The organism is Pseudomonas parafulva (assembly GCF_000800255.1).
Lineage (GTDB): Bacteria > Pseudomonadota > Gammaproteobacteria > Pseudomonadales > Pseudomonadaceae > Aquipseudomonas > Aquipseudomonas boreofloridensis.
On record NZ_CP009747.1, the window covers coordinates 1,423,013 to 1,538,355 of the forward strand.

Consider the following 115,343-nt stretch of genomic DNA (forward strand, 5'->3'; position numbering starts at 1 on the left):
AATCGAGGTGGCCGCTTTGCGCGCGCGTGAGTGCGCCCTGCACGACGACCAGGCGGTGAACATCCAGTACACCTCCGGCACCACCGGCGCGCCCAAAGGCGCCACCTTGAGCCATCACAACATCCTCAACAACGGCTACATGGTGGGTCGCAGCCTTGGATTGAGCGAGCACGATCGCCTGGTGATCCCGGTCCCGCTTTACCACTGCTTCGGCATGGTCATGGGTAACCTGGGCTGTATCGTCCACGGCAGTACCATGATCTATCCCAACGACGCCTTCGATCCCGAGCACACGCTGCGCACGGTGGCCGAGGAGCGAGCGACCCTGCTTTACGGCGTGCCGACCATGTTCATCGCCATGCTCGACCATCCGCTGCGCGACCGCCTCGACCTGTCGAGCCTGCGCAGCGGCATCATGGCCGGTGCCACGTGCCCGATCGAGGTGATGCGTCGGGTGATCGAGCAGATGCACATGGCCCAGGTGCAGATCGCCTATGGCATGACCGAGACCAGCCCGGTGTCGTTGCAGACCGGGCCGAACGATGACTTGGAGTTACGCGTGACCACCGTCGGGCGGACCCAGCCACAGCTCGAAACCAAGCTGGTGGACGAGCAGGGCGAGATCGTTGCGCGCGGTGAGATTGGTGAGTTGTGTACGCGGGGTTACAGCGTGATGCTCGGCTATTGGAATGATCCAGAGGCGACCGAACGGGCGATCGATGCAGACGGTTGGATGCACACAGGCGATCTGGCTGTGATGGACGAGCAGGGCTATGTGCGCATCGTCGGACGCAACAAGGACATGATCATCCGCGGTGGCGAAAACATTTATCCGCGCGAATTGGAAGAGTTTCTCCACACCCATCCGGCGGTCGCCGAAGCGCAGGTGGTGGGCATACCCTGTGAGCGTTTCGGCGAACAGATCGTGGCCTGGATCAAGCTGCATCCCGGGCATAGCGTCACGGTCGAGGCGCTGTCGGACTGGTGCAAAGCGCGCATCGCACACTTCAAAGTGCCGCGGCATATCCGCTTCGTCGATGAGTTCCCCATGACGGTGACAGGCAAGGTTCAGAAGTTTCGCATGCGCGAACTGACGATTGCTCAGTTGGAGGGACACTGACCAGCAGAGCACGATCCGCCCCAGGACGGATCAGTGCATTGAACGATCTTCACGCCTTGACCGGCGGCTCATCACTGGGCGGATCGCCCACCGTCGGTGGTACGGTCGGCTTGATCGGCAACGGGTCTGGGTCCTCTTCCGGCAATGGCGGCGGCAGTGTCGGTTCGTCGATATTCGGATCGGGTGTTTCAGGATTGGTCGGAATGTTCATGGCCGGACCTCGTTGGTCTTGCTGGGGTGTTCAGGTACGACAGGCCTTGGGCAGCAATCGCTCAATTTTTATGGAACCCCGCTCTAGCCCCAGGCTCTGAACCCTTATCGCCACCAGCCAGGGGAGCAAGGTCCGATGTCAGGTAACGAGCCCGTCGCAGCAGCGCCTTTCGAGCAAGTGCCCAAGGCCAACGATCATCCCGACCAGGCCATCAATCTGTCCCAGGCGCTGCTGGCGCCGCGTATCGTCATCGAAGACACCACGCCGGTGCTCGACGGTGGGGCATTTGCCGTGAAAGCCATCCGCAACCAGCCGGTGGCGGTGACCAGCAAGGTCTACAGCGACGGCCACGACCGCCTGTCGGTGCTGCTGCACTGGCGCCAGGCGCACAGTCGCCAATGGCACGCGGTGCCGATGCTCGCTGAAGGCAACGACCTGTGGACTGCCGAATTCACACCCGCTGAGTTGGGCCTTCACCTGTTTTGCATCGAAGCCTGGATCGACCCCTACGCCACCTATTGTCACGACCTGGAAAAGAAGTACCACGCCGGGGTCGAGGTGACGTTGGAGTTGGAAGAAGGTCGGCTGCTGCTGGGCAAGGGCGTGGACCGCAGTGAAGGCGCGTTGCGCGAGCAGTTGCAGACGTTGCAGCAGCGCCTGCCGAGCCTGTCGGCCGATGAGCAGGTGGCATTGCTGCTCGACCCGCACAGCGCCGAGCTGATGGGCAAGGCTGAGCACCGCAGCTATCTGACGTGCAGCCGCGAATTGCCGGTGGATGTGGACCGGGAGCAGGCACTTTTCGCCAGTTGGTACGAGCTGTTCCCCCGTTCGATCACCGACGAGGCCGAACGTCACGGCACCTTCAACGATGTGCATCAGCGCCTGCCGATGATCCGCGACATGGGCTTCGACGTGCTGTATTTCCCGCCCATCCACCCCATCGGCAAACAGCACCGCAAAGGACGCAACAATTCCCTGCAGGCCGGTCCCGACGATCCGGGCAGTCCCTATGCCATTGGTAGCCCTGACGGCGGCCACGAGGCCATCCATCCGCAACTGGGCAGCCGTGAAGACTTTCGCCGCCTGGTGGCCGCCGCTGCCGAGCACGGCCTGGAAATCGCCCTAGATTTCGCCATCCAGTGTTCCCAGGATCACCCCTGGCTCACCGAGCACCCCGGCTGGTTCAGTTGGCGCCCGGACGGCACCATCCGCTATGCCGAAAACCCGCCGAAGAAGTATCAGGACATCGTCAACGTCGATTTCTACGCGCCCGACGCCGTGCCGTCGCTGTGGTTGGCGTTGCGTGACGTCATCATCGGTTGGGTGCAAGAGGGCGTGCGTACCTTCCGGGTCGACAACCCGCACACCAAGCCGCTGCCGTTCTGGCAATGGCTGATCGCCAATGTGCGTAGCCAGTACCCTGACGTGCTGTTCCTCGCCGAAGCCTTTACCCGTCCGGCGATGATGGCGCGGCTGGGCAAGGTCGGTTATGCGCAGAGCTATACCTACTTCACCTGGCGCAACACCAAGCCAGAACTGCGCGAGTATTTCGAAGAGCTGAACCAGCCGCCCTGGAGCCTGTGCTACCGGCCCAATTTCTTCGTCAACACCCCGGACATCAACCCGTTCTTCCTGCAGAACAACGGCCGTGCCGGCTTTCTCATCCGCGCCGCGTTGGCGACCATGGGTTCGGGCTTGTGGGGCATGTATTCGGGCTTCGAGCTGTGCGAAGGCGCGCCGCTGCCGGGTAAGGAGGAGTACCTCAATTCGGAGAAGTACGAGATCCGTCCGCGGGATTTCACCGCGCCTGGGAACATCATCGCCGAGATCGCCCAGCTCAACCGCATCCGCCGGCAAAACCCCGCCTTGCAGACGCATCTGGGGGTGACCTTCCTCAATTGCTGGAACGACCAGATCCTGTACTTCGCCAAGCGCACCGCCGAGCGCGACAACTACATCCTGATCGCCATCAGCCTGGACCCGCACACCCCACAGGAGGCGCACTTCGAGCTGCCGCTGTGGGAATTGGGGCTGGACGACCACGCCGATACCCACGGCGAGGATTTGATGACCGGGCACCGCTGGACCTGGCATGGCAAGACCCAATGGATGCGCATCGATCCTGGGTATCAGCCGTTCGGTATCTGGCGCATCAGTCGTCTGGATTGATCACGGTCGTCTTCCAAGGAGTCCCCCATGGCCAAGCGTTCCCGCCCGGCAGCCTTCATCGACGACCCGCTGTGGTACAAGGACGCGGTGATCTACCAGTTGCACATCAAGTCGTTCTTCGATGCCAACAATGACGGCATCGGTGATTTTGCCGGCCTGATCAGCAAGCTCGACTACATCGCCGCGCTGGGCGTCAACACCCTCTGGTTACTGCCGTTCTATCCCTCGCCACGGCGCGATGATGGCTATGACATCGCCGAATACAAGTCCGTGCATCCGGACTACGGCAGTCTCGCCGACGCCCGACGCTTCATTGCCGAGGCGCATCGGCGTGGGCTGCGGGTGATCACGGAGCTGGTCATCAATCACACCTCCGACCAGCATCCCTGGTTCCAGCGTGCACGGCGTGCCAAGCGCGGCAGCAAGGCCCGCGACTTCTATGTCTGGTCCGATGACGACCAGAAGTACGACGGCACGCGGATCATCTTCCTCGACACCGAGAAGTCCAACTGGACGTGGGACCCGGTCGCAGGCCAGTACTTCTGGCACCGTTTCTATTCCCATCAGCCCGATTTGAACTTCGACAACCCGCAGGTGATGAAGGCGGTCATCGGGGTGATGCGCTTCTGGCTCGACCTGGGCGTGGACGGTCTGCGGCTGGATGCGATCCCCTACCTCATCGAACGCGACGGCACGAACAACGAGAACCTGCCCGAGACCCATCGGGTGCTCAAGGCGATTCGCGCCGAGATCGACGCCAACTACCCCGACCGCATGCTGCTGGCCGAGGCCAACCAGTGGCCGGAAGACACGCGACCGTATTTCGGCGAAGGCGATGGCGATGAATGCCACATGGCGTTTCACTTCCCCTTGATGCCGCGCATGTACATGGCCCTGGCCATGGAAGACCGTTTCCCCATCACCGATATCCTGCGCCAGACCCCGGAGATTCCCGCCAACTGCCAGTGGGCGATCTTCCTGCGCAACCACGATGAGCTGACGCTGGAGATGGTCACCGACCGCGAGCGCGACTACCTCTGGAACTACTACGCCGAAGACCGTCGAGCGCGCATCAACCTCGGCATCCGCCGTCGCTTGGCGCCGCTGCTGCAACGCGACCGTCGGCGCATCGAATTGCTCACCAGCCTGCTGCTGTCGATGCCCGGCACGCCGACGCTGTACTACGGCGATGAGCTGGGCATGGGCGACAACATTTATCTGGGTGACCGCGATGGCGTGCGCACGCCGATGCAGTGGTCGCCTGACCGCAACGGCGGTTTTTCCAAAGCCGACCCGCAGCGCCTGGTGCTGCCGCCGGTGATGGACCCGCTGTACGGCTACCAGACCGTCAACGTCGAAGCGCAAGGCCACGACCCGCATTCGCTGCTCAACTGGAACCGCCGCCTGCTGGCGGTGCGTAATCAGCAGAAGGCCTTCGGTCGCGGCACCTTGAGGATGCTCAGCCCGAGTAACCGCCGCATCTTGGCGTACGTGCGCGAGTACACCGATGGCCAGGGCAGTACTGAAGTCATCCTCTGTGTCGCCAACGTGTCGCGCGCCGCCCAGGCCGCCGAGCTGGACCTGTCGGCCTATGTCGACAAGGTGCCGGTGGAAATGCTCGGCGGCAACGCGTTCCCGCCGATCGGACAACTGCCGTTTCTGCTGACCCTGTCGCCTTATGGTTTCTATTGGTTCCTGCTGGCCTCCCACGACAGCCTGCCCAGCTGGCACAACACACCCTCCGAAGGAATGCCCGAATTGACCACGCTCGTGCTGCGCCAGCGCCTGGAGGAACTGCTCGAAGCGCCCTCCGTCGACACCCTGCAGGACGCCATCCTGCCCCAGTACCTGCCCAAGCGCCGCTGGTTCGCCGGTAAGGAAGCGCCGATCGATGCGGTGCGCATCCGTTATGGCGTGCGCTTCGGCACCCCGACCAACCCGGTGCTGCTCAGCGAGTTGGAGGTGGTCAGCGACGGCCTGAGCACCCATTACCAACTGCCACTCGGTCTGCTGCCCGAAGAGCAGATCAACAGCGCCTTGCCCCAGCAACTGGCGCTGTCGCGAGTGCGTCGCGGGCGTCAGGTCGGCTTGATCACCGACGCCTTCGTCCAGGAACCTTTCATCCGCGCCGTGCTGCGGGCCTGCCAGGAGGGCAGCCAACTGCCGACCGAAGCGGGAGGGCTGCGCTTCGAGTGCACCGAGCAACTGGCTGCCCTGCAATTGGGCGAAGACAGCGCGGTGCGCTACCTCAGTGCCGAGCAGTCCAACAGTTCGGTGGTGATTGGAGAGCGTGTCGTCCTCAAGTTGATCCGCCGGGTCAATCCGGGCATCCACCCCGAGTTGGAAATGAGCGCCTACCTCACGGCAGCCGGGTTCGCCAATATCTCGCCGTTACTGGCCTGGGTCAGCCGCGTGGATGCGCAGGAGCAACCGCACCTGTTGATGATCGCCCAAGGCTACTTGAGCAATCAGGGCGATGCCTGGTCCTGGACCCAGAACACCCTGGAGCGGGCGATCCGCGATGAGATGGAGCCCAACCCTGCCAGCGCCGAGGCGCATACCGATGCCCTGGCCGAGCTGGCCGGTTTTGCCACCTTGCTGGGCCAACGCCTGGGTGAGATGCACCTGCTGCTTGGCGCGCCGACCGATGATTCAGCCTTCGCACCGCGCCCCAGCGAGGCCACCGACAGTGCGCGCTGGGGCGCGCAGATCGCCGCCGAACTGAGCCACGCGCTGGACCTGCTGGGCCAGCACCGCGCGCAGCTGGATGCCGACAGCCAGGCGCTGGTCGACGATCTGCAACAACAGCGCGAAGGCTTGGCCCAGCACATCGAACACCTGGCGCAGCAGGCCCAAGGGGGTCTGCTGATGCGCGTGCACGGCGACCTGCATCTGGGGCAGGTGCTGGTGGTGCAGGGCGATGCCTATCTGATCGATTTCGAAGGTGAGCCTTCGCGTCCGCTGGACGAACGGCGTGCCATGCACAGCCCGTACAAAGACGTCAGCGGTGTGCTGCGCTCCTTCGACTATGCTGCTGCGATGATCCTGCGCAGCGCCTCGGCGGTGGACTCGTCCGAGGCTGCCGGTCAGGCCCGTCAACGCATCGCCCGGCAATACCTGCACCAGTCACGTCATGCCTTCGTTCAAGCCTACGGCCTTGCCACCGCCGCCATGCCCCATGCCTGGCAGCAGGCCGACGGCGAGCGTGCGGCACTGGAGTTGTTCTGCCTGGAGAAAGCCGCGTACGAGATCACCTATGAAGCGGAGAATCGTCCGAGCTGGCTGGCCGTGCCTTTGCATGGCTTGCATGGACTGATCAGCACGTGGGGCGAGTCTTGAAGGACCTGTTGTCGGTGTCACCGTTTACGTTTGAGCCCACTACCGAAATCACCTGTTAAGGAAGAGTCAGATGAATCCAACCACGCGCAGCAATGGCGGACTTCGGCAGCGCGATCTCGACGCCCTGGCCAGCGCCGAGCATGCCGATCCTTTTGCAGTGCTGGGGCCGCACGATGACGGTGCAGGCGGTCAGGTCATCCGCACGTTCCTGCCGGGGGCGCTGAGTGCAAGGGTGCTGGCGCGCGACGATGATCGAGTGCTGGCGCAGATGGAGCAGGGCAGCCTGCCGGGCCTGTTCTTTGCACATGTCGATACGCGCAGCCCATACCGCTTGCAGATCGGCTGGGCCGGGGGCGAGCAGACCACTGAAGACCCCTACAGTTTCGGCCCGCAACTGGGCGAAATGGACTTGTACCTGTTCGCCGAAGGCAACCACCGTGACCTCTCCGGGCGTTTCGGCGCCCAGCCGATGCAGGTCGAGGGCGTGGACGGGGTGTGCTTCTCGGTGTGGGCGCCCAATGCCCGGCGCGTCTCGGTGGTCGGGGCGTTCAACAACTGGGATGGCCGTCGCCACCTCATGCGCCTGCGCCACAATGCCGGTGTCTGGGAGTTGTTCATCCCGCGCTTGGCCGTAGGCGAGACCTACAAATTCGAGGTGTTGGGCCGTGATGGCGTGCTGCCGCTCAAGGCCGACCCCTTGGCTCGGGCCACGGAACTGCCGCCCAGCACGGCCTCCAAGGTGGCCGGTGCGCTGGGCCATACGTGGCAGGACCAGCAGTGGATGGAGCAGCGCGCCCAACGCCATGCCTACAGCGCGCCGCTGTCGATCTACGAACTGCACGCCGGCTCCTGGCGCTGTGAGCTGAACGAGGCTGGCGAAGTCGCGCGTTTCTACAACTGGCGTGAGCTGGCCGAGCGCCTGGTGCCCTATGTGCAGGAACTGGGCTTCACCCACATCGAGCTGCTGCCGATCATGGAGCACCCGTTCGGCGGGTCTTGGGGCTATCAGCCGCTGTCGATGTTCGCGCCCACCTCGCGCTATGGCACGGCCGAAGATTTCGCCGCCTTCATCGACGCCTGTCACCAAGGCGGCATTGGCGTGATTCTGGATTGGGTGCCGGCGCACTTTCCCACCGATGAGCATGGCCTGGCGCGCTTCGACGGCACCGCGCTGTACGAGTACGACAACCCGCTCGAAGGCTTTCACCAGGACTGGAACACGCTGATCTATAACCTGGGCCGCAACGAAGTCCGTGGCTTCATGCTGGCCTCGGCACTGCATTGGCTCAAGCACTTCCACATCGACGGCCTGCGTGTGGACGCGGTGGCGTCCATGCTGTATCGGGATTATTCGCGCAAAGCGGGGGAGTGGGTGCCCAACCGTCATGGTGGGCGCGAGAACCTCGAAGCCATCGAGTTCATTCGCCAGCTCAACGATGTGGCCCTGCACGAGGCCCCGGGTGCCTTGATCATCGCCGAGGAATCCACCGCCTGGCCCGGCGTGAGCCAGCCGACCCAGCAGGGCGGCCTGGGCTTCGCCTACAAGTGGAACATGGGCTGGATGCACGACACCTTGCACTACATCCAGAACGATCCGATCCATCGCGCGCATCACCACAACGAACTGAGCTTTGGCCTGGTCTATGCCTATTCCGAACGCTTCATCCTGCCGATCTCCCACGACGAGGTGGTGCACGGCAAGCATTCGCTGATCGACAAGATGCCGGGCGACCGCTGGCAGAAGTTCGCCAACCTGCGCGCCTATCTGGCGTTCATGTGGATGCACCCGGGGAAAAAGCTGCTGTTCATGGGCTGCGAGTTCGGCCAGTGGCGCGAATGGAACCATGACCAGCAGTTGGACTGGTACCTGCTGCAGTACTCCGAGCACCAGGGCGTGCAGAAGCTGGTGGGCGATCTCAACCGGTTGTATCGCCAGTACCCCGCCTTGCACGAGCAGGACTGCCAGCCCCAGGGCTTCCAATGGCTGATCGGCGACGATGCAGTGAACAGCGTCTACGCCTGGCTGCGCTGGAGCAGTGCGGGCGAGCCGTTGCTGGTGGTGGCCAACTTCACCCCGGTGCCGCGCCAGGATTACCGCGTCGGCGTGCCGTTCGAAGGGCACTGGGTGGAATTGCTCAATAGCGATGCCGAGCTGTATGCCGGCAGCAATATGGGCAACTTCGGCGGCGTCCAGGCTGAGCCATTGCCCAGCCACGGTCAGGCGATGTCGCTGGCCTTGAACCTTCCGCCGCTGGGCGTATTGGTGATGAGACCTGGCCAGTAAGCGTATGAGGCAGTCTGCGCCTTGGCAGCGGCCCGCTCTGGTCGTGGCCAAGGCGTTCGTGCAGCAGTAGGTGCGCCGCACCTGATAACTTTGTCAGTTTCCCAGTTTGTCCGTCGCCCCTAAGATCTCTTGAACTTCAAGCGCCGTGACTGCCCAGTCACTCGCGCAGGGGCCTCTCGGACGGAGCTCGGGGAACGGTTATGCCTAAACGCAAAGCAAGTGATACGCAGGCTTTACTGAAGAAGATTCTCGCGAGCGAATTGCCTGCTCACGCCTCGCTGGTCGATACGCTGCAGCTACCCGCCTCGGTGATGGCCTTGCAGCGCAGCGGTGAGGTGGCCTTGATGGCGCAGTTTCCCACCCTGCAAGCCAGCGAAGTCCATCGTCTGCAGGGGCGTCTGGACGTCGCCAGCGCGGCCATGATGCGCGCGTTCCGTGAACAGCGACTCATCGCCACTGCGCCACGGCCACTGGATGAACGCAAAGGGCCGCTCGCCCTGAGCACCGGTCCTACATACGAAAACCAGTTCTCGCCCTCTTGGGCCAACAACGCCCGGCCCGAGGCCGTGGACGCCACCACCTCGCCTGCCGCGTATCTGATCGACATGCTCAGCTTCGTCAAGCAGTACATCGAAGGCGACAATCAGCACCCCGACCTACGGCCACTGTCGGTGCGCCGTCCAGACCTGTTCGAACTGACCCTCGATCAGCGCACCCTGAGTCGAGAGGTGCCGCAGGTGGAGGTGGTCAACCAGGTGCTCGAACGGGCAATCGTCGATGAGCAGCAGCGCAAGGGCGAATCGTCTGCCGTCGAGGACAGGCTGCTGCAGGTTCGCCATCCGCTGCGTTTGTTCCCCTATGAAACCTATTGGCAGCAGATTCTGACCGTGCTTGCACATAACGATCTGCACCTGGGTGATGTGGCGCGTCTCGGCGATCTCGACAACCCCTATTTCATCCAGCCAGGAGCCCATTCGCACTGGTCCGATTCGGCCCTTCAGCAGGAAAGCGAGCTGGGTCCGGCGCTGCGGTCCATCCTGGTCGAACGGCCGTATTTCGGTAACGGCAGTCAACTACGTGTCGACCCACAGAATCGCAAGCTGCTGGCACTGCGCGATCCGGCCAGTGCCGCCCATGCCGACGAGGAGCGAGACGCCAGCGCGCAGTTCTTCCTGGAGAACTTTGGTGTGCAAGGGGAGGCGACGCTACGTCGGGTCGTATCGTTTTGCCAGATCGTGCAGATCGACCAGACACAGATGGAGTCGCTGTTCGCCCTGGCCGGCCACGCGCCCCGGCGCTCGGAGAATGTCCGCAGCGATGTGGCGGATTCAGGTGCCGCGGCGTTCGGTGCACGCTTCATCAACAGCAGCGTCGGTGAGCCTGTGGCGGTCGACAGCAGCGCCGTCGATCCGCAACTGCACTACTTCCTGAACCTGACGCCGGTGCGCCTGGATCGTATCAACCGCTTCATGCGCCTGGCCCATGCCCTGCAGTTGCCTTATGTGCAGGTCGATCAGGTGGTCTGCGCGATCATCGATGCCGAGCAGGTTGCAGCCACCGAGCTCAAGCGCCGCCCAGTGCTCGAGGCTTCCCCGCTGTGGATGAGCACCAACACCTTGCGCGGTCTGGGTGTGTTCCAGTTCCTGCGCAAACGCCTGGGCTGCAGTGCCGAAGACTTCGCCACCTTATTGTCGAACATGGGTGTCCATGGCGTTGGCGATACCCCCAGTCACTTCGACCGGGTGTTCAACAGCGGCGCGGCCTTGCCGTTGGTGCTCGACGACGAGGAGTTCAGCCTCTCCGGGGACGATCCGCACAGCAAACGTACCATCGACCAACTGTGCCATGGCCTGGGGATCAACCTGGAAACCTTCCGCTACCTGTCCCGTACGGTCATGCAAGCGCAGGGCAGCGAGACGTTGCGCCGCTCGCTGCCAGTGATCTCGGCGTTCTACCGAGTGACCTTGCTGGCAAGGCTGCTGTCGATCAGTACCATCGAACTGCTGTCGCTGCTGGAAACCCTCAGCCCCGAAGGGCTCTACGCGTTGCAGGCTGCCGGGCGACCGACCAATGCGATGCACCGGAATTTTTCCCAGACCGATACCCTCAGCGTGGTCCACGCGATAGCCCACTGCGTGCTCTGGTGTCAGCAGCAGGACGTGCCGATCAGTTGGCTGGTGCAACAGTTGCTGCCGATCGAAACCGTCGATGTGGTGCCGCAGGCAACGCTGAGCTTGCTGGGCGACATCAAGCGCGAACTCTTGCCATTCCAGGACCTCGACCAGCACCTGGCCGAAGCGGGCGTGATGGCCCTGCGCACCGCGAGCTGGCAGCAACAGCTCAAGCAGATCGTCGATGAACTGGGGCTGTTTCGCGAGGCGCGCACCCCGGAAGAAGACTTCGAACCGGCGCTTTACGAGCAGTTTCTGGAGCGCGAGATCCAGGTAGTGATCGATGCGCTGGTCGCTACGCCCGGGTCGCTGGATTCCCAATTGCCCGAGCTTGCCCCGGACGAGCAGCAGCGCCTCAAGAGTCTGATCCTGGGCACGCTGTTGCGTGTGCGTTCGCAGCAATGGGGCGTGGTGCAGGAACGTCTGGCGCAAGCGTTGGCGCTTAGCGCGGACCGGGTGATCGCGGTCGTGTACTGGGCCGCAGGCAAGGTCCACGCGCTGCTCGAAAGCGCCGCCAGAATCGATCCCCTGGACAATCGATCGCCCACGGCAAAGGCCATCATGCCGTTGCTTCAGCGCATGCAGCGGCACGCCCGGGTGGTCGAACGCCTGAAGCTCTCACCGCTGCTGCTGGCCACGCTGCTGTCGACGACGCAGCGTCCGCGCCTGAGCCTGAGCGACCTGGAACTGACCTTGCCGACGTTGTATCGCCTGGAGCGTTACACCCATGCAGTGGAACGCGCCCGCCAGTCCGAGGAGCAGTTGCTGGGTTACTGGCAGGCGATCGCGGCCTTGGGCGAGATGAGCGAGAACGAGCGGCGCCTGATCAAGGACGCCGCAGCGGAAAAGATCGCCAACTGGATGGGCTGGGGCATTCGCGAGGTGCTCGATGTCGCGACCCACCTGACGCCCGACGGTATCGTCCGCAACCTGGACCATCTGATCGTACTGGCCCAGGTCAAGGCCATCAGTGACCGCACGGGCCTGAGCGCGATCTCGCTGATGAAGCTCAGCCGGCTCGATTCCCACTCGTCTACCCAGGACCACCGCGAGGCAGCGCAACAGATGCTCAGCAGCCTCAACCGCCCTGGCCAGACCCGTGGCGAAGACGCCGAGCTACGTCAGAGCCTGGCCACGCGCTGCGTGGTCAGCCAGTCGCGGCTGATCGCCAACAAGCCGGACGAATCGACCCGAATCAGCCTGACCCTGCTGGACATGAGCAACCAGCCGGTGGCCGATATTCGCGTGAGCTGGACCACCGATCTGGGGACCTTGCTCAGCCGCTTCGGCTATACCGACCACAACGGCGTGGTGACGGTCGAACTCGACGCCGGAGAGCTGATGGGGGTGGCTCACGTCAAGGCCACCTATTTGCTCGACAGCGAGGCCTATGCGCCGCCCATCGTCATCGACTGCGACGAAGACTCGCTGACGCTCATTCGCCTGAGCCCGCTGCCTGCAGCGCCGTGGCAAGCAGCAGGCAAGCTCGGCGAATACGTCATCGTCGCGGGCCTGTTCGACGACTACGACAATCCAGGTGTCGATCGTTTGATCAACTGGGCGAGCGATATCGGCGAGTTCGTCGATTTGGCAGGCGAAACGCTGACCAACGATGAAGGCCTGAGTCAGGCACGTCTGCGCAGCATGGATCCTGGCCAGGGCAGGGTCGCCATGTGGTACGCCGGCAGTACCGACGATCCTCAGGTATTCGCGCTGGCATTCGAAGACCGGCCGTCGATTCGTGCGCTGGCGCTGGACTCCTGGGCAGTGGTCGGCACACTCATCGTCAAGGCCACCGTGCTCAGCGTCAACGGCGAGCCTGCCAGCGGCCAGAAGCTGGTGTGGGCGTGCACCCGTGGCGATGGCGAAGATGGCCCCAGCTTCGAGGGCGACGCCCAGACCGACGAGCACGGCGAGGCCCGGCTGCGCATCGACGCCACCGAGGCCGGGACGCTGCAGGTGCGTGTGGCCCTGCGCTCGAAGGACGATGATGAAACAGGCTTCCACCCTCGCGAGCTGACGCTGGAGGTACTGCCGGACGCGTTGGAGGTGGTGACCGAGCAAGGGCTCGTTTGGCCGCTGGCCGATGGTATCGACGCCAGCGACTTCCTGATCCAGGTCCGCACCCGCGATGGCCGTCCGGTGGAGCGCTGTCCGGTGACCTGGACGGTGCAGGAGGGCGGCCACCCTGCGCAGCCTATGACCACGGACGCCCATGGCAAGGCGCGGTTCATCCTCAGCGCGACCACTCCCGGACCGCGCACCGTGGTCGCCACCTGGGGCGAAGACCCGCAAGAAGTGAAGTTCGACGAGGTGATCTTTCTGCCGGCGCTGGACATGCAGGTGTGCTTCGACGACCAGCCGTTCGACGGGCCGGTCGTCATTCGCCAACCGGCGCCTGGCGCGGCGCAGGACACGTACACGCTCAGTTGCACCTTGCCCGCCGACCACCCCCTGCTCAAGGAAGGGCTGCAACTGCTGTATGACGGACGCGATTCCGCACCGGCGCTGGGGCTGAGTTTCGAGCCCGGCCTCGGTGAGGTCGCCTCCTTCGAGGAGCGCACGGTGAGCTGGACGCTGACCGCCGTCTCGACGGGGCTCTCGCACGAGTCCCGGCCGCAGTTGGGCATTACCTACCGTAAGGCGAGCCGCGTGGTCTGGCTCGATCTGATCGTTCAGCCAGCGCAGCCCTGACCCTGATTGACGCGAATGATAGAGGTGAGTATGAACACCGAATTGGTAGCCCGCTTGACCGAGCAATGGCGTGATGCGCTCAGTGCTTATGTGATTCATCACGTCATGCCACAGCGCTTGGATGCCGGCCCGCTGAACATGATCAGCGCCGAGCATCTGGACCACTATTTCATGCTCGATACCCAGGTGTGCGCGGCGGTCAGCACCTCATACCTGGCGGAGGCGATCGCCTGTACCCAGACCTACGTCAACGCGATCTTCAACAACCTCGAGCCTGGCTATCGCGCGACGTTCGACGAAAAGCTGGTCACCTTCTGGCGTCAGGGCATGTCCAACTACTCGGTGTGGGCGGCCTACCAGATGCTGGAGGACTATCCGGAGAACTACATCCGCGCCGACCTGCGCCTGGATAAGACCGAGCCCTTCCAGGCACTGGAAGATGCCCTGGGGCAGGCGCGCATTTCCGATGCCTCGGTCAGCAGTGCGGTGCTCGCCTTCCTCCGCCAGTACGAATTCCAGAACAGTATCCGCGTGGTCTCCGGCTACATCGATTACCGCGACGAACAACGCGATGGCGATCACTTCGAAGGCTACACCTACGCCAATTCCGACTATTACCTGCTGGGCAGGGATCCAGAGGGCCAGTATTACCATCGTCGCGTGAGCGTCCGGCTGGACCAGGAGTCCCAGCGCATCGCCCCTGATGCCTGGTCGGAATGGAAGCTGGTCGGCATGCCGAGTGGGCACACCGTGATTCAGGCGCGACTTGTGCTGCTGTGCGGGCGACTGCACCTGGTGTGGCTGCACCAGCAGCCGCCGATCGAGGTGGAGCAGGATTCCGCCGCCCGGACCTACCCGCTGAGGCTGGAAATCATTTACCTGGGCCTGGACAGCATCTGGTCGACTCCCGAACTGCTCTGGAGCGCGCAGGTCAGCACCGAGGATGGCAACTTCGATCCAACGGGCTATGAATTGCTGGCACTGGCCGTCGCCGGAACGAAAGGCAGTGACGATCAACTGCTGGTGGCCTGCGCCAGTCCCAAGGCCGATGGCAGCTACACCCACCACTTCAACGTGTGGCGCGATGTGCTCAAACGCCCCAGTGGACAGTTCGACGAGCGCATGGCCGGCTCGTTGCTCGGCGATTTTCGCAGCGAGCCGGGCAAGCTCAGGTTGCAGCGACGCCTGAGTGCGCGCGACAAGTGGGTGCGCAAGGTCACAGCCGCTGCGGACAACGACAAGTTCGTCGGGCTGGATGCGCAACTGAGCAGGCAGGACGACAAGTACCAACTCCATGTGCGGAGCTATTCGCTGGAGCGGCGCAACGAGGGGTGGCTGCATGCGCTGTACTGCGCACGGTTTGTCAATACATCGGATGCGCTGAGCGTCAAATGCCAGGTGTCGATGGAGAACGCGCTCGACGCTCATCTGCTCTGCAGCATGGTCATGCCACCGACCTTCGACGAACTGGTGTTCAGCCATCCGTCGTTGAGCGACCCCGCCACCTTCACCCGGGCTGACTTCAAGTCGGAACTCAGTGGTCAAGGCGTACCTTTTCTCATATGGGTGGCGCGTCGATCGGTGAAGCTCGACAAGGCCATGAGCCTGGACGATCTGGCACCGCAGGCGGTTCGTGACGGCGTCGGCTTCAAGGTGGCGATCGATGCAGCAACGCCTGTCCCGCTGAGCGACCCACAGAACCACGTGGCGATCGCGTCCGGGCCTGCCATCGTGAAGGCGGTCAAGGTGAAGGCCGCTGAGACCGAGCTGTGGACAGGCGACTGGTCGCTCACAGGTGCGGCGACCAGCGGTTGGCTCGTCAGTGTTGTGGATGACAGCGCAGACGAGGTCAAGATTACCGTCGATGCGGGCGGTAAAACGTCCACCTTCACGGTCACGCTGGCCGCTTCCCAAGTGCTGGCCAGGCCGCCGGCACCGTTGATCCACCAGCAGTCCAGTGGCACCGATTTCCTGGTGTTTGCCGGTATCGGCGGCAAGGACGCGCCATTGGCGGTACGTCTGAACTCCCAGCATGTGCCTGACCTGATCAATCGGGCCGAGGCATCTACCGAGTCGGTATTCGCCTGGGATGCCCAGCACCAGCAGGAACCGGCCTTCGTGGCGAAAGCAAAGGCGCGTCAACTCCAGCGGTGGCGCCCAAGCGCTACGGACCCCGGCATGAGCATCGACGATGCCAACGGCATGTATTTGCGCGAACTGTTCTTCCACGTGCCGCACCTGATCGCTTCGCGGCTGCACGAGGAAGAGCGCTACGACGAAGCGCGCCGGTGGCTGGCCCTGATCTTCGACCCTTACCGCAAGCGCGAGGCTACCGAGCACCCCGGCCAGGATTACTGGAAATGTGCCTGGTTGATGCTCGAGGACACGGCAGCGCCGGGACTCGAGCACGAGCTGAGCGACCCGCATGTGATCGCGCTGCATGCGCCGTCGCATTATCGCAAGGCGATTTTCATCCAGTACGTCACGCTGCTCATCGACCAGGCAGACAGCCTTTATCGTCAGCAGACTCGCGACAGCCTGGCGCAAGCCTGGCTGCTTTACCGTATGGCTATCGGCCTGATGGGCGAGGCGCCCCAAGCCCGCTCGGTGAGCACCTGGCAATCTCCCAGCGTTTCGCAGTTGCTGGACGCCAGCCCTGGCGATGAACGGCTGCTGGGCTTGGCCTCGGTCGTCGAGCCCAGCGCGCTGCCCAAGCACCTGAACACGTTCTTCTGGGCCGGCGTGGCCGTGCACCCGGCCTTTCGCCTGCCGGTCAACCAGAAGCTGCTCGATACCTGGCAGTTGCTCGACGCGCGCCTGTACAACCTGAGGCATTTCCTGACCCTCGATGGACAGCCCATGGAACTGCCGCTCTATGCGCCGGCCGCCGATCCATTCGACCTGCTCGCTGCACGCATGAGCGGGGGCTCCGGGTTGTCCCGACCCATGGGTAACCGCACGGTGGTACCGCCTTATCGTTTCCGCACATTGGTACTCAAGGCCCACGAAGCGGTGGCGGCACTCATCCAGTTCGGCGAGCAACTGCGCAGTTACATGGAACTGGAGGAGCGCACCCAGCAGGAGGTGCTGCAGTTCCGACACGCGGCGCAGATCGCCCAGTACGCCATCGCCATTCAGGAGCAACTGCACGAGCAGCAAAAGCACAACGCGCAGGTGCTTCAGATGCAGCGCACCGGTGCCGAGCAGCGGGTGGATCATTTCTCGGCGCTCTACGAAGAAAACGTCACGGTCGGCGAGGTGGCCTTGCAGTGGCTGCACACCGCAGGCCGGGCTACCAGCAATGTCGCCAGCGCCGCCATTGGCTCCTCTTACCTCACCGACCTGGTGCCGAAGATCTTCGGCCTGGCCAACGGTGGCATGGAGTACAAAGGCCCGCTGATGGCACTGGGCTACACCACCGAGGTCGTCGCCAATATCGCGCTGACCGCCAGTGATAACCTGCGCGACACCGAAACCTGGCGTCGCCGTCGCCAGGAATGGGATCTGCAGCGCAAGACGGCGCAGCATGAACTGCGCGTCATCGACAAGCAGCTCGAGGCCCAGCAGCACGGCACGCTGGCCGCCGAGCGCGCGCTGGCGCACAGCCGCCAACTACTGGCCCAGGCCGAGCAGACCTACACCTTCTACCAGAACCGTTCGAGCAATGAAGCGCTGTATCGCTGGCTGCGTTCGCAAGCCACCGCCTGGCATTCGACGCTGTTCGATGTGGCGGTGAGCCTGTGCAACAGTGCCGAAGCCTGCTGGCAGTACGAGACGGGCCAGTACCAGAAACGCGTGATCCGTCCGCCGGTGTGGCAGGCCGACCGTCTTGGGCTCAACGCTGGCGGGGAGTTACGCCTGGACCTGATGCGCCTGGAGTCGGAGATGCTGCTGCGCGGCGAGCGGCATTTGGAGGTGCGCAAGACCGTATCCCTCCACGCCCTGCTCGAACTCGATCTGGTGACGGACAAGGCCGGTACTCCCCTGGACTCCTGGTCGGCGATTCGCAACGCCCTGACTGACGACGGCGAAATCAGCTTGACCCTGTCGCAGCGTCTGTTCGACCTGGATTACCCGGGCCACTACCTGCGCCGTCTGCACAGCGTGGCGTTGTCGCTGCCTGCCTTGCTGGGGCCTTATCAGAACATCCGCGCCACCTTGGCGCAGAAGCGCAGCCGCTTGCTGATCCGGCCCGACATCGAGGGCGTGAAGTTCCTCCATGGCGATGCAGACGTGGCGGCGGCGCCGCAAAGCGTGATGATGAGCCTGCGCGCCCAGCAGCAGGTGTGCCTATCCTCGGCGCAGCAGGACATGGGACTGGTCAGCGGCACGGATAGCGATGACCGCTACCTGCCGTTCGAGGGCACCGGCGCCGTTTCCGACTGGACGCTGCGCTTCCCGCGTCACGCGCAACAGGGCGAGATGATCGAGAGCTTGAGCGACGTTGTCCTGGAGGTCCGCTACTACGCGCTGCATGGCGGTGCTGCGTTCGAGGATCAGGTCGAACAATTGCTGTGCGCCGACGCCTCTGGCGCGGCCCCCGAGGCTGCTCAGCAGGGGAAAGGCCGTGACTGAACAAAGCCCCCAGGACCTGCAACCGGACGCGTCCGCCGAGCGCCCGGCGTTCTATACCCCGCCAGCGCTGCCCAAAGGTGGCGGCACGGTCTCGGTGGGCGGCGGCATGCTGTCCAGCGCCGGACCAGACGGTGCGGCCGGTTGGCACCTGCCGCTGCCTTCGCCCAGCGGCCGAGCCTTATCGGCCAGCTTGGCGCTGAACTATTCCAGCGCCGGCGGCAACAGTGCTTTCGGCGCGGGGTGGGAGTACGCGCTGCCCGCGGTGGCGTGCACGACACGCTTCGGTTTTCCGCGCTATGACGGTGATGACCGCCTGGTCGGTCCGTCCGGGGGCGAACTGCTGAGGGCCGCTGAGCCCCGACGTGCCACCCGCCTGCCGTTCAGCGCGACACCTGCGGGGTATGCCGTCACCCCGTGGACCGAGCGTGTCGGTGGGCTCGACGCGCGCCTGGAGCATTGGCAGGCCGAAGAGGATCCGGATGGACCAGGCTTTTGGCTGCAGTACCTGGCCGACGGCAGTCTGTCTCTGTATGGCTGGTCGGAGTCGGCACGCCTGTTCGCGCCTGGCGAGCCCGGGCATACCGCGTGCTGGTACCTCGAAGAGCAGGTGTCCGCGCGTGGCGAGCATGTGGTGTATCGCTATCGCTCGGAGGACGAGCAGGGCTGTTCGCAGCAGGAGCTCGAGGCCCATCCGCGGGTCGTCAACGTTTATCCGCAGGCGGTGTACGCCATGAATGCCACGCCCAGCGAGGGGCTGCTCATTCCGGCGCAGGCGTTCGACGAAGATGACTTCCTGACCTTCACCGTGTTCGATTATGGCGAGCGCGGCGCCGATCCTGAGCAGGTTCCGCTGTTCGAGCCCGCGCAGTGCTGGCCGGTTCGCGACGACTGCCACTCGTTCTGGCGTTACGGCTTCAATGTGCGTCTTCGTCGGCTGTGCCGTGACGTGCTGTTGTGGCACCGCACCGCGCGGCTGGACGGGCAGGCAGACCCGACACCCGAACTGGTTGCACGCCTGCACCTGGAGTACGACAGCAGCCCGGTGGCCAGTATTCTGGTGTCCGCTGCACAACTCAGCGCCGATGTCGATCTGCGCTTGCCCCCGCTGGAGTTCGAGCTGAGCCGTCCGGGCCGGGCAGTGCCGCAGTGGGAGGCGCTGCCTGAGCTGGACGGTTTCTGGGCCGACGCCTGGCAACTGGCCGATCTTCACGGTGATGGCGTGCCGGGCTTGCTGTACCTGGACGAGCACGCCTGGCACTATCGCGCGCCCCAGCGCGGCGCTGGCGAAGACCGCATCACCTGGGGCCCGCCTGAGCCGCTGCCGCAGGTGCCGACCATTGGCCGCGCCGACTTGATGGACCTTGATGGCGATGGTCGCCCCGAATGGGTGGTTACCGCAGGTGGCTTGCAGGGCAGCTTCACGCTAGGTACGGACGGCGCCTGGAGCGGCCTGGTGCCGATCGCGGCGTTGCCCAGCGAATACGATCACCCACAGATGCGCCTGGCCGACCTGACCGGCGACGGTCAGTCTGATGTGGTGATGTTGCGCGCGCTGGGGCCGCGCAGCGTGCGCCTGTACCCCTCGGCGGGCAATCGCGGCTGGCTGGCGGCGCGGTCCGAGCAGTACCACGGCCGCGTACCGCTGCCCTCGCTGGACCAGTCAATGGTGGTCTTCGCCGATCCTGCCGGCAGCGGCCAGGCACACCTGGTGCGCATCACCGGCCAGGGTGTCACCCTGTGGCCCTCGTTGGGCTACGGCCGGTTCGATGAGGCGCTGCAGATTCCCGGATTCGAGGTGGCCGACTTCAGTCCCTCGCGGGTGTTTTTGGCCGACACCGACGGCGCCGGCACCACCGACATTCTTTACCTGCAGCCCGATGGCATCCGCGTGTTCGTCAGCCAGTGCGGTAACCGCTTCGTGGAAGGCCCTTTCATCAAAGCGCCGGACGGCCTGGTCCTGGACGACACGTGCCAGGTGCAAGTCGCCGATGTGCGCGGGCAGGGCACGGCCGACCTGCTGCTGACCGTACCCCTTCACGATGCGGACAATGCCCCGCGCAGTTGGCTGTATCGCTTCAACGAGCGGCGCCCCTGGTTGCTGCACACCATCGTCGACAATCTTGGCAGCCGCACCGAGCTGGATTACCGCAGCTCAGCCCAGGCCTGGCTCGACGAGAAGGCGGCTGTGACGCACCGCACGGGCAGGGCGCCGGTCAGTCATCTGCCGTTTCCCGTGCACACCCTGAGCCGGGTGACCGCGGTGAATGAAATCACCGGGGTGACGCTGGGCAGCGAAATGCGCTACCTCGGTGGCGTCTGGGACTCCACCGAGCGCGAGTTCGCCGGTTTCAGGCGCCTGCTCCAGACCGACACCCACGCGCTGGTCGATGCATCGGCCACCCATCTGTCACCGCCGACGCGGGTCCTGAGCTGGTTTCACTGCGGTATCGAGACGCTCGACGGGCTGGCCGAAGAGGCTTTCACCGACATGGACGCTGCGTTCCCCCAGGGTGAGGTGCGCTTGACCCAGGGTGCCGGCGACGATGAGCACCCCTTCAGTCCGGAGCCGGCGCTACGCACATGGCTGTACCGCGCACTGCGGGGGCAGTTGCTGCGCCGGGAGGTATACGGCCTGGATGGTCAGGCCCAGGCCGACAAACCCTACAGCGTCGAGCGCCCGCGTTGGCAGATCCGCGCCTGCGCCACGGCCGACGACCTGCATCCGTCCGCGCTGATCACCGCCGTGCAGCATCTGGGCTTGAACTGTGAGCGCTATCCGCAGGATCCCCAGGTGGATCAGGCCATCGTCTTGCGACAGGATCGGTATGGCAATGTGCTTGAGAGCGTCACCGTGAAGTATCCACGCTTGCTCGATCCGGCCGCGCTGGCCCAAGAGGAGGTCGAGCGCAAGATCTATCCGGCCAGCCTGCCGAGCGGGCTGATCGAGGCCAGTTGCGACGAGCAGCAATATGACTGCTGGGTGAGTCTCAGCCGCGCCACGGTGCACAACCGGGTCAAGGACGACGACTTCGTGATCGGGCTGCCAGGCGCCATGCGTCGGGACATGGTGCACTTCGCCCAGGCACAAGTGCCCGAGGGTGGTTTCAGTGTCGAGTACCTGCTCGAGCAGGGGCTGCCCCTGAGTGATCCGGCGCGCACCGTCCTGGCCAGCTACGAAAAGACCGTGTGGCGCCAGGCCGACGGCAGCGGCGCCAGCAGCGAGCCTTCGCGCCAGGCACTGCGGGCCTACACCCGCACCGCGATGCTCGACAAGGCTTCGCTCGACGTGCTGCGTCCGGCGTTCGAGCTGACCCTGCTCGGCCTGTTGCAGGATGCGCTGGCCAATCCGTCCAGCGACCCGGCGGTGCTGGGGCGCCTGCGTAGACGCCTGCCGGTGGTCGAACACGCCGTGACCTACGGGCTGTTGCTGTCCTATCTGGAGCAGGCGCCTGGCGACCGCGAGGCGTCGCAGATGCTGCGTCAGGCGCTCAAGCACGTCATTTCGGTACAGGCCCTGCGTGATCGGCTGCTGGACGAAGCCGCCGAGGCGCTGCCTGAGGGCCTTCATGGCGCGCTGCGCAAGGAAAGTCGTGTACCTGACGCCGCGCTAGGGTCGGTGCTGGCCTGGTTCGGCGCACAGCACGCGCAAGACGCCGCTGTCTTGGCCACGCTGCACGCTGCGCTGGTCAGCGCGCTGTCGGCCAACAGCGCCGACGCACTGTTCTGCCGAGCGCTGCTGGCCGCGTTGCAACGCGTACCGTCTTCGCCTGCGCGCACGGCAGCCGAGCAGGCCTGGTTACTGGCAGTGCGGCAAGAGCTGGATCGTCCGCTGCAGGAAGAGACACTGCCTGAACTGCTCAAACGCGGTGGCTATATCGCCATGGACCGGCCGCTGGATGCCGAGGAATTGGCCGACGCCGCCGATCCCGATGGGCTTGGCGTGCCCGGCATTGCGGGAGAGCCGCTGGTCGAGCAGGCCTATTGTGGTCACCACGGCATCAGTCATTACCAGGACGCTCTGCATTTCTGGCAGCCCCACCGCATGCAGGACAGTACCGTCACAGGACCGAGCCAACTGAGCTACAGCGCGCACGATGTGGTGGTGGTGAAGGTCTGCGATGCCGCCGGACTGACATCGACCATCGAGGCGTACGACTGGCGTTTTCTGCAACCGGTGCGCATCCAGGATGCCAACGACAATCTCAGTGAGGTGGCCCTGGATGCCTTGGGCAGGGTCTTGCATACCCGCTTCTACGGCACGCAAACCGCAGCGGGCAGCGATGAGGCGGTGATGACCGGTTACTGCTCGGGCCGTCCGTTCACGCCGCCGCCGACCGTGGCGGACGCGGTGGCACTCAACGACAGCAAAGGCGTACCGGTGCATACCGCCTTCACCGTGGTCGCCGACAGTTGGATGCCGCTGGCGCTCACCAGCGACGGTAGCACCGACCCTGCGCGTCGGTGTGGTGCACTGGCCTGGCGGCGAATGGCCGCCCGGCTAAGCGTCAACGGCCTGGGACCCTTTGCCATGGTTGGGCGCACGCCGCCGCATACCGTGCAAATCCTCAGCGACCGCTACGACGATGACCCCGAGCAGCAGGTGCGCGTCACCGTGACCCTGACAGGGGGAGGGCAGTTGTTGCAGAGCGCGGTGCTCAATCCTCCCGGCGAAGCGTTCGTGCGTACCGAACAGGGCGCGTTGCTGGCCGATGCGCAGGGGGGCGCCGTCAGTCGCGATGCGACCGTGCGTTGGGCGGTCAGCGGCAAGACCGAGTATGACAACAAGGGCCAGGCCGTGCGTGTCTGGCTGCCGTTCTACTTGGATGACTGGCGCTGGGTCAGCGACGACAGCGCCCGGGAGGGCATCTATGCCGACACCCACTATTACGACGCGCTGGGTCGCGAGTACCGCGTGGTGCGGGCGGCCGGCGAAGAGGTCGAGGGGCAATGGGCGAACTACGAACGCCGTGTGCAGCAGTACCCCTGGTTCACCGTGTCCGAAGACGAGAACGACACCTGGCTGGAGGTGATCGAGCAGGCCCGACTCAGGGCCCGTAGCACAGTGCAGTGAGCCTGGTCGCTAGCGACTGTCGTGCCCGGTCAGGCGAAATCCTCGATGAACTGACGACCCTCAGGGGCGATATCTATCTGGAGAATGACATGAGCCCACGCACTCAAGCTGGCGCCACGCTCCATGCGTCCGGCGATGCTGATCAGGACACCCAGGGCCATTCGGTGCTCAAAGCGCCGTTTCTGCAGCAAGCGGATTTCTCTGCCGACGGGCCCTGGCGCAGCTTGGGTCAGTTGATCGATTTCAGCGACGGTGGAGACGGTTCGACCTACCTGGGTATCCAGCGCAACGAGCGGGTCTGGCAGGACATCGATCTGCCCGTCGCGCCGCAGGCTGACGGCGCGCGGCCGCAGTACTGGCTGGGTTGCGAGTACGCCCTGAACAATTTCAAGGAGTGCCTGGTGACGGTCCACCTGCTCGAAGACGGCAAGGAAGGGGCGCAGGTGTTCGTCGAGCGTTTGCAGGGCCAGGGCACGCTTGAGGATGAGCCTCTGGCACCTGGCGCTGTGCCGACCTGGCATCGCATGGCGCCGTTGCTCGTCGATCTGCCGGGCGATACGACGGCGGTGCGCGTCGCGTTCGATACTCGGCTGGACGGTAAGATCACATCCAGGTTGTACCTGCGCCAAGTGATCTCGCAGCTACGCTTGCCTGAGCTGTCCTCGGCCAGCACGGTCAAGCTGGTCCTTGATCCAGGTGGGAAAAATCAGATCGAACAGACGCGCCAGCCGTTCCTGCTGTGCCATGGCGCTGAGCATGTCTTGCAGGTCAAGTCGGCGGCCGGAGACGCCTGGTCGGGTCAGCCTGTGAGTCTGATCTGGATGGACGACAATCAGCACCCGCCCAGTGCCTTCGGGCTGAGCGCCAGGCCGCCCTTGAACCAGAACGCGGGCGATCAGGACGATCGTTACCAACCGCTGGACGAGGGTGACGGTGCCCAATGGCAATTGCAGGCGGGCGCTACCGCGACTCAAGCCGGTGAGATCGGCCTCGGCCTGGGCAGCTACTGGCAAGCGCCGCGATTCGAGCTCGAGGCGCAGCTCGGCGATTTCCGATGTGACCTTGGGGGGATCGAGTGGGATGGCGTTGTCCCTGTGGTCGAGTATGGCAATAGCACCCAATTGAGCGTGATGCTCCACAACGTGTTCGTCCCTGAGCGCCCGGCCGTCGGCAGGCCGGTCAAGTGGCTGTTGAACGACACGCTGTTCGCCACCCAGCCCACTGATGGCGAAGGGCTGTCGAGCATCGAGTATCGGCCCAAGCCCGGCGACGAAGGCGTTGACAATCACGCGGTGTTCAAAGCGGTCTACGAAGACGAACTGAAGCAGGTCAGTGAGCAAGTCCAGAAGCTGCCGGTGTTCGCCGTGTCGCCATGGGGGGCCGAGCTGGAGGTGCTGTTCGAGGGCAAACCTGTTACCGACTTCGAAAAAATCGCCCTGTTGTTGACACGCCAGACCGAGGCCAGTTTGACCCTGAAACCGAAAAAAGCGGACAGCTTCTTCGTCGGCAAACCGATCCTCTTGCGCTGGCCCAACGGCAAGCCTGAGCGAGGGATTACGTTCACGCCGACTGCCGCGCAGACGATGACAGCGCAGGGCATCAGTTGGACGCTCAAGGGGGGCACGGACTCCGGGACATTCGTACTGGAGACCGCGACGGACGATCTGCCGGCACCGTTTTCTTTCAAAGGGGCGCAACTGTCTGCCGAACTGGGCGATGAAGTCGAGCTGTCGCTCGATGCAGAAGCTATCGGTCCGACTGCGCTTTGGCGTCGAGGGATTGCGCGTACCTTGCGTCTGCAGATCAAGCCAGGCAGCCCTCTGCCAGCGCTTGGCCGAATGGGTCACTTGAGTTTCATCAAGGGGACGCTGGAATCGCGTCAAGTGCCTGCCCAGCCCGACTACGAGGCCAAGCGTGAGGTGCCTGCCGCCGGGCTGGGCTGGACCTTGACTCCAGGCCAGAGCAGTGGCGACTTCGCCTTGGCGGTCCATGTCGAGGGCTTCGCCAAGCCGTTGAGCCTCGACAATGCCATGGTGCTGTCGAGCCAACTCAGCGATGAGGCACAACTACAGATTGATGGTGCGGCGGTGCCTGCTCTCACACTGTTCCAGCGCGGGGCGCCGCGCACGCTCAGCCTGGCGCTTAAAGCAGGCAGTCCGCTAGGCCGCCTGCAGCCAGAGGCCTGGCTGGTGTTCGAGGCAGGCAGCCTGGGCCAGGCTCAGATACCTTCCACACCGGCTTACCTCAGTAAGCGCAAGCTCGGCCCCGATGGGTTGTCATGGTCGCTCAAAGGACAGCAGGTCAGTGGCGATTTTGCTCTGGCGCTGAAGGTGGAGGGGTTCGAGCAGCCTTTGAGCGTGTCGAAGGCTGTGCTGCTGTCGGCAGATCTGGGCGATGAAGCGGAGTTGAAACTACAAGGTGCGGCCGTACCGAATCCTGCGATCTTTCGTCGTGAACAGCCAGCCAAGTTGACGTTGCAACCCAAGGCCGAGAGTCCGTTAGGTGGACTCGGCTTGAGCGTCTACCTGGAATTCGTGGGCCGCAGCCTGGGCATGCTCGATGTGACAGCGACTCCCAATTTTGGTCACGATCTTGTGCTCGGAGCACAGGGCTTGGAATGGGTGCTAGAAGGAGGCCAGGTCAGCGGTGACTTCGGGGTCAGGGTGGTCGTCTCCGATCGCGTATTTTCCAAGACGCTGGAAATCGACCAAGCGTTTTTGCTTTCCACTCATTTGAAAGATGAAATCAATGTCTCGAGTCGGAGCATGGGTGTCAACGAGTTCATGGTTGTCAAGCGGCCGCATAGTGGACAAGGACAAGTGCTGTTCGCTCGCCCCAAAGCCGAGAGCCCCTTGAATGTCTTCAAGACGCCATGCTGGTTAACTTTCACAGCCCATACCCTGCCCGCCACGCTGATGGATGCGCAGCCCGAATTCGGTGACAAGCGTACGTTGGAAGCATCGGACCTCAAGTGGACGTTGATGGGCAACGCCTATTCCAGTGGTAGCTTCGAATTGACCATCCATGCAGAGGGGTTCGATCAACCCTACAGGATCCGATGCCTGCTGCTCGCTGATCGCTTCGAAGACGAATTCTATGTCACTTCGGAGGGATTCGACTCTCGCTATGACGATGAGATGGCACTCAAGGTGATCACTTCTAAACCTGACTTTACACTGCATCCCAAAAACGACTTGGGATGGCCAGAATTGATAAACGTCAGTGTCGACTTTATGAAAATTACCCTAGAGGAACAATACGTTGATATGTACCCAACTTACCGGGTGCCGATAAAGTTAGAGTTTACTCGGGCTCTGTGGGCGGTTCAGTCCATTACCAAGATGGGTACTTTCGTACTTGCTTTCAAATCTGACGTGCAATCGGACCCGCTTCACATCCCTTGCGACGTGTTATAGGGGCTGTGTAAAAGAGTTATCAGCACGAAGGCCAGAACCGGGATGGCCACGTGAGTTCGAATGAGCAATGTGCATGGATCCACAGATATGCCACCTTCTGTGGATCCATGCCTACATTACACCCTCAGTCGTTACCCGGACCCCGTCACTCCTGCTCGCGCTGCAACACCATCAACACCACCGAACGTCCGGTGACATCGAAGGTACTGTCGAACTCCAAGCGCTTGGCCTTGCGCTGCTCCGGCTGGTCAGTATCGATCAGGCAGCTCCAGTGCTCACCTTGCGGCACGCTGGGCAGCTTGAAGGGCACTACGTCATGGTGGGCATTGACAATCAGCAGCACGGTGGCCTGGTCGCCAGGACGGGCGATACCGCTGACCTGCGCGCGACCGTCGATCAGCATACCCAGGCATCGGCCATGGGGATCCTCCCATTGCTCCACGCCCATCTCGTTGCCGTCGGGGGCTAGCCAGGTGACGTCCTTTACACCGATCGCTTCGTTGTAATCGCCCACCAGGAAGTTGGAACGGCGCAGCACCGGATACGTCTGGCGCAGCTTGGTCAGGCGCTTGACGAAGGCCAGCAGGGCCTGGCCTTCCTCGTCCAGGTCCCAGTTGATCCAGCCGATTTCGCTGTCCTGGCAGTAGGCGTTGTTGTTGCCGTGCTGAGTGCGGCTGAACTCATCGCCCGCTACGATCATTGGCGTGCCCTGGGACAGCAGCAAGGTGGCGAAGAAGTTACGCATCTGACGCATGCGCAGCGCCTTGATGTCGGCATCCTCGGTCGGGCCTTCGACGCCGCAGTTCCAGGAGATGTTGTTGCTGGTACCGTCCTGGTTGTTTTCCTCGTTGTCCTCGTTGTGCTTGTCGTTGTACGACACCAGGTCGCGCAACGTGAAACCGTCGTGGGCGGTGATGAAGTTGACCGACGCATAGGGGCGCCGACCACGATTGTCGAACAGGTCGCCCGAACCGGTCAGGCGCGCAGCGAAGTCGGCCAGCTGGCCTTCGTGGCCTTTCCAGAAGGCGCGGGCGGTGTCGCGGAAGCGGTCGTTCCATTCGGCCCAGCCGGGGGCGAAGTTGCCCACCTGGTAGCCGCCTGGCCCACAGTCCCAGGGTTCGGCGATCAGCTTGACGCTGCGCAACAACGGGTCCTGGCGGCAGGTGACGAGGAAGCTGTGGCGCTCGCTGTAACCGTCGTGGTAACGGCCCAGAATGGTCGCCAGGTCGAAGCGGAAGCCGTCCACATGCATCTCGCCGGCCCAGTAGCGCAGCGAGTCGGTGACCAACTGCAGCACGCAGGGGTGGCTCAGGTCCAGAGTGTTGCCGGTGCCCGAATCGTTGATGTAGTAGCGCTTGTCGTCAGGCATCAAGCGATAATACGAGGCGTTGTCGATGCCGCGCATGGACAGGGTCGGACCACGCTCGTTGCCTTCGGCGGTGTGGTTGTAGACCACATCGAGAATCACCTCCAGGCCCTTCTCGTGAATGTGCGCGACCATCTCCTTGAATTCGGCGATCTTGCCACTGGCCAGGTACTTGGGGTGTGGCGCGAAGAACGCCAGGCTGTTGTAACCCCAGTAGTTGTTCAGGCCTTTGTCCAGCAGGTGCTGGTCGTTGACGAAGGCGTGGATCGGCAGCAACTCGATGCTCGAAACGCCCAGGTCCTTGATGTGCTTGAGCAGCTCGTCGTTGGCCAGGCCCGCGAAGGTGCCGCGCAGGTTTTCCGGCACCGCCGGGTGACGCATGCTGATACCGCGCGCGTGAGCCTCGTAGAACACAGTCTGTTCCCAAGGAATCTGCACGCGCTGGTCGCGGCCCCAGGTGAATGCCGGATCCACGACCTTGCACTTGGGCACGAAGGGCGCGCTGTCGCGCTCGTCGAACGAAAGATCGTCGTCGGGGTGGCCGAGGGTGTAGCCGAACAATGCCTCGGACCATTTCAGCTCACCCACCAGTTGCTTGGCATAGGGGTCGATGAGCAGCTTGTTGTGGTTGAAGCGGTGGCCGTTCTGCGGCTCATAGGGGCCGTACACGCGGTAGCCGTAGACCAGTCCTGGGTGAGCATCGGGCAGGTAGCCATGGTAAATCTCGTCGGTGTATTCCGGCAGTTCGATGCGCTCGAGTTCGTTCTCGCCGCTGGCGTCGAAGATGCACAGCTCGACCTTGGTGGCGTTGGCCGAGAACAGGGCGAAGTTGACGCCCAGTCCATCCCAGGTGGCACCCAGCGGGAAGGGCAGGCCTTCACGAATGCGGGTTGGCGCGACGGAACGGGTTTTCTTTGGGGTGCGTGCGGTCATGGCAGCTCTCGTCTAGCCAAACGAATGGAATAGGGTTGAGCGCCGTTGCCGTAGGAAGGCCGGCAACGACGCGGTGTCGCGACTGCGTTACTGCGCTGCGGGTTTCTTCGGTGCGCGCGGCTTTTTCGGTGGGGCAGGCTTGGCGCCCGGCAATGCCGCGGCCTTCGGCTCGGACGGAGCCTTGGGCTTGGCGGGTGCCTTCTTGGACTTGGGCGCCGGCGCTTTTGCTTCCGCCTCAGCCAACTTCACCGCTTTTTTCCAATGCTCTTCATCGCGACCGTGGGGTTTACCCTCCGATTCCCAGATCTGGTGGGCCAGTTCGCGAACACGCTTTTCATCGACACTCATTTAGACGCTCCTGATCTTCATGCTTGTTCAATCAACAGGTTGAGCGGACATTCCGACAGCACTTCGCTGAGCATCAGCTCCCTACTAGGGCTGACAACGGTGTTTGGGAAAAGTCCACTGCAAGTGGCAGGTGAAACGGCAAACGGCAGGATGACGCGGGTGTCGTCCCAGTTCTTCGCCGGAATCAACGGAATACTGGCCGCACCGAGCAGATCGCTGGCCAGACGCGGCACGACGATAATTGCCCGTTCTCCTTCGCCGAGTCGGGCGAAGGCCAACACCTTGTCGGCGTGGCGGCCCTGGGCATTGAGCGGCAGGTAGGCGCCCCGCTGGAACAGGGCGGGATGGGCGCGGCGTAGGTTCAGTACACGGGCGATCACCGATTGTTTCAGACGTCCGTCACGCCAGTGCGTCAGCAGATCGTGCAGCGGTGCTTCGTGCTCCAGGCTGGCATGTCGAGCCGCGTAATCCACCGGCCGGCGGTTGTCCGGATCGACCAGGCTCAGGTCCCAGTATTCGTTGCCTTGGTAGAGATCGGGCACGCCCGGGGTGGTCATGCGCAACAGGCTCTGCACCAGGCCGTTGAGCGCGCCGGGGCAGGCGATACGCTCGGCGGCGTCGGCCAGCGAATGGCGAAGGTGTTGATGGTCTTCGCTGATCAGCAAGCCTTCGAGATAGCGTGAACAGGCCTGCTCATATGCCTCGTTCGGCGCGGCCCAACTGCTGCGCAGCTTGGCTTCGCGCAGCGCTTTCTGCTGCCACTGGCCGACCCGTTCGGCGAACGCCTGCAAGCCTGCACGGTCGTCGCGGTCCAGCGTCAGCGGCCAACTGGCCAGTAGCGTCTGGAACAGCAGCATTTCATCGGCAGGGCTCGGCGCCGCACCGTCGTCCTGCCCGTCCAGCAGCGAATGGGCCAGTTCGCGCCAATGTTCGACGCGGCTGGCCAACCATGGCCCGCGCTCGCTGAGCACGGCCAGGCGCGCGCGGCAGTCTTCGCCGCGTTTGTGATCGTGGGTCGCGGTGGCCAGCAGATTGTCGGGAAAGTCGCGCAGGCGGCGCTGCGCCTCGTTATGGAACTCGGCCGGCGACGCGCTGAAGCGCTCGGCCTCGAAGCCTACATCGTTGCGCGAGAGCAGTCGTGCGCTGCGGTAGAACGCGGTGTCCTCCACGGCCTTGGCCGCGCTGGGGGCGGTGAGTTGCTGGAAGCGCACGCAGGCGTGACGCAGGCGCTTGCGCGCACGGCCAACGGGCAGTTCGCGCCAGGATTGGCCGCCGAGCCAGCGTTGCAACTGCTCCAGCAGCGGCCAATCGGCCTCGCTGAGCGATTGCCGGGCGCCTTCCATGGCCTGCTGGAAGAAGGGTTCGTCCTGCTCGGGACGGCCGCACGCGCTGATGTAGGTACGATAGACCGGGTAATGCTCGACCAGCGCCTGCACGCCCCGGCGGATCGCGCCCAGGGTCAGGTCACGGGTCATCAGGTCGTCGCGCGCCACGTGCAACAAGGCCTGGGCCACCGACTCGCAGTCGCCGGCCAGGCTGGCGTTGAGTACCAGGCGCCGGGCAGTGCGCACTTCTTCGTCGAACTCGGGGCGCTCGGCCACGCTGCGCCAGAGCTCGGTCAAGGGCGCTTCGCCCGCCGGATCGTGCTGTACCAGCGACACCTGGTTCATGAACTCATAGCCGGTGGTGCCATCGGTGAGCCAATCCAGGTGCAGGTGTTCGCCCGTGCCGAGGATCTTCTCCACATAGATCGGGAAGTGCTGCAGCGTCGCTTCGGTAGGGCGCTTGGCCAGCAGGGTATCCACTCGACGGCGCAAGTTGCGGCAATAACGGCGCGGATCGGCCAGGCCGTCGATGTGGTCGATGCGCAAGCCGTCCACCAAGCCGCGTTCGATCAGCTCGAAGAGCTTGGCATGGGTGGCTTCGAACACCGCCGAGCGCTCCACGCGCAGGCCGCCCAGTTCATTGATGTCAAAGAAGCGCCGCCAGTTGATGTCATCGGCAGCGGTGCGCCAGCTGGCCAGGCGATAGCTCTGGCGTTCGAGCAGCAAGTGCAGGCGCTGGAAACCGTCTTCGGTGTGACTGTCGAAGGCTTTTAGCGCCCGGTCGAGACTGGCGCCTTGGTTGACGCACTGGGCCAGCTCGGCTTGCAAAGGCGCTGCCTCGGCCAGCGGTTGGGTGGAGTCGTTCAGGGCGTCGAAACGCTTGCCCAGCGCTTGCAGCGCTGCGTCGTCGCTGTGGCCGAGGACGCGTCCGTAATCCAGTGGGCAGATCGGGAAGCGGTGCTCGTGATGCTCGACTTCCAGCACGCCGCGTTCGGCGTCGAAGGTCAGAGGCAGCTCGCCGTTTTGCAGGGCGACGCCGTAGTCGCTGCCCAGGAACGGCAGCAGCAACTGGCCCACTAGCAGCGGATCGCTTGAATGCCACTGGATATCGAAGAACTCGGCGTAGGGACTGCGCCGCCCCCAGGCCAGCAAGTCTTGCCACCAAGGATTGTCGGCGCCGCCGACCGCCATGTGGTTGGACACGGTGTCGAGGATCAGCCCCATGCCGTGCTCGCGCAGGGCAGCCACCAGGCGCAGCAGTGCGGCCTCGCCGCCCAGTTCCGGATTGACCAGGGTCGGGTCGACCACATCGTAACCGTGCCGGGAACCGGCGCGGGCTTTGAGAATGGGCGAGGCGTACAGGTGGCTGATGCCCAATCGGGCGAAGTAGGGCACCAAGGGCACGGCATCGTCGAGGGTGAAGTCGCTGTGAAATTGCAGGCGTTGGGTCGCAGTCAAGGCGTTCATCGGTCGCGCTCCCCGGCCTGGACCCGCGCTTGGGCCAGCAATTCCAGGCGGCGGGCGGCGTGTTCGTCATCCAGCAATTCGGTTACCGGACGCTCGAAGCGCCGTCGCCAGTTAGGGTGCCCATCGGTGGTGCCGGGCAGGTTGGGCTGCTCTTCCAAGCCCAGCAGGTCTTCGAGCGGAACCAGCACCAGCGGGGCGCGGGTGTGGCCGACATAGCGGATGGCAGCGTCGATCAAGGCGTCGTTATCCTTCAAGTGACCGTAGTTGGATTCCAAGGTACGGCGCAGGCCATGAATTTCCTGTTCGCGATCCTGCCGCCAATGCGACTCGGTGGCGGCGTCGATCAGTTCCAGGCGGTGATTCCAGTCGATGTCACGGGCCTTGAGCCAGCCGGCCAGCGGTGACAGATCGTGGGTGCCGGTGGTGGCCAGGGCTGAATCGGGCCAGTCCAACAGCGGCTTGAAATGGCCTGTGGAGCTCTGCTCGAAGGGCAGTACGCGCATGCCCAGCACGGCCTTGTCGGCCAGGCGCTCGCGCAGGCCTTCAGGCACGGTGCCCAAGTCTTCGCCGAGGATGATGGTCTGGTTGCGCACCGATTCGAGCGCCAGCAGCCGCAGCATGTCGTCGAACGGGTACTCGACGTAGGCGCCTTGCTTGGGTGTGGCGCCTCTGGGGATCAGCCACAGCCTGCGCAAGCCCATGACATGATCGATGCGCAGGCCGCCGGCATGGGCCATGTTGGCGCGCAGCATTTCGATGAAGGCGCGAAAGCCGTTGCGCTTGAGGCCTTCGGGCGAGAAGCCGCTTATGCCCCAGTCCTGCCCGGAGCGATTGAGAATGTCCGGCGGTGCGCCGACGGTGAGCTCGGCGAGCAGTTCGTCCTGACGGCTCCAGGCCTGGCTGCCGCCACCGTCGGCGCCGACCGCCAGATCGGCGATCAGGCCCACGCGCATGCCACTGCCGTTGGCCGCTTGTTGGGCGCGTTGCAGGCTGCGCTCGGTCAACCATTGGCAGAACGCTTGGAACTCCACTTGCGCAGGATACGCGGCGGCCATCGCCTCGACTTCGGCGGCGTCGGGTTGACTCCAGGCATCGGGCCATTCACGCCAATCGGCGCCCAGACCCTGCTCCACGGCTTCGGCCTGCAGCACTTCGAAACGGCAATGCTGCTCCAGGGCATCGCCTGCAGCCTCTCGGAAACTGTCGAAGTCCGAACGCAGGGGATGGTCACCCTTGCTGAACTCTTCGTAGAGCGTCCTGAGCAGCTTGTGCCGCACGTCGGCGGCACGCGGCCAGTCGACCAACGCTTGCTGTTCCAGGTCTTCCAGGCTTTCGGTGAGTCCAGCCATCTCAGCGGCCATGCGCACCTCTCGTTCGCCCAGCACCACCGAAGGGCTGGCGTAGAGGTAGTTGAGCAGCAGGCGGCTGGAGGGGGAATAGGGGCTGAAATGTTGTTGGTCGAACAGCGACAAGGCGTGAATCGGGCTGATCGCCAAGGCATCGGCGCCGCGCTCGGCAGCACTGCGGGCAAATTGCTCCAGCGCCAGGCAGTCGCCGAAGCCGCCATCGCCCGGGCGACGCAAGCTGTAGAGTTGCGCCGACAATCCCCAGCAGCGGGGTGGCTGTTGCTCGACCACGTCCGTGAGGCTATAGCAGCGCGCAGGGGCGACGGCCACGGTAAAGGTGCGCCCGTCAATGTCGAGACGGTGATAGCCGATCGGCAGCTCGCCGGGCAACTGCGCCTGGGCGTCGAGCGTGAGCGTGCGCGAGGTGCCGTCTTCGAGCGAACAGCGCACCGCGCTGTCGGCCGTGAACCAGCGTTCGAGCGCCAAGGGTTTTTCCAGGTCCACCGTCAGCAGGGGCGGGAGATGGTCGCTGTCATGTGCCTCATCCAGCGCAGCCAGGCTGCGCTCGATGGCGGCGTCGTCTTCGGCAGGCAATCCCAGGCCCTGCAGGACACCGCGCAGGGCTTCATCGGTAACGCGTTGCGGGCGATCGTTGGCATCGGTCCAGTCACGGGCCAGGCCTGCGCGGGCGGCGAGGCGGTGCAGCGGCGTATCGCTCATGGCGTCTCCTGGCGAGGGGAAAGCAGACTGACCACACAGCTATAGGCGGCCAGGGTGGAGTCCGGGTGGGCGTTGTCGCTGCTGTCGAACAGGCGCGAGTCGGCGCCCGGTAAGGTTATGGGCTGCGCCGCTGGCCCAAGGTTCAGATCGATTCGCAGCTCACTGCCATCGCCCAGGCGCCAGCGCGCTGTGAGGGCCTTTTCGCCGATGACCTCAGCGCCCAGGGCGCGACTGCCGACCAGGCGCGGCATCAGCGTGCGCTGGCGGATATGCAGCAGTTGGTGATACAGACCATGCCAGCCGGCGAGCACCTGCTTGCCGGCGGGATGCGAGGCGGTGAAGGTGTCCAACGCATTGGGGTCGGGAATATGCTCGCGTTTTTCCGGGTCGGCGAACGCGGCGAAGTGTTCGAATTCGGCGCGACGGCCTTCGCGAACGGCATCGGCCAGTTCGTCGTGGAAGTCGGTGAAGAACAGGAAGGGTCGGCAACTGCCTTCCTCGTCGCCCATGAACAGCAGCGGGATCATCGGCGACAACAGCAACAGCCCTGTCGCGGCGCGCAGTGCCTGAGGCGGGCACAGCCGCGTCAAGCGCTCGCCCAGCGCCCTGTTGCCGATCTGGTCGTGGTTTTGCAGGAACAGCACGAAGGCGCTGGGTGGCAAATGGCCGCTGGGCTCGCCTCGCGGTTCGCCCTTGCGGTTGGGCTGGCCCTGAAACACGAAGCCTTCGCCCAGGCAGCGCGCGAGCTTGGCAATGGGCTGGTCCTTGTAGTCCTCGTAGTAACCTTCGGTTTCGTCGGTGAGCAGCACATGCAAGGCATTGTGGCCATCGTCGTTCCACTGGGCGTCGAAGCCCTGTTCCAGGAGCGCTGCCTGATTATGTTCGTTCTCCAGCACCAGCCAGACCTGTCGGCCTGGTTCGACCGCTTCGCGCACGCGCGCGGCCAGTTCGACGAGGAAATCCGGTTGATTGATCGCGTGCACCGCATCCAGGCGCAGGCCATCGATGCGGTAGTCGCACAGCCACATCAGCGCGTTCTGGATGAAGAATTCGCGCACTTCGGGGCGGCGGAAATCAATGGCCGCGCCCCAGGGGGTCTGACGATCCTCACGGAAGAAGGTGCTGGCGTACTGGGGCAGGAAATTGCCATCGGGGCCGAAGTGGTTGTAGACCACGTCAAGCATGACCATCAGACCGTGGCTGTGGGCCTGGTCGACCAAGTGGCAGAGATCGGCGGGCGAACCATAGGTATGCTGCGGGGCGAAGGGCAGGGCGCCGTCGTAACCCCAGTTGCGCTCGCCGGGAAATTGGTTGACGGGCATTAACTCAATGGCGGTGATACCCAGTTCGGCCAGGCGCGGCAGTTGCTGGGCCACGCCTTGGTACCCCCCCAGCACGCCCACATGCAGTTCCTGAATCACTGCCTCGTGCCAAGGCCGGCCTTGCCAGGGGTGCTCCCAGGAGTAGTGAGACAATTCGACGATTTCACTCGGGCCGTGCACGCCTTCAGGCTGATAGCGAGAGGCCGGATCGGCCACTTTCAGCTCATCGTCGATCTTGAAGAAGTATCGGTCACCCGGTGTGCAAGGGGCGATGCCGGCGAACCAGCCATCGTGCTCGGGCAGCAGCGTGACCGCTGGCTGCCCTTGGATTTCCACGCTCACGTTGCGCGCGTCCGGCGCCCAGAGGGCGAAGCGCGCCGACGTGGCGTCCATTGAATGTGCGCCATGCCTGTGCATCTTCACACCTCGTTGTCAGTAGGCGCCGGCGTGTGCCTGGCAGACCAGTTCCTCGTACAGGCGGGCATAGGGTTCCACCGCCTGGCACCAATTGAAGGGTTGAGTCATGGACAGGCAGCGCATGGCGTTGAGCAGGTCCTTATGGGCATGCACGTAAAATGCCCGGCTCAGCGCTTCGCGGTAGCTGTCCACGGTCGACTCGTTGAACAGGAAGCCCGTGACGCCATCTTCGATGGTGTCAGCCAAGCCACCGGTGTTGCGCGCCACCGGCAGCGAGCCGAAGCGCTGGGCGTACATTTGGCTGAGTCCGCATGGCTCGTAGCGCGACGGCATGAGCAGGAAATCGCTGCCGGCGAACATGCGGCGGGCGTCGGTTTCGTTGAAGCCGATGCGCACGCCGATGCGGCCCGGGTGGCGCAGGGCCAGCTCGCGCATGGCCTGCTCTTCCTCTGGCTCGCCGCGACCGATGATCGCGATCTGGCCGCCCTGACGGACGATGTCTTCGGCCACACCCAAGGTCAGGTCCAGACCTTTCTGGTAGACCAGGCGCGATACCACAGCGAACAGCGGACCTTCGGACGGTTCGAGGCCGAACAGTTCACGCACCTGATCGGCGTTGCGTGCCTTGCCCTCCCAGTCGTTGAGGCTGAAATTGTGCTCCAGGTGAGTATCGGTGGCCGAATCCCAGCTTTCGTCGATGCCGTTGGGGATCCCACCGAGCAAGCCTTGCTGGGCCTTGCTGGCCAGGAAACCGTCCAGGCCGCAGCCGAACTCGGGGGTGGTGATTTCCTGGGCGTAGGTGGCGCTCACGGTGGTGATGTGACTGGAGTAGGCCAGGCCCGCCTTGAGGAACGACAGCTTGCCGTAGAACTCCATGCCTTCCTGCTGCATGGCATGGTCGGGGATGGCCAGCTCGGGGCTGCAGGCGCGGCTGAACACCCCCTGATAGGCCAGGTTGTGAATGGTGAACAAGGTCGCGGTATTCAGGCCGCGCCAGTGCATGTACGCCGGCGCCAGGCCTGCTGGCCAGTCGTGGGCGTGCACCAGGTCCGGGCGCCAGTGCATCATGCCTTCGCCTGCGGCGATATCGGCGGCCGCCAGGCCCAGACGGGCGAAGCGGATATGGTTGTCTGGCCAGTCGCGACCGTTGTTGGCGCCGTAGGGAGTGCCTTCACGCTCGTACAGCTCGGGGCAGATCAGCACATAGATGACCAGGCCATCGGGCAGGTCCATGCGGCCGATCTTGCACGGTGGCAACGCGGCATGGCCAGCCAATTCGCCGACGATATGGATGGGGTTGTCACTGTCGACCACTTGCGGATAGCCGGGAATCAGCACGCGTACGTCGTGCAGGTGGGCCATGGCGCGGGGCAGGGCAGCGGATACATCACCCAGCCCGCCGGTCTTGACCAAATCGGCGAATTCCGAGGTGACGAACAACACCTTGCGCTTGAGCGGGTTCTGACCGCGCTGGATACCGGGTGCCTTGCCTGTCGTGACGAACCCTGGTGGCAGGGGCCCGCTATTATCGGGGTTGAACAGTTCTACATGAGGCTCGACAGCGGCACTGATCATTACTTCTCTCCATCCCTTGCGCTGGTGGGTGCGTCACCCATCGCGTTATCTCGTATTGGTTTTCGCCTTTTGTTACAGGTGTTCGTGATGCGATCCTTGCCCCTGAGTCGTGCACAGCAACACCGCGCGCTCGAAAGTCCGGTCGAGCGGGCGTTTGGACTGATTGGGGTGGGCGGGCTGGCGCGTGAGGTGATCCTCTTGCGCGGCCTACTTAGTTGCTGACCTACCCATGTTTTGGAAAGTTCTACTTATTTTGCAGTCGCTGCCTTCACTGGTTGTCGAGGGAGGGCCGAAAGGTGGCACTCACCGTCTGACACAGCAAAACACGGGCCGAGCCTGAGTGTAGGTGACGAAAGGTAGCGGCGGTGACCCACCGGTCACATTTTCCATGACCGTTGATCTGCGCAAACGTTGGCGGCAGAGCACGCGCCGTTGGAGGTGCCCGGAAAGGGAGCAGAGCGAGGCGCGGGAGAAGGGCGTAAAGTCGAGCGATGGGGCCTTATCAGGCCCCGAAACAGTGCGTGAGGGTCAGAACTGGGGCAGTTTGCCGTTCAGGCGAGCTTCTTCGAGCATCAGGTTGAGCTGGGCCACCTGCGCGCGCAATTGATCACGCTCGTCGCGAAGCTGACGCAGTTCGTCGCGGCGTACGGTGACGTAGAGGGTCTGGGTGGCGGTGGCAGGCATGACGGTACCCATGAGTACACCTCGCAGTTTGGCTGGTGACGGTAGTAAGCGTAGACGCTTCGTGCGGCGCGCATTTTGAATTCTTTGCCAGGCGATGGGAACTTTTTTGTTTATCGTGGTCATGCCGTTCGTCGGTGAACCCTGGGGCGGCGCGCTGGACTAACCTGAATCACCGAACCGCGTTGTCATTCATTCGCAAAGAGGGAGCATCGGCACATGCAACTGGGAATCGTCGGGCTGGGCCGCATGGGCGGCAACATTGCAAGGCGCCTGATGCGCGCCGGCCACCAGACGGTGGTGCACGATCGCAACCGCGACGCGGTCACGGCTTTGGCCGGCGACGGCGCGCAAGGCGTTGACGACCTCGCCGCCATGGTCCAGGCGCTGCAGGCGCCGCGTGCCGTCTGGGTGATGCTGCCGGCCGGGGAGCCGACCGAGCAGACCATCGCGCAGTTGGCCGACCTGCTCGAGCCGGGCGATGCGATCATCGACGGTGGCAATACGTTCTACAAAGATGACATGCGCCGCGCCGCCGAACTGGCCACGCGCGGCCTGCATTACCTGGACGTGGGCACCTCCGGCGGCGTCTGGGGCCTTGAGCGCGGCTACTGCATGATGATCGGCGGCGAGCGTGAGGTGTTCGAGCGCCTGGAGCCGCTGTTCGCTGCCCTGGCCCCAGGCGTCGGCGACATTCCCCGCACCCACGGGCGCAGCGGCGAGCCGGTGCGTGCCGAACACGGTTACATCCATGCCGGTCCACCCGGCGCCGGGCACTACGTGAAGATGGTGCACAACGGCATCGAGTACGGCCTGATGCAGGCCTACGCCGAAGGCTTCGACCTGCTGCGCAGCAAAGGTGGCAACGAGCTGCCGGAAGACCAGCGCTTCGACCTGAACGTGGCCGAGATCGCCGAGGTGTGGCGGCGCGGCAGCGTGGTCACCTCGTGGCTGCTGGACCTGACCGCCGACGCCTTGGTGGCCGACCCGCAACTGGCCCAGTTCAGCGGCTCGGTATCCGACAGCGGCGAAGGTCGCTGGACGGTGGACGCCGCCGTGGAGCAGGCGGTGCCGGTTCCGGTGCTGTCCAGCGCGCTGTTCGCGCGCTTCCGCTCACGCCAGCAGCAAGGCACCTTCGGTGACAAGGTGCTGTCTGCCATGCGCCTGGGCTTCGGTGGCCACGTCGAGAACAAACGCCCATGAGCAAACGAACCACGCCCGCTGCACCGCCCTGCACGCTGTTCCTCTTCGGCGCCAATGGCGACCTGGTCAAGCGCCTGTTGATGCCGGCGCTGTACAACCTCAGTCGTGATGGCCTGTTGGACCGCAACCTGCGCATCGTCGGCGTCGACCACAACGAAGCCAGCGCCGAACAATTCGCCGAACGCCTGCATGCCTTCATGGCTGGCCGCGACAAAGGGGGCGAGGGCGCACCGCCCAGCCTCGATCCCGACCTCTGGGCGCGCCTGGCCAAGCGCCTCGACTACCAGACCGGTGATTTCCTCGACCCGGCCACCTACCAGGCCTTGGGCAAGCGCATCGACAAGACCCGCCACGGCAATGCGATTTTCTACCTCGCCACCTCGCCGCGCTTCTTCCCGGAAGTGGCGCAGCGCCTGGGCGAAGCGGGGCTGCTCGACGAGTCCGGCGGTGGTTTCCGCCGGGTGGTGGTGGAAAAACCCTTCGGCACCGACCTGGCCAGCGCCGAGGCGCTCAACGCGTGCCTGCTGAAGGTGATGAGCGAGCGGCAGATCTACCGCATCGACCATTACCTGGGCAAGGAAACGGTGCAGAACATTCTGGTCAGCCGCTTCTCCAACGGGCTGTTCGAATCGTTCTGGAACAACCACTACATCGATCATGTGCAGATCACGGCCGCCGAAACCGTTGGCGTCGAGACGCGCGGGGCGTTCTACGACAGCACCGGCGCGTTGCGCGACATGGTGCCCAACCACCTGTTCCAGTTGCTGGCGATGGTGGCGATGGAGCCGCCCGCGGCGTTTGGCGCCGATGCGGTTCGCGGTGAAAAAGCCAAGGTGATCGGCGCGATCCGACCCTGGACGCCGAAGCTGGCCCTGAAGAACTCGGTGCGCGGGCAGTACGGCGCTGGCAAGCGCCTGGCCGGTTACCGCCAGGAAAGCAACGTCGATAAAGACAGCCGTACCGAGACCTACGTGGCGCTGAAGGTGATGATCGACAACTGGCGCTGGGCCGGCGTGCCGTTCTACCTGCGCACCGGCAAGCGCATGAGCGTGCGCGACACCGAGATCGCCATCTGCTTCAAGCCGGCCCCTTATGCGCAGTTCCGCGAGTCGGCGCTGGAGCGGCCCAAGCCCAACTACCTGAAGATCCAGATCCAGCCGAACGAGGGCATGTGGTTCGACTTGCAGGCCAAGCGCCCCGGCCCGGAGCTGGTGATGGAGAACGTCGAGCTGGGTTTCGCCTACAAGGACTTCTTCAAGATGACCCCGGCCACCGGCTACGAAACCCTGATCTACGACTGCCTGACCGGTGACCAGACGCTGTTCCAGCGCGCCGACAACATCGAGAACGGTTGGCGTGCAGTGCAGCCCTTCCTCGACGCCTGGGCCAAAGGCGGTGAGGTGCACGAGTATGCGGCGGGCGAAGATGGCCCCGAGGCGGGTGACGAATTGCTCACCCGCGACAAGCGCGAATGGCACCGCCTGGGGTGAAGTGACTGAGCCAGGGCCGCCGGTGCGGCCCTGGCGGGTGACTCAGTCCAGGTCCGCCGCCGAATGGCGCTCCGGTACCTGGCTGTCTTGCTCGCCCCAGGTGCGATTGACCCGGGTGCCACGCTGCACCGCCGGGCGTGCGGCGATGCTGTTGGCCCAGCGCTGCACGTTGGGGTAGTCCTGCACCGAGAGGAATTCGGCGGCGCCATACAAGTTGCCACGCACCAATTGCCCGTACCACGGCCACACCGCGATGTCGGCGATGCTGTAGTGTTCCCCGCCCAGGAACGGGCTTTCGGCCAGGCGGCGTTCCAGGACGTCCAACTGACGCTTGGCTTCCATGCTGAAGCGGTTGATGGCGTATTCGATCTTCTCCGGTGCATACACGTAGAAATGCCCGAAACCGCCGCCCAGGTAAGGTGCCGAGCCCATCTGCCAGAACAGCCAGTTCAAGGTTTCGGTGCGCGCTGCCGGGTTGGCAGGCAGCAAGGCGCCGAATTTTTCCGCCAGGTGCAGCAGGATCGAGCCGGATTCGAACACCCGCACGGGCGGCTCGACGCTGCGGTCGAGCAGGGCGGGGATCTTCGAGTTCGGGTTGACCTGCACGAAGCCGCTGGAGAACTGATCGCCCTCGCCGATGCGGATCAGCCAGGCGTCGTACTCGGCGCCGGCATGCCCCAGGGCCAGCAGCTCTTCGAGCATGATGGTGACCTTCACGCCATTGGGCGTGGCCAACGAATACAGTTGCAGCGGCTGCTCGCCCACGGGCAATTCGCGTTCATGGGTGGGGCCGGCGATCGGGCGGTTGGTGCTGGCGAACTGGCCACCTGAGGCGGCATCGTTCTTCCACACCTTCGGGGGAACGTAGGGGCTTTTGCTCATCCGATCTCATCTCCTGAGTGTCTTCGATCCCTGTGCGATCGCCGGATGCGATCAGGGTTCGGTGCACAAGACTAGGGCAGGATGAGCGGTGCTGGGAAGTCTTGCCGTAGCAGTGCAGCGGTAATCTGAAGGACGGTGCTTACCCGCGCGCGCCGTCTTTCAGCTTCAGGCCCCGTGCGGCTCAGTGTGCGCCGGCCGCTTTGCTCAGGTCGCTCTCGGCCCATTGGGTGTAGACGCACGCATCGGCCACCGCCCAGCGCACCTTCACCCGGTCACCGGGGCGCATCGGCATGCCGGCCGCCGACAGCGCCTTGACCGTCATCGCGGTACCACCGTCGGTGTGCACATGGCAGGTCTGGCTCTCGCCGAGGAACAGCAGTTCGCCGACCTTGGCCTCGACCTCGTTCCAGCCTGCTGGCAGTGGCTCGCGGCTCGCCTGCTCGCTGCTCAGTGCCAACGCCTTCTCCGGCCTCACCATCACCAGCGCCGGCTGACCGGCGGCGAGCCCGGCGGTCAGGCGGATCGCCAAGGGTTGGCCTTCGAAGGTCGCCGCACCATGACCGGTGGCGCTGACCCGCAGGAAGTTGGAGTTGCCCAGGAACGACGCAACGAACGCATTGGGCGGATTCTGGTAGAGGTCATAGCCGCTGCCCAGGCCGACGATCTTGCCGTGGCTGAAGATGGCGATGCGCTGGGACAGGCGCATCGCCTCCTCCTGGTCGTGGGTCACGTAGACGATGGTGATGCCCAGGCGCCGGTGCAACTGGCGCAACTCGTCCTGCAGGTCTTCGCGCAGTTTCTTGTCCAGCGCGCCGAGCGGTTCGTCCATCAGCAGAATGCGCGGCTCGTACACCAGCGCCCGAGCAATGGCCACGCGCTGTTGCTGGCCGCCGGACAGTTGCGCCGGGCGCCGATGGGCGAACGATTCCAATTGCACCAGCTTGAGCATGGCGTCCACGCGCTTGGCGATCTCGGCGCTGGCCAGCTTGCGGATGGTCAGCGGGAACGCGATGTTGTCGCGCACGCTCAGGTGCGGGAACAGCGAGTAGCGCTGGAACACCATGCCGATGTCGCGCTTGTGCGGCGGCACGTTGACCAGCGACTGGCCGTCGACCAGGATCTGCCCGCTGCTGGGCGTCTCGAAACCGGCCAGCATCGACAGCGTGGTGGACTTGCCCGAGCCGCTGGAGCCGAGGAAGGTGAGGAACTCGCCGTCCTGGATGTCCAGGCTGATGTCGTCGACCGCGGCGAAGTCGCCGTAGTGCTTGTTCAGGTTGCGCAGGCTGACCAGGGTCTTGGCCTGCGCGGTGTCTTGGATGACTGCACTCATGGTTGTTGTCTCCGGCACTCAGGCGTTGATTTCGTTGCGACGGCGCAGGGCGCTGGCGATGACCATGACCAGGATCGACAGGCCGATCAGCAAGGTCGAAGCCACGGCGATCACCGGACTCAGGTCCTGGCGCAGGGTGGTCCACATCTTCACCGGCAGGGTCTGCAGGTCAGGGCTGGCCATCATCACGCTGAGCACCACTTCATCCCAGGACACCAGGAAGGCGAACAGTCCGCCGGCGATCATGCCGGGGCGGATCGCCGGGAAGGTCACCTTGAACACCGCCTGCAGTCGCGAGGCGCCACAGATCACCGCTGCATCCTCGATCGACTGATCGAACAGCTTCAGCGAGTTGATGATCGAGATGATGGTGAAGGGCAGGGCGACGATCACATGGCTGACCACGAAGGCGAACAGCGTGCCGGTGTAGCCGAGCTTGAGAAACAGCGCGTAGACCGCCACGGCGATGATCACCAAAGGCACGATCATGGGCAGGGTGAACAGACCGTAGAGCATTTCGCGCCCGGGGAAACGCCCACGCACCAAGGCGAAGGCGGTGGGCAGGCCCAGGGCCACGGCGGCGATGGTGGTGAGCACGGCGACCTTGAGGCTGGCCAGGGCGGCGTCCATCCACTCGGGGTTGGAGAAGAACTGGGTGTACCACTTGACGGTCCAGCCGGGCGGCGGGAACACCAGCCACTGCGAGGAGCCGAACGACAGCAGCACGATGAACACCACCGGCAGCAGCAGGAAGGCGGCGATGATCCCGGTGGTCAGGTACAGGCCCGTGCGCAGCGGACGACCCATGGCGTTGGGGGACAGGAGCATGACGGATTACCTCGCGTTGCCGACCGGGGATTCCGGCTGCAGCTTCAGGTACAGGTAGAAGAGCACCAGGGTGATGGCCACCAGCAATGCCGCCGCGGCGCTGGCCAGGCCCCAGTTCAGGAACGACTGCACCTGCTGGATGATGAACTCAGGCAGCATCATGTTCTGCGCACCGCCCAGCAGGGCCGGGGTGACGTAGTAACCGAGCGACATCACGAACACCATCAGCGCACCGGAGAACAGCCCCGAGCGGCACAGCGGAATGAACACCCGCCAGAAGTTGGTCCAGGGGCTGGCGCCGCAGATCGAACCGGCCTGCAGCACCATCGGGTCCAAGGCCTGCATGGTCGCCTGCAAGGGCAGGACGATGAACGGGATCATGATGTAGCTCATGCCGATCACCACGCCGGTGAGGTTGTGCACCATCTCCAGCGGGGCGTCGATGATGCGCAGGGCCATCAGCAGCTTGTTGACCACCCCCGAGCCCTGCAGCAGCACCAGCCAGGAGTAGGTGCGCGCCAGCAGGCTGGTCCACATCGACAGCAGCACGATGTTCAGCAGCCAGCGGCCCCAGCCACGCGGCACCAGGGTGATCGCCCAGGCCAGCGGAAAGCCCAGCAGCACGCTGATCAACGTCACCAGGCCGGCTACCGAGAAGGTGTTGAACAGCACCCGGGCGTAGGCGGAGTTGGCGAACAGTTGTTCGTAGTTGCCCAGCCCCGGCACCGGCTCCAGCACGCCGCGCAGCAGCAGGCCGATCAGCGGCACGAAGAAAAACAGGCCGAGGAACAGCAGCGCCGGCAGCAGGTTGCCGCTGCCCCGCCAGCGCTGGCTCAGGGGCACGCGGCGCAAGGCCGCCCGCGGGGTGCCGGGGTCGGCACCTTGGGCGTTATGCAGGGCATTGATGGCGACTTTCATTTGACCAGCCACTCGTTCCAGCGCGCGGCGATGGCCTGGCCGTTCTTGGCCCAGTAGGCGAAGTCGAGCGTCACCTGATCCTGGGCGTGGGCGGTCGGCAGGTTAGGTGCCAGTTGCGGGTCCAGGCGCTGGATGCTGTCGAGGTTGACCGGAGCGTAGGCGGTGGCGTTGGCGAAGTCGGCCTGGCCTTTGGCACTGCTGGCGTTGGCCAGGAACTTCATGGCCGCGTCCTTGTTCTTGGCGCCTTTGGGAATGACCAGGAAGTCGGCCATGACCAGGTTCTGTTTCCAGCTCACGCCTACCGGCGCGCCGTCTTGCTGCAGGGCATAGAGCCGGCCATTCCAGAACTGCCCCAGGGTCGCTTCGCCTGAGGCCAGCAGTTGCTGCGACTGGGCACCGCCGCCCCACCAGACGATGTCTTTCTTGATGGTGTCGAGCTTCTTGAAGGCGCGGTCCAGATCGAGCGGGTAGAGCTTGTCGGCCGGGACGCCATCGGCCAGCAGGGCCAGCTCCAGCACGCCGGGGCTTGGCCACTTGTACAGGGCGCGTTTGCCAGGATAGGTCTGGGTGTCGAACAGCGCGCTCCAGTCCACCGGCTTGTTGGCGCCGAGCTTGCCTTCGTTGTAGCCGAGCACGAAGGAGAAGAAGAACGAACCGACGCCGTGGTCGGAGACGAAGCGCGGGTCGATCTTGTCGCGCTGGAGGGTGTTGAAGTCCAGCGGTTCGAGCAGGCCTTCGCTGGCCGCGCGCAGGGCGAAATCCGCTTCCACATCGACCACGTCCCACTGCACGTTGCCGCTTTCGACCATGGCCTTGAGCTTGCCGTAGTCGGTGGGGCCGTCCTGCACGACCTTGATGTTGCTGCTCTTGCTGAAGGGGTCGGCCCATGCCTGTTTCTGGGCGTCCTGGGTGGTCCCGCCCCAACTGACGAAGTTCAGGCTGTCGGCGGCCTGGGTGGTCTGGCAGGCCAGGGACAGCAGGCTGGCGGACAGCACTGCGGTGACGCGTTTACTCAACAGCATGGTTACGCCCTCGTGACTTTTGTTATTCGAGGCGGGGCTGTGTCGCGCCCGCCCATTGTATTCGGGAGCCGCTATTTGGAGTGGAATCTGGCCGTGGTGTGAGTGTAGGCACGGCCGGTAGCATTAAGGTCTACGGGATATCATATTATGGTATTCCAAACTTTTCGCAAGAGGGAGTTGGCGACCGGCCATCACTGCGTCACCCCCTCACGCGAGCATAGTGGGCTCGAATGGCACGCTCTCCACGACTTCCAGTTCATACCCGGCCAGCCCGGCATATTTGAGCGGCGGCCCCAGATGGCGCAGCTTGCCCACGCCCAGGTCCTGCAGGATCTGCGCCCCGGTGCCGACCTCCGAGTACACCTTGGTTTGCCCACGCTGGTACGGCCGAGGCGCCTGGGTGAGGTGCGGCACCCGTTCGAGCAGGGCCTGGGACGATTCGTGATTGGCCAGCACCACCACCACACCGCTGCCTTCGGCGGCCACCCGTTGCAACGCCGCCCACAAGGTCCAGTTGGCAGGGCCGGCATACTCGGCGCCGACCAGGTCGCGCAGGGGATCGATGACATGCACACGCACCAGGGTCGGTTGCTCGCGGTGGATCTGGCCCATGACCATGGCCATGTGCACGCCGCCTTCGATGCGGTCCTCGAAAGTGACCAGGCGGAAGGTGCCATGCACGGTCGGCAGTTCGCGTTCGCCGATGCGTTTGACGGTCTGCTCGGTGCTCAGGCGGTAGTGGATCAGGTCGGCGATGGTGCCGATCTTGATGCCGTGCTGTGCGGCGAAGCGCTCCAGGTCCGGGCGCCGCGCCATGCTGCCGTCGTCGTTGAGCACTTCGACGATCACCGAGGCCGGGGCGAAGCCGGCCAGGCGCGCCAGGTCGCAGCCGGCTTCGGTGTGGCCAGCGCGGGTCAGCACACCGCCCTCGCGGGCCCGCAGGGGAAAGATATGACCGGGCTGCACCAGGTCTTCAGGGCGGGCATCGGCGGCCATGGCGGCGGCCACGGTGCGCGCCCGGTCGGCGGCGGAGATGCCGGTGGTGACGCCGCTGGCCGCCTCGATCGACACCGTGAACGCCGTGCCAAAGGCGCTGGCGTTGCTGGGCACCATCTGTTCCAGGCCCAGGCGTTGGCAGTGCTCGTCGGTGAGGGTCAGGCAGATCAGCCCGCGTGCTTCGCGCGCCATGAAGTTGATGACCTGGGCGTTGCAGCATTCGGCGGCGATCAGCAGGTCGCCTTCGTTTTCCCGGTCTTCATCGTCCACCAGCAGGACCATCTTGCCCTGGCGGTAGTCTTCGAGAAGTTCTTCGATGCGGTTGAAGGCCATGTTGCACGCTCGCGATGATCGGTGAAGTATTGTGGTATACCATAATACATAAATCACCCTAAGAGGAGCGCGCTGGATGAAGGCCTATTGGATCGCCCACGTAGAGGTCACCGACCCGCAGCAGTATCAGCAGTACACCCAGCGCGCGCCTGCGGCGTTCGCGGCTTACGGCGGACGTTTTCTGGCCCGGGGGGGCCAGAGCGAGGCGTTGGAGGGAAGGACCACGCCGCAACGCAGCGTGGTGATCGAGTTCGATTCGTACGAGCAGGCGTTGGCCTGCTATCGGTCGGATCTCTATCAGGACGCCTGCCAGTATCGGCACGGCGCGGCCATGGCCGAGGTCATCATCGTGGAAGGGTTCGAGCCGTAGCGCCCACAGCGGCCGCCATCGACCTGAAAGATCGATTGGATTTCATATTCAGTACCAGGCGATCAGGACCGCGAGTGGCCCTGATCGCTCGGCGTCAGGCGTGTGCCAGGGTGCGCTCAGGGCTCACCGGGCGTAGCCAGGTGCTCAGGACCAGCAGCAGCCCGGCACCTATCGCCATCACTGCCCAGGCCCAATGCAAGGAGCTGAGTTGGTCGCGTACCACCCCGGCCACCACGGGCATGCTCGCGGCGATGAGGTAGCCGCCGCCTTGCACGAAGGCCAGCAGCGATCCGGCTTCGGCCGGCGAGCGGGCGCGGTCGAGGGTCACGATCAGCGACAGTGGGAACAGTGCGCCGATGCCCAGCCCCAGGCACAGCACGGCCAGCAGGTACAGTGTCAGCGGCGCGGTCATCAGGCACAGCAGGCCGCCGATCAGCAGCAGGATCACCAGTGCCAAAGGCCGACGGCGATCCGGATAACGGTGAATCAGCGCCGACACCAACAGCCCGGCGATGACCTCGGTGATCGTCAGCGCGCCCAGCAGATAACCGGCGCTTCTCGCCGGCCAGCCCAGCTCGACGAAGAACGGTGGCAGCCAGGCCAGCACCAGCGTGTAGGCCCCGGTGCCGATCCCGAAGAACACCAACAGCAACCAGGCACGGCCGCTGCGCCAGGGCAGTGCAGCGGCCGACGCCTGGCCGTGTACATGGCCGGCCGCCAGCAGCCAGGCGATCAAGGCGATCATCGCCGGCAACGCGGCATAACCCAGGGTCAGGTTCCAGCCCAGCATGCCGGCGCTGGGTGCGGCCAGGGCTGCGGCCAGCGCCGCCCCGGCCATGATGCCCGTGGTGAACAGGCCCATGAGCATACCGGCGCTGTGCGGATGATTGCGCTTGATGTAGGCCGGCATCAGCGACTGGATCACGGCGATGCCGACCCCGCCCACAGCGGCGCTGGCGATCAGCGCGGCGGACGACTCGACATAGGTGCGCACCGCGCAGGCCGCCGCGATCAGGGTCATGCCCATGGCCACGCCCCTGACCTCGCCGACCCGGCGTTGCAGCCACGGGCCGGCGAGGGCGAACAGGCCCATCATCATCACCGGCAGCGTGGTCAGCAGGCCGCCCTGCAGGTTGCTCAGGCCCAGGTCGGCCTGCAGCACATCCAGCAACGGTCCGATCGAGGCCATGATCGGCCGCAGGTTGATGCCCACCAGCAGCGCCAGGACCACCACGCAGGCTTTGGAAGGGGTATCGCCCATTTCAGTGCAACTCCTGCAGGAAACCAGAACGTGCCCGGTGGGCTGCCGTGGCATGGGAAACGTTGAAGACATGAGGGTGACCTGCAAGGGTATTGAGGTGTACGTGGGCACTGTCCCGAGAGAGCGGTCGAGCGTATTTCGAGGCGATCGGCGCGCTGTCGACGCGCAGGTCGGGTACGATTGCGCGGCGCCCCAGGCTCAGCGGCACCGCCAGCGCATTGCGCCCAGGCCGGTCGGTAGTGCCCCGGCCGCGCGGCAATCGCGCAGTGACGCCGGACCCGGCGTGAATGTCGCGATCGCGATTTCGGTCGTGTTCGAAGAACGCCATGTCCTCTCCCGGTTCATAACTCGTGCATATCAAGATAACTTAACGTTAAGATACTTGGGAAGCGCCAGGTGATGGCAGGGATATGGCCCATACAGTTCAGGGTGAACGAACGGTGACGCAATGAAAGATCATGTCGATTTCGTCGTCGCGCAGTGGGCGCAGGCGATGCCCTCGGTGGACGCCTCGTCCATGGAGGTGTTCGGGCGCATGGCGCGCCTGCAGAAGCACCTGGAGCGCCGGCGCGGCGCGGTGCTGGAACAATACGGTTTCAAGGAGGGTGAGTTCGATGTAATGGCGACGCTGCGCCGTGCCGGTGCGCCCTATCAACTCACGCCGACCGAACTGTACAACTCACTGCTGATCACCTCTGGGGCGATGACCAACCGCCTCAACCGGCTCAAGGACGCCGGCATGATCGAACAACTCCATGACGCCGCCGACAAGCGCAGCTACAAGGTGGCGCTCACCGCCCAGGGCCTGCACAGCATCGAGCAGGCTGTCGGCAGCCATACCGCGCTGCAGAACCAGTTTCTCTCTTCCCTGGCGCCGGAGGAGCGCGAGGCGTTGGCACGCATGCTCAAGCGCATGCTGGCGGCGCTGCCCGAAGATGGCGAACCCATCCCATGAATCCCATTGGCGAGGAGACCTGTGCGTGCTGCACAGCAATTACCTGAAGCAGCTCGACCTGCAGGACATCGTGGTGTTTCTCAACCTGCTGGAACACCGCAGCGCCAAGCGCACGGCCGAACTGATGAATGTCAGCCAACCGACCGTGAGCTACTGCCTCAAGCGCCTGCGCGGATGCTTCGACGACACCCTGTTCGCCTCGTCGCAAGGCTTGCTGCAGCCCACGGCCAAGGCAGAAAAGATCGCCCCGTACCTGCGCGTGGTGATCGAATCGGTCAACCGCTGCGCCGAAGCCGATGCATCCGCCGATGGGGTGGCCATGCCACGGATCTGGCGTCTGTGCGCGCCGGAGTACTTCGAGTTGGCCTTTCTGCCACGGGCCTTGGCCAGCCTGTCGCGCAGCCATGCCAACACCTCGCTGCACCTGGAGCGGCTGAGTCGCGACCTGCCGGTGGATCGGCTGATCGCTGGTGATATCGACCTGGCCATCGGCTTTGGCCCCAGCTACCACCAGTTGCATCCGGAACTGCAATGGCAGCCGGTGCTCAGTGACGGATTCGTCTGCTTGACCAGCGAGCGGGGCCTGGCTCAGCCGGGGGTCATGAGCCTGGATGAATTCTGTCAATCGGCGCACGTTTTTCCCACGCCGTGGATCTCGGAAAAAAACATGGTCGATGGCTGGCTGGAGAAGATCGGTCGCACCCGCAACGTGCTGGTGCGCGCCAATGGCTACCAGGCCTGCGTCAACATACTCGCGGCGGTGCCCGCCACCGTGTCGCTGCCGGCGCGTCTGCTCGCGCACTTGCGTATCCCCGAGGGGGTGATGCAATGCCAGCCGCCGATGGGCTTTCCGGTGTTCACGGTGGACATGATCTGGTCGCGCGACCGCAGCCTCAGCGGCGACGTCGCCAGCCTGCGCAGCCTGATCCAGGATGTGGCGAGCGAGTTGCTTCGGGCCAGTTGAGGCGCTGACGAACAAGGACTACAGGTGCTCAGGATGAGTGAACCGAAAATGAACAACCCCCTGTCGTGCGCCCCGACCACCGTCGGCGCAGGCACGTTCCCTGTTGCGCAGAGGGTTTTAATTTTTGATCAGGGCTTTCGGTTTCTTGAAACCAGCCCACCCGGCATTTCCCCTACCTTGGTCTGGTCAGGCGGTGGATCGCTCGCCTGTCTGTAATCCATTTCCCAAGGAAGATGTCAGATGCTGGCCTATACACAACCGAGAATCCTACCCTTCTACCGGCAGCCCACCCCGTGCTACGGCTTCGAGTGCATTCATGCCGTCGAACCGGGACTGCGCGTCTTCGACTCGATGAGCACGGCGGACCTCTATGAGGATCTGGCCCACAGCGGCGCGGTGATCTACCGCGATTTCGCCGATTCGCTCGAGCACTTCAACGACTTCGTCAGCGCCCATTCCTCGCGCGTGACCTTCGATCCAGCACGCCAGGCGGCCACGACCAATACCGCCGAAATCGACGCCGGCGTTCACGAAATGGGTCTGCACCGGGAGAACGGCAACCTGCCGTTCAACCCTGACCTGCAGTGGTTCTACTGCCTGGAGGCGGCCGCCGTCGGCTCCGAAACCACGCTGTGCGACGGCGAGCGGGTGCTGTTCGACCTGTCGCCGACTACCCGCAAGCGCTTCCAGACCCAGCCCATCCGCTACGCCCGGCGCATTCCCTGGCACAACGTGCGACGGTTCCTGAGCATCGAGTTGCAACTGCCGCTGGAGAGCATCACCGACGAGCACCTGGAGCAGGTCAACCAGCAGGTGGCCGGCCAGACCTATCGGCGCATCGACCAGAACCTGATCGCCTCGCAACTGATCATCAGCGCCGTGGAAACCAGCGCCTTCAGCGGCCGTCAGGCGTTCTGCAACTCCATGCTCGGCCCCAGCGTCAACTACGAGCCGCCGCGCATCACCTGGGCTGACGGCGAGGCCATCGCATTGGAGATCTGGGACGAAATCAAGGAAGTGACTGCCCGCAACACCTACAGCCACTTCTGGAAAAAGGGCGACATCATGGTCGTCGACAACACCCGGGTCATGCATGGCCGTCGCCGTCTGGACGATCTTGCTCGGCGCATCTTCGGCGCCCAGAGCTACCGTCTGGCAGGAGCCGAGCAATGATCAGCCAGATGATGCAACGCTACCTGGCCAGCACCCCTGATCGCGTGGCGATCCGCGAAATGCACGGGCGCAGCTACACCCTGCACGGCCTGCGCGACGACGTGCAGCGCTTGGCCGATGCCCTGCAAGCGCGGGTCGGCGACTGCCAGCGCAAGGTCTTCGGCATCGCCATGCGCTCGAGCTATGAGTGGGTCTACACCCTGCTGGCGATCCAGAAAGTTGGCGGTGTGCTGTTGCCGGTGCCAATCGAGTTCTCCGACGACCAGATCGGCAGCTTGCTCGGCAAAGCAGCGGCGGTGTTCGTCAGCGATCATGGCACCGCCCGGCGTCTGCAACGCATCCTGCCGGAAAAACCCAGCTTCATTCCCCGCCAGTTGATGGCGCAGGGGCCTGGCGAGCCCTGGACGCAGGACGACGAGTTGCTGCCCGCCGGCATCGTCTCGGTGATTCATACCTCCGGCACCACCTCGCGGCCCAAGGGCGTGATGATCCGCGACGAAGCGGTCGGTCTGCTGGTGGACAACGTGTTCAAGCGCCTGCCGCCGCAGCCGCTGCACTACTTTTCCATCGTGCCCATGAGCCTGCTGATCGAACAGGTGCTGGGGGTGTTCATTCCACTGCTTTCCGGCGGCAGCCTGACCCTGATGCCCGAAGGGGTGGCCGAGTACGGTGCGGCCAGCGGCAATGCCCGTCACTACCTGGAGTTGATCGCACCGAACCGGCCCAACTTCCTGTACCTGCCGCCCAAGTTGCTGGAGGAGGCCAATCTGTTGCTGGAGCAGGGCGCCAGCGTCGAGCAACTGTTCGGTCCCGGTGCGCCACACATCATCACCGGCGGCGCGAGGATGCCTGCCAGTGTGTTGCACGCCCTGGACGCGCACGGGGTGCAGGTGTTCGAGGCCTACGGCCTGAGCGAAAACTCGTCGATCATCTCGCTCAATTCTCCCGCCCAACGCCGCATCGGCTCGGCCGGCACGCTGCTCGACGGCATCGAGCCGAAACTGGTCGATGGCGAGTTGCTGGTGAAGACCCCGACCCTGTGCGCCGGCTACTACAACGCCGACGACACCGCCTGCGACCTGTCCGACGGCTACTTGCACACCGGCGACATCGCCGAGTTGCGCGAGGGTTTCCTGTACATCACCGGGCGCAAGAAGCACGTGATCATCCTCTCGACGGCGCGCAACATTTCGCCGGAATGGGTGGAGAACGTCTACAAGGAGAGTCCGCTGATCGACGACATGATCGTCATGGGCGAGGGCCGTGACGAGCCGTGCGCGCTGGTGCTGAGCACTGCCGACGAGGCGGCCGTACGTAACGAGATGACCCGCCTGGAGCCACGCCTGGCTGATTTCGCGCGGGTCAGGCGGCTGCGTGTGATCGACGAGATCGCCACGTTCCGTGAGCGCTTCTACACCGTGACCGGTCGCCCACGCCGGGCCGAGATCGAAGCGCACTTCATCGACCGTTTGTACACCTAGGACAGGACGTCAGCCATGTACATCGTGCGCAATTTCTACAAGGGACGTCCCGGCTACCGTTGCCTGCAGGAGGCGGTGCGCGCCCACTACCTCAAGCACTACGACGCCACGCCTGAGCCGCAGCCGGACCTGTTCGTCTGCCTGACCGGCTCCAGTGGCGGTGCGCCGGGCTATGCCTGCGCCGGCATCAGCTACGGCGATTCCGGCAAGCTGTTCAGCGAGTACTACCTGGATACGCCGCTGGATCAGCGCTACGCGCTGGACCGCGGGCGTATCGCCGAAATCGGCGCGTTCGCCTCGTTCCAGAGCGGCAGCGGTGCCGGCAAGTACTTGCTGGACAACGTCATCCGCACCCTGGCCTTGCGCAATTTCGGCCTGGTGGTGCTGACTGCCACGCCGCAGGTGCGCCAACTGCTGGCGCCCATCGTCGATAACCTCGACGACCTGGGCGCGGCCGATCCCCGGCGGGTCAAGGATCCCGCCGTCAACTGGGGCCGCTACTACCAGCAGGCACCGCGAGTATTGGCTTCGCGCCTGTCCTCGCCCAGTGCCTGGCTGAAAGCGCCGACCCTGCTTTCACCCTCACCGCAGCACGCCCCAACGGCGTCTGTCTGACCCATGAGCAGACCGGGCTGGAGTGCCCGGTCTGTCGGAGAGCTTATGCACGCCACCAAGCGTTACGAAAACTTCATCGTGTTCCTGGCCCCGCTGGTCAACAGCCTCGGCGGCATCGCCATCGACCTGTACGCGCCGAGCCTGCCGTCCATCGGTCGCGAACTGGGCGCAGGCCCGGCGCTGATGCAAAACACCATCACCATCACCTTGCTGTTCTATGCGCTGGGGCAGTTGTTCTTCGGCATCATGGCCGACGCCCGGGGCCGGCGCCCGGCGGTGCTGCTCGGGCTTGGGGTGTTCCTGGTCGGCAGCCTGCTGGCGACCGCCGCCACCTCCATCGAGATGCTGCTGTTGGCCCGCGCCCTGCAAGGCTTCGCCATTGGCGCCTGCCAGGTGGTGGCGCGCGCGGTGCTGGTGGACGTGGTCAAGGGGCCGCGTTTCTACGTGGCGATCATCTACCTGAGCCTGGCCTTTGGCCTGGGCCCGGTGATCGCGCCCTATATCGGCGGCTTGATGGAAGTGCACTTCGGCTGGCGATACAACTTCGTGCTCTACGCCGCCTATGCGCTGCTGGTACTGACGTTCGTGGTCGCCGGGCTCAAGGAGTCGCTGCCCGTCGAGTCGCGGCGCCGTCCGTTGCAGACGCTGGGCGGCTACCGGGTGATTCTGGCCGACCGAGGCTTTCGCGCCGCCGTCGTGGTGCTGGGCTCGAGCTTTTCCGCGTTCCTGCTGTGGAACGTGTTCGGCCCGCACATCGTGCAGGACGTGCTCGGCCACGACGCCCACTACTTTGGCAGTACGGCCCTGGGCGTGGGCTGCTGCTACCTGACCGGCACCTTGGTCAATCGCGCGCTGATTCGCAGGCTGTCGCCGGACACCCTGATGTGGAGCGGGCTGGCGCTGTTCCTCGGCGGCGTACTGTGCATCACCGCCGCGCCCCAGGCCTTGAGCCTGACGCCGCTGCTCGGTGGCATCATGCTCATCGCCTTTGGCCAGGGCTTCATCTTCTCCAACGCCATGGCCCGCTCGATGGCGCTGTTTCCCGACCGCGCCGGAGTGGCGGCGAGCCTGCAGGGTTGTTTGATGCTGGTGTTCGGCTCGCTGGCCTCGGCCAGCGTCAGTGGCCTGGACGTGGAAAGCAACCTGGCGATCGCCGGGGTGTTCGGCGTGCTGCTGCTGGTGTCCCTGTCGGGGATGGTCGGCGCGCGGGTGGCCCGGCAGGCGTCGTTGGCGTAAGGCTGCGCGCCCTGCGCGTGCAGGGCGCGATCGACCGACTAGACCGGTTCCACTTCCTGCTTGTACAGGCGCATGCCGCGTGCCTGGTAATTGGCCAGGGCGGCCGGGTGGTCGAGGCTGCAGGTGTGCAGCCAGACGCGTCGAGTGCCCGGCCAGTTCCAGGCGTCGCGCAGGGCCTGGCTCAACAGGGGGCCACCGAAGCCTCGGTCGAGGAACTGCGGCGCCAGGCCGAAATAGCGAATCTCGACGTTCTCGCCATCAGGCCGTTGCAGCTCGTAATACCCGGCGATGGCCCCGCGGTGGTAGGCCACCCAGGTACGGTGGCACGCCTGACCGATCTCGGCCTGCCATTGTTCGTCTGTCCAGTGGTCCAGGTCGGTCCACGACCAGTCGCTACCCACCAGTTGGTAGAGAAAGCGATTGAACGCCGGCTGTACGATTTCGCACTCGACCACGTTCAGATCGTCGCGTGCTGGCTTGGCGCGCAACTGGTCAGGGGAAGTCATCTCCAGGTAGTAGACGGTCTGGGTATCGGTCACCGGCGCAGCTCCAGGTCGTGGGCAAGGCCGCTAGCGTACCTGTGCGCGGGGGCGCCGCAAAGGGCGATGACAAGCCTTCAATGGCGCTGAAGGTCGCCTGGGGTATCGATGTCGTGCAGGATGCCAGGATCGTCGACCTCGATCACCTGGCAGGCGTGAGGATTGGCCTCGATGAGCGCGCGCCCACCGTGGTCGCCGTCCAGGCGCGCCAGTGTGGGCCAGAAGCGTCGGCCGAAGATCACCGGATGGCCGCGTCGGCCTCGATAACACGGCAGCACAATCGACTGCTGATCGGCCTGGCAGGCCAGTGTCGTCAGCGTTGCCGCTGCAATCCATGGCATGTCGCCGAGCAACACGGCGACGGCGTGAGCATCGCTGGCCGCCATGGCGTCGATGCCGGCGGCAAGGCTGGCGCCCATGCCGTCGAGCGCGTGTTCGGCGTGCACGGTGCGTACCCGACTCCCGATGCCGAGCGTAGACGGGTCGTCACCGGGGCGCAGCACCACGTAGACCCTGTCGAAGCTTTCCAGCGCCCGCGCCAGCGTCGCCTGCAGGACGGTGTGCGTGTCATCGAGCCGCGCCTGGCGCTTGTCGCTGCCGAACCGCGACCCTTGTCCGGCCGCCAGTACCAGCGCGGCGCAGCGCGCAGATGGGGTGGTTCGATTCATGCCGCCGGCTGCGCCAGTTCCTGGGCCTGCTTGGCCTTTGTCACGCTGACCGCCCCCGGCAGGTCTACACCATTCTTTGCCGCAAGGATTTCGGCCATCACGCTCACGGCGATTTCCGCAGGGGTCTTGCTGCCGATGTAGATTCCGATGGGGCCGCGCAGGCGGGCGAGGCTTGCCGGGGTCTGCTCGAAATGCTCGATCAGCCGTGCCCGACGCTGCTGGCTGTTGCGCCGCGAACCGATGGCGCCGATGTAGAATGCCGGGCCCTGCAGGGCTTCGAGCAGGGCCAGGTCATCGAGCTTGGGGTCGTGGCTGACGGCGACGATGCAGGTGCGCAGGTCAGCGGCGAAGTCGCGCACCACGTCGTCGGGCATGCCCACCCGGCAGTCCACCCCGGCCACGTTCCAGCCGGCGATGTACTCCGGCCGTGGGTCGCACACCGACACGCGAAAACCGTTGAACAGGGCCATGGTCGCCAGGTATTCGGCCAGCGCGCCGGCACCGATCAACAGCAGGCGATACCCGGGACCGAGGGTGTTGACCAGGTACTGGCCATCGCAGCTGAACTGCTCGGGCGTGGCGGTGACCCGCAAGGTCGCTTCTCCGTCATGCAGGGCCACTTGGCGGCGCACCAGGTGACCGCTGTCGAGCTGCTCGAGCAGGTGGGACAACGACTGCCAGCAGGGCGAGAATTCCAGGATCAGTTCCAGCGTGCCGCCACAGGGCAGGCCGAAGCGGTGCGCTTCGTCGGCGCTGACGCCATAGCGCACCTGCTGCGGCGGGCTGTCGGGCAAGCCAGGGCCGCCGTAGGCGTCGGTGTATCGATGGATCAGGTCGTCCTCGATGCAGCCACCGGAGACGCTGCCAACCACCCGGCCGTCGGCGCGCAGGGCCATCATCGAGCCAACCGGGCGCGGCGAGGAACCCCAGGTGTGGGCAACCGTGGCCAACAGCACGCGGTGGCCGGCCTGCAGCCAGTCCCGCGCCGTGCGCAGCACCAGCAGGTCGATACTTTCCATGGGCACTCCTTGGGCGATTCGAGACCCGCTGCGTCTGGCGCAGCGGGTGAGTTTCAGCGCATGTGCAGCACGATCGGGCTGCTGCTGGCCGGGTCAGTGTGCTCACGCAGCTTGGCAACGTCTTTGGCATCGACGGCACCGCCGTGGTTCCCCCAGGCGCTGCGCACGTAGCTCAGCACCTGGGCGATTTCCTCGTCGCTCATCTGCTGACGCAGCGCCGGCATGCGGTAGGCGTCCGGCACCCCGGCCGCGACGATGCGCTGCGAGCCGTTCAAGGTGATGTTGATCGCTGAAGCGTTCTCCTTGGCCAGCATCGAGCTGGCGCCGGCCAGCGGTGGAATCCATTCGGCCTGGCCCTGGCCTTGAAGCCCGTGGCACGACGCACAGCGGGTGACGTAGCTGTGCGCGCCGGGCTTGTCCAGCTCGCTGGCCGCCGACACCGCCTGGTACTGCCAGGGCGTGCCGTCGCGCGCAGGGTCGCCTGGCAGTGACTTGAGGTAGCGGGCGATGGCGCTCAGGTCGTCGTCGCTCATGAACTGCGTGGAGTTGTTGAAGGCCTCGGTCATCGAGCCGTAGACCACCGCGTGCTGGTTACGCCCGGTCTTTAGGAACTGCACCATGTCCGCCTCGCTCCAGCGGCCCAACCCGGTGTTGGGGTCTTGGCGCAGGCTCGGCGCATACCAGCCGTCGAGCAGGGCGCCGGCGAGAAACGCCTGGCCAGACTCGTCGAGCGCCTTTTCATTGAACGCCAGCCCCCGCGGCGTATGACAACTGCCGCAGTGCCCTGGACCCTGGACGATGTAGGCGCCCTGGTTCCACAGCGGGTCTTCGGTAGCCTTCTGCGCGTACGGCGTGTCGGCCGCGAACAACCCGTTCCACAGGGCGATCGGCCAGCGCATGTTCAGTGGCCAGGGAATGTCGCTGGGGATATTGGCCTGCTGGACCGGCTGTACACCTTGCATGAAGAAGGCGTACAGCGCGCGCACGTCGTCATCGCTGAGCTTGGCGTAAGACGGGTAGGGCATGGCCGGGTACAGCCGCCGCCCACCGGGTGCGACGCCATGGCGGACGGCGCGGTCGAAGTCGGCCAGGCTATAGGCGCCGATGCCGGTGTCACGGTCAGGGGTGATGTTGGTGGCATGGATCGCGCCCAGCGGGGTGGCCATTTCCAGCCCACCGGCGAACGGCGCCTGGCCAGGCAGGCTATGGCAGGCCACGCAGTCGCTCAGGCGCGCGACGTACTCGCCGCGGCTGACCAAGGCGCGATCCTGCTCGGCCGCCTGCTGCTCGAACGGTGAGGCGATCTCGCGGTTGACGTACCAGGCGGTGAAACCGGCAGCGACCAGGCACGGCAGCGCCAACCAGCGGAGGGTGGTGGACAATCGATTGTTCATGGCGGCTTCCGTGTCAGGCGAAGGTATGACGGCTCAGGGGCAGGCTGCGTACGCGCTGGCCGGTCAGCCGCGCGACGGCGTTGGCCACTGCAGGCGCCACGGCCGGCAACGGCGGCTCGCCGATGCCGCCCATCTTCGCGCCGCTCTCGACGATGCGCACATGCACCCGGGCCATGCGCGACGGCGGCAAGATCGGGTACAGATCGTAGTTGCGCGCGCGCGGCAGGCCATTGACGTACACCGCTTCCTCCACCAGCGTCTGCGACAGGCCCAGGGCCACGGCGCCGTTGACCTGATGCTCGATGATCGACGGGTTGACGATGCTGCCTGGGTCGATCGCCTGCCAGATGTCATGCACTTTGACCTGGCCGTTCTCCAGCGACACCTCGGCGATCACCGCCGCCTCCGAGCCGAACGGCGAGGCCATGGCCACGCCCCGGGCGCGTCGGGAGCCGTCCTCGGCGGTGAAGGGGCCCGGCTTCCAGCCACCGGACAGCTCGCCCACGGCCTTGAGCAGGGTGGTCAGGCGTGCATTGTCGCGCAGCAGGTGCAAGCGCAACTCGAAGGGATCCTGACCGCCTTTGTCGGCCAACTCGTCGAGGAACGACTCGTAGAAGAAGTCGTTCAGCGAGTTGCCCACCGAGCGCCAGTAGCCGAGCATGGCCGGGCCTTTGACGTAGATCTGCGCGATGCGTTTGTTGGCGATGGCGTAGGCTTTGCCCGACAGCCCTTCCAGCGCGGTCGGGTCGATCTTTTCACCCTGCTTGCCGGCCAGGGCTTCGGTCGGGCCTTCGGTGGCACTGACCGCTTCGATGGCCACCGGCAGGCCTTTGTCGTCGAGTCCAGCGCGGAATTTCACCACTGCCACCGGGCGCAGCACGTCACGCAGGAATTCTTCCTCGCGAGTCCAGATCAGCTTCACCGGACGGCCGACCGCCTTGGCCAGGGCAATGGCTTGGGGATAAGGGTTGGCCGATTCGTAGAGGAAGTGGCGACCGAAGAACCCGCCCAACAGCGGCGAGTGCAGAATGATCTGCTCCTTGGCCAGGCCGGTGCGCTGGGCGATGTCGTCGCGGAACATGTCCGGCGCCTGGTTCGGCAGCCACACCTCCAGCGAGCCGTCGGCATTGAAGCGGGCCAGGGCTGACGGCGGCTCGAGCTGGGCGTGGTTGAGGTATTGATTGTGGTAGGTGGCTTCTACCTGGGTCTTGGCGCCCTTGAGCGCCTCGGCCACATCGCCTTCATGCTCGTCGTCGCGTGACGTGCCGGTCTGCGCGGCCAGATGATCGCGCCAGGCGTCGCTGGAGAAGTCGGCCGGCATCGCACGCACCTTCACGTCGGCGCCAGGTTCTTGCCAGTCCACTTGCACGGCTTCGGCGCCCCGCTTGGCGTGCCACCAACGCTCGGCCACCACGGCCACGGCGCCGGGCAGTACATGCACCGAGTGCACGCCTTTCATGGCTTTGACCTGCGCCTCGTTGCGCAGGCTGGCGACACTCATGCCCAGGCGCGGGGCGTGTTGCACGGCGGCGTGGAGCATGTCGTCGACGGCGATGTCGATGCAGTACTGCGCCTTGCCGGTGGATTTGTCATAGGCATCCAGACGCCGCACAGGTTTGCCGATCCAGCGGAACTGGCTGGGGTCGCGCAGCTTGACGGTGCTCGGGTCCGGCACGGGCAGGTCCAGGGCACCGCTGGCCAGTTCGCCATAGTCCAGCGAGCGCCCCGAGGCGGCGTGCAGCACTTTGCCCGGCTCGGTGCTGAGCTCGCCGACCGGCACCGTCAGTTTCTGGGCCGCCGCCTGCAGCAGCATGGCGCGGGCCAGGGCACCGAGGCGGCGCATGGTCGGGTAGCTCATGCGCACCGACATGCTGCCGCCGGTGATGCGCATGCCGTTTTCCATGACCACGTAGGCTTCGCCGGGCGGCGCGCTCTGGACCACGAAGCGGGCAGGGTCCAGGTCGAGTTCTTCACCGACGATCTGCGCCATGGCGGTATGGGTGCCTTGGCCGCCCTCCATGAATGGGCACAGCAGGCGCACGCTGCCGTCGGGGCGCAGTTCCAGGAACGCCGGCACCTGGGTGCCGCGTTGATCGGCGGCGGCCGTTGCTGCCTGAACCCGCGCCGAGCCCAGCGGCAGGCCGAAGCCGAGCACCAGGGCGCCGATGGCGCTGCCGGCCAGGAAGCGTCGGCGCGACAGGTTCAGTGGACGATCCAGCGGCAGGTCCGGCAGGGCCAGGGGACGTTCGAACAGGGCGTTCATCAGGCGCTCTCCTTCCCGGCGGGCTGGGTGGCGAGCGCGTGCACGGCGGCATGGATCGCATTGTAGGTACCGCAGCGGCACAGGTTGACCATCGCCGCGCTGATCTGCTCGTCGCTGGGCGCCGGTGTGTGCTTGAGCAGCGCCGTGGCGGCCATCACCTGGCCGGACTGGCAGTAGCCACACTGCGCCACCTGCTGGTCGACCCAAGTGGCGACCACGCGCTGGCCGACCGGGTCGGCTTCGATCGCTTCGATGGTGGTGACTTCACGGCCGACCACGCCGGCCACCGGGGTGACGCAGGCGCGCACCACATTGCCGTCCACCAGCACCGAGCAGGCGCCGCACTGCGCCAGGCCGCAGCCATACTTGGTGCCGGTCAGGCCGAGGTCGTCGCGGATCACCCACAGCAGGGGCGTGTCGTCGTCGGCGTCGACCTGGTAGGTCTTCTGGTTGATGCGTAGTTCCATGGCGTTCACCCGCTGATCATCGGTTCTTGTGTCGTCGTTATAGGCAGCACGGCGCGGCGAGGCGCGGCACTGGCAGGATGACCTGTGCTGGGCAGCGAGGCGGATTCCTGACCTGAAAACTCTAGACCGTGGCAGGGATGTTTCCTATCCATCGGTCAGCAAGTTCAGAGGATCAGGCAAGAATTCAGGTGGATTGCGCTAGGCATGCGCAGGCGAGACCTTCAGAAGAAGCTGCGCTGGGCCTTGAGCGTGACCATGCCGTCGCAGAAGGTATTCATGCCTGAGTACGCTCCGCAGCCGCCGCCACTGAGGTCGGAGTTGCTGTAGATCAGGTCGAGGTCCATGCCCAGCCAGGGCCGTGACAGTTGCAGCGACCAGTCATTGAAGCTGTCGACCTGGCTACCGTCGCCAATGGTGTATGGCGTGCCCAGGCGATGGTGCGCCACCTTGAGGGTGACGCTTGCCTGGATCAGCGGCACGTGGCCGAAATCGGCGAACAGGGTGCCGGTGCGATTGCTCGGGTTGTCGTTCAGCGCGCCGCCCAAGCGCGTGCCGAGCAGGGACAGGCCGCCGTACAGCGCGTGGCTGTCGGGGCGCGAGAGCGTGGGGTAGCTGTAGCGGATCAGTCCCGCTTCATAGCCGAGGCTGTCGGTGAAGCGCTGCTTGTAACCCAAGTAACTGTCGAGCTTGAAGGTCGAGGCCGCACTCAGGCCCATGCTGGGAGCGTACTGGCCGACGTACCAGCCGCTGCGGTGGGTGAGGTCCAGGCCACCATGAAAGGCGCCGGACGCGCTGGGTGAGATCAGCCCCTGGGCCATGCTGCGCGAGGGCGTGGTGCCAAGCTTGAAGTCGAAATCGCCCAGTTGTCGTTGGATCTGCTGGGCCGCGAGAGGGGCGCTGAAAAGCAGCGTCGCGCTCAGCAACAGGAGGGGCCTGGTCATGCGCGCTGTCCTGGAAGTGCCGTGTCAGAGCCCCAGAGGATACAACCACAACGCTATTGAGAAAACCTCGCTTGTCGCTGAGCGCTGGTCGCTGGGCCGATAGCTCGCGTATCGGCCCTTGAGCGGCGCGACCTTAGCTGCCGCCGCCAGCACCACCACCGCTACCACCGGAGCCTGTGCCGCCACCCATGCCGCCGCCATTGCCCGTGGAACCCGAGCCATTGCCCATGCTGCCGGAACCATTGCCTGTGGTGCCGGAACCGTTACCCATGCTGCCCGAGCCATTGCCCGTGGTGCCCGAGCCGTTGCCCATGCTACCGGTTCCGGTGCCATCGCCACCGGTGCCATGGGTGCCGTTGTCGCGGGTGGTGCCGCTGCCCGAGCCCATGCTGTCGCCCGGCGTGCCCATGCCGCTGGCGCCCCCTTGCTGGGTGCCCATACCGGGGGTCTGTTGGCCCGGCGTGCGCTGGTCATTCATGTCCGTGGCGGCCATGGCGAAGGGTGTGCCTGCGGCCAGGCACAGGACGAAGAGACCTGCGTGAATGCGTTTGCCGATCATGATGGATCTCCTGTTGCTGAAGGGATGCCCTTGATCGGGCAGCGCCTCAGTCCAGGGGTGCTGCCGGATCGACCGAAGGTCGCAGTGTCTGGGGCGCCTGTATGTAGCGCTCGAAGAAGTCCTGGGTGGCAAGGTTCTTGTGCTTGGCTTCGAACATGATGTCGAAACGATCGATGAACTGCAGTGCATAGCGGTTGGTCCAGTCGTTCCACATGCACTCGCTGTGCTGGTACAGGTCACGCTTGGGCACGTGCTCCAGCAACGCCGGGACGGTCAGTTTCTCGGTGGCGCTGAAGCCCAGTGCTTGCAGACGCTCGGGCGGTTGCGAGTAGTGCATGGTCGGCCGCACGCCGCGCCAACTGTCGATGATCTGCGCGACCCTGGGCGCGTGCGGTTCGATGTAGTCGTTCTCGTGGATCCAGCAATGATGGATGTCGAGCACCACCGGCGCGAGGTCGGCCAGGCCCAGGCAATCGTCGACGCCGTAGGTCTTCTCATCGTTCTCGAACGTGATGACGTTGCGCGCTTCGCTGGACAACCGTGGCCACACGGCGCGGATGCCGTCGGCGCCGAGGCGACCGGCGATGTGGAGGTTGCATTTGAAATCCTGGAAACGCTGGCCGTAGCCCATCCAGCGGATCATGTCGGCGTGGTACTCGAACTCCGCCAGGCTGTTCTCGACCACCTCGGGACGGTCCGAGCCGAGCACGCAGTACTGACCTGGGTGAAACGAAAGGCGGATGTCATGGGCACGGGCGAAGGCACCGAGGGCAGCGAAGCGTTGCTGCAACAGCGTTTGCACGTCGGCGTCCTGGTAGAACGCGGCGACGTCGGGATGGCTGTACAGCGGCAGCAGGTCGCTGGACAGGCGCAGCATGTGCAGCATCGGCGGCAGCTCGGCGACGTGGGCCAGCAGGCGCAACTGGGCGTCGAGGTTGTGCTCCACCAGTTCCAGCAACTTGGCTCGCGCCGCCTCCTGGCTGGCGCCTGACAGCCAGCGCAGGGTGGTGGTGCGCGGGTTGAAGGCGCGTTCGATGGCTTCCAGTGCCTTGATTGACTGGTCGCGGTGGGGATGGCGGTACTGGCAGGCAAAACCGAGGCGCGGCATGAACTGTGTCCTGAGCGGGGCAAGGAGGTCTTTGTCTAGGACAGCGCAGCGGGGTCAGTCGATCCACTGCGATTGCGGGTCAACTCTCGCTGACCTGCACGCGATTGCGTCCGCTGTGCTTGGCCAGGTAGAGGGCTCGGTCGGCATGGCTCAGGGCTTGCGCGGGATCGTCGACGCCACCGCTCCAACGCGCCACCCCCAGAGAAATGGTCACCGCGCCGACAGGCTCGATGGGCGTGTCCTGCACCACCAGTCGCAGGCGCTCGGCCACCACGGCTGCGACTTCCAGGCTGGCATCTGGCAGCAGCATGAGAAATTCCTCGCCGCCTGTACGGCACAGCACGTCGCCTTCGCGGCAGCAGGTGCGCATGAGGCCGGCCAGTGCGCGCAGCACCTGGTCGCCGACATCGTGGCCGTGCTGGTCGTTGACCCGCTTGAAATGGTCGATGTCGAGCACGATGGCGCAGAACGGGCGCTCGTCGGCCTGCAGCAGCGACAGGGTGAAGTCCAGTCGACGGCGGTTGCCCAGGCCCGTGAGTGGATCGGTCTGCGCGTCCTGGTTGAGCCGGCCGATGCGTTCTTGCAGCAGCTTCAGGCTGAACAGCAAGGCGCGCTTGAGCTCGGCGGCCTCGAAGTACCAGGCGCGCACGCCATGGATACGTTCCAGGGTGTCAGGTCGGTCGAATGCACGCGCGCCTGCGGCCAGCTCCCAGAGGGGCCGGGTGATGGTCAGCGCCAGCCACCATAGGGCGATACCGGCCAGCAGGGCCAACGGCACTGAGAGTTCCACCACGTCGAGGATCAAGCGCTTGGTGGGGGCCAGGGTCTGGGTCAACGGCTGCTGTGCAACGATGCCCCAGCCGGTGCTGGGCACTGTGGCGAAGCCGGCGAGCATGTCTACGCCAAAGCTGTTGGTCACTTGCTTCACGCCACTGCCGCGGCTGTGCAGTTCGTTGATCAGGCTGTTGGTCTTGATCAGCATGCCCACGCGGTTGGGGTCAGGGTGATAGAGCATGCGGCGCTCGGCATCGACCACGTAGATGTACGAGCCGTCCTGATAAAAATGCTCGCCCAGCAGTTTCTCCAGAATGTTGTGCTGGCGCAGGTACAGGCTGCCGCCGACGTAACCCAGGTAGCGACCGTCTTCGCTGAAGATCGGCTGCGACGCGACCACGATGAGGTTGTTGGCAGCGGAGACGAACGGCGACGACACCATCGGCCGTTTGACCCGCAACGCCTCGAGGGTGCCTGGGCTGTCCATGCGCTGGCCGACGATGCTGCGCAGGGGCGCGGGAGAGATTGCGCGCAGCACGCCTTGGTTGTCGACGACGAAGGTGGAATTGAAGGCGCTGCTTTGGGCCAGCAGCCGTTCGGTTTCCTCTCGCACCGGGGTGTCGTCGTTCAGGGCCTGCGGCAGGTTGCGGGCACTGAAGGCCAATTGCTTGAGCGCGTTCTGCATGAACAGCTCGGTAATCGACGCCAACTTGGCCGCGTAGACCCGGTTGGACTCCAGCGCGTGATCGATGAGCAACTGGCGCTGCACTCGGTAGCTGGCGAAGTAGCTGCTCAGAAGCATCACAACGGCGGTGAGCGCCGACAGCAGGAGGATGAGCGTGCGCAGATCCATGCGCAGGCCTTTTTTAGCGTTTGGCAATCCTAGGCTCGCTGACTGGGTGGTCGGAATAACCTTACTCGGAATGTGCGGTGGCAGCTATGGGGCGTGGCGAATAGGCCGCGAAAATGCCTCGCCGACTTTCAGCGATCTTCAGTGGCGGGCGCTGCGAGGTTCGCCAGTTCGTCCTGCACCTGTTGCATGCGTTGCGCTGCCAAGGCCTGGACCTTCTTGTCCTGGGCGGTGGCGCGCATCAGCCCAGTGAGCTTTTCGCTCAGACGCTTGCCTTCTTCGCTTTCCCCCAGCGCCCGTGCCTTGGCCGGGTCCTGGGTGGCCGCGACGATGGTGTCGAATTCGGCGTCGGTGAAGTGCTTTTCGCTGTAGAGCTTGAACAGATCGTTGCGCTGGTCTTCCACGGTCAGATGCTTGCGCAGCACCTGCTTGATGGTGTCCTGCGGCACGGAAGGGTAGGTCATCGCCAGCAATTGGGCCATGCGCTCGATGTTGTGGTCGTAGGCTTGCTGCAGCGGCAGGTTGGCCAGGATCCGCTCTTCGCGGGTGGGTTTCTGGTCGCAGGCGGCGAGGGCGGCGAGCAGCAGCAGGGGCAGCAACAGTTTCGGCAGGCGGGGCATGGAAGAGGCTCGAGTAAGTTCTCGACAGTGTACTGCAAGGCAGTCCGGACGACAGCGTGGGAAATGTCCTTGAGAATCGACTGGCAGCGCCGCCGTGATGCTCGACACCGCGTTTTTGACGCACAGGGCGGAGCACCCGGTTAATGCAGCTCGACTTTCAAAAGGAGCGCTTCATGCACATCGACGAACTGATTGACGCCATTGTCCCGCATCTGCCTTTCCATTCGGTGGAGGCCGCGCAAGCCTTTCTCTCGACCCTGGCGCCTGACGATCAGATCGCACTGATCTCGGCCCTGTATTTCGGCCGCTCGCACTTGGGCAGCGACTGCGTCAACGAGGACTTCCTGCCGTACCTGCGCTCTGGGCAGATGAACCGGCTGTGGGAACAGGACTCCATTGTTCCGGCCGACTTCGCCACCATCCTGTACGAAAAAGGCAGCAATCTGGCCAGCTACTACGACGCGTTCCTGCGTGCCACCAACGGTTCAGGCTACGACCGCGCCGCGTACTGATGCCGCCGGGCGGCGCGTCTCATTCCTTCAGTGGATTGCGCAGGCGCACCCAGACGATGGCGGGCAAGGCCATCAGCAGCCACTTCAGGTACTGGTTCACGGCGAAGCGTTCGCACAGCACGCCGATGGCCGTACACAGCACGACGACCACCAGGAATTGAATCATTCTGCTCATCTGACCGGCCTCGGTTGTTTGCGGGAGGGCGATGGTAACCCCATCGCCCGTCTGCCGTCGCCCCGGCTCACAAGTACTTGAGCCAGCGAATGTCGCGGCGCCGCGCCTTGAACCGGGCGAAGCGCTGCACCGGCGGATACAAGGCCACGGCCAGCAGCACCGTCATCACCCAGACGTCGCCGACGCTGTCGAAGCCGAAGTAATCGCCGTGATTGCGCCCGAACATGCCGAGGGCGATCAGGTACAGCACTTTCAGCACATAAAGGTGCAATAGATAGAAGAACATCGGCGCGCTGCCCAGCACCGTCAGCACAGCGATCCAGCGGGTATCGCCCACGCGCTCGAACGCGCGCAGCAATAGCAGACCGATGCCGAGGGTGAGCAGCAGGAACAGCAGCGACGGTGGGTACTTGGTGATGTTGAGCAGGCTCATGACGGTGTGCGTGAGGTCATCATGCACTCGCCAGGCCGCTTCGCCGTAACCGTTAATCGCGCGCAACACGACGAAGCCCAACAAGGCGCCACAGCCGGCCATCAGCAATTTGCTGGCGCGCGATGCGGCATCGCTGCCGCGCGCGAACCAGGGGCCGAGGCCGTAGCCCAGGGCGATCACGCCGATCCATGGCAGCAGCGGGTAGGTGACGCGCAGGCGCAGTTGTGGCGCCACCTCGAGCCAACTGCGCTCATGCAGCACCGCCCAGGGTGCATGCCACAGCGAGTCGGGGGCGACATGCAGGCCGTCGAGCAGGTTGTGTCCGGCCACGATGAGCACACCCAGTGCCAGCAGCATCGGGCGTGGCAGCCAGATCAGCAGCGACAGGGCGATCATGCTCAGGCCGATGGCCCAGATCACCTGCAGGTAGATCACGCTGGGCGGCAGTTGCAGGCTCCAGGCGAGGTTCACCAAGGTCAGTTCGAGCACCACCAGAAACAGGCCGCGCTTGAACAGGAACGCCGAAACGTCGCCCCGGCCCTGGTATTTTTCGCCATACAGCCAGGCGCTCAGACCGGTCAGCAGCACGAACACCGGCGCGCACAGGTGCGCCAGGGTGCGGCTGAGAAACAGCGCAGGCTCCGTGGTGTCGATGTCCATCGGGTCGCCGACCTGGCGGTGCAGCAGGAAAGTCTCGCGCACGTGGTCCAGCAGCATGAACAGCATGACCAGGCCACGCAGGGCATCGATGCTGTGCAGGCGAGTCGCAGGGATGTTTGAAGTTGGCATGGGGGACGTCTGGAAAAAAAAGCGAGATGTTATCTTATTTCTTTTGTCGGTGTGGCGTTGTCTTGCCGCTTCGCAGGCCTTTGCCCGGCGAAGCGGCACAGCGTCAGAAGCGGTAGTCCAGCGTCGCGAAATACGACCGTGGCGTGCCCAGCAGCCACTGCTCGCCACTGTGGGCCGCGACCACATACTGGCGGTCGAACAGGTTGTTCAGTTGCAGGCCAAGACGCACCTCGGGCAGCACCTGCCAGCCAAGATTGGCGTCCATCACGGTATAGCCCGGTACGCTGGCCAGGTTCGCAGTGTCGGCGTAACGCTGATCGACGTAGCGCAGGCCGACGCCGGCATCGACACGCTCGCCGAAGCCTTTGCTCAGCCACAGATTGGCGGTGCGCCGAGGCACATTGGCCGGTCGATTGCCGGCACGATCCTGGAACACGCCATCGACGCTTTCAACGAAATCGTCGTACCGGGCGCGCACCACTGCGGCGTTGGCCGACAGTTGCCATTGCTGGCCCAGGTCCAGCTCCAGGCTGGCTTCCAGCCCGTCCGAACGCTGCTGGCCGGCCTGCTGCTTGTCATGGGTCAGCGGATCGTCCACCAGCAGCTTCTTCTTGACGATGTGGTACGCCGCCAGGGTCCACTCGCCACGCCCCTCCCAGAAGCGCTGCTTGAGCCCTAGCTCGGTTTGCCTGGACTCGGTGAGGTCGTAGCCGATACGGCTGGCACTGAGGCTGACCAGGTCGCCCACGCCGTCCTCGCTGGTCGAATACTGGCCGTACAGCGACAGGTCGTCGCTGACCGCGAACACCAGTCCCGCACGCCAGTTGCCGCCGTTCAGGCTGCGATCGACGCGGCTGTCGTCCACCAGGTTGTCGCGCTCGATATGGTTCTGGTCGCGGCGGATGCCGGTGACCAGCGACAAGCGCTCGCTGAGTTGGGTACGGTTTTCGGCGAACAGGGCGAAGGTGCGAGTCGTGGACAGGGTTTGCGGGCGGGTCGCGCTGGCGCTCTGGAAACGTCCCGGCGCCGGACTCCAGGGGTCGATGAAGTCGCCGGGTTGCAGGTCGTCGTAGGGCGAATTGCTGTCGACGTTGAAGCGGATCCGGTTGTACTCGGCGCCGACCACGGTCTTGCTGGTCAAGCCGAACAGGCTGTGATCGAAACTCAAGCTCTGGCGGTCGCCTATCTGTTCCTGGTTGTGGCGGATTTCAAGGTAGCTCTGCCGGGCCAGCAGGTCACGATCCGGGTCCCAGCGGTAGTCCTCGGCATTGCGCCAGTGCCGACGGCTCTTGACGTAGTACAGCTGGTTGCTGGCACTGACGCTGTCGCTGATGGCCCAGTCGGTGTTCAGTCGCGTCCACTCGTCGTGGTAGCGCTGCACGTCGTTGCGGATGTTGTAGTTCTTGTCGCGCAGGCTGCCGTGCAGGCGGCCGTCGATCAGCGGGGTGCCGAAATAGTTCGCCGGCTGGTCATCGCCACGGTCGTGGGCGAGGGTGAAGCTCAGGTCGTCGCTGGCGTCGAAGCGCAGCGCCGCGTTCACCGCAAGGCTGCGCGAATCGGTGCGATCGACCCAGCCATTGCCTTGCTGTTGATCGAGGACCAGGCGGTAGCTGAGCCGTTCGCTCAGGCTACCGCCGCTGTCCAGGCCCATCTGTTGGCGGTCCCAGGAGCCGTAGCCCAGGCGCAGGTGGTTGCGAACTTCGCCTGCCAGGGGCTTTTTCGGGATCACATTGATGACCGCGCCGGTGGCACCTTCGCCGTACAACACCGAGGCCGGACCGCGAATCACGTCGATGCGCTCGACCATCCACGGGTCGACCGGAAAGCTCTGGGTGCCGGCACCGGTGTACAGGCGCGAGCCGTCGAACAGGGTCATCACCGAGCTGTGGCCGGTGAAGCCTCGGGCGGAGAGGGCGGTGTTACCGTTGCCGGGCGTGCCGATCGAGGTGATGCCCGGCGCGCGGGTCACGGCGTCCTGTACAGTGCGGTTGGCGCGCTGCAGGATCTGTTCGGCGGTCAGGCTGCTGGTGCTGGCCGGGGTGTCCAAGGCGCTGAGGTTCAGGCGCGAGCCGGCCTGGGTCGGGGTGGCCAGGTCGATGCGTGGCTCTTCCAGTGTGTCGGTGACGGCCGTTGCCGGCAGTGCGAGCACGCCGCCGGTGGAGGTTTCGGCCAGGGACGGCAAGGAGACGGCCATGCAGGCGGCCAGGGTGTGAAGCGTGAAGTGTCGGGACATGTCGTTCCACTGTTGCAGGAATGAATGGATCCCGGTGGAAACAACGCAAAGACGCGCGGCCCCGCACGCAAGCGCGGGACACCGGCCTGCGCCCGCCCACCGCGGGTTTGCCAACTGAAGCTTCAGGCCGGTCTCCGGGCTTGCGAGGATCGTGAAGCCTTCACCTTCCCATGCGGGTGCACAGTGGTGTGTTGAAGGATTCGCTCGCTTACCGTTGCGGGGGCAGCGCCGGACTTGTCCGCATGGACGCACCGGCTTCCCGTTTCACCCTGCGCACGGCGGCGCAGGACACCTGAAACTGGCGCGCATATGACCACCTGCCTGGGGGCGAGTCAATCGTTTGAGGGGATGGCGATGTGACAGACCGCAAATTCACGCTTTTTTCTCATATTTTTTTCGAACTTTTCTGCTGCACGTTGTCTCGAAACGACCGTTCGCCCTATTTATTCAGTCATGGAGACTTCTGCGAATGTTTACTGCAAAACTGCTGCGTCACGCTTGCGCATTGGCCCTGGTCGGCACGCCTCTGGCAGCGATGGCTGCGCCGAGCACCGATCCTCTGTTCACCTTCGGTCTGCTGGGCTCTTACAACAAGTTCAAATTCGAAGGCGGCAGCGACTCCGACAAGGAGCACATGGGTCAAGGCGGCGTGTTCGCCAACTTTGGCAACAAGATGACCGCCGAATCCGGCTTCATCTACCAAGTGGGTGCCGAAGCCAAGTACGGCAAGAAAAACGACGACAAGCTCAAGGAAGCTCAGGCTGACCTGGATCTGGGCTGGCGCGCCGCGCTGGATGCGCGCAACTTCGTCGACGTGATCATCGGTGGCGGCTACAGCTGGACCCGCTTCGAACCCGAGATCAACGATCTGGACACCAAGCTGACCTACAAGTCGCCGTTCGCCAAGGCCGCGCTGGGTTACAACCACCAGTTCGACGCCTCCACCCTGCGTGTGGAAGTGGGCGCTCGTCGCAGCATCGACGGTCGCGCGCGTCTGAAGGTCGAAGACTTCGAGAGCGACAGCGTCGACATGAAGGACCGTACCAACCCGTACGCCGAAGTGTCGCTGTTGATGAACCAGCAAGGCGCCATGCCGATTCAGGCCGGCCTCTACTACACCCGCACCGAATACAAGATCGACGAAGATTCGCCGGCTGCCGACAACACCAAGCTCAAGCGTGACGAGTTTGGCGTGAAGGTCGGTCTGGCGTTCTGACCCCGCGTGCCCCCGCCGTCCGGCAGGGGCGCAACGTGCGTGATCGGTAGGGGCTGTGCAACAGCCTCTACCGACCGCGTCGCCGTGACACTTTTGCCTCGATGTTCTTGCGTCCGATCAGCAGTGCGGGTTTTTCCGTGACTGGCTCATCGGCCAACCATTTGTACATCACCAGGCAGTCCACCAGTCCCAGGTGGGCATGGCGATAGGCCTTGGGCAGGCGCCCGACGATCTCGAAGCCCAGCTTCTGCCACAGCGCCACCGCCACCTCGTTGCTCGACACCACCGAATTGAACTGCAAGGCCAGAAAGCCTTCCTGGCGCGCCAGCTTCTGCGAGTGCTCGCACATCGCCCGGGCCACGCCGCGCCCGCGCGCCTGCTCGGTGACCATGTAGCCGCAGTTGCCCACATGGGCGCCGGGGCCTGCGGCATTGGCCTTGAGGTAGTAGGAACCGAGCAACTGACCCTCGGCCTCGGCCACGTAGGTGTGCAGCGGCAGGTCGAGCCAAAGCTGGCGCGCCTGCTGCTGGGTCAGTTGCGGGTCGTAGGCGTAGGTTTCGCGCGCGTGGACGACGTGCTGGAAGGTCGGCCAGAAGCGCTCGAAGTCCTCGGCGGTCATGGGGCGGAGCTGGATCATGGGGGTTCCTGCCAGGGCTGGGCAGGCAAGTCTGGCGGCGTGGCTGGCCCCTTGCAAGCCTGGATGAGGGGTCCAAGGCTTGCTAGGGGCAAACAGACCGACGCTGGGTCTAGGCGCGCGCGTCGGCGGGTAGGCAATGCAGCACCAGACGTGCGCCGCCCCATTCGCTGCCACCGACCTCAAGGGTAAAGCCATGCAGGTCGACGATCGCCGCCACGATCGACAGCCCGAGGCCGAAGCCTGGATGACGATGGCCTTCTTCGCTGCGGTAGAAGCGCTTGAGCACGGCGGTCCGTTCCTGTTCGGGGATGCCCGGACCGCTGTCCTCGATGGCCACATGCACGCCTGCGGCGTCCTGCACGGCCTGGATGCGCACCTGTCCGCCTTCGGGAGTGAACTTGATGGCATTGCCGACCAGATTGGCCAGGGCCTCGAACAGCAGTTCGCGGTCGCCGTGCAATGCGGGCATGTGCGCGGGCTGTTGCAGTGTCAGGCGAATACCGCCGTCTTCGGCCAGGGGCAGGTAGAAGTCGTGCAGTTCGACCAGCAGGTTGTGCGGATCGAGCTCGACGAAGCCGGCGCGGCGTTGGCGGTCTTCCAGCTCACTGATGCGCAGCAGCCCGCGAAAGCGCGCCATGAGCGTGTCGGTCTCGCCGATGGCCTGGTCGAGAGCCTCGGCCTGCGCGGAGTCGGCACCGCTTTGCTGGCGGATGCGGTAGAGCTGGGCGCGCAGGCGGGTCAGCGGGGTGCGCAGGTCGTGAGCGATGTTGTCGCACACGCCCTTGACCTCGTGCATCAGTCGTTCGATGCGGTCGAGCATGGCGTTGACGATGGCGGCCAGCATGTCCAGCTCGTCGCGCCGCGCCGACAGCGGCAAGCGGTGGGTGAGGTCGCCGGCGACGATCAGCTCAGCGCTGGCCTGCACCGCGCGAATGCGCTTGAGCGGCCGTCTGCGCAGCAGGTACCAGCCCGCGAAGCCTGGGATCAACGTCAGCGAGATACCCCACAGCAGCGCGTGCAGGATGATCCGCGTGACCACGAACAGCGAGCCGTTATCGCGCACCAGGACCAACCAGCGGCCATCGGCCACCCGCAGACCCACGGCATCGCAACTGTCGCGCGGCAGGTGCGGATCGTCGGCGTCCAGGCAGCGCTTGAGTTCGTGGACCTTGCCATCGAGGGCGAGCTCGGACGGGACCGAGCGGATGCGCCCGCCCAGCGGATTGAGTTGTGCATCGAACAGGCCATAGGCATCGAAGCTGCGCTCTTCGAAAGCCTGGCTGGCGATAAGGGCGTCATCGAGTTGCTTGCCGGACATGTGCACGAACAGGTGCTGACGTTGCAGCATCGAGTGGCGGGTCAGCTTGTTCAGGTAGCTGGTGACCTCGAAGTACAGCACGCCCATGAGGATGCTGCTCCAGGCCACGAACAGGAAGCTGTACAGCGCCAGCAGGCGGCTGGTGGAGGAGCTCCAGCCTTTAGACGGGTTCGGCAATGGCATAGCCGGAGCCCCGTACGGTGCGGATCAGGGGCGTCTGGCCGGGGGGATCGATTTTCTTGCGCAGGCGGCCGATGTGCACGTCGATCAGGTTGGTGCCTGGGTCGAAGTGATAGCCCCAGACTTCTTCGAAGATCATCATCCGGGTGATCACCTGGCCGGAATGGCGCATGAGGAACTCGAGCAATTTGTATTCGGTGGGCAGCAGGTTGAGGCTGCTTTCGCCGCGGCGGGCTTCGTGGCTGATCAGGTCCAGCTCCAGGTCGGCGACCTGCAGGCGGGTCTGGGTCATGGGCACGCTGTTGCGACGCAACAGCACTTCGACGCGGGCGGCCATTTCATCGGAGGCGAAGGGTTTGGTCAGGTAGTCGTCACCGCCGGCACGCAGGCCGCGCACGCGTTCGTCGACATCCGAGAGAGCGCTGATCATGAGGATGGGGGTGGCGATCTTCAAGCTGCGCAGGGTGGTGACGATGGTCAGGCCATCGACCTCCGGGAGCATGCGGTCGACGGTGATCATGTCATAGCCGCCGGCGATGGCTTTGGCCAGGCCTTCGCGGCCGTTGTCTGCCCAGTCGACTTCCAGGCCGTGGCTGGAGAGCTCGGCGACGATTTCCTGGGCGGTGACGGCGTCGTCTTCGATGGTCAGTACGCGGGGCATGCTAATAACCTGATCGGCGGGTGGATGGAGGGATTGTGCCAAAGAATAGAAAAGCAGGAATTTAAGAAAAATTCATCTTGGGTGGGGTGGGGGTGTGTTACTTCGGCGCTTTGGCCTTTTTTGGGGGGCTGCTGGTGCTGCTGCTGGGTTTGGGTGAATATCCGGTGGCTTTGGTGAGGCTGAGTCACCTTTTCGCCCTTACGGCGACCCCCTTTTTTTCTTGGAAAAAAGGGGGGCAAAAACCGCCTGCTCCCGCATCCGGCCCCTTCGCTGCGCTGCGGGGTTCCCTCGCGCCGGTGGCACTCCGGGGGTACCGCGCTTAGGGGCCATCCATGGCCCCAAGCGCTTGACGGGCATCCATGCCCGTCAACCCCCTCCATGCCCCCTCTGCTCGGCCTCCTGAGGTCGCGATGGGCGGCGTCTGCACGATGGCGCGCTTAGAAGCAGGGCGGTTGGAGCAGATGTTCTGGAGCGCTGCGCGATCAAACCGCCGTTGCCGTTGCCGTTGCCGTTGCCGTTGCCGTTGCCGTTGCCGTTGCCGTTGCCGTTGCCGTTGCCGTTGCCGTTGCCGTTGATCTTGATCTTGATCTTAGTGCGCGGTAGTTCAAACACCGCCAACCGCGACCTCAGTAGGCCGAGCAGAGGCGTTGCGCAGGGAGGTGACGGGCATGGATGCCCGTCAAGCGCTTGGGGCCAGGACGGCCCCTAAGCGCGGTCCTCCCGGAGCGACGCCGGCGCGAGGGAACCCCTGCGCGCAGCGCAGGGGCCGGATGCGGGAGCAAGCGGTTTTTGCCCCCCTTTTTTCCAAGAAAAAAAGGGGGTCGCCGTAAAGGCGAAAAGGTGAATCAGCCTCACCACAGCCACCGGATAATCCCCCAAACCCAATCCCCCCTCCAATCCCCCTCCAATCCCCCTCCAATCCCTCAAAAATACCCAAACCCCCCGCCCAATTCAGCTTAAGATGGCCAATCGCGACCACCCCCACCTCAACGTATACAACTATTGAGCCCCAGGGTGGTCGGTATTCAGGGGCCCAGGTGCAAATCACAAGACACCCCCCTATCAGCCCTCAGGAGCCCACAATGGCAGCACTGCAAGACAGCACGTTGAATGCGATGGAAACCCACCAGCAGCAACTGCTCGAGGGTTGGCTCAAGGCCCTGCAAGCCACGGGCGCTACCCGCAATATCAAGGAACAGGAACTTACCCAGGAAGCCCAGGAGTTTCTCCAGATCCTGACCCTGACCACCCGTGCCAAGCATGGCGCCGATGTCAACGCTGCCGGCTGGGAAGAGGTCCGCCGTTTCCTCGATCGCCTCTCGGCCAGCCGCGCCCGTCTCGGACACGACTCGCACCAGACCACCTTCTTCATCTTCGCCCTCAAGGCGCCCTTGTTCGGCCTGCTGCAATCGGTCTACGCCGATCAGCCGCAACTGCTCGCCGAGCAGCTCTGGGAAATCTCCGGGCTGCTCGACACGCTCGGCATGTACACCATGCGCGTCTACCAGAAAACCCGCGAAGAAGTGATCAAGCGCCAGCAGGAAGAGCTGCTCGAGCTGTCTACTCCGGTCGTCAAGCTGTGGGACGGTGTGCTGGCCCTGCCGCTGATCGGCACCCTGGACTCCCAACGCAGCCAGACCGTCATGGAGTCGCTGTTGCAGCGCATCGTCGACACCGGCTCGGAGATCGCCATCATCGACATCACCGGCGTGCCGACTGTCGATACCTTGGTTGCCCAGCATCTGCTCAAGACCGTCACCGCCATCCGCCTCATGGGCGCGGACTGCATCATCAGCGGCGTGCGCCCGCAGATCGCGCAGACCATCGTGCACCTGGGCCTGGATCTGGGCACCTTGACCACCAAGGCCAACCTCGCCGATGCCCTGCAACTGGCCCTCTCGCGCCTGGGCGTGAGCCTGGTCGGGCGCGGCTGACACTATGGAGCGCATCCCGATTCTCCAGATGGGCGAGTTCCTGCTGGTGACCATCCAGGTCGACATGCATGACCAGCTCGCCCTGCGCCTGCAGGACGATCTCACCGACCGTATCAGCCGCACCTCCGCGCGCGGCGTGCTCATCGACATTTCCGCGCTGGACATGGTCGACTCCTTCATCGGCCGCATGATCGCGCAGATCGCCAGCCTGTCGCGCCTGATGGACGCGCAGACCATGATGGTCGGCATGCAGCCGGCTGTGGCCATCACCCTGGTCGAGCTCGGCTTGAGTTTGCCGGGGGTCAGCACGGCGCTGAATGTCGAGCGCGGCATGCAGGTGCTGCGTCAGCGGACCCAGCGCTCATGAACGTACGCGACAGCGGCAGCCATCCGGTGCGTATCGAGCAAGACGTGGTGCTGGCCCGGCAACTGGTGCGCAAGCTGGCCAGCGAATGCGGCATGCGCCTGGTCGACTTGACCAAGCTGGTCACCGCCGTCAGCGAGCTGGCGCGCAACACCGTGGTTTACGGCGGTGGCGGCGACATGGATTGGCAGGTGCTGGACGACGGCGCCCGCGTGGGCGTGCGCGTGCTGTTTCGCGATGAAGGCCCGGGCATCGCCGACCTCGGTCTGGCGCTCACCGACGGTTGGACCTCCGGCAACGGCCTGGGTCTGGGCCTGACCGGCGCGCGTCGGCTGGTCGACGAGTTCGAGCTGGATACGGCGGTGGGTGAGGGCACACGGGTGACGATCACGCGATGGACATGAACCTGCGCGGTAGTCTCACCCAGCTCATCGTCATCGACGACCCCAGCCACGTCGGCCACGCCCGGCGTCAGGTGCGCGAACTGGCCCAGCGCCACGCACTGGCCGAGGCCGATGGCGAGCGCGCGGCGCTGCTGGCCACCGAGCTGGCCAGCAACATCATCAAGCATGCCGAGCGCGGGGCCTTGCACCTGCGCGCCTGGCCGCACGCCGAAGGAGCGATGCTGGAACTGCTGGCCATCGATCGCGCCCAAGGATTCGATCGCGCCGCGTGCCTGACCGACGGCTTCTCCACCAGCGGCACCCAGGGGATCGGTCTGGGCGCCATCGAGCGCCTGGCCGACACCTTCGACCTGTACAGCGATGCGCGTGGCACGGCGCTGCTGGCCCGTGTGCACGGCCCACGCCAGGACCGTCGCGATCTGCGTATCGGCGTGTGCCAGCACACCCTGCCAGGCGAGACGGTGTGCGGCGACGGCTGGTACGTGGCCAAGCAGGAGGGTCACTTGAGCGTGCTGATGATCGACGGCCTCGGCCATGGCGAGCACGCGCGTACGGCAGCGGACGCGGGCGAGACGGCCTTTGCTCAGGCGCCCTACGACGCGCCGGCGCGGGTGGTCGAGCGTTTGCACGGCGCCATGGGGGCGACGCGCGGCGGTGCGGTGGCCGTGATCCAGCATGACGCCGCACTCGAGCGCCTGACATTCGCCGGCATCGGCAATATCGGCGGCGTGCTGCTGGGGCGCGAGCGCGCCCGCGGGCTGGCCTCGATGCCTGGCATCGTCGGCGGGCAATACCGCAAGGTGCAGGTGTTCGACTACCCTCAGGTGAACGACAACCTATTGATTCTCTACAGCGATGGCCTGCAGTCCAGGTGGGACCTGAAGGACTATCCAGGCCTGGCCTACCGTCATCCCGCCCTGGTGGCGGCGGTGCTGCACCGTGATTTCTGCCGTGGCCGCGACGATGTAACGATCATGGTCATCGACCTGGAGGGCGTTCATGCCTGAACAGCTTCACCCCGACAGCCCCGAACAAGGCGCTGCCATCGCCCGATTGCAGGCGGAGAACCACGCCCTGCGTGCGGAACTGGAAGAGACCAACCAAGGCGTCTTGGCGCTCTACGCCGAATTGGACACCCAGGCCGAGCAACTGCGCGAGGCCTCGGACCTCAAGAGTCGCTTCCTGTCGTACATGAGCCATGAGTTTCGCACCCCGCTGGGGTCGATCCTGAGCATCACCAGCCTGCTCAGCGACGAACTCGACGGCCCACTGTCGCCCGAGCAGCACAAGCAGGTGGCGTTCATCAGCATGGCCTCGCGCGAGCTGTCGGACATGGTCGACGACCTGTTGGACCTGGCCAAGATCGAGGCCGGACGCATCACCATCTCGCCGGCCTGGTTCGACATGCTCGACCTGTTCTCGGCCTTGCGCGGCATGTTCCGACCCATCGTCGAAGGCTCGGCGGTGGACCTGATCTTCGAAGAGCCGGCAGGGTTGCCACAGCTGTACACCGACGACAAGAAGCTGGCGCAGATTCTGCGTAACTTCATTTCCAACGCCCTGAAGTTCACCCCGCGTGGCGAAGTGCGCGTCTGCGCGCGCCTGGAGGGCAATGATCGGGTGCGCTTCTCGGTCAGCGATACCGGCATCGGTATCGCCGCCGATCTGCACGATGTGCTGTTCGAAGATTTCAACCAGATCGACTCGCCGCTGCAGAAACGTCTGCGTGGCACCGGGCTGGGCCTGTCGCTGTGCAAGCGGTTCGCCGAACTGCTGGGCGGTGAGGTGGGCATGGAGAGTTCGCCGGGCGTCGGATCCTCGTTCTTCGTCACCATCCCACTGGCCCTGGCGCAGGGGGATGCCGATGCGTGCTGAGACCCGCTTGCTCATCGTCGATGACAACTATGCCACCCGCTATGCCTTGCGCCGTCGCTTGGCGTTGCACGGCTATCAGGTACTGGAGGCTGCCACCGGCGGCGAGGGCCTGGCGCTGATCGCCAGTGAGGCCATCGATGCGCTGATCCTGGACGTCAACCTGCCGGACATGAGCGGTTTCGACATCGTCCGGCTGCTGCGCAAGGATCCGGCCACGGTTTTGTTGCCGGTGATTCATGTGTCGGCGGCGTCGATCCACAGCGGCGACATCATCACCGGCCTGGACGCCGGTGCCGATGCGTATCTGGTGCATCCGGTGGACCCAGACGTGCTCCTGGCCACCCTGCGTACGCTGCTGCGTGTGCGCGATGCCGAGCAGGCCCTGCGGCACAGCGAAGCGCGCTTTCGCGAGATCTTCAACAACGTGTCGGCACCGATCGCGGTGCTCGATTGCCAGTTGGGCGTGGCCGAATGCAACGAGGCGTTCGTGCGCCTGACCCAGGACAACCAAGACCGGCGCCAGTTGCGCGAGTGCTTCGCGCCGGGCCAGGAGGCGGCCATCGCCAACCTCTGCCAGCACCTGGTCGAAGGCGAGCGTTGGCGTGGCACCTTGCTGATGAGCGTCGAGGGCCAGTTGCGCGAGACCGAGTGGCAGTTGTCGCCTTACCAGGCGCCTGGCCTGTGCCTGGTCTTCGTCGAGGACATCACCGAACACCGGCACCGCGAGCGTTCGCACCTGGAGCGCCTGGACGCCACCACCCTGCAACTGGCGGAGAAGGTCGCCGAACATGCGCGCACCGAAGCACAGTTGCTGCAACTGCAGAAGATGGATGCGCTGGGTAGTCTCACCGGCGGCATCGCCCATGACTTCAACAACCTGCTGACCGGCATCATCACCAGCCTGGAGCTGATCCGCAAACGGATCGCCGACGGTCGCCCGGAGCGGGTGCCGATCTATGCCGAAGCCGCGTTGAACTCGGCCATGAGCGGGGCGGCGCTGACCCACCGGTTGCTGGCGTTCGCCCGCCAGCAGCCGCTCGACACCCGGCCGGTGGATGTCAACGCCCACGTACGGTCGTTGGAGGAGTTGCTCAACCGCACCATCGGCGAGCGCGTGACGCTCAGGCTGCAGTTGTCGAACAAGCCGGCCACCGCGCTGGTCGACCCGGTGCAGTTGGAAAGTGCGGTGCTCAACCTGGTGATCAACGCCCGCGACGCCTTGCCGCGTGGCGGACAGATCTGGATCACCACCAGTTCGGTGTGGTCGCACGGCGACCCCAACCTGCTGGACGGCCCGTACCTGGCGATCAGCGTGCGCGATGACGGCCAGGGCATCGACCCCAGTGTGCTGGACAAGGTATTCGACCCGTTCTTCACCACCAAGCCACTGGGGCAGGGCACAGGGCTGGGCCTGTCGACCATTTATGGTTTCGCCCGTCAGTCCGGTGGTCACGTCCATCTCGACAGCGTGGTCGGTCATGGCACCGAAGTACGCCTGATGCTACCGGCCACGGACGACCTGGCCATCGACGTCGAGCCGCCGCAGCAGCCCGAGCTGCGCGGCAGCGGTGAGCACCTGCTGATCGTCGACGATGTCGCCGCAGTGCGCATGCCGCTGGCCGAAGCGCTGGCCGATGCCGGTTATCGCTGCACCACGGTGGCCGGGGTCGAGCAGGCACTGGAGCTGCTACGTGGCCAGACCCCGTTCGACCTGCTGTTGACCGATGTCGGCCTGCCGGTGCTCAGCGGTCGGGAACTGGCCGACCTGGCCCGCGAGGTGCGCCCTGAACTGCCGGTGCTGTTCATGACCGGCTATGCCGAAACCGCCCAGGACCGCCAGTCGTTCCTGGCGCCGCGTATGGACTTGCTGATCAAACCGTTCAAGATCGGTGATCTGCTCGAGCGAGTGGGGCGCTTGTTGGTCGAGGAGGGCTAGACGCTACGCGGCGGGCTGGCGCGTCCGTGCGCCGAGGTGGGATTAGAAGCTGTATTTGGCGGTGAGCATCAGGTTGCGTGGATCGCCGAAGTTGTCGCCGCCGTAGTCCACCGACTTGGAGATCGACGAGTAGTAGCGGCGGTCGAAGACGTTGTTGGCGTTGAGCTGCAGGTCGAGGTGGCGATTGACCTGGTAGCCGGCCATCAGGTCGGTGACCGCGTAGCTGCCCTGCTGTAGGCGATAGGTGCTGCCGTTGACCGGGATGTCGTTGTACATCCGGCTTTGCCAGGTGACGCCGCCGCCCACGCGCAGCTTGTCCAGCGGACCTTGGAAGCGGTAGGTGGTGAACAGCTTGAACTGATGCTCGGGCGTGTCGGAGTTCAGCGGTTTGTTGACGGCGGCCGGGTTGTTGTCGTCCTTGATCGTGTGCACGCGGGCGTAGGTATAGCCGGTGCCGAGCTGCCACTGGTCGGTGAGGGCGCCCTGCAGCTCGAAGTCGATACCCTGGCTGCGCACTTCCCCGGAGGCCTGGTAGCAGGTCAGTTGTGGGCAGTTGGCCAGGCTCACTTCGACCTGGCGGTTTTCCTGGTCGATGCGGAACACGGCGAGGCTGGCATTGAGCGCACCGTCGAAGTATTCACCCTTGATACCCACTTCGTAGTTCTTGCCGACGATGGGGATGATCGGCTTGCCGGAGGTGTCCTTGCCGTCCTGCGGGGTGAAGATGTCGGTGTAGCTGGCATACACCGAGTGGTGCTCGTCCAGCTCGTAGATAAGCCCGCCGTAACGGGTGACGTTGCGGGTGACCTTATAGTCGCCGTCGTTGCTGCCGCGCTTGTCGTAGTCGTACCAGTCCAGACGTCCGCCGAGGATGAGCGTGAGCGGGTCGGCCAGGCTCAGGCGGGTGGTGGCGTAGACGCCTTCCTGATTGATCTGGTAGCGATTGTTGCTGGTATGGACGAAGTCTGGCTTGCCGCCGTTGAGCGGGTAGTTGGGGTCATACGGGCTGTAGTCGCGCTCATCCATGTCGTAGATGCGCTTGGCCGCGCCGAGCACCAGTTCGTGCTCGCGTCCCAGCAGCTCGAACGGGCCACTGGCGAAGGCGTCCAGGCCTAGCTGGTTCTCGTCGTGGGCAGACTGGTAGACGGTACGCTGCAACGCCTTGTCCGCCCGCCAGCGTGATTGGTAGGAGCCTCGGAACAGCGCGTTCTGTTCGCTGTAGTTGGCGTTGACCTGCAGTTTCCAATCATTGGCCAGTTGCTGTCGCACCTCGGCGAACAGCGTGTTGATTTCCTGGTCCTTGTCTTCCCAGTCGCTGCCTGGGTTGTATGAGCGCGACAGGCGTTGGTGATGACCATTGAGGTCGGTGGGGATCGAGCCCCAGAACACGTTGGTCTTGTCCTTCTGGTGCGAGAAGCCCAGGGTCAGGGTGGTGTCATCGCTCAGGTCGGCTTCGCTGACGGCGTAGAACAGGCCATGGTTCTCCTGCTGGCCATCACGGAAGCCATTGCTGTCCTGCCAGGAGGTCACCACGCGCCCGCGCAGGGTGCCGCTGTCGTTGAGCGGGCTGGAAGCGTCCAGTTCGCCACGGTAGTTGTCCCAGGTGCCGGCGGCACCGGTGAGGGTCACGGCCTGACCAGGTAGCGGGCGCTTGCGCACCAGGTTGATGGCGGCCGAGGGTGTACCGGCGCCGGTGACCAGCCCGGTGGCGCCGCGCACCACCTCGACACGGTCGAACATGGCCAGGTTGGGCTGAGCGCCGACCACCCAGCCGGTGTAGGCGCTGGGGATGCCGTCGTACATCAGGTTGTCGACATCGAAGCCACGGGCGGTGTAGGTCTGCCGACCGGGGCCGCTGGACTGGTTGAGGAACAGGCCCGGCGTGTAGCGGGCCACGTCGTTGATGCTGGTCATGTTCTGGTCGTCCATGCGCTGGCGCGTGACCACGGTCACGGCCTGTGGCGTCTCGCGCAGGCTCAGGGGCAGCTTGGTAGCGGTTTCCATGGCACCGGTGGTGTACGACGTGGTGCCTTCGGTGGTGCTGCCCAGGCGGTTGTCGCTGATTTCGGTGGCGCCGAGTTCCAGAACACCGGCGTTAGGGGCGTCTTCGGCCATGGCATTGGCCAGCGGTGTGGTGCACAGGGCGAGGGCCAGCAGGTTGGGCGCGAAGCGGCGGGGTGGGGCAGCGGGGATCATGCCGGAGTTGTCCTTATTGCGAGTACGTATGAGAACGATTAGCAATAAAGTGTGTCAGGATTTGTCGTGGTGCGGAAGCGGTGAGGATGTAGATTTCGACAAATTTTTCACAACTACCCAACGGTCCGGTCGGTGGGCATAAAGATCCCGGTAGTGGCGCAAAGCCGTTAGACTCGCCGACCTGATGACTATTTCGAGGTGGCTGTGACGCTGCAGCAGGGGTTCGTCCTGACCCGCCATTGGCACGACACGCCCGAGGGCACCTGCGTGGAGTTCTGGTTGGCCACCGACCAGGGGCCGCGCCGAGTGCGTCTGGCGCCGCAGACCTCGGTGGCCTTCGTGCCGGCCGAGCAGGCCGCCCATGCTCGCGCGCTGCTGGCCGACGAGCCGGGCGCGCAGTTGCGCCCGCTGCAGTTGCGCGACTTTCAGCAGCGTCCGGTCATGGGCCTGTATTGCCAACAGCACCGGCAGTTGATGGCGTTGGAGCGACGCCTGCGCGAGGCCGGCGTCGAGGTCTTCGAAGCCGATATCCGCCCACCGGAACGCTACCTGATGGAGCGCTTCATCACCGCGCCGGTGCTGTTCGGTGGCCACGACGACGGTCAAGGCACGCTTGAGCACGCCCAACTCAAACCGCATCCGCACTATCGGCCACGGCTGCGGCTGGTATCGCTGGACATCGAGACCACCGAGCGCGGCGAGCTCTACAGCATCGGCCTGCACGGTTGCGGGCAGCGCGTGGTGTACATGCTCGGCCCGCCCAATGGCGACGCACAGTCGGTGGACTTCGAACTCCACTACTGCGACGACCGCGCCGCGTTGCTCGACTGCCTCAACCAGTGGTTGGCTCACCATGACCCGGACGCGATCATCGGCTGGAACGTCATCCAGTTCGACCTGCGCGTGCTCCACGAGCATGCCCAACGTTTGAAGGTGCCGTTGTACCTGGGCCGTGACGGTGCGCCCATGACCTTGCGCGAGCATGGCAGCCGCACCCACTTCTTCGCCGACGCGCCCGGCCGCCTGCTGATCGATGGCGTCGAGGCGCTGCGCTCGGCGACCTGGAGTTTTCCGTCGTTCAGCCTGGAGAACGTCGCCCAGACCTTGCTCGGCGAGGGCAAGGCGATTTCCACACCGTACCAGCGCATGGACGAAATCAACCGTATGTTCGCCGAGGACAAGCCGGCGCTGGCGCACTACAACCTCAAGGACTGCGAGCTGGTCACGGCGATCTTCGAGCACACCCGGCTGCTGGACTTTCTGCTCGAGCGTGCTTCGGTCACAGGCCTGCCGGCCGACCGCAGCGGCGGCTCGGTGGCGGCTTTCGGTCATCTGTACATCCCGGCCATGCACCGCCAGGGTTTCGTCGCGCCGAACCTGGGCGAGCGCGACGGCGAGGCCAGTCCGGGCGGATTCGTCATGGATTCGCGACCCGGGCTGTACGAGTCGGTGCTGGTGCTGGACTACAAGAGTCTCTATCCGTCGATCATCCGCACCTTTCTGATCGATCCGGTGGGCTTGATCGAGGGCCTGCGCGAGCCGGATGAGTTGCATTCGGTGGAGGGCTTTCGAGGGGCGCGGTTTTCCCGTACCCGACACTGCCTGCCAGCCATCGTCGAGCGGGTCTGGCAGGGCCGCGAGGCGGCCAAGCAGGTGGGCAACGCGCCGCTGTCCCAGGCGCTGAAAATCATCATGAACGCGTTCTACGGGGTATTGGGCTCCAGCGGTTGCCGCTTTTTCGACCCGCGCCTGGCGTCGTCGATCACCTTGCGCGGGCACCAGATCATGCGCCAGACCCGGGCACTGATCGAGGCGCAAGGGTTGGAGGTGATCTATGGTGATACCGACTCGACGTTCGTCTGGCTCAAGGGTGCCCATGGCGAGGAGGCGGCGGCGCAGATCGGCCGCGCCCTGGTGGCGCAGGTCAACCAGTGGTGGCGCGAGCACTTGAGCACTGAGATGGGGCTCGACAGCGCGCTGGAGTTGCAGTTCGAGACGCATTACCGGCGGTTTCTGATGCCCACCATCCGTGGCACGGAGGAGGGTAGCAAGAAGCGCTATGCCGGTCTGGTGCAGCGTGGCGAGGGGCACGACGAGGTGGTGTACAAGGGACTGGAATCGGTGCGCACCGACTGGTCGCCGTTGGCGCGGTTGTTTCAGCAGGAGCTGTATGGGCGGATCTTTCGCGATCAGCCGTATCGCGAGTATGTGCGCGAGTTCGTGGGGCGTACGTTGGCGGGGGAGCTGGATGAGTTGCTGGTGTATCGCAAGCGGTTGCGCCGGCCTTTGAGCGACTATCAGCACAACGTACCGCCGCATGTGCGGGCGGCGCGGTTGGCTGATGAGTACAACCGGCGGGTTGGGCGGCCTTTGCAGTATCAGCGGGGGGGATGGATCAGTTACGTCATGACCGTGGCGGGGCCGGAGCCTTTGGAGGAGCGGCGGTCGCCTGTGGATCATGAGCATTACCTGAGTCGGCAGTTGCAGCCGGTGGCGGATGCCATCTTGCCGTTTGTGGGGGATGATTTTGCGGGGTTGACGGGGCGGCAGCTTTTGCTTTTCTGAGGGTGGTTTTTGTTGCGGGCCGGGGGGGTATCCGGATTTTTTGGTGATGCTTAGTCACCTTTTCGCCCTTACGGCGACCTACTTTTTTTCTTGGAAAAAAGTAGGCAAAAACCGCTTGCTCCCGCATCCGGCCCCTTCGCTGCGCTGCGGGGTTCCCTCGCGCCGGTGGCACTCCGGGGGTACCGCGCTTAGGGGCCATCCATGGCCCCAAGCGCTTGACGGGCATCCATGCCCGTCAACCCCCTCCATGCCACCTCTGCTCGGCCTCCTGAGGTCGCGATGGGCGGCGTCTGAACTGACGCGCGCTTAGAAGCAGGGCGGTGGGGCAGATTTATCCGAGCGCTGCGCGATTAAACCGCCGTTGCCGTTGATCTTAGTGCGCGGTAGCTCAAACACCGCCAACCGCGACCTCAGGAGGCCGAGCATAGGCGTTGCGCAGGGAGGTGACGGGCATGGATGCCCGTCAAGCGCTTGGGGCCAGGAAGGCCCCTAAGCGCGCTCCTCCCGGAGCGACGCCGGCGCGAGGGAACCCCTGCGCGCAGCGCAGGGGCCGTATGCGGGAGCAAGCGGTTTTTGCCCCCCTTTTTTCCAAGAAAAAAAGGGGGTCGCCGTAAGGGCGAAAAGGTGAATCAGCCTCACCACAGCCAACGGATAAGCCCCCAAATCAAAACCGCCCCCAAAAAAACCAGATCACCCCAAAACCCCACCCCCCGAAAAACCCGGGCCTCCTCCACCAGCCAATCATGCACCGCCCGTGCCCCCGGCTGAGTCAACCCCCCAGGCGGATACAACAGCACGTACCGCTTGTGATTAGGAATGGCCACCCCAAACGGCACGATCAACGCCCCCCGCTCAAGCTCATCGTTGAGCAACGTGCGCCTGGCAATCGCCACCCCAATCCCGGCAATCGCCGCCTCGATGGTGAGATGGTTGCGATTGAAGGTATGCCCCCGCCGCACATCCAGTCCCCCGGCACCAATCCCCTCGAGATAGAACTCCCACTCCGCGTATTCCGAACTGCCCCGCCAAGCGGTGATGTCATGCAGCAACGGATAGTGCACCAGGTCCGCCGGACCGTGCAGCGGCGGACGACCGCGCAGCAGGCTTGGCGAGCACACTGGAAAGATCTGCTCGTCCAGCAACGGCGTCGAGAGCATGCCTGGGTAGCTGCCGTCGTTGAGGTCGATGGCCAGGTCGAAGTCGCCTTCGTTCAGCGCCTGCTTACTGTCCTCGGCCACCAAGCGCAGTTCGATGTCCGGATAACGCTGCTGGAAGCGCGGCAGGCGCGGCGTGAGCCATTTGGCCAAGAATGAGGGAATCGAGCGCAAGCGCAGGGTGCCACGGATCTCGCCTGCGTCCAGGCGCAACAGTTCGGCCTCGATGCTGCCATAGGCTTCGGCAACCGTCAGCGCCAGTCGCTGACCTTCAGCGGTCAGCTCCACCCCCCGGGCGCGCCGCAGGAACAGCGCAAACCCCAAGCGCTCCTCGAGCTGGCGCATCTGCTGGCTCACCGCGCCGGGCGTGATATGCAGCTCTTCGGCGCATCGGGTGAACGACAAGTGCCGGGCTGCGCAGGCAAACACGTGGAGCCAGACGAACACCTGACCATTCAATTGGCCTTTCATCGTTTAGTCCTGCTAATGGCTTGTGTAGAAAGTTTCGTTGGTCATGCTGCGACTCGCGCGTCAGTATTACTCATATAAGTAATTCTCACCAATTACCCGCGAGGACTGGGCGGTGCCGACTATCGGCGCACCGGCCAGATATTAGTATGGCTATCAGCGTTTTCGACCTCTTCAAAATCGGCATTGGGCCATCCAGCTCCCACACGGTGGGGCCAATGCGCGCTGCTGCGACCTTCGCCCAGCACCTGCGCGAAGCGGGTTTGCTGGCCCAGGTGACGCGGGTCGAAGTGCGTCTGTATGGCTCGTTGTCGGCCACCGGCGTGGGCCATGCCACCGACCGCGCCTGTTTGCTTGGGTTGATGGGCCAATGGCCGGACCGGATCGATCCGCACAGCATCGAGCCGCGTATCGAGCAATTGCTGCAGGAGCAATGCTTGATCCTCGATGGCACGCAACCCGTACCCTTCGACTACGCGCGCGACATGCGCCTGCTCGACGAGAACCTCGCCTACCACCCCAATGCCATGAGCCTGGAGGCCCAGGGCGAGGCGGGCAGCCTGTTGACCGAGACCTACTACTCCGTCGGTGGCGGATTCATCGTCGAGCAGCGCGAGATCGACGCACCGGCCTGCGCCGAGGGCGAGGTCACGCTGCCCTACGAGTTTTCCTCCGGCGCCGAACTGCTGGCGCTGTGCAAGACCCATGGCCTGAGCGTCAGCCAGCTGATGATGGCCAATGAGCGTGCCTGGCGCAGTGACGAAGACATTCGCGCAGGTCTGCTGGCCATCTGGGCGGCCATGCGTGAGTGCGTGGAAAACGGCCTGCGCAACGAAGGCATCCTGCCGGGCGGCCTGAAGGTCAAGCGCCGGGCTGCGCGCCTGCATCGAAGCTTGCAGGAACTGGGCAAGCCCAACGTGATCGGCTCAACGCTCAGTGCCATGGAGTGGGTGAACCTGTTCGCCCTGGCGGTGAACGAAGAGAACGCCGCGGGCGGGCGCATGGTCACTGCGCCGACCAATGGTGCTGCCGGAATCATCCCTGCGGTGCTGCACTACTACATGAAATTCAACCCCACCGTCTGCGATGACGACGTGGTGACTTTCCTGCTGGCCGCCGCTGCAGTCGGCATCCTGTGCAAGAAGAACGCATCGATTTCCGGGGCGGAAGTCGGCTGCCAGGGCGAGGTCGGCTCGGCCTGCTCGATGGCGGCCGCAGGCTTGGCCGAGGTGCTCGGCGCCACGCCACCGCAGTTGGAAAACGCTGCCGAGATCGCCCTGGAACACAACCTCGGCCTGACCTGCGACCCGGTCGGCGGCCTGGTCCAAGTACCGTGCATCGAGCGCAATGCCATCGCCGCGGTAAAGGCCATCAACGCCGTGCAGATGGCGCTGCGTGGCGATGGCGAGCACTTCATCTCCCTCGACCGGGTCATCCGCACCATGCGCGACACCGGGGCTGATATGCACGCCAACTACAAGGAAACCTCGCGCGGTGGATTGGCGGTGGCGTTCGTCGAGTGTTGAGGGCACTCATGGCCAGCGCCTGAGCAACCTCGTGTGAGTCACCCCAACCGCTCCCGCATCCGATACCACAACATGCCCAACGCCAGCAGCGGCGAGCGCAGGGCCTTGCCGCCGGGGAAGGTCAGGTGCGGCACGGCGCTGAAGATGTCCAGGCCGGTGCTGTGACCGGTGGCGATGGCTTCGGCCAGCAGGCGCGCGGTCCAGTGGGTGACGTTCAGACCATGGCCTGAATAGCCCTGGGCGTAGTAGACGTTCGGCTGCTGTCGTAGCCTGCCGACTTGGGGAAAGCGGTTGGCGGTGATGCCGATCATGCCGCCCCATTGGAAGTCCAGGCGCACATCGGCCAACTGCGGGAACACCTTGAGCACCTTCGGACGCATGTAGGCGGCGATGTCCTGCGGATCGCGGCCTGAATAGTGACAGGCGCCGCCGAACAGCAGGCGCCGGTCCGCGGTGAGGCGGTAGTAGTCCAGGCCGACCTTCTGGTCGCACAGCGCCATATTCTGCGGGATCAGGCTGCGCGCCCGTGCCTCGGACAGCGGTTCGGTGGCCACCACGTAGCTGCCGGCTGGCAGCACCTTGCCGCTGAGCCGCGGCTCCAGCTCATCCAGATGCGCATTGCACCCCAGCACCAGACGCTCGGCCCGCACCGTCCCCCCAGAACAGTGCAGGGTGACGGTGTCGCCGTGCTCGATCCGCTGCACCGGACTCTGCTCGAACACCCTTACCCCCAGGGTGCTGGCCGCACGCGCCTCGCCTTGGACCAGGTCAAGCGGATGCAGATGGCCAGAGCCCATGTCCACTAGACCGCCCGCATACTGGTCGCTGGCGACGATCTCGTGGATATCCTGCGGGCCGATCAGGCGGGTTTCGTGGGCGTATTCCAAGTCGGCGAGGTCGCGCAGTTCGTCGTCGAACGCGGCGAACTGCGCTGGGGTATTGGCCAGCTCGCAGAAGCCCCAGCGCAGGTCGCACTCGATGCCATAGCGGGCGATGCGCTCGGCCACCAGCGTCACCGAGTCCAAGCCTGCCTGCTTGAGGTAGCGCACACCGTCCTGGCCGACATGCCGGGCGAAACCCGACACGTCGTGACCGATGCCACGAATCAATTGCCCGCCATTGCGTCCGCTGGCGCCCCAGCCGATGCGGCGGGCTTCGAGCAGGATCACCGAGAGACCGCGCTCGGCCAGCTCCAGTGCGGTGTTGACGCCGGTCAGACCGCCACCGACCACGCACACGTCCGCGTGCAGATCGCCCTGGAGCGTGGGGTAGTGGGTTTTGGCCCGGGCGGTGGCCGCGTAGTAGGAAGCAGTGTGTTCGGTTTGAGGGGGCATCGGCGACACTCGAAATCAGCGGTTGGACTTGATCTTGCTCCAGGAACGGGTCATGAGCCGCATGATCGGCGGACTCTGCATGCTGGACACGTACAAACGATCCAGCACCTCCTGGGGCGGGTAGATCTCGGGGTTGTCGACCAGCGACTTGTCCATGAACGCCTTGGCCTGCGGATTGGCGTTGGCATAGCCGACGGTGGTGCTCACCTTGGCGATCACCTGCGGGTCGAGCAGGTAGTTGATGAAGGCCAGGGCCTGCTCCGGGTTGCTGGCGTCCTTGGGAATGGCCAGCAGGTCGAACCACAGGTTGCTGCCTTCCTTGGGAATGCTGTAGGCGATCTTCACCCCGTTATGGGCTTCCTCGGCACGGTGGGCAGCCTGGAACACGTCGCCGGAGTAGCCGAAGGCCACGCAGACATCGCCATTGGCCAGGTCCGAAACGTACTTGGAGGAATGGAAGTAGGTGATGTAGGGCCGCAACTGCAGCAAGCGCGCCTCGGCCTTGGCGAAGTCCTTGGGGTTTTCGCTACGCGGGTTCATGCCCAGGTAGTTGAGGACCGCTGGGAAGAGTTCGTCGGGCGAGTCCATGAACGCCACGCCGCACTGCTTGAGCTTCTTCAGGTTCTCGGGCTCGAAGAGCACCGCCCAGGAATCGATCTTGTCGATGCCCAGCACGGCCTTGACCTTGTCCACGTTGTAGCCGATGCCATTGGTGCCCCACAGGTAAGGCACCGCATAGCGGTTGCCCGGATCGTTCTGCTCCAGTTGCTTGAGCAGCTTCGGGTCCAGGTGCTTCCAGTTCGGCAGCTTGCTGCGGTCCAGCGGCAGGAAGGCCCCGGCCTGGGCTTGGCGGGCGAGGAAGTGGTTCGACGGCACCACCACGTCGTACCCGGTGCGTCCGGCCAGCAGTTTGCCTTCGAGGGTCTCGTTGGAGTCGAACACGTCATAGACCACCTTGATGCCGGTGCTGGCTTGGAAGTCGGCCAGGGTGGTGTCACCGATATAGTCGGTCCAGTTGTAGACGCTGACCGTCGGCTCGGCCTGGGCCGCCGCACCGAACAGCAAGGCGAAGGCGGTAGGAATCAAGGTTTGCAGATGACGCATGTCGACACCTCTTGTTATTCGAATGGAGGAGAGTGCGGGATCTGCCGGCTCAAACGCTCAGCAGCAGGAACTCCCGCTCCCAGGAACTGATCACCCGCTTGAAGTTTTCGTGCTCGGCGCGCTTGACCGCCACGTAGCCCTGCACGAACTGGCGACCCAGGTACTGTTCCAGCACCTGGCAGTCCTCCATGTGCTGCAACGCATCCTCGATGGTGATCGGCAGGCGCAGGTTGCGCCGCTCGTAGGCGCGACCCTGCACCGGCGCGCTCGGAGCGATGCGTTCGACCATGCCCAGGTAGCCGCACAGCAAGCTGGCGGCGATGGCCAGGTAGGGGTTGGCGTCAGCGCCTGGCAGGCGGTTCTCCACCCGCATCGCCTCGGGACTGGAGGTGGGTACGCGCAGGCCGGCGGTGCGGTTTTCCTCGCCCCACTCGACGTTCACCGGGGCCGAGGTGTCCGGCAGGAAGCGGCGGAACGAATTGACGTTGGGCGCGAACATCGGCAACACCTGGGGGATGTACTTCTGCAGCCCGCCGATGTGGTGCAGGAACAGCTCGCTCATGCTGCCATCTTCGTTGGCGAACACCGGTTTGCCGGTGGCGATGTCGACCACGCTCTGGTGCAGGTGCATGGCACTGCCCGGCTCGTCGGTGATCGGCTTGGCCATGAAGGTGGCGGTGACGTTGTGCTTGAGGGCAGCCTCGCGCATGGTGCGTTTGAACACGGTGATCTGGTCGGCCAGGTCCAGCGCATCGCCGTGACGGAAGTTGATTTCCATCTGCGCCGGGCCGTCCTCGTGGATCAGCGTGTCCAGGTCCAGGCACTGGATTTCGCACCAGTCGTAGACATCCTCGAACAGCGGGTCGAATTCGTTGGCGGCATCGATGGAGAACGACTGCCGACCGCTCTCGGCGCGGCCTGAGCGTCCCACGGGCACCTGCAAGGGCAAGTCCGGGTCTTCGCAGCGCTGGGTCAGGTAGAACTCCATTTCCGGCGCCACGATCGGCTGCCAGCCCTTGTCGGCGTACAGTTTGAGCACCTTCTTCAAGACGTTGCGCGGCGACAGCTCGATGGGGTTGCCGTGCTTGTCGAAGGTGTCATGAATGACGATGGCGGTCGGCTCGATCGCCCAGGGAATCTGATACACCGCCGTAGGGTCCGGGCGACAGATCATGTCGATGTCGGCCGGGTCGAGCAGGGCGTAGTAGAGGTCGTCGTCGACGAAGTCGCCGGTGACCGTCTGCAACAGCACACTTTCAGGCAGGCGCATGCCGCGTTCGTTGAGGAACTTGTTGGTCGGCGCAATCTTGCCACGGGCGATGCCGGTCAGGTCGCTGACCACACATTCCACTTCGGTGATGCGGTGTTCTTTCAGCCAGGCGGACAGCTGATCGAAAGGGGCGTTCATACAGACCTCTTGGTTGGGTTTTGGTGGTGGGTGCGGACTTGCCTGTGCAGTGGAACGCCGAACGTCCATCGCCAAGCCCCTTCCCACGGGGCACGCTGGGGACTATCTTGGGCGCAGCCCGTCAGGGCGATCTATCCGTTTTGTTCGTCAGAAAATGCACCATAAGAGTGCAAGAAGGACGCCGCGTGAACAGGCAACCCGCCTTGCAGGTCCAGGCTTACAGCACCTCCGATGTCGGTGAGCAAGTGCGCGCCACTCCTGGATGGCAGCAGCACTATCGGCAGATGTCGCCCGGGCATTTCAGCGGCCAGTTGCGCTGCCTGGCGCTCGAGGGCGTGGAGGTCTACGAAGAATCGCTCAACACCCGCGTCGAGCAGTTCTTTCGCGCGCCGCCCGGCTCGCTGACCTTCTGTTTCGACCAGGTCGAGCACAGCCTCTACCTGCTCAACGAACACAGCCGCAACCTGTGGATCACGCCGGAGAACTACCGCGAGGTCGCCGTGGTGTTCGACCAGGCCTTCCTGCAACGGCATGGTCTGGACCTCGAGCATCTGCAGGGCTTGTTCATGGTGCCGCTGGGCAGTGGACAGAACGCCCTGTTCGGCCGCTGGCTCAGCACCACGCTGACCCGCCTCACCCAGGCCGGCTGTCCCGTGCAAGGGCAGGCGCTGGCCGAGCAACTGCTCGAAGACTGCCTGTTCATCCTCGACAGCGCCTGCCAACGGCTGCAGGGCCCGGCGCAGGATCAACGCGAGCAGGCGCGGGCGATCATGCAGCGAGTCGGTGACTGGGCGGCCGACTGCCCTGAAGAAACCCTCAATTTACTGGGGTTGGCGCAGGTGGCGGGGGTGTCGCTGCGTCAGTTGCAGCAGGCTTTCAAAGCCTTCACGGGCATGCCGCCGGCGCAGTGGCTGCGCTTGCGCCGTCTCAACGGCGCGCGCCGAGACCTGCTGCGACCGGACGCGGGAGACGTGACGGTAGCAGAGGTGGCGATGCGCTGGTCCTTCTGGCACCTGGGGCGGTTTTCCGAAAGTTATCGCCAGTTGTTCAAGGAACTGCCGAGCCAGACGCTACGGCGGCGGCGCTGAGCCCGCCACAGCGTCCGGATCAACCGTCCGATTGCTCTTCAGGCGGCACCTGGCCGTCCGGCCATTCTGGCGCCTGCGGCTCGGTCTCCGGCACGGGTACATCATCTCCGGGATTGTGCGGAATCGGATCGACGTAAGGGTCGAGCGGGTGCTCGGGGGTCGGTTGATGGAGCGTTGCCATGGTGCACCTCCTGGGTGGGTGTCATCGGTTAGGGCCATGCTCGCGGCGCGACGTTCATTCCAATTGACCCAGGTGCGCACGGAACGCCTCGCGCCGGTCCATACTCCAAGCTGCGTCCATCACCCACCCGGAGAGCCCGACGATGTTCACCAGCCTGCTGACCTTCCTGGTCACTCTGGCCGCCATGGAAGGCGTGGCGTACTTCGCGCACAAGCATGTGATGCATGGCTTCGGCTGGGGCTGGCACCGCTCGCACCACGAGCCGCGCACTGGCTGGTTCGAGAAGAACGACCTGTACGCGGTCGTGTTCGCCGTGCTGGCCATCGTGCTGATCGCCCTGGGCACAGGCGGGTGGTATCCGTTGCAGTGGATCGGCGCCGGCATGACCGCCTATGGCGTGCTGTACTTCGTCGCCCATGACGGCCTGGTGCACCACCGCTGGCCGCTGCGTATCGTCCCGCGGCGTGGCTACGCCAAGCGCCTGTATCAGGCTCACTTGATGCATCACGCCGTCAAAGGCCGCGAGGGCTGCGTGTCGTTCGGCTTTCTCTATGCCCCGCCTATCGCGCGACTGCGCGAGCAATTGCGGGCGCGTCAGGGCGGGCCGTTGAAGCGTCCCGCCGCGGACGCTGCCACAGCCCCGGATCGCGTGGTCGATCGCGCCGCCAGCGAGCGCTGAGCGCCAGCCACAGGCCCGAGGCCACCGCCAGCAGTTTCTCCGCCTTGCCGGTCGAGCAGCGCACGTCCCAGGCGTGGCGGCCACGGGCGCGTACCTTCAAGCCGATGCCGCGGTAGACCCGCGCCGCCGTGGCCACGGCCCAGGCCGAACGCCAGGGCAGGGCGGCGAGCCCGGCTTCGGCGCTGGCGTAGTAAGGTTCGGCTGCCGCGATCAAGTCACCGGCGATACGCGCCAACGCCTCGCGCTGCTCGGGCGCGGCGACCTGACCTGGGGCGATGCCCCGGGCCTGCAACCACTCTTCGGGCAGGTAACAGCGCTGCACCCCGGCGTCCTCGACGATATCGCGGGCGATGTTGGTCAGTTGCATGGCCAGGCCCAGGTCGCAGGCGCGATCGAGCACGGCAGCCTCGCGCACGCCCATCACCCGGGCCATCATCAGGCCCACCACCCCGGCCACGTGATAGCAGTAGCCGAGCAGGTCGTCGAGGCTGCGGTAGCGCTGGCCGCGCACGTCCTGATCGAAACCTTCGAGCAGGTCGAAGGGCTCGTGCGGGTCGAAGCCATGGCGCCGCGCCACGTCCCGCAAGGCGGCGAAGGCTGGGTCGTGCAATTCACCGGCCGACAAGGCGACATCAGTCTGGTGGCGCAGCTCTGCCAGGCGCCGCTGGGCTTCCTCGACCGCGATCACCACCGCGCCATGGCCGGCTTCCTGGCCGTCGATGACGTCGTCGCAATGCCGACACCAGGCATACAGCAGCACGGCACTGCGCCGGGTGTGCGGGTCGAACAGGCGCGAGGCCGTGGCGAAGCTCTTCGAACCGACGGCGATGCTGCGCTCGGCGTGGCCTAGCAGCTCGTCATGATTCATCGCTGCAGGTCCTCGAGCATCAACTGCGCCGTCGCCTTGGCCGACGCCACCACACCGGGCACGCCCGCACCGGGGTGCGTGCCGGCGCCCACCAGGTACAGGTTGCTCAACTGCGCATCGCGGTTGTGCGGACGGAACCACGCGCTTTGGGTGAGCACCGGCTCCAGCGAGAAGGCCGAACCCAGGTGAGCGCCCAAGGTGTCGCGGAAGTCTTCGGGGGTGAAGATGCGACAGGTCACCAAATCCTCGCGCAGGCCGGGGATGTAGTGACGTTCGAGATAGTCGAGAATGCGATCGCGGTAGCGCGGGCCTTGCACCTGCCAATCGATGTCGGCATTGCCCAGATGCGGCACCGGCGCCAGCACGTAGTGCGCCGAGCAGCCGGGCGGCGCCAGGCTTGGGTCGGTGGCGCAGGGCGCGTGCAGGTACAACGAGAAGTCGTCGGCCAAGGTGTCGCCGTTGAAGATTTCCTGGATCAGCTCGCGGTAGCGCGGACCGAAGCACACGGTGTGGTGACGCAACTGAGGTTGCGCGCGCTTGAGGCCGAAGTGGATGACGAACAGCGAATTGCTGAAGCGCTTGCCAGCCAATTGGCGGCCATGCTGTTGGCCACGAGGGTGACCGGCCAGCAGATCCTTGTAGGTGTGCACCACGTCGGCATTGGAGGCCACGCAGTCGGCCTGGAACTGGCGGCCGTCGCGGGTGGTAACGCCGGTGAGGCGGTCGCCCTGGGTCTGCAAGGTCGCGACCTCGGCATTGAGGGCCAGGGTGCCGCCCAGGTCCTCGAACAGCCGCGCCATGCCTTGCACCAGCGCGCCCGTGCCGCCGCGGGGAAACCACACGCCCCATTCACGTTCCAAGGCGTGGATCAGGCTGTAGATCGACGAGGTCGCGAACGGGTTGCCACCCACCAGCAGCGCGTGGAAGGAAAACGCCTGGCGCAGCTTGGGGTGGCGAATGTACTGCGCCACCTTGCTGTAGACGCTGCGCCACGCCTGCAGGCGGGCCAACTGCGGACCGGCCTGGAGCATGTCGCGAAACGACAGGAACGGCACCGCGCCAAGCTTGATGTAGCCCGCGTCGAGCACCTGCCGGGAATAGGCGAGAAAGCGTCGATAGCCGTCCACGTCGGCCGGCTCCAGGGCATGGATACGCCGCTCCAGGTCGTCCTGGTCGTTGCCATAATCCAAAGAGGTGCCGTCTTCCCAGCACAATCGGTAGAACGGGCTGACCGGCAGCATGTCGACGTAGTCGGCCATCTGCCGTCCGGCGCCGGTGAACAGCGCTTCCAGGGCGCCCGGATCGGTGATCACGGTGGGCCCGGCGTCGAAGGTGAACCCTTGGTCGTGGTAGACGTAAGCCCGTCCACCTGGCTTGTCGCGTCGCTCCAGCAGCGTGGTGCGCACGCCGGCGCTTTGCAGGCGAATCGCCAGGGCCAGCCCGCCGATGCCTGCGCCAATTACCACTGCCGATTTGCCTGGGGTCATCGATTGTCCTTGAAATGCCTGGGTGAAGAGCGAAGCGCCGCCTTGATAGCCGCGGCGACGGGAACGGGTGGCTTGCCGGTGAGGATACGCAGTTGATCGCGCCAGGTGCTGTGACCGGCGTAGAAACGTGCGATCAACGGTGCCGGGAGGCGATGGAAACGCTGCAGCACGCCCCAGCGATCCTGCGGGCGGCCGGCGAGAAACAGCATGCGGTTGAGCAGTCGGTAGAAGCCCTGGCGCTGGCCGTGACGGTGCACGTACTGACCCAGCGCCGTCGCCAGTTGGGCGCTGTCATCCAGCGGTTGGGTCGCCAGCCAGTCGGCCAGGCGCACGGCGTCCGGCAGCGAGTAGCCGGTGGTGCTGTGGAACAGCCCGGCGCGCAGGCCGGAGCAGGGCAGGCCACCGGCCTCGCGCCAGGCGCCAGGCAGGTCCTCGGCGAGGGTGATCGGCAGCACGCCCTGTTCCTCGCGCAGGCAGGCCGCCACCGACCAGCCTTGCTGGTGCACGTACTCGGCGATGTGCTGGCGCAGGGTGTCGGCGGACGGCGCGGCGTCATCGACGTAGTGGGTGTCCTCCACCAGCACGGTGTCGTCGCTGAACGGCAGCAGGTAGACGAACCGGTAGCCCTGACCCTGGGTGACTCGTGCGTCCATCAACACGGGGATCTGCAGGCCGTGCCGGCGGTCCAGGCGCAGCAGTTGACCTACGAAAGCCTGATACCCGAGCACCCGGTGCGCACTGGGTCGGGCGCCACGGCCATCGATCACCACGCGCGCCTCCAGTCGCCTGCCATCGTCCAGCAGCACGTGATCGGCGGCCACGCTGGCCACCGCACAGCCGGTGCGCAGGCTCAGGCCCAGCGCTGGGGTCAGCACCTCGGCGAAGCGCTCGCTGTCGAGGCTGGCGTAGCCACAGGGCAAGCTGCGCGAGAAGGCCGGGAAGTGCACTTGGTAGGCCGGCCAGCGCTTGACCACCAGCGGCTCGATCCAGCGTTGCTGCGCGGCGCTGAGGTCGGCGTCATGGAATGACCAAGTGTGATTGCCGCCCAGGCGTTGGGCCTGTTCCAGGCACAGGATGTTCAGTTCCGGGCGCAGCGTGCGCAGGCGCCAGGCGATCAAGCCGTTGGCCAGGCCGCCGCCGGCGAGAATCAGATCGAAGCGCACGTTGCCTCCTCGTTCAGGACCGCGCGGCCGCTGGCCAGCGCCTGTTCGATCAACTGTGCCCCGCGTTGTGCGCCGTCCAAGGCTGCTGAGTCCTCGGCCAGCGACCTGAAGCGGCCCGCTGGAGCCTTTAGCAGTTCATTCAAGGCTTGGGCGATCCGCGCACGGCTAGCCCGGTGCGGCAGACGCAGGCCGAAACGATGATGCTCGACCCGGGCGGCCACGCCCGGTTGATCGAAGGCGATCGGCAGCACCAGTTGCGGGGTGCCGGCCACGGCAGCGTCGAGCACAGTGTTCAGGCCGCCGTGGCTGATCACCACATCGGCGCGCCGCACCGCCCACTGCTGAGGGGCGAAATCGGTGACGAAGGTGGCGCCGCGGGCCTGCAAACGAGCCTGCTGCTGGGCATCGAGTCCGCCGCAATGGGCGAGCAGCAGTTGGACCTCGAGGTGCTGACAGGCGCTGGCGATGCGCTCGAACAGGTCGAAGCGATGCCCTTGCAGGGTGCCGAGGCTGGCGAACACCAGCGGCCGTTCGGCGCTGATCGGCCAGGTGCCGGGTGCCTCGCGCGTGGTGCGGCGCAGCGGTCCGAGGGCATGTGCATGGGCGGGCCAGTGCTGGCGTGGGAAGTCCAAGCCAACGGGCATTTGACTCAGTTGCAGCAATGGCGAGAGAAAGGCATGCAATTGGCCTCTGGGCGCCAGCCCATGGTGCCGGCAAGCGCGCATCAATACCTTCGACAGCGGTGTCATCAGCCCGTCATGCACGCGCTCGCTGCCGGCTTGCAGGCGCAGCGCGCGGGCATCCGTACCCGCTGCGAAGGGGACGACCGGCAAGGGTATTCCCGCTTCGCGATTCACCGGCAACGCGCAGGCCACCGACACGCTCGGCAGGTGCAGCGCCTCGGCGATCAGTGCACCCGCAGGGGCCATCTGGTCGCAGATCAACGCGTCGACCTGATGCTTGCGCAAGGCGTCCGGCAGGTGCTCGCACAGCAACGCGCTGTTGCCGGCCATCTGCCGAATCAGCCGGTACAGGTGCCAGGGATTGCCTGTGCGTCCGGCCAGGCGCAGAGCCTGGGCGACATCCGCCTCGCCCCGCGCCTGCGGGCCTAAGCCGACGAAGCCGATGCGTGGGTCATCGAGCCAACCGGCGACGCCGTGCTGCTGCATGAAGGTGACCTGATGGCCGCGTTCGACCAACGCCAGCCCCAGTGCCTGCAAGGCGCTGAAGTGGCTGGGGTAGGTCGGCGCAACGACGGCGAAGTGGCTCATATCGGCAGCGGCGCCTGAGTCAGCAGCCGTGCTCGGCGCAACTGCGCCAGGTCGGCTGAGCCGGTGCAGAAGCAGGCGATGCGCAACTGGCGGATCAGCACGTGGAAGTGCTCGACTACCGCTTCACTGGAGCGGGTGGCCGCCTCCAGCACCCCTGCGGCCTGGCCGACCAGGTCGGCGCCGAGACGAATGGCCTTGGCCGCATCGATGCCGTCGCGAACACCTCCGGAGGCGATCAGTCCCACGCCGGGCAACGCCCGGCGCACGCTCAGCACCGCCTGGGCGGTGGGTATACCCCAGTCGGCGAAGGCCAGTGCGACGGCGCGGTCGGCCGGGCTGGCGGCACGCGCAGCCTCCACTGCGGCCCAACGGGTGCCGCCGACACCCGCCACGTCGATGACACTGACGCCCGCTTCGACCAGTTGGCGCGCCACCGTCGGCGAGATGCCGCTGCCCACTTCCTTGGCGATCAGCGGCACCGGCAGCGCCTTGGCCAGCGCTTCGATGCGCCCCAGCACGCCACGCCAGTCGCGGTCGCCTTCGGCCTGCACCGCTTCCTGCAGGGGGTTCAGGTGCACGATCAGGGCGTCGGCCTGCACGCTATCCACCGCCCGCTGCGCCAGTTCCAGGCCATCGACTTCGCGCAATTGCGCCGCACCAAGGTTGGCCAGCAGCAGGATGTCCGGCGCCAGGCGCCGCAATTCAGCCGTCAGGCCCTGGTCATTGCCGCTGCGCAGGCCCACGCGCTGGGAGCCGACGCCCATGGCGATGCCCAGCGCCTGGGCGGCTTCGGCCAGGTGCCGGTTGATGGCCTCGGCGCGGTCGGCGCCGCCGGTCATGGAACTGATCAGCAGCGGGGCGCGCAACGCCTTGCCCAACAGGTGGGTACTCAGGTCGATGGCGTCCAGGTCCAGTTCCGGCAGGGCACAATGTTCGAAGCGCAGCGCCGACCAGCCGGCGCCATCGCCCACGGTGCCGGCAGCAGAGGCCAGGACGATGTCCAAGTGATCGTTCTTGCGTTGACTGAGCATGTTTTCGTTCATGCCGGCTCCCTAGCATGGAATCATCTGCGCACAGGTGAGGTCTGTGCTGAAGCGAGCTATACAACATAGAGGGCTGTGTATAGCTAAGCTGAAAAAACTGCACAGCATCAGGCAACGGCACCTGCCAGTCGTTCCTTTTCACCGCGGCCTGCGTGCCGCCTGCATCCAGAGGCCGGAATGACGACCATCACCTGCGCGGCGGCGCTGACCGACACCGATTTTGCCGAGCACCTCGCCCACTTGCGTGGGGCCCTCGAAACGCGCCTTGAGCAACTGTTGCCTGCGGTCGGCCACGAGCGCGACCTGTTGGCCGAAGGCATGCGCCACTGCACGCTGGCGCCGGGCAAGCGTCTGCGTCCGCTGCTGCTGGCGCTGCTGGTCGAAGACCTCGGCGCTTGTCCGCAGGCCGCCTTGCAGGCCGGGTGCGCCATCGAGATGGTGCATGCGGCCTCGTTGGTGCTGGACGACCTGCCGTGCATGGACGACGCCGCGTTGCGTCGCGGACGGCCGACCCTGCATCGGGCTTTTGGCGAAGACGTGGCGATCCTTGCGGCGATTGCCTTGCTGTCGCGCGCCTTCGGCCTGCTGTCGGCGCTGGAAACCCTCAGTCCACGCGTGCGCAACGCCCTGGTGGCGACGCTCTCGGAAACCATCGGCGTGCAGGGCCTGGTCAAAGGTCAGTTGCAGGACCTGCGCGATGGCGCGACGCCGCGCACCGCCGAGCAGATCGCCGAGACCAACCAGCTCAAGACCGGCGTGCTGTTCGGTGCCATCGTCGAGATGGCCTGCCGCATGGCCAATGCCTCGCTTGACGTCAGCCGCGCGCTGCATGCCTTCGCCGAGGAACTCGGGCAGGCGTTCCAGTTGCTGGACGACCTGAAGGATGGCGACAGCGACACCGGCAAGGACTGCCTGAAGGATCAAGGCAAGTCGACGCTCTTTGCCCTGTGCGGCGAAAAGGGCACCCGCCAGCGCCTCGATGCGCACCTGGCCGCGGCCAACCAGTGCCTGGTCCAGGCCGGTCTGGGCGGCGGGCGTATCGCCTCGCTGTTGCAGGCGTCGTTCAGCGATACCCGATCGAACCTTCCAAGCGCAGCGGGTTCTGCTGAACATCAGTCAGTGAATCGCGGAGGTATGCAATGAAATCCCATGATCCCCAACAGTCGCAGGATAAAGTGCCCGATGCCGTGTCTTCGGATCGCCTGCAGAAGGGCGAGCGCAACGAGGGGCCTGCCTTGGAGCGTCCCAACCCTGCCACCGAAACCGTGGACAAGGTGATCACGCCGACTGAGGTCAAGGAACTGGAAAACGACACGCGCGAGATCAATGAACGTTTGCGCGACGTGGAGCCGAAGCTGCGTCCCTGAGCCCACCTTGCGGGCCTGATCGCCAGGCCCCAGCCTGTCTTTCTGGCGGTATCGACTCACGACCCCGCCAACTGCGCCAGATAATCCCCAAATCCCTCCCGTGCCCGGCTGTCCCGACGACTGCTGGTGGCCACGCTGTTGCGCGCAGTCCAGGCGATCTGCGCACCATTGGCTTCCAGCGCGCGCACCAACTGCACGTCCTCATGGGCCGACAACGGCTGGAAACCGCCCGCCCGCCGATAGGCCTGGGCACAGATGCCGAGATTGGCCCCATGAATGTGTCGGTGACCTTCGCGAGCTTCGTAGCGGCTGCGGTACAGGCGGCGCAGCGCGGCGTCCTGCCAAGGCTCCCAGCGGTCCACGTGCACCGTGCCGCAGACGGCCTCGGCCTCGCATTGCAGTTGCCACATCAGCCAATGCGCGGGCACGCGGCTGTCGGCATCGGTGCAGGCCAGCCAGTGGGCGCCGCGCTCGAGCATGGCCTCGGCGCCGGCACGCCGGGCGCAGCCCACGTTGCCCGCGTCCAGGCTCAAGGTGTCGACGCCATGGCGCTCGGCGATGCGCCCGCTGGTGTCGCTGCAGCGATCCAGCACCACCAGGATCTGCACCTCGTGACCCGCCGTCTGCGCCGCGAGTGCGGCGGCCTTCACCGCTTTCAGACAGCGACCCAGGCGTCGGGCCTCATTATGCGCGGGAATGATGACGGCGATCATAGGCAGGTCTCGTCCAGGTCGACCACGCTGGGTTGGCACGACCAGTACTCGAGCAGGAAGTCCGCTTCCTCGTGGCGGAACACGCGGTACAGCGGCAGGTACTCGGCCAGCCGCGCGTGCACTTCGCGGCCATCCTGCGGGCAGCCGGCGATGGGGTGAAGCCAGTGGCAGGCAAGCAGCCCGCCGTCATAGCTCAGGCTGGCCACCGACTGCTCGATGACCTGCCGCCAGGCGCGCGCATCGAGGTAGTAGCCCACTTCGCTGAGCACGATGAGGTCGAAGCTGCCGCCCGGCCAGTCTCCCGGCAGGCGCGCCTGTTCAGCGCTGGCATGGGGCGCATCGGCCAGGCGCGCGCGGGTCAGCTCGACCGCCGTTTGATCGAGGTCCTGGCACAGCAGCCCGGCGCAGCGCTCGGCCAGCAGCGCGCTGAGTTCACCGTTGGCGCAAGCCGGTTCGAAGATCCGTTCGTAGCACTGGCGCGGCAGGCTGGCCATCACCAGGTCGCGCTTGCGCTTCTCGTACCAGCGGGTGCGAAAGGCCCACGGGTCTTCGTTGCGGGCGTACAGGTCGGCGAAATACTCGGCATCGAGGCTCATGGCAGATCCTTCTTCAGAGAAACACCAGTTCAAAGGGTTGCAGCAGGCATTCCAGCAGCTTGGCGGACAGCACCGGCGGACGGTCGTCATCGGCCTGCAACTGGCTGACGTGGGCAGCGATGGCTTGACGCTTGCGCGCCAGGCTGGCGTCGCTCAACTGGATCCGCCGTGCGCGTTGCCACGGCAGGCGCGGGTCATCGGCCTGCGCCCAGTGCCAGGCCCAGACCGGCACCTCGGCCAGCTCCGCACCGCGCGCCTGGGCCGCCTGGGCGCAGGCGCGGCCCACGGCGTCATGGTCGCAGTGGCCGTCCAGGCGCCAAGGACACATCAGCAGGTCGCCCGGCTGCAGCACTTGGCTCAGGTGATTGACCAGGAACGGCTCGTCGCGGGGCAGGGCGCCGTCCTTGAGGTTCAGGCGCCGCCAGTCCAGCTCGCGCAACTGCAGATCGAGCTGCTGCAGGGCATGCTGACTTTCCAGCGGACGCTGGTGGCGCAGGCGTCGCTCGCTCCAGTGCTCGGAGCCCGGATGGCTGCCCTCGCCATCGGTGGCGGAGATCAGGATCAGGTCCGGCTCACGCCCCTGGAAATAGCTGAGCAGACCGCCCGCCATGAGGATCTCATCGTCCGGATGCGGCGCCACCAGGACCAGGCGACGCCCAGGCGGACACAGCTGTTCGGGGGTGATCCACGCGGCGCGGGCCAGGTGGGCGGACTTCTGCCATTCGCTCCAAGGCGTGCCAGCGCTGGCCTGGATAAGGTTCTCGCTCATAGCTGCCAGTCTCCTGCTGGGCGCTGCGCCCGCTGTTGTCCAAGGGCTGCCAGGTCGCGCTCGGCGTGGCTCTGGCGCAGGTACACGGGTAAATCGGCGTTGAGCCGGGCGAAGTGACTGTCGCGGCAGAAGGGCGTGGCGCCCAGTGCGCGCCCGACATGGTGCAGAACCTGCTCGGCCGCCTGCTCGACCTGGGCCCGCGTGCGACGCACCTGATAACTTGCATCGGCCACAGGGTGGGCATCGATCCACGTCGCGCACTCGCGCAGCGCGGTACGTGCCCCGAGCAAGGCGCTGTCCACCGCGCCCAGATGCGCGTGGGCATGGGCATCGGCACGGGGCGTGCGGCAATGTTCGCGCAGGTAATCGGCGATCGCTGCGGCGGCGCCGTACCAGCAGGCGGCGATGCCCGCACCGCCTTGCCAGAAGCCGGGGCGCGACAGGTACTGTCCCGGCTCGCCGACGGCAATGCCAGGGGAGTCGTCGAAGGCCAGGGTCACGCTGGCGGTGGCTGCCATGCCTTGGGCCTGCCAAGAGCCGGTAATCACGCGCTGGCTGGGATGCGACACGTCGATGGCCACCAGTTGCGGCTTCTCGTCTGCAGTCCAGGCGGTGATCAGCCCCCGGTCGATCTGCAAGGCCCCGGAACACCAGGCCTTGGCGCCTTGCAGTCGCACCTGCTCGCCGTCCCGGGCGACGATTCGGGCCCGTGCGTCGGGCGGCTCCGCTGCCCACACGCCCCAGAGGCCATCGCCGGCCAAGTGGGCGACACCGCACTCGGCCAGAATCGCCAAGGCATCGGTATGGCCCTCGTACAGCTTGGCCAGCGCCAGGTCACAACCGCCGATGCGTGCCAGCACTTGCCAGCGTTGCAAGGTCTGGCCTTTGCCGGGCAGGGGCAGCTCATCGAGTGCCTCGGCCTGCAATGCCTGCATCAGATTGGGCAATTCAGGGTCCAGATGCAGGGCCTGGCTGCGCTCACCGAAGGCGCGCAGCAGAGACGCCAGGCGTGTTGAGTCGATGGTTGGATCATTGTTCATGCGGTGGCGTCCATTCCCAGTTGCTTGCGCATGCGCGCGGTGATCGATTGGCGGGTCATGCTCATCTGCGCCCAAGGGTCGTCGAGGTCGGCCAGGCGTTCGTGCAGGTTGACGAGGGTCCACTGGTCAGCGCCTTTGAGCTGCGCCAGTTCCTCGGGCCAGATCGGCACCGACACCGCCAGTCCATCGCGCGCGCGCAAGGAATAGGCGCTGACGGTGGTCGCGCCCTGGGCATTGCGCAGGTAGTCGATGAAGATCCGACCCACCCGATTCTTCGGGCCGGACACGGCCGAAAAGCGCTCGGGGAACAGGTCCGCCATGTGTTGCACCAGGGCATGACTGAACGCCTTTACCTGCTCCCAGGATGCGCGTCGGGTGAGCGGCACCACCAGGTGCATGCCTTTGCCACCGCTGGTCTTGAGGAACACCTTCAGGCCCAGTTCCTCGAGCAAGGTGAGGGTCAGTTGGGTGGCTTCGACCATCGCTTTCCAGGGCAACGCCGGATCCGGGTCCAGGTCGAGCACCAGGCGGTCGGGCTTGTCGAAGTCCCGGGTCGTGGCGTTCCAGGTATGAAATTCCAAGGTGTTCATCTGCACGGCGCCCAGCACGCTGTCGACCCGGTTCAGCACCATGGCAGCCTGACCAGCCTGGGCTTTGTCGAACGTGCGCACGTGAGGCAGGTGCAGTTGCCCGGCATGTTTCTGGAAGAACAGCTCCCCGCTCAGCCCTTCAGGTGCGCGCACCAAGGCTACGGGGCGATCCTTGAGTTGTGGCAGCAGCCATTCGGACACCTGGGCGTAGTACTCCAGAACCTGACGCTTGGTCACGCCGGTGGTTGCATCGATGACGCGGTCCGGGTGAGTCAGGTGCAGATCGCCGAGGGCTTCGGGCTCGGCCTTGCGGCGCTTTGCAGCGGGCTTGGGCATGGGTTGTTCCAGGTCGATGGCAGTGGCTGGCTTGTCGTCGCGCAGCCCGTGGAACACCGCGTGGCGCACGATACCGTCGCGAGTCATCTGGGCGTAGGCGACCTCGGCCAGCAACCGTGGCTTGAGCCAGTGCACGCCGTGGGCCTGGGCACCGCTGGGCGGCTTCGCCAGTGCAGGCTTGGCGCTGTGCAAGGGCTTGAGCTGGGCATGGATGGTTTTCAGGGTGGCGGCGCTGAACCCGGTGCCCACTCGACCGGCGTAGCGCAACTCGCCGCTGTCGGCGTCGTGCAGGGCCAGCAGCAGGGCACCGAAGGCCGTGCGACTGCCCTTGGGGTCGGTGTAGCCGACGATGACGAACTCCTGGCGCCGCGTGCATTTGAGCTTGATCCAGTCGCGGCTGCGCTGGCCGCTGTAGGGGCTGTCGGCACGTTTGCCGATCAGGCCTTCGAGCCCCAGACGACAGGCGCTGTCGAGCAGCGAGTCGAGCGGTTGATCGAAGTCGCCGGAGTAATGCAGCACATCGGATGCATCGTTCGCCAGGAGCTGTTGCAGCGCGTCTCGGCGCTGCGACAGCGGCACCGGGCGCAAGTCCTTGCCGCCCAGGAAGGGCAGGTCGAACAGGTAATAACGAATGGCGTGGTCGTCATCGCGGTCGAAGGCGTTTTGCAGCGCCTGGAAATCCGCGACGTCGTCATCGCCGTTGACCACCACCTCACCGTCGAGCCAGGCGCTGTCCACGGACAGCGCACGCAGGGCGTCCACCAGCCGCGGCATGCGCGCGCTCCAGTCATGGCCGTTGCGGGTGAACAGGCGCACATCCTGGCCGTCGATTCGCGCCAGAATGCGGTAGCCGTCGAATTTCACTTCATAGCGCCAGTCGCCCGCAGGCGGGGCGTCCACCAGCGTGGCCAGTTGTGGTTGCAGTATCCGGGGCAGGCTGGCTTTTTTCGCCCGGGCGGGTGTGGACTTTGCGGTATTGCGCGTGCGCGGCGCCAGGGTGCGATCGCTGACGACGCTGTCGGGTTGGTCCTCGACGATGCTGTAGTCGTCCTCGCTACGGGCGTGATCGTCCTCGGACTTGACCAGCATCCACTGTTCTTTCTTGCCTTCCAGGCGCGTGCGAAAAAGATTCCACGTTCCACCGAGCTTCTCCCCTTGCAGGCGAAAGCGCAGCTTGCCCTTGGCATAGGCCGCCTGCGGATCACCTTCAGGCTGCCACACGCCCCGATCCCAAACGATCACATCGCCGGCGCCGTAATGACCCTCGGGAATGTGCCCTTCGAAGTCGGCGTAATCCAGCGGATGATCTTCAACGTGTACGGCCAGGCGACGCACGCTGGGGTCCAGTGACGGCCCTTTGGGCACCGCCCAGCTCTTGAGTGCACCGTCCAGCTCCAGGCGGAAGTCGTAATGCAGGTGGCTGGCGTCGTGCTTCTGGATGCAGAAATGCAGCGCATGGTCTGCGGCTTGGCGACGGCCCTTGCCAGAGGGCTCGGGCGTGGCCTTGAAATCGCGCTTGCGCTGGTATTCCTGCAGCGGCTTGGCCATGACGCACTCCGGGACGTTCGCGGATCGGTCTCTGGTTGAGGCAGGCCAGGTCGGCAGAGTTCAAAAAACCGACCCGCGCCCCGACCGCTCGCTTCAGCGCAGGAAAATCTGAATTTTCCCGAGCCGCGCAGAGTCGACCGCTTGAACGCACTTGACCGGAGAGCCGTCATGGCCCAAGCAGACGACGAGAAATACCGCCCCCAGGAAATCGACGACACCGAAGACCGCATGGGCAGCATCCGTGAGCTGGACTTCAGCGAGCGCAAGGATGAACGCCGTGGGCGCGTGGGCGACGAACGCCCCGATGCCGAGGCGGAGCAGGATTTCTCCCCAGAGCGGGTCGCCGAGAGCGGCATGAGCGGGGGCGAGGCGCTGACCGAGAGCTTGCACGAGGACAACGTGACCATGGACGACCTGAGCCTGGACACGCTTTACGGCGTTCCGGGTGCCCGTGACGCCCAGGATTCGGCCGAGGATGATGGGCCCGCCGACATGAACCTGCGCGAAGTGGATGCCGATGAGATTGCCGGTGGCAACGGCCTGGACGAAGCCGAACTGGCCCACGTCAAGCCGCTCGACGGCAAGCCGTGGACCGATGACGATTCGAACGCCGATGGAGAGCACCGCCATGAATGAGCAACGTTGCGCCTGTAACCACTGTTCCTGCACGGTTGACGCCAACGCCTTCTCCCACGACGGCAAGGCCTACTGCTGTGAGGCCTGCGCGAGCGGTCACCCGCACGGCGAGCACTGCCGCATGGGTGACTGCGGCTGCGGCGCAGCGACCCAGCCGGACGAAAAGAGCGTCGATAATGCGCTGGACGAAACCTACCCGGCGAGTGACCCGATCTCGCCGTGACGACGTTAGCAACCGTTACGCTCAGCGTAATGAACTGCCGCCGTGCTTGATTGATGCCCCCCACGCCCAGGCCTAAGGTGACTCCACGACAGCGAATCCGTGGAGTCACCTATGACCACAACACAGCATCCACCGCCGCCGCAATGGTCGAGACGGCGCAGCGAAAAGCAGCGCCGTCTCGAACGGGTGCGTCACTTGGCCGAGGGCCGGGTACTGCCCAGCGAGCGGATCGTCGAGGCGCTGGAGTTGCTGATCGCCCCAGGCGACCGCGTGGTGCTCGAAGGCAACAACCAGAAGCAGGCCGACTTCCTCTCCCGCTCGCTGGCCAAGGTCGATCCCGAGCGCCTGCACGACTTGCATATGATCATGCCCAGCGTCAGTCGCGCCGAGCACCTGGATCTGTTCGAGCGGGGCATCGCACGCAAGCTCGATTTCTCCTTCGCCGGACCGCAAAGCCAGCGCATCGGCCAGTTGCTTGAAGACGGGCTGCTCGAAGTCGGCGCTATCCACACCTACATCGAGCTCTATTCGCGCCTGCTGGTGGACCTGATCCCCAACGTGACCTTGGTGGCGGGTTTCTGCGCCGACCGGGACGGCAATCTCTACACCGGCCCGAGCACCGAAGACACGCCGGCACTGGTCGAGCCCACCGCGTTCAGCGACGGCATCGTCATCGCGCAGGTCAACCAGCTGGTCGACCGGGTGGACGACCTGCCGAGGGTGGACATTCCGGCGTCCTGGATCGATTTCGTGGTGGTCGCCGACCAGCCGTTCTACATCGAACCGCTGTTCACCCGCGACCCACGGCATATCAAGCCAGTGCACGTGCTGATGGCGATGATGGCGATTCGCGGGATCTATGAACGTCATCAGGTGCAGTCGCTGAACCATGGCATCGGCTTCAATACCGCCGCCATCGAGCTGATCCTGCCGACCTACGGCGAGTCGCTCGGCCTCAAAGGCAAGATCTGCCGCAACTGGACACTCAACCCACACCCCACCTTGATTCCCGCCATCGAGACCGGTTGGGTGCAGAGCGTGCACTGCTTCGGCACCGAACTGGGCATGGAGGACTACATCGCCCAGCGCCCGGACGTGTTCTTCACCGGCCGTGACGGCTCCATGCGCTCCAATCGCCTGATGTGCCAACTGGCCGGGCAGTACGCGGTGGACCTGTTCATCGGCGCCACCTTGCAAGTGGATGGCGACGGTCATTCCTCCACCGTCACGCGGGGCCGCCTGGCGGGCTTTGGCGGTGCGCCGAACATGGGCCACGACCCGCGCGGACGCCGCCATGCCACCCCCGCGTGGCTGGACATGACCGTGCCGGACACCCTGCTCGAACGCGGGCGCAAGCTGGTGGTGCAGATGGTCGAGACCTACCAGGAAGGCGGCAAGCCGACCTTCGTCGAGACCCTCGATGCGGTGGCGGTGGCGAAAAAAGCCGGCATGCCGCTGGCGCCGGTGATGATCTATGGCGACGACGTCACCCACCTGCTCACCGAGGAAGGCATCGCTTACCTGTACAAGGCGCGCAGCCTCGAAGAGCGCCAGCAGATGATCGCGGCGGTGGCCGGCGTCACGGCCATCGGCCTGCGTCATGACCCCAAGGACACCGAGCGCCTGCGCCGCGAAGGGTTGGTGGCCTTGCCCGAGGACCTGGGCATTCGCCGCACCGACGCCAGCCGCGAGCTGCTGGCCGCGCGCAGCATCGCCGACTTGGTGGACTGGTCTGGTGGCCTCTACAACCCGCCCGCACGTTTCAGGAGCTGGTGATGAAAGCGAACATGCTTGCCCCTTTGAGCCTGGCGGAGCGCCTGGCGGACCTGGCGGTGGACGCGCTGATCGACGAGGCCGAGCTGTCGCCCAAGCCCGGTCTGGTGGACCGTCGCGGCAGCGGTGCGCATGGCGACATGAACCTGGCGCTGATGCAGGCCTCGGCGCTGTCGCTGTGGCCGTGCCTGCGGCAGATGGCCGAGGCCGCGCAACGGTTTGGCCACATCGCCACGCCATTGCGCGCCGAACTGGGGCGTCTGGGGCGTGAAGGCGAAGCGGCGATGTTGGTCACCACGGCGGGGGTGAACACCCACCGTGGCGCAATCTGGGCGTTGGGGCTGCTGGTGGCGGCGTGGGCCCTGGACCCGGCCGACAGCGACCCGCTGAGTGTGACGGCGCGGGCAGGGCGCTTGGCGCTGATCGAGGATCCTGCCGCGCCGATCGCGGACAGCCATGGCCTGCACGTGCGCCGCCGCTACGGTGTCGGCGGTGCCCGCGAGCAGGCTCAGCAGGGCTTCCCGGCGATCATCGGACATGGCTTGCCGCAACTGCTGCGCAGCCGCGCCGCCGGCGTCGGCGAGACCCCTGCGCGGCTGGATGCCTTGCTGGCGATCATGGCCGCGCTCAGCGACACCTGCGTGTTGTGGCGTGCCGGCGAGCAAGGCCTGGCAGTCCTGCAGCAGGGCGCCCGGGCCGTGCTGGAGGCCGGTGGCAGTGCCAGCCTGGCCGGCCGTCGCCACCTGCGCGCGTTGGATGCGCGCCTGCTGCACCTCAATGCCTCTGCGGGCGGGGCCGCCGATTTGCTGGCCGCCTGCCTGTTCCTCGACAAAGCCGGGAGCCTGTGACATGCAAACCCTGACCTTCGAATTTCCCGCCGCGCAGCCGGGCCGGGGCCGCGCCCTGGTCGGCTGCGTCAGCTCGGGCGACCTGGAAGTCTTGATCGAGCCGGGCCAGCCGGGCCGTCTGCAGATCCAGGTGCTGACCTCGGTCGATGGCAGCCAGGCGCGCTGGAGCCAGTTGTTCGACCGCCTGTTCCAGGGCCGCGCCTGGCCTGCGCTGAACATCGACATCCATGACTTCGGTGCCACCCCCGGCGTGGTGCGCCTGCGCCTGGAACAAGGCTTCGAGGAGATCGACCATGACTGACCGCGAACACCTGCTGCGCAGCCGCAGCTTCGTTGAACTGGGCGCGCGCCAGCGCGCTGGCGCCGTGCTCGATCCGGGGAGCCTGCGCGAACTGCTCGGCCCGTTCGAGCGCCTGATGTCGCCCTGGCTGCCGTTGCAGGGCATCGTGCCGCAGGCCGATGACGGGGTGGTCATCGCCAAAGGCCTGCTCAATCAGCGCCCCGCCGTGGTGGCCGCCATCGAAGGCGGGTTCCAGGGCGGCAGCATGGGCGAGGTGGGCGGTGCGAAGATCGCCGCGGCGCTGGAGTTGGCCGTGGAAGACAACCGCCAGGGCATCCCGACCTGCGCCGTGCTGCTGCTGGAGACCGGTGGCGTGCGCTTGCAGGAGGCCAACCTGGGCCTGGCGGCGATCGCCGAGATCCAGGCCGCGATCGTCGCGCTGCGCGCGCATCAGCCGGTGATCGGCGTCATCGCCGGATCCGTCGGCTGCTTTGGCGGCATGTCCATCGCCGCCGGACTGTGCAGCCATCTGCTGGTGACCCGCGAGGCGCGCCTGGGGCTCAACGGGCCGCAGGTGATCGAGCAGGAGGCCGGTATCGGCGAATACGATTCGCGCGACCGACCGTTCATCTGGAGCCTGACCGGGGGTGAGCAGCGCCATGCCAGCGGTCTGGCCGATGCCTATGTGGCCGATGACGTGGACCTTATCCGTGAGCAGGTACTGCGCCTGCTCGAACAACCCAGCGCCCGGCGTGCCAGCCGGCATGCCGAGTTCCTTGAGCGTCTGGCCCGCTTGGGGAGCGATTGCCCGCAAATGGACGCCGCCGCCGTGCGTACCCTGTATCGAGGAGAAGCCTGATGAACCGTGCCCAGAAGTGGTTGCAGCACCTGGCTGAAGGTCAGCCGCTGGCGGGTTTGCCAGCATCGGTGCAGGTGATCGACGCCGAGCTGGACAATCGCCCGGCGCGCTTCATCGCGGTGGTCCCCGATGCGCACAATCCCTTTCCCCGCGCCCGCAATGGCGAGGTGGGCCTGCTCGAAGGCTGGGGTCTGGCCAAGGCGGTGGATGACGCGGTGCAGGCCGATCGTGACGGCGATAAGCGCGTGCTGGTGGCACTGATCGACGTGCCGAGCCAGGCCTATGGTCGGCGCGAGGAAGCCTTGGGCATTCATCAGGCCTTGGCCGGCGCGGTCGAGGCCTATGCCCAGGCCCGCCTGGCCGGTCATCCGGTGATCGGGCTGCTGGTGGGCAAGGCCATGTCCGGCGCGTTTCTGGCCCATGGTTATCAGGCCCAGCGCCTGATCGCGCTGGACGACGAGGGGGTGATGGTGCACGCCATGGGCAAGGCCGCCGCCGCGCGGATCACCCTGCGCAGCGTCGAGGCGCTCGAGGCGCTGGCCGCCGAGGTGCCACCGATGGCCTATGACCTGGACAGCTATGCCTCGCTGGGCTTGCTGCATCAGCGGGTGAGCGTGACCAGCGCCGAGGCGCCGACAGCCCAGGACGTGGCGCGGGTGCGTGACGTGCTGATCGAGGCGGTACGCGACATTGGCACGTGCACCGACTTGAGCGTGCGTCTGCAAGGACAGCACCGCAGCGCCTCGCGCGCGGTGCGTCAGCGTCTACGGGCGCAGTGGCAGGAGGCCTGATATGAATGCCGTGCGCCCCCACGACCTGCTCTGGGGCATGACCCCGGACCTGCTGCCCGCTGAGGCGCCAGCGTGGGCGCGGCAGGCGCTGGCAGCCGGTGAGCCGGTGGTGGTGCGCCGCGCGCTGGAGGCGGCGGGCTGGGTGGCGGTCGGTCTGCGCGGGCGCTCACGGGCGCAGCGCTTTGCCGCACGCATGCCGCTGGCGCAGGTCGTGCGCCGGATCGCCCCCGAGCGCCTGCGCTGGCAGGGCGACACCGATCTACCCGCATTGCAGGCGGTGGCGCAGGTCGCCGCTGTCCTCGACTCGCAGGGGTGGTGCTGGGGGCCAACCGGCAGTGTCGGCTTCCAGTTGGCCAGCGGTATCGAGGTGGTGCACGCCGACAGCGATCTGGATGTGCTGCTGCACGCACCGCAGCGGCTGTCGTGTGAACGGGCGTGTGACTTGCTGGGTGCGCTGGAGGCAGTGGCGTGCCGGATCGATGTGCAGCTCGAAACCCCGCAGGGGGCTGTCGCGCTGCGCGAATGGGCCAGCGGTGCCCGCCAGGTGCTCTTGAAAGCGGCTTCGGGAGCGCGATTGGTGAGCGATCCCTGGTCGCTTGAGGAGGTGGCCGCATGAGCAGTCTGTTCGCCTTCCCCGGCCAAGGCGCCCAGCAGCCCGGCATGCTGCATCATTTACCCGAAGGCAGCCGCGACGTGCTGGAGGCGGCCAGCGAGGTGCTTGGCGAACAGGTACTGGCGCTTGACAGCGCCGAGGCCTTGCAGCACACCCGCGCGGTGCAGCTGTGTTTGCTGCTGACCGGGGTGGCCTGGGCGCGCTGGCTGTTGCGTCGCAGCCCAGCGCCGGCCTGCGTGGCCGGCTTGTCGATTGGCGCTTATGCAGCGGCAGTCACGGCCGAGGCGTTGAAGCTGGAGGACGCGGTGCGCCTGGTGTCGCTGCGCGGCGACCTGATGCAACGGGCATACCCCAGCGGTTACGGCATGACCGCCCTCAGTGGCCTGGAGCAGGCCACGCTTGAGCGCGTGTTGGCCGAGGTTGGCGGTGAGGTCTACCTGGCCAACGTCAACAGCGACAACCAACTGGTGATAGCCGGCAGCGATGCCGCCATGGGCGCGGTGGTCGCCCGTGTGCGCTCGCTGGGGCAGGGCGTGGCCCGCCGTCTGGCGGTCAGCGTGCCGTCGCACTGTGCATTGCTGCAGGCCCCCGCTGCGACCCTGGCACAGGCCTTCGCCGAAGTCACGCTGCAGCGCCCACGCCTCACCTACCTGAGCGGCAGCAGCGCGCGGGCGCTGTTCGACCCGCAACGCCTGCGCGAAGACCTGGCCTATAACATGGCGCGCCGGGTCGATTGGCGCGCCACCTTGCGCAGCGCCTGGGAGCGCGGCGTGCGGCTGCACCTGGAGCTGCCTCCGGGCAGCGTGCTCAGCGGCTTGGCGCGGCGGGTGTTCGACGCCGGCAAGGTGCTGAGCGTCGAATCGACCCGTGCGGATACGCTGGAGGCGCTGTTGCGCCAGGAGGTGGCTCACACCCGATGACTGCGCTGGCGCTCGAAGGACAACAACAAACAACTTCGATACAACCTGAGGACAACAATAATGATCATCTATGGTGTGGCTCTGCTGGCGGTCTGCACGCTGGCCGGCGTCATCGTCGGCGACTTCCTGGGCGTGCTGCTGGGCGTCAAATCCAATGTGGGCGGGGTCGGCATCGCCATGATCCTGCTGATCTGCGCGCGGCTGTACATGCACCGCAACGGGGGCATGAGCAAGGAGTGCGAGTTCGGCGTCGGTTTCTGGGGCGCGATGTACATCCCGGTGGTGGTGGCCATGGCGGCGCAGCAGAACGTGGTGACCGCACTGCATGGCGGGCCAGTGGCGCTGGTGGCGGCGGTGGGCGCGGTGCTGGTGTGCGGCGCGACCATCGCGCTGATCAGCCGCAGCCACCGTGGCGAGCCGTTGCCGGCGC

Annotated in this window: 91 protein-coding genes and 1 riboswitch (2 of these 92 running past the window's edge); of the genes, 41 read left to right on the plus strand and 50 right to left on the minus strand. The window is 65.2% G+C overall.

Going from position 1 to position 115,343, the window contains the following annotated elements; all coding sequences use genetic code 11:
• On the plus strand, positions 1-1,120 hold the 3' portion of the coding sequence (locus NJ69_RS06360; protein ID WP_039577222.1) for an AMP-binding protein. It extends 545 nt beyond the left edge of the window; the window shows 1,120 of its 1,665 coding nt (coding positions 546-1,665); its start codon lies beyond the left edge, outside the window; it ends in the stop codon at positions 1,118-1,120.
• Between the two features lie 49 nt (positions 1,121-1,169).
• Here the strand turns inward: NJ69_RS06360 and NJ69_RS22735 are convergent, their stop codons facing one another.
• Complete coding sequence (locus NJ69_RS22735; RefSeq protein ID WP_162889510.1) at positions 1,170-1,331, minus strand: hypothetical protein; 162 nt, start codon at positions 1,329-1,331, stop codon at positions 1,170-1,172.
• A 135-nt stretch (positions 1,332-1,466) separates the two neighbouring features.
• Here NJ69_RS22735 and NJ69_RS06365 point away from each other — a divergent pair, with 135 nt between their 5' ends.
• The 7 genes from NJ69_RS06365 (at position 1,467) to NJ69_RS06395 (ending at position 27,050) form a co-directional block, all read left to right on the plus strand.
• Positions 1,467-3,500, plus strand: a complete 2,034-nt coding sequence (locus NJ69_RS06365; RefSeq protein WP_039577225.1) for an alpha-1,4-glucan--maltose-1-phosphate maltosyltransferase — start codon at positions 1,467-1,469, stop codon at positions 3,498-3,500.
• A 27-nt stretch (positions 3,501-3,527) separates the two neighbouring features.
• Positions 3,528-6,839, plus strand: a complete 3,312-nt coding sequence (gene treS / locus NJ69_RS06370) for a maltose alpha-D-glucosyltransferase (RefSeq protein ID WP_039577228.1) — start codon at positions 3,528-3,530, stop codon at positions 6,837-6,839.
• Positions 6,840-6,909: 70 nt separating this feature from the next.
• Positions 6,910-9,123: a 1,4-alpha-glucan branching protein GlgB gene (glgB, locus tag NJ69_RS06375; protein WP_039577231.1), complete on the plus strand. Its 2,214-nt coding sequence runs from the start codon at positions 6,910-6,912 to the stop codon at positions 9,121-9,123.
• A gap of 200 nt (positions 9,124-9,323) precedes the next feature.
• The gene (locus NJ69_RS06380) at positions 9,324-13,988 is read left to right on the plus strand and encodes an Ig-like domain-containing protein (protein WP_039577234.1); all 4,665 of its coding nucleotides are present in this window, start codon (positions 9,324-9,326) and stop codon (positions 13,986-13,988) included.
• A gap of 30 nt (positions 13,989-14,018) precedes the next feature.
• Entirely contained in the window at positions 14,019-18,563 is a 4,545-nt protein-coding gene (locus NJ69_RS06385) for a neuraminidase-like domain-containing protein (RefSeq protein WP_039577237.1), read from the plus strand.
• Positions 18,556-23,634 (plus strand): SpvB/TcaC N-terminal domain-containing protein, encoded by a 5,079-nt coding sequence (locus NJ69_RS22180; RefSeq protein WP_052192015.1) that lies wholly within the window; start codon positions 18,556-18,558, stop codon positions 23,632-23,634. Before NJ69_RS06385 ends, NJ69_RS22180 begins: the two co-directional genes overlap by 8 nt.
• 89 nt (positions 23,635-23,723) lie before the next feature.
• Positions 23,724-27,050, plus strand: coding sequence for a hypothetical protein (locus NJ69_RS06395; protein ID WP_155290518.1), 3,327 nt, complete (start codon positions 23,724-23,726; stop codon positions 27,048-27,050).
• Positions 27,051-27,195: 145 nt separating this feature from the next.
• On the opposite strand, the gene glgX is transcribed toward NJ69_RS06395, so the two are convergent.
• The 7 genes from glgX to NJ69_RS22740 form a co-directional block, all read right to left on the minus strand.
• Positions 27,196-29,349, minus strand: a complete 2,154-nt coding sequence (gene glgX, locus NJ69_RS06400; RefSeq protein WP_039577241.1) for a glycogen debranching protein GlgX — start codon at positions 29,347-29,349, stop codon at positions 27,196-27,198.
• Positions 29,350-29,436: 87 nt separating this feature from the next.
• Positions 29,437-29,697 (minus strand): DUF2934 domain-containing protein, encoded by a 261-nt coding sequence (locus NJ69_RS06405; protein ID WP_029614074.1) that lies wholly within the window; start codon positions 29,695-29,697, stop codon positions 29,437-29,439.
• Between the two features lie 17 nt (positions 29,698-29,714).
• Positions 29,715-32,489 carry a malto-oligosyltrehalose synthase gene (locus NJ69_RS06410; RefSeq protein WP_039577243.1) on the minus strand — a complete coding sequence of 925 codons (2,775 nt, stop codon included), beginning with the start codon at positions 32,487-32,489 and terminating at the stop codon, positions 29,715-29,717.
• On the minus strand, positions 32,486-34,555 hold the full coding sequence (gene malQ / locus NJ69_RS06415; protein WP_039577246.1) for a 4-alpha-glucanotransferase: 2,070 nt from the start codon (positions 34,553-34,555) through the stop codon (positions 32,486-32,488). Before malQ ends, NJ69_RS06410 begins: the two co-directional genes overlap by 4 nt.
• Positions 34,552-36,294: a malto-oligosyltrehalose trehalohydrolase gene (treZ, locus tag NJ69_RS06420; protein ID WP_039577249.1), complete on the minus strand. Its 1,743-nt coding sequence runs from the start codon at positions 36,292-36,294 to the stop codon at positions 34,552-34,554. The genes malQ and treZ overlap by 4 nt, the downstream gene beginning before the upstream one ends.
• 15 nt (positions 36,295-36,309) lie before the next feature.
• Complete coding sequence (gene glgA / locus NJ69_RS06425; protein ID WP_039577250.1) at positions 36,310-37,869, minus strand: glycogen synthase GlgA; 1,560 nt, start codon at positions 37,867-37,869, stop codon at positions 36,310-36,312.
• A 528-nt stretch (positions 37,870-38,397) separates the two neighbouring features.
• Positions 38,398-38,565, minus strand: a complete 168-nt coding sequence (locus NJ69_RS22740; protein ID WP_162889512.1) for a DUF6026 family protein — start codon at positions 38,563-38,565, stop codon at positions 38,398-38,400.
• Between the two features lie 156 nt (positions 38,566-38,721).
• On the opposite strand from NJ69_RS22740, the gene gnd reads away from it, so the two are divergent.
• Both gnd and zwf read left to right on the plus strand, forming a co-directional pair.
• Positions 38,722-39,753 (plus strand): phosphogluconate dehydrogenase (NAD(+)-dependent, decarboxylating), encoded by a 1,032-nt coding sequence (gnd, locus tag NJ69_RS06430; RefSeq protein WP_275898092.1) that lies wholly within the window; start codon positions 38,722-38,724, stop codon positions 39,751-39,753.
• Positions 39,750-41,243, plus strand: coding sequence for a glucose-6-phosphate dehydrogenase (gene zwf, locus NJ69_RS06435; RefSeq protein WP_029614068.1), 1,494 nt, complete (start codon positions 39,750-39,752; stop codon positions 41,241-41,243). Before gnd ends, zwf begins: the two co-directional genes overlap by 4 nt.
• A 42-nt stretch (positions 41,244-41,285) precedes the next feature.
• Here the strand turns inward: zwf and yghU are convergent, their stop codons facing one another.
• The 6 genes from yghU to ribBA all read right to left on the minus strand — a co-directional run bounded on the left by yghU (position 41,286) and on the right by ribBA (position 47,552).
• Complete coding sequence (gene yghU, locus NJ69_RS06440; protein ID WP_039577256.1) at positions 41,286-42,125, minus strand: glutathione-dependent disulfide-bond oxidoreductase; 840 nt, start codon at positions 42,123-42,125, stop codon at positions 41,286-41,288.
• A 181-nt stretch (positions 42,126-42,306) separates the two neighbouring features.
• Positions 42,307-43,455 (minus strand): ABC transporter ATP-binding protein, encoded by a 1,149-nt coding sequence (locus NJ69_RS06445; RefSeq protein ID WP_039577258.1) that lies wholly within the window; start codon positions 43,453-43,455, stop codon positions 42,307-42,309.
• A gap of 18 nt (positions 43,456-43,473) precedes the next feature.
• Positions 43,474-44,283, minus strand: coding sequence for an ABC transporter permease (locus NJ69_RS06450; protein ID WP_029614066.1), 810 nt, complete (start codon positions 44,281-44,283; stop codon positions 43,474-43,476).
• A gap of 6 nt (positions 44,284-44,289) precedes the next feature.
• Positions 44,290-45,201 carry an ABC transporter permease gene (locus tag NJ69_RS06455; RefSeq protein WP_039577260.1) on the minus strand — a complete coding sequence of 304 codons (912 nt, stop codon included), beginning with the start codon at positions 45,199-45,201 and terminating at the stop codon, positions 44,290-44,292.
• A complete protein-coding gene (locus NJ69_RS06460; RefSeq protein WP_039577262.1) occupies positions 45,198-46,223 on the minus strand; it encodes a polyamine ABC transporter substrate-binding protein in 1,026 nt (341 codons plus the stop codon). Before NJ69_RS06460 ends, NJ69_RS06455 begins: the two co-directional genes overlap by 4 nt.
• A gap of 207 nt (positions 46,224-46,430) precedes the next feature.
• Positions 46,431-47,552 (minus strand): bifunctional 3,4-dihydroxy-2-butanone-4-phosphate synthase/GTP cyclohydrolase II, encoded by a 1,122-nt coding sequence (gene ribBA, locus NJ69_RS06465; RefSeq protein WP_039577265.1) that lies wholly within the window; start codon positions 47,550-47,552, stop codon positions 46,431-46,433.
• A gap of 76 nt (positions 47,553-47,628) precedes the next feature.
• Between ribBA and NJ69_RS06470 the strand changes: the two genes are divergently transcribed.
• Entirely contained in the window at positions 47,629-47,922 is a 294-nt protein-coding gene (locus NJ69_RS06470) for a DUF1330 domain-containing protein (RefSeq protein WP_029614062.1), read from the plus strand.
• A gap of 94 nt (positions 47,923-48,016) precedes the next feature.
• Here the strand turns inward: NJ69_RS06470 and NJ69_RS06475 are convergent, their stop codons facing one another.
• A complete protein-coding gene (locus tag NJ69_RS06475; RefSeq protein WP_039577268.1) occupies positions 48,017-49,183 on the minus strand; it encodes an MFS transporter in 1,167 nt (388 codons plus the stop codon).
• Between the two features lies 1 nt (position 49,184).
• Complete coding sequence (locus NJ69_RS22615) at positions 49,185-49,511, minus strand: hypothetical protein (RefSeq protein ID WP_155290519.1); 327 nt, start codon at positions 49,509-49,511, stop codon at positions 49,185-49,187.
• A gap of 120 nt (positions 49,512-49,631) precedes the next feature.
• On the opposite strand from NJ69_RS22615, the gene NJ69_RS06485 reads away from it, so the two are divergent.
• The 6 genes from NJ69_RS06485 to NJ69_RS06510 all read left to right on the plus strand — a co-directional run bounded on the left by NJ69_RS06485 (position 49,632) and on the right by NJ69_RS06510 (position 55,607).
• Positions 49,632-50,138 (plus strand): MarR family winged helix-turn-helix transcriptional regulator, encoded by a 507-nt coding sequence (locus NJ69_RS06485; RefSeq protein ID WP_029614061.1) that lies wholly within the window; start codon positions 49,632-49,634, stop codon positions 50,136-50,138.
• A gap of 25 nt (positions 50,139-50,163) precedes the next feature.
• Positions 50,164-51,102 carry a LysR family transcriptional regulator gene (locus tag NJ69_RS06490; protein ID WP_039577274.1) on the plus strand — a complete coding sequence of 313 codons (939 nt, stop codon included), beginning with the start codon at positions 50,164-50,166 and terminating at the stop codon, positions 51,100-51,102.
• A 240-nt stretch (positions 51,103-51,342) separates the two neighbouring features.
• Positions 51,343-52,275 (plus strand): TauD/TfdA family dioxygenase, encoded by a 933-nt coding sequence (locus NJ69_RS06495; RefSeq protein ID WP_052192017.1) that lies wholly within the window; start codon positions 51,343-51,345, stop codon positions 52,273-52,275.
• Complete coding sequence (locus tag NJ69_RS06500; RefSeq protein ID WP_039577277.1) at positions 52,272-53,756, plus strand: AMP-binding protein; 1,485 nt, start codon at positions 52,272-52,274, stop codon at positions 53,754-53,756. The genes NJ69_RS06495 and NJ69_RS06500 overlap by 4 nt, the downstream gene beginning before the upstream one ends.
• A gap of 15 nt (positions 53,757-53,771) precedes the next feature.
• Positions 53,772-54,371, plus strand: coding sequence for a thermostable hemolysin (locus NJ69_RS06505; protein ID WP_052192019.1), 600 nt, complete (start codon positions 53,772-53,774; stop codon positions 54,369-54,371).
• A gap of 45 nt (positions 54,372-54,416) precedes the next feature.
• Positions 54,417-55,607, plus strand: coding sequence for a multidrug effflux MFS transporter (locus tag NJ69_RS06510; protein WP_039577280.1), 1,191 nt, complete (start codon positions 54,417-54,419; stop codon positions 55,605-55,607).
• 38 nt (positions 55,608-55,645) lie between these two features.
• Here NJ69_RS06510 and NJ69_RS06515 read toward each other — a convergent pair whose 3' ends face one another.
• The 11 genes from NJ69_RS06515 to NJ69_RS06565 all read right to left on the minus strand — a co-directional run bounded on the left by NJ69_RS06515 (position 55,646) and on the right by NJ69_RS06565 (position 66,809).
• Complete coding sequence (locus tag NJ69_RS06515; RefSeq protein ID WP_155290520.1) at positions 55,646-56,146, minus strand: GNAT family N-acetyltransferase; 501 nt, start codon at positions 56,144-56,146, stop codon at positions 55,646-55,648.
• A gap of 77 nt (positions 56,147-56,223) precedes the next feature.
• Positions 56,224-56,814, minus strand: coding sequence for a nucleotidyltransferase family protein (locus tag NJ69_RS06520; protein WP_052192021.1), 591 nt, complete (start codon positions 56,812-56,814; stop codon positions 56,224-56,226).
• Positions 56,811-57,833 (minus strand): XdhC family protein, encoded by a 1,023-nt coding sequence (locus NJ69_RS06525; protein ID WP_039577284.1) that lies wholly within the window; start codon positions 57,831-57,833, stop codon positions 56,811-56,813. Before NJ69_RS06525 ends, NJ69_RS06520 begins: the two co-directional genes overlap by 4 nt.
• Before the next feature lie 53 nt (positions 57,834-57,886).
• Positions 57,887-59,227 (minus strand): c-type cytochrome, encoded by a 1,341-nt coding sequence (locus NJ69_RS06530; RefSeq protein ID WP_039577287.1) that lies wholly within the window; start codon positions 59,225-59,227, stop codon positions 57,887-57,889.
• Positions 59,228-59,240: 13 nt separating this feature from the next.
• Positions 59,241-61,490: a xanthine dehydrogenase family protein molybdopterin-binding subunit gene (locus NJ69_RS06535; RefSeq protein WP_039577290.1), complete on the minus strand. Its 2,250-nt coding sequence runs from the start codon at positions 61,488-61,490 to the stop codon at positions 59,241-59,243.
• On the minus strand, positions 61,490-61,957 hold the full coding sequence (locus tag NJ69_RS06540) for a (2Fe-2S)-binding protein (protein ID WP_039577293.1): 468 nt from the start codon (positions 61,955-61,957) through the stop codon (positions 61,490-61,492). Before NJ69_RS06540 ends, NJ69_RS06535 begins: the two co-directional genes overlap by 1 nt.
• A 221-nt stretch (positions 61,958-62,178) precedes the next feature.
• Entirely contained in the window at positions 62,179-62,898 is a 720-nt protein-coding gene (locus NJ69_RS06545) for a TorF family putative porin (RefSeq protein WP_029614056.1), read from the minus strand.
• Positions 62,899-63,031: 133 nt separating this feature from the next.
• Entirely contained in the window at positions 63,032-63,457 is a 426-nt protein-coding gene (locus NJ69_RS06550) for a hypothetical protein (RefSeq protein WP_039577296.1), read from the minus strand.
• Positions 63,458-63,503: 46 nt separating this feature from the next.
• Positions 63,504-64,565, minus strand: a complete 1,062-nt coding sequence (locus tag NJ69_RS06555; protein WP_039577299.1) for a UV damage endonuclease UvsE — start codon at positions 64,563-64,565, stop codon at positions 63,504-63,506.
• Between the two features lie 79 nt (positions 64,566-64,644).
• Positions 64,645-66,219 (minus strand): sensor domain-containing diguanylate cyclase, encoded by a 1,575-nt coding sequence (locus NJ69_RS06560; protein WP_039577300.1) that lies wholly within the window; start codon positions 66,217-66,219, stop codon positions 64,645-64,647.
• 101 nt (positions 66,220-66,320) lie between these two features.
• Positions 66,321-66,809 carry a hypothetical protein gene (locus tag NJ69_RS06565; protein ID WP_039577303.1) on the minus strand — a complete coding sequence of 163 codons (489 nt, stop codon included), beginning with the start codon at positions 66,807-66,809 and terminating at the stop codon, positions 66,321-66,323.
• A gap of 173 nt (positions 66,810-66,982) precedes the next feature.
• On the opposite strand from NJ69_RS06565, the gene NJ69_RS06570 reads away from it, so the two are divergent.
• Positions 66,983-67,321: a hypothetical protein gene (locus NJ69_RS06570; protein WP_080754802.1), complete on the plus strand. Its 339-nt coding sequence runs from the start codon at positions 66,983-66,985 to the stop codon at positions 67,319-67,321.
• A gap of 19 nt (positions 67,322-67,340) precedes the next feature.
• Here the strand turns inward: NJ69_RS06570 and NJ69_RS22620 are convergent, their stop codons facing one another.
• The 3 genes from NJ69_RS22620 to NJ69_RS06580 all read right to left on the minus strand — a co-directional run bounded on the left by NJ69_RS22620 (position 67,341) and on the right by NJ69_RS06580 (position 70,951).
• Positions 67,341-67,496 (minus strand): hypothetical protein, encoded by a 156-nt coding sequence (locus NJ69_RS22620; protein ID WP_155290521.1) that lies wholly within the window; start codon positions 67,494-67,496, stop codon positions 67,341-67,343.
• Positions 67,497-67,563: 67 nt separating this feature from the next.
• Positions 67,564-68,718, minus strand: coding sequence for a DUF1624 domain-containing protein (locus NJ69_RS06575; RefSeq protein ID WP_039577306.1), 1,155 nt, complete (start codon positions 68,716-68,718; stop codon positions 67,564-67,566).
• A 103-nt stretch (positions 68,719-68,821) separates the two neighbouring features.
• Positions 68,822-70,951: a TonB-dependent receptor gene (locus tag NJ69_RS06580; protein WP_039577309.1), complete on the minus strand. Its 2,130-nt coding sequence runs from the start codon at positions 70,949-70,951 to the stop codon at positions 68,822-68,824.
• A gap of 108 nt (positions 70,952-71,059) precedes the next feature.
• Positions 71,060-71,262, minus strand: a riboswitch (cobalamin riboswitch).
• 158 nt (positions 71,263-71,420) lie between these two features.
• Between NJ69_RS06580 and NJ69_RS06585 the strand changes: the two genes are divergently transcribed.
• The gene (locus NJ69_RS06585; RefSeq protein WP_029614050.1) at positions 71,421-72,167 is read left to right on the plus strand and encodes an outer membrane beta-barrel protein; all 747 of its coding nucleotides are present in this window, start codon (positions 71,421-71,423) and stop codon (positions 72,165-72,167) included.
• Between the two features lie 67 nt (positions 72,168-72,234).
• On the opposite strand, the gene NJ69_RS06590 is transcribed toward NJ69_RS06585, so the two are convergent.
• The 4 genes from NJ69_RS06590 to NJ69_RS06605 form a co-directional block, all read right to left on the minus strand.
• Positions 72,235-72,804: a GNAT family N-acetyltransferase gene (locus NJ69_RS06590; RefSeq protein ID WP_039577312.1), complete on the minus strand. Its 570-nt coding sequence runs from the start codon at positions 72,802-72,804 to the stop codon at positions 72,235-72,237.
• Positions 72,805-72,913: 109 nt separating this feature from the next.
• Positions 72,914-74,305 carry a sensor histidine kinase gene (locus NJ69_RS06595; protein ID WP_039577315.1) on the minus strand — a complete coding sequence of 464 codons (1,392 nt, stop codon included), beginning with the start codon at positions 74,303-74,305 and terminating at the stop codon, positions 72,914-72,916.
• Positions 74,283-74,963: a response regulator transcription factor gene (locus NJ69_RS06600; protein ID WP_039577318.1), complete on the minus strand. Its 681-nt coding sequence runs from the start codon at positions 74,961-74,963 to the stop codon at positions 74,283-74,285. Before NJ69_RS06600 ends, NJ69_RS06595 begins: the two co-directional genes overlap by 23 nt.
• 366 nt (positions 74,964-75,329) lie before the next feature.
• The gene (locus NJ69_RS06605) at positions 75,330-75,581 is read right to left on the minus strand and encodes a hypothetical protein (RefSeq protein WP_039577320.1); all 252 of its coding nucleotides are present in this window, start codon (positions 75,579-75,581) and stop codon (positions 75,330-75,332) included.
• A 464-nt stretch (positions 75,582-76,045) separates the two neighbouring features.
• Between NJ69_RS06605 and NJ69_RS06610 the strand changes: the two genes are divergently transcribed.
• Genes NJ69_RS06610 through NJ69_RS06635 form a run of 6 tightly spaced genes read left to right on the plus strand, consistent with a single transcriptional unit; the run spans position 76,046 to position 81,476 of the window.
• A complete protein-coding gene (locus tag NJ69_RS06610; RefSeq protein ID WP_039577322.1) occupies positions 76,046-76,897 on the plus strand; it encodes an STAS domain-containing protein in 852 nt (283 codons plus the stop codon).
• 4 nt (positions 76,898-76,901) lie between these two features.
• Positions 76,902-77,264 (plus strand): STAS domain-containing protein, encoded by a 363-nt coding sequence (locus NJ69_RS06615; RefSeq protein WP_039577325.1) that lies wholly within the window; start codon positions 76,902-76,904, stop codon positions 77,262-77,264.
• Positions 77,261-77,665, plus strand: coding sequence for an anti-sigma regulatory factor (locus NJ69_RS06620; RefSeq protein ID WP_039577327.1), 405 nt, complete (start codon positions 77,261-77,263; stop codon positions 77,663-77,665). Before NJ69_RS06615 ends, NJ69_RS06620 begins: the two co-directional genes overlap by 4 nt.
• Positions 77,656-78,672: an ATP-binding protein gene (locus NJ69_RS06625; RefSeq protein ID WP_245219514.1), complete on the plus strand. Its 1,017-nt coding sequence runs from the start codon at positions 77,656-77,658 to the stop codon at positions 78,670-78,672. Before NJ69_RS06620 ends, NJ69_RS06625 begins: the two co-directional genes overlap by 10 nt.
• Positions 78,665-79,540 carry a sensor histidine kinase gene (locus NJ69_RS06630; RefSeq protein WP_029615223.1) on the plus strand — a complete coding sequence of 292 codons (876 nt, stop codon included), beginning with the start codon at positions 78,665-78,667 and terminating at the stop codon, positions 79,538-79,540. Before NJ69_RS06625 ends, NJ69_RS06630 begins: the two co-directional genes overlap by 8 nt.
• Positions 79,530-81,476, plus strand: coding sequence for a response regulator (locus NJ69_RS06635; protein WP_039583138.1), 1,947 nt, complete (start codon positions 79,530-79,532; stop codon positions 81,474-81,476). Before NJ69_RS06630 ends, NJ69_RS06635 begins: the two co-directional genes overlap by 11 nt.
• A 42-nt stretch (positions 81,477-81,518) precedes the next feature.
• Here the strand turns inward: NJ69_RS06635 and NJ69_RS06640 are convergent, their stop codons facing one another.
• Positions 81,519-83,672, minus strand: coding sequence for a TonB-dependent siderophore receptor (locus NJ69_RS06640; RefSeq protein ID WP_039577330.1), 2,154 nt, complete (start codon positions 83,670-83,672; stop codon positions 81,519-81,521).
• Between the two features lie 204 nt (positions 83,673-83,876).
• On the opposite strand from NJ69_RS06640, the gene NJ69_RS06645 reads away from it, so the two are divergent.
• Positions 83,877-86,237, plus strand: coding sequence for a DNA polymerase II (locus NJ69_RS06645; RefSeq protein WP_039583140.1), 2,361 nt, complete (start codon positions 83,877-83,879; stop codon positions 86,235-86,237).
• 635 nt (positions 86,238-86,872) lie between these two features.
• On the opposite strand, the gene NJ69_RS06650 is transcribed toward NJ69_RS06645, so the two are convergent.
• Positions 86,873-87,862 (minus strand): LysR substrate-binding domain-containing protein, encoded by a 990-nt coding sequence (locus NJ69_RS06650; protein ID WP_245219516.1) that lies wholly within the window; start codon positions 87,860-87,862, stop codon positions 86,873-86,875.
• A gap of 146 nt (positions 87,863-88,008) precedes the next feature.
• On the opposite strand from NJ69_RS06650, the gene NJ69_RS06655 reads away from it, so the two are divergent.
• Positions 88,009-89,385 carry an L-serine ammonia-lyase gene (locus NJ69_RS06655; RefSeq protein WP_039577332.1) on the plus strand — a complete coding sequence of 459 codons (1,377 nt, stop codon included), beginning with the start codon at positions 88,009-88,011 and terminating at the stop codon, positions 89,383-89,385.
• Between the two features lie 38 nt (positions 89,386-89,423).
• Here the strand turns inward: NJ69_RS06655 and NJ69_RS06660 are convergent, their stop codons facing one another.
• From NJ69_RS06660 to NJ69_RS06670, 3 genes are read right to left on the minus strand one after another with little or no spacing between them, the layout of a single operon-like run.
• Positions 89,424-90,719 carry an NAD(P)/FAD-dependent oxidoreductase gene (locus NJ69_RS06660; protein WP_039577335.1) on the minus strand — a complete coding sequence of 432 codons (1,296 nt, stop codon included), beginning with the start codon at positions 90,717-90,719 and terminating at the stop codon, positions 89,424-89,426.
• A gap of 15 nt (positions 90,720-90,734) precedes the next feature.
• Complete coding sequence (locus NJ69_RS06665) at positions 90,735-91,823, minus strand: polyamine ABC transporter substrate-binding protein (protein WP_039577337.1); 1,089 nt, start codon at positions 91,821-91,823, stop codon at positions 90,735-90,737.
• A 49-nt stretch (positions 91,824-91,872) separates the two neighbouring features.
• Complete coding sequence (locus tag NJ69_RS06670; RefSeq protein WP_039577339.1) at positions 91,873-93,231, minus strand: glutamine synthetase family protein; 1,359 nt, start codon at positions 93,229-93,231, stop codon at positions 91,873-91,875.
• Between the two features lie 185 nt (positions 93,232-93,416).
• On the opposite strand from NJ69_RS06670, the gene NJ69_RS06675 reads away from it, so the two are divergent.
• Positions 93,417-94,319: a helix-turn-helix domain-containing protein gene (locus tag NJ69_RS06675; RefSeq protein ID WP_039577341.1), complete on the plus strand. Its 903-nt coding sequence runs from the start codon at positions 93,417-93,419 to the stop codon at positions 94,317-94,319.
• Positions 94,320-94,338: 19 nt separating this feature from the next.
• On the opposite strand, the gene NJ69_RS22625 is transcribed toward NJ69_RS06675, so the two are convergent.
• Positions 94,339-94,500 (minus strand): hypothetical protein, encoded by a 162-nt coding sequence (locus NJ69_RS22625; protein ID WP_155290522.1) that lies wholly within the window; start codon positions 94,498-94,500, stop codon positions 94,339-94,341.
• Positions 94,501-94,642: 142 nt separating this feature from the next.
• Here NJ69_RS22625 and NJ69_RS22345 point away from each other — a divergent pair, with 142 nt between their 5' ends.
• Positions 94,643-95,179, plus strand: a complete 537-nt coding sequence (locus NJ69_RS22345; protein ID WP_039577343.1) for a sterol desaturase family protein — start codon at positions 94,643-94,645, stop codon at positions 95,177-95,179.
• Here the strand turns inward: NJ69_RS22345 and NJ69_RS06685 are convergent.
• From NJ69_RS06685 to fni, 5 genes are read right to left on the minus strand one after another with little or no spacing between them, the layout of a single operon-like run.
• Positions 95,061-96,047, minus strand: a complete 987-nt coding sequence (locus NJ69_RS06685; protein ID WP_052192023.1) for a phytoene/squalene synthase family protein — start codon at positions 96,045-96,047, stop codon at positions 95,061-95,063. The two genes, NJ69_RS22345 and NJ69_RS06685, sit on opposite strands and share 119 nt — an antisense overlap.
• Positions 96,044-97,534, minus strand: a complete 1,491-nt coding sequence (locus NJ69_RS06690; RefSeq protein ID WP_039577344.1) for a phytoene desaturase — start codon at positions 97,532-97,534, stop codon at positions 96,044-96,046. The genes NJ69_RS06685 and NJ69_RS06690 overlap by 4 nt, the downstream gene beginning before the upstream one ends.
• Entirely contained in the window at positions 97,531-98,697 is a 1,167-nt protein-coding gene (crtY, locus tag NJ69_RS06695; RefSeq protein ID WP_039577347.1) for a lycopene beta-cyclase CrtY, read from the minus strand. The genes NJ69_RS06690 and crtY overlap by 4 nt, the downstream gene beginning before the upstream one ends.
• The gene (locus NJ69_RS06700) at positions 98,682-99,968 is read right to left on the minus strand and encodes a glycosyltransferase (protein WP_039577350.1); all 1,287 of its coding nucleotides are present in this window, start codon (positions 99,966-99,968) and stop codon (positions 98,682-98,684) included. Before NJ69_RS06700 ends, crtY begins: the two co-directional genes overlap by 16 nt.
• The gene (gene fni, locus NJ69_RS06705; protein ID WP_039577354.1) at positions 99,965-101,011 is read right to left on the minus strand and encodes a type 2 isopentenyl-diphosphate Delta-isomerase; all 1,047 of its coding nucleotides are present in this window, start codon (positions 101,009-101,011) and stop codon (positions 99,965-99,967) included. Before fni ends, NJ69_RS06700 begins: the two co-directional genes overlap by 4 nt.
• A 177-nt stretch (positions 101,012-101,188) precedes the next feature.
• On the opposite strand from fni, the gene NJ69_RS06710 reads away from it, so the two are divergent.
• Positions 101,189-102,154 carry a polyprenyl synthetase family protein gene (locus NJ69_RS06710; protein ID WP_080754725.1) on the plus strand — a complete coding sequence of 322 codons (966 nt, stop codon included), beginning with the start codon at positions 101,189-101,191 and terminating at the stop codon, positions 102,152-102,154.
• The gene (locus NJ69_RS06715) at positions 102,151-102,378 is read left to right on the plus strand and encodes a hypothetical protein (protein ID WP_039577358.1); all 228 of its coding nucleotides are present in this window, start codon (positions 102,151-102,153) and stop codon (positions 102,376-102,378) included. Before NJ69_RS06710 ends, NJ69_RS06715 begins: the two co-directional genes overlap by 4 nt.
• 56 nt (positions 102,379-102,434) lie before the next feature.
• Here NJ69_RS06715 and NJ69_RS06720 read toward each other — a convergent pair whose 3' ends face one another.
• Genes NJ69_RS06720 through ligD form a run of 5 tightly spaced genes read right to left on the minus strand, consistent with a single transcriptional unit; the run spans position 102,435 to position 107,970 of the window.
• Positions 102,435-103,091, minus strand: coding sequence for a glycosyltransferase (locus tag NJ69_RS06720; protein ID WP_039577362.1), 657 nt, complete (start codon positions 103,089-103,091; stop codon positions 102,435-102,437).
• Positions 103,088-103,687 (minus strand): class I SAM-dependent methyltransferase, encoded by a 600-nt coding sequence (locus NJ69_RS06725; RefSeq protein WP_039577365.1) that lies wholly within the window; start codon positions 103,685-103,687, stop codon positions 103,088-103,090. The genes NJ69_RS06720 and NJ69_RS06725 overlap by 4 nt, the downstream gene beginning before the upstream one ends.
• A gap of 13 nt (positions 103,688-103,700) precedes the next feature.
• Entirely contained in the window at positions 103,701-104,456 is a 756-nt protein-coding gene (locus NJ69_RS06730) for a PIG-L deacetylase family protein (protein WP_039577368.1), read from the minus strand.
• Positions 104,453-105,496: an acyl-CoA/acyl-ACP dehydrogenase gene (locus NJ69_RS06735; RefSeq protein ID WP_039577371.1), complete on the minus strand. Its 1,044-nt coding sequence runs from the start codon at positions 105,494-105,496 to the stop codon at positions 104,453-104,455. The genes NJ69_RS06730 and NJ69_RS06735 overlap by 4 nt, the downstream gene beginning before the upstream one ends.
• Complete coding sequence (gene ligD / locus NJ69_RS06740; RefSeq protein ID WP_039577374.1) at positions 105,493-107,970, minus strand: DNA ligase D; 2,478 nt, start codon at positions 107,968-107,970, stop codon at positions 105,493-105,495. Before ligD ends, NJ69_RS06735 begins: the two co-directional genes overlap by 4 nt.
• A gap of 168 nt (positions 107,971-108,138) precedes the next feature.
• Between ligD and NJ69_RS06745 the strand changes: the two genes are divergently transcribed.
• The 10 genes from NJ69_RS06745 to madL form a co-directional block, all read left to right on the plus strand.
• Complete coding sequence (locus tag NJ69_RS06745) at positions 108,139-108,606, plus strand: hypothetical protein (protein ID WP_039577376.1); 468 nt, start codon at positions 108,139-108,141, stop codon at positions 108,604-108,606.
• The gene (locus NJ69_RS06750; RefSeq protein ID WP_029612109.1) at positions 108,599-108,829 is read left to right on the plus strand and encodes a metallothionein; all 231 of its coding nucleotides are present in this window, start codon (positions 108,599-108,601) and stop codon (positions 108,827-108,829) included. Before NJ69_RS06745 ends, NJ69_RS06750 begins: the two co-directional genes overlap by 8 nt.
• Before the next feature lie 111 nt (positions 108,830-108,940).
• Positions 108,941-110,605, plus strand: coding sequence for a malonate decarboxylase subunit alpha (gene mdcA / locus NJ69_RS06755; protein ID WP_039577382.1), 1,665 nt, complete (start codon positions 108,941-108,943; stop codon positions 110,603-110,605).
• Complete coding sequence (locus NJ69_RS06760) at positions 110,605-111,450, plus strand: triphosphoribosyl-dephospho-CoA synthase (protein WP_039577384.1); 846 nt, start codon at positions 110,605-110,607, stop codon at positions 111,448-111,450. Before mdcA ends, NJ69_RS06760 begins: the two co-directional genes overlap by 1 nt.
• Before the next feature lies 1 nt (position 111,451).
• The gene (locus NJ69_RS06765) at positions 111,452-111,751 is read left to right on the plus strand and encodes a malonate decarboxylase subunit delta (RefSeq protein ID WP_039577386.1); all 300 of its coding nucleotides are present in this window, start codon (positions 111,452-111,454) and stop codon (positions 111,749-111,751) included.
• Entirely contained in the window at positions 111,744-112,589 is an 846-nt protein-coding gene (locus tag NJ69_RS06770; RefSeq protein WP_039577389.1) for a biotin-independent malonate decarboxylase subunit beta, read from the plus strand. Before NJ69_RS06765 ends, NJ69_RS06770 begins: the two co-directional genes overlap by 8 nt.
• On the plus strand, positions 112,589-113,380 hold the full coding sequence (gene mdcE / locus NJ69_RS06775; protein ID WP_039577391.1) for a biotin-independent malonate decarboxylase subunit gamma: 792 nt from the start codon (positions 112,589-112,591) through the stop codon (positions 113,378-113,380). The genes NJ69_RS06770 and mdcE overlap by 1 nt, the downstream gene beginning before the upstream one ends.
• 1 nt (position 113,381) lies before the next feature.
• Entirely contained in the window at positions 113,382-113,996 is a 615-nt protein-coding gene (locus tag NJ69_RS06780) for a malonate decarboxylase holo-ACP synthase (RefSeq protein ID WP_039577394.1), read from the plus strand.
• Entirely contained in the window at positions 113,993-114,913 is a 921-nt protein-coding gene (mdcH, locus tag NJ69_RS06785; protein WP_039577398.1) for a malonate decarboxylase subunit epsilon, read from the plus strand. The genes NJ69_RS06780 and mdcH overlap by 4 nt, the downstream gene beginning before the upstream one ends.
• 60 nt (positions 114,914-114,973) lie before the next feature.
• A protein-coding gene (gene madL / locus NJ69_RS06790) for a malonate transporter subunit MadL (protein WP_039577401.1) crosses the window boundary here: on the plus strand, positions 114,974-115,343 show its 5' portion. 47 nt of this gene lie beyond the right edge of the window; 370 of the gene's 417 nt are visible here — the first part of the coding sequence; it begins with the start codon at positions 114,974-114,976; its stop codon lies off the right edge, out of view.

Coding starts and splice junctions, on each gene's coding strand:
- NJ69_RS06620 (WP_039577327.1), top strand. CDS start 77,261: ATGAACGTACGCGACAGCGGCAGCCATCCGGTGCGTATCGAGCAAGAC.
- NJ69_RS06690 (WP_039577344.1), bottom strand. CDS start 97,534: ATGACCCCAGGCAAATCGGCAGTGGTAATTGGCGCAGGCATCGGCGGG.
- fni (WP_039577354.1), bottom strand. CDS start 101,011: ATGAACGAAAACATGCTCAGTCAACGCAAGAACGATCACTTGGACATC.
- NJ69_RS06450 (WP_029614066.1), bottom strand. CDS start 44,283: ATGCTCCTGTCCCCCAACGCCATGGGTCGTCCGCTGCGCACGGGCCTG.
- NJ69_RS06500 (WP_039577277.1), top strand. CDS start 52,272: ATGATCAGCCAGATGATGCAACGCTACCTGGCCAGCACCCCTGATCGC.
- NJ69_RS06650 (WP_245219516.1), bottom strand. CDS start 87,862: ATGAAAGGCCAATTGAATGGTCAGGTGTTCGTCTGGCTCCACGTGTTT.
- NJ69_RS06385 (WP_039577237.1), top strand. CDS start 14,019: ATGAACACCGAATTGGTAGCCCGCTTGACCGAGCAATGGCGTGATGCG.
- treS (WP_039577228.1), top strand. CDS start 3,528: ATGGCCAAGCGTTCCCGCCCGGCAGCCTTCATCGACGACCCGCTGTGG.
- NJ69_RS06770 (WP_039577389.1), top strand. CDS start 111,744: ATGACTGACCGCGAACACCTGCTGCGCAGCCGCAGCTTCGTTGAACTG.
- NJ69_RS06765 (WP_039577386.1), top strand. CDS start 111,452: ATGCAAACCCTGACCTTCGAATTTCCCGCCGCGCAGCCGGGCCGGGGC.
- NJ69_RS06635 (WP_039583138.1), top strand. CDS start 79,530: ATGCGTGCTGAGACCCGCTTGCTCATCGTCGATGACAACTATGCCACC.
- NJ69_RS06470 (WP_029614062.1), top strand. CDS start 47,629: ATGAAGGCCTATTGGATCGCCCACGTAGAGGTCACCGACCCGCAGCAG.
- NJ69_RS06495 (WP_052192017.1), top strand. CDS start 51,343: ATGCTGGCCTATACACAACCGAGAATCCTACCCTTCTACCGGCAGCCC.
- NJ69_RS06655 (WP_039577332.1), top strand. CDS start 88,009: ATGGCTATCAGCGTTTTCGACCTCTTCAAAATCGGCATTGGGCCATCC.
- NJ69_RS06685 (WP_052192023.1), bottom strand. CDS start 96,047: ATGAATCATGACGAGCTGCTAGGCCACGCCGAGCGCAGCATCGCCGTC.
- glgA (WP_039577250.1), bottom strand. CDS start 37,869: ATGATCAGTGCCGCTGTCGAGCCTCATGTAGAACTGTTCAACCCCGAT.
- NJ69_RS06540 (WP_039577293.1), bottom strand. CDS start 61,957: ATGGAACTACGCATCAACCAGAAGACCTACCAGGTCGACGCCGACGAC.
- NJ69_RS22620 (WP_155290521.1), bottom strand. CDS start 67,496: ATGAGCAGAATGATTCAATTCCTGGTGGTCGTCGTGCTGTGTACGGCC.
- NJ69_RS06735 (WP_039577371.1), bottom strand. CDS start 105,496: ATGAACAATGATCCAACCATCGACTCAACACGCCTGGCGTCTCTGCTG.
- NJ69_RS06565 (WP_039577303.1), bottom strand. CDS start 66,809: ATGCCCCGCCTGCCGAAACTGTTGCTGCCCCTGCTGCTGCTCGCCGCC.
- NJ69_RS06460 (WP_039577262.1), bottom strand. CDS start 46,223: ATGCTGTTGAGTAAACGCGTCACCGCAGTGCTGTCCGCCAGCCTGCTG.
- NJ69_RS06535 (WP_039577290.1), bottom strand. CDS start 61,490: ATGAACGCCCTGTTCGAACGTCCCCTGGCCCTGCCGGACCTGCCGCTG.
- NJ69_RS06445 (WP_039577258.1), bottom strand. CDS start 43,455: ATGAGTGCAGTCATCCAAGACACCGCGCAGGCCAAGACCCTGGTCAGC.
- NJ69_RS06520 (WP_052192021.1), bottom strand. CDS start 56,814: ATGAATCGAACCACCCCATCTGCGCGCTGCGCCGCGCTGGTACTGGCG.
- NJ69_RS06510 (WP_039577280.1), top strand. CDS start 54,417: ATGCACGCCACCAAGCGTTACGAAAACTTCATCGTGTTCCTGGCCCCG.
- NJ69_RS06525 (WP_039577284.1), bottom strand. CDS start 57,833: ATGGAAAGTATCGACCTGCTGGTGCTGCGCACGGCGCGGGACTGGCTG.
- NJ69_RS06615 (WP_039577325.1), top strand. CDS start 76,902: ATGGAGCGCATCCCGATTCTCCAGATGGGCGAGTTCCTGCTGGTGACC.
- NJ69_RS06575 (WP_039577306.1), bottom strand. CDS start 68,718: ATGCCAACTTCAAACATCCCTGCGACTCGCCTGCACAGCATCGATGCC.
- NJ69_RS22740 (WP_162889512.1), bottom strand. CDS start 38,565: ATGGGTACCGTCATGCCTGCCACCGCCACCCAGACCCTCTACGTCACC.
- zwf (WP_029614068.1), top strand. CDS start 39,750: ATGAGCAAACGAACCACGCCCGCTGCACCGCCCTGCACGCTGTTCCTC.
- NJ69_RS06595 (WP_039577315.1), bottom strand. CDS start 74,305: ATGCCATTGCCGAACCCGTCTAAAGGCTGGAGCTCCTCCACCAGCCGC.
- malQ (WP_039577246.1), bottom strand. CDS start 34,555: ATGAGCGATACGCCGCTGCACCGCCTCGCCGCCCGCGCAGGCCTGGCC.
- mdcE (WP_039577391.1), top strand. CDS start 112,589: ATGAACCGTGCCCAGAAGTGGTTGCAGCACCTGGCTGAAGGTCAGCCG.
- glgB (WP_039577231.1), top strand. CDS start 6,910: ATGAATCCAACCACGCGCAGCAATGGCGGACTTCGGCAGCGCGATCTC.
- NJ69_RS06570 (WP_080754802.1), top strand. CDS start 66,983: ATGCACATCGACGAACTGATTGACGCCATTGTCCCGCATCTGCCTTTC.
- mdcH (WP_039577398.1), top strand. CDS start 113,993: ATGAGCAGTCTGTTCGCCTTCCCCGGCCAAGGCGCCCAGCAGCCCGGC.
- NJ69_RS06720 (WP_039577362.1), bottom strand. CDS start 103,091: ATGATCGCCGTCATCATTCCCGCGCATAATGAGGCCCGACGCCTGGGT.
- NJ69_RS06410 (WP_039577243.1), bottom strand. CDS start 32,489: ATGAACGCCTTGACTGCGACCCAACGCCTGCAATTTCACAGCGACTTC.
- NJ69_RS06725 (WP_039577365.1), bottom strand. CDS start 103,687: ATGAGCCTCGATGCCGAGTATTTCGCCGACCTGTACGCCCGCAACGAA.
- NJ69_RS06760 (WP_039577384.1), top strand. CDS start 110,605: ATGAAAGCGAACATGCTTGCCCCTTTGAGCCTGGCGGAGCGCCTGGCG.
- NJ69_RS06780 (WP_039577394.1), top strand. CDS start 113,382: ATGAATGCCGTGCGCCCCCACGACCTGCTCTGGGGCATGACCCCGGAC.
- ribBA (WP_039577265.1), bottom strand. CDS start 47,552: ATGGCCTTCAACCGCATCGAAGAACTTCTCGAAGACTACCGCCAGGGC.
- NJ69_RS06405 (WP_029614074.1), bottom strand. CDS start 29,697: ATGAGTGTCGATGAAAAGCGTGTTCGCGAACTGGCCCACCAGATCTGG.
- NJ69_RS06365 (WP_039577225.1), top strand. CDS start 1,467: ATGTCAGGTAACGAGCCCGTCGCAGCAGCGCCTTTCGAGCAAGTGCCC.
- NJ69_RS06485 (WP_029614061.1), top strand. CDS start 49,632: ATGAAAGATCATGTCGATTTCGTCGTCGCGCAGTGGGCGCAGGCGATG.
- NJ69_RS06590 (WP_039577312.1), bottom strand. CDS start 72,804: ATGATCCAGCTCCGCCCCATGACCGCCGAGGACTTCGAGCGCTTCTGG.
- NJ69_RS06505 (WP_052192019.1), top strand. CDS start 53,772: ATGTACATCGTGCGCAATTTCTACAAGGGACGTCCCGGCTACCGTTGC.
- NJ69_RS06660 (WP_039577335.1), bottom strand. CDS start 90,719: ATGCCCCCTCAAACCGAACACACTGCTTCCTACTACGCGGCCACCGCC.
- NJ69_RS06665 (WP_039577337.1), bottom strand. CDS start 91,823: ATGCGTCATCTGCAAACCTTGATTCCTACCGCCTTCGCCTTGCTGTTC.
- NJ69_RS06670 (WP_039577339.1), bottom strand. CDS start 93,231: ATGAACGCCCCTTTCGATCAGCTGTCCGCCTGGCTGAAAGAACACCGC.
- NJ69_RS06600 (WP_039577318.1), bottom strand. CDS start 74,963: ATGCCCCGCGTACTGACCATCGAAGACGACGCCGTCACCGCCCAGGAA.
- NJ69_RS22345 (WP_039577343.1), top strand. CDS start 94,643: ATGTTCACCAGCCTGCTGACCTTCCTGGTCACTCTGGCCGCCATGGAA.
- NJ69_RS06555 (WP_039577299.1), bottom strand. CDS start 64,565: ATGCCGCGCCTCGGTTTTGCCTGCCAGTACCGCCATCCCCACCGCGAC.
- treZ (WP_039577249.1), bottom strand. CDS start 36,294: ATGCACAGGCATGGCGCACATTCAATGGACGCCACGTCGGCGCGCTTC.
- NJ69_RS06530 (WP_039577287.1), bottom strand. CDS start 59,227: ATGAACAATCGATTGTCCACCACCCTCCGCTGGTTGGCGCTGCCGTGC.
- NJ69_RS06745 (WP_039577376.1), top strand. CDS start 108,139: ATGGCCCAAGCAGACGACGAGAAATACCGCCCCCAGGAAATCGACGAC.
- NJ69_RS06715 (WP_039577358.1), top strand. CDS start 102,151: ATGAAATCCCATGATCCCCAACAGTCGCAGGATAAAGTGCCCGATGCC.
- glgX (WP_039577241.1), bottom strand. CDS start 29,349: ATGACCGCACGCACCCCAAAGAAAACCCGTTCCGTCGCGCCAACCCGC.
- NJ69_RS22625 (WP_155290522.1), bottom strand. CDS start 94,500: ATGGCAACGCTCCATCAACCGACCCCCGAGCACCCGCTCGACCCTTAC.
- NJ69_RS06750 (WP_029612109.1), top strand. CDS start 108,599: ATGAATGAGCAACGTTGCGCCTGTAACCACTGTTCCTGCACGGTTGAC.
- NJ69_RS06475 (WP_039577268.1), bottom strand. CDS start 49,183: ATGGGCGATACCCCTTCCAAAGCCTGCGTGGTGGTCCTGGCGCTGCTG.
- NJ69_RS06395 (WP_155290518.1), top strand. CDS start 23,724: ATGAGCCCACGCACTCAAGCTGGCGCCACGCTCCATGCGTCCGGCGAT.
- NJ69_RS06630 (WP_029615223.1), top strand. CDS start 78,665: ATGCCTGAACAGCTTCACCCCGACAGCCCCGAACAAGGCGCTGCCATC.
- NJ69_RS06585 (WP_029614050.1), top strand. CDS start 71,421: ATGTTTACTGCAAAACTGCTGCGTCACGCTTGCGCATTGGCCCTGGTC.
- mdcA (WP_039577382.1), top strand. CDS start 108,941: ATGACCACAACACAGCATCCACCGCCGCCGCAATGGTCGAGACGGCGC.
- NJ69_RS06625 (WP_245219514.1), top strand. CDS start 77,656: ATGGACATGAACCTGCGCGGTAGTCTCACCCAGCTCATCGTCATCGAC.
- NJ69_RS06580 (WP_039577309.1), bottom strand. CDS start 70,951: ATGTCCCGACACTTCACGCTTCACACCCTGGCCGCCTGCATGGCCGTC.
- yghU (WP_039577256.1), bottom strand. CDS start 42,125: ATGAGCAAAAGCCCCTACGTTCCCCCGAAGGTGTGGAAGAACGATGCC.
- NJ69_RS06730 (WP_039577368.1), bottom strand. CDS start 104,456: ATGAGCGAGAACCTTATCCAGGCCAGCGCTGGCACGCCTTGGAGCGAA.
- NJ69_RS06610 (WP_039577322.1), top strand. CDS start 76,046: ATGGCAGCACTGCAAGACAGCACGTTGAATGCGATGGAAACCCACCAG.
- NJ69_RS06640 (WP_039577330.1), bottom strand. CDS start 83,672: ATGATCCCCGCTGCCCCACCCCGCCGCTTCGCGCCCAACCTGCTGGCC.
- NJ69_RS22615 (WP_155290519.1), bottom strand. CDS start 49,511: ATGGCGTTCTTCGAACACGACCGAAATCGCGATCGCGACATTCACGCC.
- NJ69_RS06550 (WP_039577296.1), bottom strand. CDS start 63,457: ATGATCGGCAAACGCATTCACGCAGGTCTCTTCGTCCTGTGCCTGGCC.
- NJ69_RS06700 (WP_039577350.1), bottom strand. CDS start 99,968: ATGAGCCACTTCGCCGTCGTTGCGCCGACCTACCCCAGCCACTTCAGC.
- NJ69_RS06455 (WP_039577260.1), bottom strand. CDS start 45,201: ATGAAAGTCGCCATCAATGCCCTGCATAACGCCCAAGGTGCCGACCCC.
- NJ69_RS06545 (WP_029614056.1), bottom strand. CDS start 62,898: ATGACCAGGCCCCTCCTGTTGCTGAGCGCGACGCTGCTTTTCAGCGCC.
- NJ69_RS06380 (WP_039577234.1), top strand. CDS start 9,324: ATGCCTAAACGCAAAGCAAGTGATACGCAGGCTTTACTGAAGAAGATT.
- NJ69_RS22735 (WP_162889510.1), bottom strand. CDS start 1,331: ATGAACATTCCGACCAATCCTGAAACACCCGATCCGAATATCGACGAA.
- NJ69_RS06710 (WP_080754725.1), top strand. CDS start 101,189: ATGACGACCATCACCTGCGCGGCGGCGCTGACCGACACCGATTTTGCC.
- ligD (WP_039577374.1), bottom strand. CDS start 107,970: ATGGCCAAGCCGCTGCAGGAATACCAGCGCAAGCGCGATTTCAAGGCC.